The 115343-nt window shown below is 54.3% G+C and carries 108 protein-coding genes, 2 riboswitches and 1 other annotated feature (2 of these 111 only partly in view); of the genes, 23 read left to right on the top strand and 85 right to left on the bottom strand.

Annotated elements, in window-relative coordinates; genetic code table 11:
* The 3 genes from NSQ24_RS07480 to NSQ24_RS07470 all read right to left on the bottom strand — a co-directional run.
* Nucleotides 1-168: the start of a malic enzyme-like NAD(P)-binding protein gene (locus tag NSQ24_RS07480; protein ID WP_003388007.1), read on the bottom strand. It extends 1077 nt beyond the left edge of the window; 168 of the gene's 1245 nt are visible here — the first part of the coding sequence; the start codon lies at nt 166-168; the stop codon falls past the left edge of the window.
* A 156-nt stretch (nt 169-324) separates the two neighbouring features.
* Nucleotides 325-3753 (bottom strand): DNA polymerase III subunit alpha, encoded by a 3429-nt coding sequence (locus NSQ24_RS07475; RefSeq protein WP_031932233.1) that lies wholly within the window; start codon nt 3751-3753, stop codon nt 325-327.
* Nucleotides 3754-4008: 255 nt separating this feature from the next.
* Nucleotides 4009-4101: a putative holin-like toxin gene (locus NSQ24_RS07470; RefSeq protein WP_221175480.1), complete on the bottom strand. Its 93-nt coding sequence runs from the start codon at nt 4099-4101 to the stop codon at nt 4009-4011.
* Between the two features lie 181 nt (nt 4102-4282).
* On the opposite strand from NSQ24_RS07470, the gene NSQ24_RS07465 reads away from it, so the two are divergent.
* On the top strand, nt 4283-4594 hold the full coding sequence (locus tag NSQ24_RS07465) for a YtpI family protein (RefSeq protein ID WP_031932232.1): 312 nt from the start codon (nt 4283-4285) through the stop codon (nt 4592-4594).
* A 443-nt stretch (nt 4595-5037) separates the two neighbouring features.
* Here the strand turns inward: NSQ24_RS07465 and NSQ24_RS07460 are convergent, their stop codons facing one another.
* Nucleotides 5038-6348: a DRTGG domain-containing protein gene (locus NSQ24_RS07460; RefSeq protein WP_003388010.1), complete on the bottom strand. Its 1311-nt coding sequence runs from the start codon at nt 6346-6348 to the stop codon at nt 5038-5040.
* 207 nt (nt 6349-6555) lie between these two features.
* Nucleotides 6556-7713, bottom strand: coding sequence for a DUF445 family protein (locus tag NSQ24_RS07455; protein WP_003388011.1), 1158 nt, complete (start codon nt 7711-7713; stop codon nt 6556-6558).
* A gap of 93 nt (nt 7714-7806) precedes the next feature.
* On the opposite strand from NSQ24_RS07455, the gene NSQ24_RS07450 reads away from it, so the two are divergent.
* The 6 genes from NSQ24_RS07450 (at nt 7807) to NSQ24_RS07425 (ending at nt 14423) form a co-directional block, all read left to right on the top strand.
* Complete coding sequence (locus NSQ24_RS07450; RefSeq protein WP_122958642.1) at nt 7807-9222, top strand: YheC/YheD family protein; 1416 nt, start codon at nt 7807-7809, stop codon at nt 9220-9222.
* Nucleotides 9223-9226: 4 nt separating this feature from the next.
* On the top strand, nt 9227-10306 hold the full coding sequence (locus NSQ24_RS07445; RefSeq protein ID WP_039071185.1) for a YheC/YheD family protein: 1080 nt from the start codon (nt 9227-9229) through the stop codon (nt 10304-10306).
* A gap of 15 nt (nt 10307-10321) precedes the next feature.
* On the top strand, nt 10322-11695 hold the full coding sequence (locus NSQ24_RS07440) for a YheC/YheD family protein (RefSeq protein ID WP_003388014.1): 1374 nt from the start codon (nt 10322-10324) through the stop codon (nt 11693-11695).
* A gap of 38 nt (nt 11696-11733) precedes the next feature.
* Nucleotides 11734-13047: a YheC/YheD family protein gene (locus NSQ24_RS07435; protein WP_003388015.1), complete on the top strand. Its 1314-nt coding sequence runs from the start codon at nt 11734-11736 to the stop codon at nt 13045-13047.
* Nucleotides 13048-13053: 6 nt separating this feature from the next.
* A complete protein-coding gene (locus NSQ24_RS07430) occupies nt 13054-13524 on the top strand; it encodes a GNAT family N-acetyltransferase (RefSeq protein WP_003388016.1) in 471 nt (156 codons plus the stop codon).
* A gap of 170 nt (nt 13525-13694) precedes the next feature.
* Nucleotides 13695-14423 (top strand): hypothetical protein, encoded by a 729-nt coding sequence (locus NSQ24_RS07425; RefSeq protein ID WP_327955863.1) that lies wholly within the window; start codon nt 13695-13697, stop codon nt 14421-14423.
* 72 nt (nt 14424-14495) lie between these two features.
* On the opposite strand, the gene NSQ24_RS07420 is transcribed toward NSQ24_RS07425, so the two are convergent.
* The 4 genes from NSQ24_RS07420 to NSQ24_RS07405 form a co-directional block, all read right to left on the bottom strand.
* Nucleotides 14496-15044 (bottom strand): hypothetical protein, encoded by a 549-nt coding sequence (locus tag NSQ24_RS07420; RefSeq protein ID WP_024983168.1) that lies wholly within the window; start codon nt 15042-15044, stop codon nt 14496-14498.
* Nucleotides 15045-15176: 132 nt separating this feature from the next.
* The gene (locus NSQ24_RS07415) at nt 15177-15725 is read right to left on the bottom strand and encodes a peroxiredoxin (protein ID WP_024983167.1); all 549 of its coding nucleotides are present in this window, start codon (nt 15723-15725) and stop codon (nt 15177-15179) included.
* Between the two features lie 42 nt (nt 15726-15767).
* Nucleotides 15768-16013: a glutaredoxin family protein gene (locus tag NSQ24_RS07410; protein WP_003388021.1), complete on the bottom strand. Its 246-nt coding sequence runs from the start codon at nt 16011-16013 to the stop codon at nt 15768-15770.
* 25 nt (nt 16014-16038) lie between these two features.
* The gene (locus tag NSQ24_RS07405) at nt 16039-16962 is read right to left on the bottom strand and encodes an FAD-dependent oxidoreductase (protein WP_003388022.1); all 924 of its coding nucleotides are present in this window, start codon (nt 16960-16962) and stop codon (nt 16039-16041) included.
* A 289-nt stretch (nt 16963-17251) separates the two neighbouring features.
* Between NSQ24_RS07405 and NSQ24_RS07400 the strand changes: the two genes are divergently transcribed.
* The gene (locus tag NSQ24_RS07400) at nt 17252-18202 is read left to right on the top strand and encodes a cation diffusion facilitator family transporter (RefSeq protein ID WP_024983166.1); all 951 of its coding nucleotides are present in this window, start codon (nt 17252-17254) and stop codon (nt 18200-18202) included.
* Nucleotides 18203-18400: 198 nt separating this feature from the next.
* Here the strand turns inward: NSQ24_RS07400 and NSQ24_RS07395 are convergent, their stop codons facing one another.
* On the bottom strand, nt 18401-18817 hold the full coding sequence (locus tag NSQ24_RS07395; protein ID WP_122958639.1) for a VOC family protein: 417 nt from the start codon (nt 18815-18817) through the stop codon (nt 18401-18403).
* Between the two features lie 323 nt (nt 18818-19140).
* Between NSQ24_RS07395 and nhaC the strand changes: the two genes are divergently transcribed.
* Nucleotides 19141-20487: a Na+/H+ antiporter NhaC gene (gene nhaC, locus NSQ24_RS07390; RefSeq protein ID WP_339167541.1), complete on the top strand. Its 1347-nt coding sequence runs from the start codon at nt 19141-19143 to the stop codon at nt 20485-20487.
* 1 nt (nt 20488) lies between these two features.
* Here nhaC and NSQ24_RS07385 read toward each other — a convergent pair whose 3' ends face one another.
* The 12 genes from NSQ24_RS07385 to NSQ24_RS07330 all read right to left on the bottom strand — a co-directional run bounded on the left by NSQ24_RS07385 (nt 20489) and on the right by NSQ24_RS07330 (nt 32197).
* Nucleotides 20489-21703, bottom strand: a complete 1215-nt coding sequence (locus NSQ24_RS07385; RefSeq protein WP_003388026.1) for a GGDEF domain-containing protein — start codon at nt 21701-21703, stop codon at nt 20489-20491.
* Between the two features lie 63 nt (nt 21704-21766).
* Nucleotides 21767-22099: a DUF3870 domain-containing protein gene (locus tag NSQ24_RS07380; RefSeq protein WP_003388027.1), complete on the bottom strand. Its 333-nt coding sequence runs from the start codon at nt 22097-22099 to the stop codon at nt 21767-21769.
* Nucleotides 22100-22431: 332 nt separating this feature from the next.
* Nucleotides 22432-23334: an N-acetylmuramic acid 6-phosphate etherase gene (murQ, locus tag NSQ24_RS07375; protein WP_003388029.1), complete on the bottom strand. Its 903-nt coding sequence runs from the start codon at nt 23332-23334 to the stop codon at nt 22432-22434.
* The gene (locus NSQ24_RS07370; RefSeq protein ID WP_251246943.1) at nt 23327-24313 is read right to left on the bottom strand and encodes a BadF/BadG/BcrA/BcrD ATPase family protein; all 987 of its coding nucleotides are present in this window, start codon (nt 24311-24313) and stop codon (nt 23327-23329) included. The genes murQ and NSQ24_RS07370 overlap by 8 nt, the downstream gene beginning before the upstream one ends.
* A complete protein-coding gene (locus NSQ24_RS07365) occupies nt 24300-25124 on the bottom strand; it encodes a carbohydrate ABC transporter permease (protein WP_003388031.1) in 825 nt (274 codons plus the stop codon). The genes NSQ24_RS07370 and NSQ24_RS07365 overlap by 14 nt, the downstream gene beginning before the upstream one ends.
* A gap of 95 nt (nt 25125-25219) precedes the next feature.
* Nucleotides 25220-26167, bottom strand: a complete 948-nt coding sequence (locus NSQ24_RS07360; RefSeq protein WP_003388032.1) for a sugar ABC transporter permease — start codon at nt 26165-26167, stop codon at nt 25220-25222.
* A gap of 75 nt (nt 26168-26242) precedes the next feature.
* Nucleotides 26243-27565 (bottom strand): extracellular solute-binding protein, encoded by a 1323-nt coding sequence (locus NSQ24_RS07355; protein ID WP_122958637.1) that lies wholly within the window; start codon nt 27563-27565, stop codon nt 26243-26245.
* Between the two features lie 38 nt (nt 27566-27603).
* Nucleotides 27604-28650 carry a serine hydrolase domain-containing protein gene (locus NSQ24_RS07350; protein ID WP_243014435.1) on the bottom strand — a complete coding sequence of 349 codons (1047 nt, stop codon included), beginning with the start codon at nt 28648-28650 and terminating at the stop codon, nt 27604-27606.
* Nucleotides 28651-28667: 17 nt separating this feature from the next.
* The gene (locus NSQ24_RS07345; RefSeq protein ID WP_024983159.1) at nt 28668-29519 is read right to left on the bottom strand and encodes a MurR/RpiR family transcriptional regulator; all 852 of its coding nucleotides are present in this window, start codon (nt 29517-29519) and stop codon (nt 28668-28670) included.
* Nucleotides 29520-29681: 162 nt separating this feature from the next.
* On the bottom strand, nt 29682-30566 hold the full coding sequence (locus NSQ24_RS07340; protein WP_155808033.1) for an IS3 family transposase: 885 nt from the start codon (nt 30564-30566) through the stop codon (nt 29682-29684).
* Nucleotides 30506-30832 (bottom strand): helix-turn-helix domain-containing protein, encoded by a 327-nt coding sequence (locus NSQ24_RS07335; RefSeq protein WP_024985204.1) that lies wholly within the window; start codon nt 30830-30832, stop codon nt 30506-30508. Before NSQ24_RS07335 ends, NSQ24_RS07340 begins: the two co-directional genes overlap by 61 nt.
* A gap of 105 nt (nt 30833-30937) precedes the next feature.
* Nucleotides 30938-32197: a PQQ-binding-like beta-propeller repeat protein gene (locus NSQ24_RS07330; RefSeq protein ID WP_243014683.1), complete on the bottom strand. Its 1260-nt coding sequence runs from the start codon at nt 32195-32197 to the stop codon at nt 30938-30940.
* A gap of 297 nt (nt 32198-32494) precedes the next feature.
* Here NSQ24_RS07330 and NSQ24_RS07325 point away from each other — a divergent pair, with 297 nt between their 5' ends.
* Nucleotides 32495-33787, top strand: a complete 1293-nt coding sequence (locus NSQ24_RS07325) for an amidohydrolase (protein WP_339167536.1) — start codon at nt 32495-32497, stop codon at nt 33785-33787.
* A gap of 202 nt (nt 33788-33989) precedes the next feature.
* On the opposite strand, the gene NSQ24_RS07320 is transcribed toward NSQ24_RS07325, so the two are convergent.
* A complete protein-coding gene (locus tag NSQ24_RS07320; RefSeq protein ID WP_327955859.1) occupies nt 33990-35252 on the bottom strand; it encodes an MFS transporter in 1263 nt (420 codons plus the stop codon).
* Between the two features lie 161 nt (nt 35253-35413).
* Here NSQ24_RS07320 and NSQ24_RS07315 point away from each other — a divergent pair, with 161 nt between their 5' ends.
* Nucleotides 35414-36193, top strand: a complete 780-nt coding sequence (locus NSQ24_RS07315; protein ID WP_339168023.1) for a MerR family transcriptional regulator — start codon at nt 35414-35416, stop codon at nt 36191-36193.
* A gap of 93 nt (nt 36194-36286) precedes the next feature.
* Here the strand turns inward: NSQ24_RS07315 and NSQ24_RS07310 are convergent, their stop codons facing one another.
* Entirely contained in the window at nt 36287-36745 is a 459-nt protein-coding gene (locus tag NSQ24_RS07310; RefSeq protein ID WP_339167533.1) for a TspO/MBR family protein, read from the bottom strand.
* An 86-nt stretch (nt 36746-36831) separates the two neighbouring features.
* Nucleotides 36832-37482 (bottom strand): ankyrin repeat domain-containing protein, encoded by a 651-nt coding sequence (locus tag NSQ24_RS07305; RefSeq protein WP_255320283.1) that lies wholly within the window; start codon nt 37480-37482, stop codon nt 36832-36834.
* A 203-nt stretch (nt 37483-37685) separates the two neighbouring features.
* On the opposite strand from NSQ24_RS07305, the gene NSQ24_RS07300 reads away from it, so the two are divergent.
* Entirely contained in the window at nt 37686-38555 is an 870-nt protein-coding gene (locus tag NSQ24_RS07300) for a LysR family transcriptional regulator (RefSeq protein ID WP_039071192.1), read from the top strand.
* A 4-nt stretch (nt 38556-38559) separates the two neighbouring features.
* Here NSQ24_RS07300 and NSQ24_RS07295 read toward each other — a convergent pair whose 3' ends face one another.
* The 4 genes from NSQ24_RS07295 to NSQ24_RS07280 all read right to left on the bottom strand — a co-directional run bounded on the left by NSQ24_RS07295 (nt 38560) and on the right by NSQ24_RS07280 (nt 41414).
* A complete protein-coding gene (locus NSQ24_RS07295; RefSeq protein ID WP_172921083.1) occupies nt 38560-39252 on the bottom strand; it encodes a metal-dependent hydrolase in 693 nt (230 codons plus the stop codon).
* A gap of 106 nt (nt 39253-39358) precedes the next feature.
* On the bottom strand, nt 39359-39994 hold the full coding sequence (locus NSQ24_RS07290) for a cyclase family protein (RefSeq protein WP_039071193.1): 636 nt from the start codon (nt 39992-39994) through the stop codon (nt 39359-39361).
* Between the two features lie 226 nt (nt 39995-40220).
* Nucleotides 40221-40430 carry a hypothetical protein gene (locus NSQ24_RS07285; protein WP_003388047.1) on the bottom strand — a complete coding sequence of 70 codons (210 nt, stop codon included), beginning with the start codon at nt 40428-40430 and terminating at the stop codon, nt 40221-40223.
* Nucleotides 40431-40580: 150 nt separating this feature from the next.
* Nucleotides 40581-41414, bottom strand: a complete 834-nt coding sequence (locus NSQ24_RS07280) for a sugar nucleotide-binding protein (RefSeq protein ID WP_122958634.1) — start codon at nt 41412-41414, stop codon at nt 40581-40583.
* A gap of 329 nt (nt 41415-41743) precedes the next feature.
* Here NSQ24_RS07280 and NSQ24_RS07275 point away from each other — a divergent pair, with 329 nt between their 5' ends.
* Nucleotides 41744-42232, top strand: coding sequence for a hypothetical protein (locus NSQ24_RS07275; RefSeq protein ID WP_339167530.1), 489 nt, complete (start codon nt 41744-41746; stop codon nt 42230-42232).
* A gap of 131 nt (nt 42233-42363) precedes the next feature.
* Here NSQ24_RS07275 and NSQ24_RS07270 read toward each other — a convergent pair whose 3' ends face one another.
* The 10 genes from NSQ24_RS07270 to NSQ24_RS07225 all read right to left on the bottom strand — a co-directional run bounded on the left by NSQ24_RS07270 (nt 42364) and on the right by NSQ24_RS07225 (nt 51256).
* Entirely contained in the window at nt 42364-43839 is a 1476-nt protein-coding gene (locus tag NSQ24_RS07270; protein ID WP_003388051.1) for a sodium:solute symporter, read from the bottom strand.
* Nucleotides 43840-44037, bottom strand: a complete 198-nt coding sequence (locus NSQ24_RS07265) for a DUF3311 domain-containing protein (RefSeq protein WP_003388052.1) — start codon at nt 44035-44037, stop codon at nt 43840-43842.
* A gap of 76 nt (nt 44038-44113) precedes the next feature.
* Nucleotides 44114-45295: a M20 family metallopeptidase gene (locus tag NSQ24_RS07260; RefSeq protein WP_172921053.1), complete on the bottom strand. Its 1182-nt coding sequence runs from the start codon at nt 45293-45295 to the stop codon at nt 44114-44116.
* 34 nt (nt 45296-45329) lie between these two features.
* The gene (locus NSQ24_RS07255; protein ID WP_171506190.1) at nt 45330-46559 is read right to left on the bottom strand and encodes a Zn-dependent hydrolase; all 1230 of its coding nucleotides are present in this window, start codon (nt 46557-46559) and stop codon (nt 45330-45332) included.
* Between the two features lie 314 nt (nt 46560-46873).
* The gene (locus NSQ24_RS07250) at nt 46874-47668 is read right to left on the bottom strand and encodes a CPBP family intramembrane glutamic endopeptidase (protein ID WP_003388055.1); all 795 of its coding nucleotides are present in this window, start codon (nt 47666-47668) and stop codon (nt 46874-46876) included.
* Nucleotides 47665-48312: an SdpI family protein gene (locus NSQ24_RS07245; RefSeq protein ID WP_003388056.1), complete on the bottom strand. Its 648-nt coding sequence runs from the start codon at nt 48310-48312 to the stop codon at nt 47665-47667. Before NSQ24_RS07245 ends, NSQ24_RS07250 begins: the two co-directional genes overlap by 4 nt.
* 5 nt (nt 48313-48317) lie before the next feature.
* Nucleotides 48318-48593 carry an autorepressor SdpR family transcription factor gene (locus tag NSQ24_RS07240; protein ID WP_003388057.1) on the bottom strand — a complete coding sequence of 92 codons (276 nt, stop codon included), beginning with the start codon at nt 48591-48593 and terminating at the stop codon, nt 48318-48320.
* Between the two features lie 144 nt (nt 48594-48737).
* Nucleotides 48738-49208 (bottom strand): hypothetical protein, encoded by a 471-nt coding sequence (locus tag NSQ24_RS07235; protein ID WP_243014674.1) that lies wholly within the window; start codon nt 49206-49208, stop codon nt 48738-48740.
* A gap of 72 nt (nt 49209-49280) precedes the next feature.
* Complete coding sequence (locus tag NSQ24_RS07230) at nt 49281-50579, bottom strand: ArsR family transcriptional regulator (RefSeq protein ID WP_243014673.1); 1299 nt, start codon at nt 50577-50579, stop codon at nt 49281-49283.
* Nucleotides 50580-50707: 128 nt separating this feature from the next.
* Complete coding sequence (locus NSQ24_RS07225) at nt 50708-51256, bottom strand: HXXEE domain-containing protein (RefSeq protein ID WP_172921056.1); 549 nt, start codon at nt 51254-51256, stop codon at nt 50708-50710.
* Nucleotides 51257-51398: 142 nt separating this feature from the next.
* Nucleotides 51399-51661, top strand: a binding site (T-box leader).
* A gap of 59 nt (nt 51662-51720) precedes the next feature.
* Between NSQ24_RS07225 and trpS the strand changes: the two genes are divergently transcribed.
* Complete coding sequence (trpS, locus tag NSQ24_RS07220) at nt 51721-52707, top strand: tryptophan--tRNA ligase (protein WP_003388062.1); 987 nt, start codon at nt 51721-51723, stop codon at nt 52705-52707.
* Between the two features lie 299 nt (nt 52708-53006).
* Nucleotides 53007-54719 (top strand): hypothetical protein, encoded by a 1713-nt coding sequence (locus NSQ24_RS07215; RefSeq protein WP_243014685.1) that lies wholly within the window; start codon nt 53007-53009, stop codon nt 54717-54719.
* 331 nt (nt 54720-55050) lie between these two features.
* On the opposite strand, the gene NSQ24_RS07210 is transcribed toward NSQ24_RS07215, so the two are convergent.
* The 7 genes from NSQ24_RS07210 to NSQ24_RS07180 form a co-directional block, all read right to left on the bottom strand.
* Nucleotides 55051-55887, bottom strand: coding sequence for a helix-turn-helix transcriptional regulator (locus NSQ24_RS07210; RefSeq protein WP_003388064.1), 837 nt, complete (start codon nt 55885-55887; stop codon nt 55051-55053).
* Between the two features lie 185 nt (nt 55888-56072).
* Entirely contained in the window at nt 56073-60485 is a 4413-nt protein-coding gene (locus NSQ24_RS07205) for a lamin tail domain-containing protein (RefSeq protein ID WP_339167524.1), read from the bottom strand.
* 306 nt (nt 60486-60791) lie between these two features.
* Nucleotides 60792-61280, bottom strand: coding sequence for a ferritin-like domain-containing protein (locus tag NSQ24_RS07200; protein ID WP_024983139.1), 489 nt, complete (start codon nt 61278-61280; stop codon nt 60792-60794).
* An 83-nt stretch (nt 61281-61363) separates the two neighbouring features.
* Entirely contained in the window at nt 61364-62737 is a 1374-nt protein-coding gene (locus tag NSQ24_RS07195) for a class II fumarate hydratase (RefSeq protein WP_339168021.1), read from the bottom strand.
* Between the two features lie 198 nt (nt 62738-62935).
* Nucleotides 62936-63250 (bottom strand): antibiotic biosynthesis monooxygenase, encoded by a 315-nt coding sequence (locus tag NSQ24_RS07190; RefSeq protein WP_024983137.1) that lies wholly within the window; start codon nt 63248-63250, stop codon nt 62936-62938.
* A 120-nt stretch (nt 63251-63370) separates the two neighbouring features.
* Nucleotides 63371-63673, bottom strand: a complete 303-nt coding sequence (locus NSQ24_RS07185) for a hypothetical protein (RefSeq protein WP_003388068.1) — start codon at nt 63671-63673, stop codon at nt 63371-63373.
* 156 nt (nt 63674-63829) lie between these two features.
* Nucleotides 63830-65125 (bottom strand): NCS2 family permease, encoded by a 1296-nt coding sequence (locus NSQ24_RS07180; protein ID WP_024983136.1) that lies wholly within the window; start codon nt 65123-65125, stop codon nt 63830-63832.
* A gap of 133 nt (nt 65126-65258) precedes the next feature.
* Here NSQ24_RS07180 and NSQ24_RS07175 point away from each other — a divergent pair, with 133 nt between their 5' ends.
* Together NSQ24_RS07175 and NSQ24_RS07170 are read left to right on the top strand one after the other, a co-directional pair.
* Nucleotides 65259-66143, top strand: a complete 885-nt coding sequence (locus tag NSQ24_RS07175) for a LysR family transcriptional regulator (RefSeq protein ID WP_003388071.1) — start codon at nt 65259-65261, stop codon at nt 66141-66143.
* A 154-nt stretch (nt 66144-66297) separates the two neighbouring features.
* Nucleotides 66298-67821: a BCCT family transporter gene (locus NSQ24_RS07170; RefSeq protein WP_024983135.1), complete on the top strand. Its 1524-nt coding sequence runs from the start codon at nt 66298-66300 to the stop codon at nt 67819-67821.
* 88 nt (nt 67822-67909) lie between these two features.
* Here the strand turns inward: NSQ24_RS07170 and NSQ24_RS07165 are convergent, their stop codons facing one another.
* The 8 genes from NSQ24_RS07165 to NSQ24_RS07130 form a co-directional block, all read right to left on the bottom strand.
* Complete coding sequence (locus NSQ24_RS07165; protein ID WP_039071197.1) at nt 67910-68359, bottom strand: DUF523 domain-containing protein; 450 nt, start codon at nt 68357-68359, stop codon at nt 67910-67912.
* A gap of 23 nt (nt 68360-68382) precedes the next feature.
* Entirely contained in the window at nt 68383-69318 is a 936-nt protein-coding gene (gene coaA, locus NSQ24_RS07160) for a type I pantothenate kinase (RefSeq protein WP_003388075.1), read from the bottom strand.
* A gap of 570 nt (nt 69319-69888) precedes the next feature.
* The gene (locus NSQ24_RS07155; RefSeq protein WP_024983133.1) at nt 69889-70329 is read right to left on the bottom strand and encodes a Dps family protein; all 441 of its coding nucleotides are present in this window, start codon (nt 70327-70329) and stop codon (nt 69889-69891) included.
* Between the two features lie 120 nt (nt 70330-70449).
* A complete protein-coding gene (locus NSQ24_RS07150) occupies nt 70450-71379 on the bottom strand; it encodes an LD-carboxypeptidase (protein ID WP_039071199.1) in 930 nt (309 codons plus the stop codon).
* 144 nt (nt 71380-71523) lie between these two features.
* Nucleotides 71524-73161: a peptide ABC transporter substrate-binding protein gene (locus tag NSQ24_RS07145; protein ID WP_228006887.1), complete on the bottom strand. Its 1638-nt coding sequence runs from the start codon at nt 73159-73161 to the stop codon at nt 71524-71526.
* A 226-nt stretch (nt 73162-73387) separates the two neighbouring features.
* A complete protein-coding gene (locus NSQ24_RS07140; RefSeq protein WP_339167519.1) occupies nt 73388-74755 on the bottom strand; it encodes a sigma 54-interacting transcriptional regulator in 1368 nt (455 codons plus the stop codon).
* A 28-nt stretch (nt 74756-74783) separates the two neighbouring features.
* Nucleotides 74784-75542, bottom strand: coding sequence for a response regulator (locus NSQ24_RS07135; protein WP_003388082.1), 759 nt, complete (start codon nt 75540-75542; stop codon nt 74784-74786).
* A 6-nt stretch (nt 75543-75548) separates the two neighbouring features.
* Nucleotides 75549-77027: a sensor histidine kinase gene (locus NSQ24_RS07130; RefSeq protein ID WP_003388083.1), complete on the bottom strand. Its 1479-nt coding sequence runs from the start codon at nt 77025-77027 to the stop codon at nt 75549-75551.
* Nucleotides 77028-77262: 235 nt separating this feature from the next.
* Between NSQ24_RS07130 and NSQ24_RS07125 the strand changes: the two genes are divergently transcribed.
* Nucleotides 77263-78468 (top strand): TRAP transporter substrate-binding protein, encoded by a 1206-nt coding sequence (locus tag NSQ24_RS07125; RefSeq protein ID WP_172921062.1) that lies wholly within the window; start codon nt 77263-77265, stop codon nt 78466-78468.
* A 68-nt stretch (nt 78469-78536) separates the two neighbouring features.
* Here the strand turns inward: NSQ24_RS07125 and NSQ24_RS07120 are convergent, their stop codons facing one another.
* From NSQ24_RS07120 to NSQ24_RS07075, 10 genes are all read right to left on the bottom strand, one after another.
* A complete protein-coding gene (locus tag NSQ24_RS07120) occupies nt 78537-80645 on the bottom strand; it encodes an ABC transporter ATP-binding protein (protein ID WP_243014670.1) in 2109 nt (702 codons plus the stop codon).
* A 5-nt stretch (nt 80646-80650) separates the two neighbouring features.
* Nucleotides 80651-82402, bottom strand: coding sequence for an ABC transporter transmembrane domain-containing protein (locus NSQ24_RS07115; RefSeq protein ID WP_243014669.1), 1752 nt, complete (start codon nt 82400-82402; stop codon nt 80651-80653).
* Nucleotides 82403-82813: 411 nt separating this feature from the next.
* Nucleotides 82814-83782, bottom strand: a complete 969-nt coding sequence (locus NSQ24_RS07110) for an MraY family glycosyltransferase (protein WP_024983124.1) — start codon at nt 83780-83782, stop codon at nt 82814-82816.
* Nucleotides 83783-83937: 155 nt separating this feature from the next.
* A complete protein-coding gene (locus tag NSQ24_RS07105; RefSeq protein WP_003388089.1) occupies nt 83938-84252 on the bottom strand; it encodes a multidrug efflux SMR transporter in 315 nt (104 codons plus the stop codon).
* On the bottom strand, nt 84252-84599 hold the full coding sequence (locus NSQ24_RS07100; protein WP_003388091.1) for an SMR family transporter: 348 nt from the start codon (nt 84597-84599) through the stop codon (nt 84252-84254). Before NSQ24_RS07100 ends, NSQ24_RS07105 begins: the two co-directional genes overlap by 1 nt.
* A gap of 85 nt (nt 84600-84684) precedes the next feature.
* A riboswitch (guanidine-I (ykkC/yxkD leader) is annotated at nt 84685-84783 on the bottom strand.
* A 151-nt stretch (nt 84784-84934) separates the two neighbouring features.
* The gene (locus NSQ24_RS07095) at nt 84935-86209 is read right to left on the bottom strand and encodes a TRAP transporter large permease subunit (RefSeq protein ID WP_003388093.1); all 1275 of its coding nucleotides are present in this window, start codon (nt 86207-86209) and stop codon (nt 84935-84937) included.
* Nucleotides 86197-86688, bottom strand: coding sequence for a TRAP transporter small permease (locus NSQ24_RS07090; RefSeq protein ID WP_003388095.1), 492 nt, complete (start codon nt 86686-86688; stop codon nt 86197-86199). The genes NSQ24_RS07095 and NSQ24_RS07090 overlap by 13 nt, the downstream gene beginning before the upstream one ends.
* A gap of 92 nt (nt 86689-86780) precedes the next feature.
* Nucleotides 86781-87800, bottom strand: a complete 1020-nt coding sequence (locus NSQ24_RS07085; protein ID WP_003388096.1) for a TRAP transporter substrate-binding protein — start codon at nt 87798-87800, stop codon at nt 86781-86783.
* 288 nt (nt 87801-88088) lie between these two features.
* Nucleotides 88089-89687 carry a DASS family sodium-coupled anion symporter gene (locus NSQ24_RS07080; protein ID WP_279041625.1) on the bottom strand — a complete coding sequence of 533 codons (1599 nt, stop codon included), beginning with the start codon at nt 89685-89687 and terminating at the stop codon, nt 88089-88091.
* 57 nt (nt 89688-89744) lie between these two features.
* A complete protein-coding gene (locus tag NSQ24_RS07075; protein ID WP_255320276.1) occupies nt 89745-90017 on the bottom strand; it encodes a cupin domain-containing protein in 273 nt (90 codons plus the stop codon).
* A 91-nt stretch (nt 90018-90108) separates the two neighbouring features.
* Between NSQ24_RS07075 and NSQ24_RS07070 the strand changes: the two genes are divergently transcribed.
* From NSQ24_RS07070 to NSQ24_RS07055, 4 genes are all read left to right on the top strand, one after another.
* Nucleotides 90109-90384: an L-lactate permease gene (locus NSQ24_RS07070; protein WP_024983463.1), complete on the top strand. Its 276-nt coding sequence runs from the start codon at nt 90109-90111 to the stop codon at nt 90382-90384.
* 453 nt (nt 90385-90837) lie between these two features.
* The gene (locus NSQ24_RS07065) at nt 90838-91326 is read left to right on the top strand and encodes a hypothetical protein (protein ID WP_024983464.1); all 489 of its coding nucleotides are present in this window, start codon (nt 90838-90840) and stop codon (nt 91324-91326) included.
* Nucleotides 91327-91386: 60 nt separating this feature from the next.
* Nucleotides 91387-92076, top strand: coding sequence for a hypothetical protein (locus NSQ24_RS07060; RefSeq protein ID WP_279041626.1), 690 nt, complete (start codon nt 91387-91389; stop codon nt 92074-92076).
* A 24-nt stretch (nt 92077-92100) separates the two neighbouring features.
* Entirely contained in the window at nt 92101-93315 is a 1215-nt protein-coding gene (locus NSQ24_RS07055; RefSeq protein WP_251247396.1) for an IS256 family transposase, read from the top strand.
* Nucleotides 93316-93908: 593 nt separating this feature from the next.
* Here the strand turns inward: NSQ24_RS07055 and NSQ24_RS07050 are convergent.
* The 21 genes from NSQ24_RS07050 to cobO form a co-directional block, all read right to left on the bottom strand.
* The gene (locus NSQ24_RS07050; RefSeq protein WP_024983466.1) at nt 93909-94355 is read right to left on the bottom strand and encodes a hypothetical protein; all 447 of its coding nucleotides are present in this window, start codon (nt 94353-94355) and stop codon (nt 93909-93911) included.
* 108 nt (nt 94356-94463) lie between these two features.
* Nucleotides 94464-95108 carry a bifunctional precorrin-2 dehydrogenase/sirohydrochlorin ferrochelatase gene (locus tag NSQ24_RS07045; RefSeq protein WP_003388099.1) on the bottom strand — a complete coding sequence of 215 codons (645 nt, stop codon included), beginning with the start codon at nt 95106-95108 and terminating at the stop codon, nt 94464-94466.
* Nucleotides 95109-95113: 5 nt separating this feature from the next.
* Complete coding sequence (gene cobA / locus NSQ24_RS07040) at nt 95114-95905, bottom strand: uroporphyrinogen-III C-methyltransferase (RefSeq protein ID WP_003388100.1); 792 nt, start codon at nt 95903-95905, stop codon at nt 95114-95116.
* On the bottom strand, nt 95902-96957 hold the full coding sequence (gene cobT / locus NSQ24_RS07035; RefSeq protein WP_339167512.1) for a nicotinate-nucleotide--dimethylbenzimidazole phosphoribosyltransferase: 1056 nt from the start codon (nt 96955-96957) through the stop codon (nt 95902-95904). The genes cobA and cobT overlap by 4 nt, the downstream gene beginning before the upstream one ends.
* A complete protein-coding gene (locus NSQ24_RS07030) occupies nt 96905-98449 on the bottom strand; it encodes a cobyric acid synthase (RefSeq protein WP_228006889.1) in 1545 nt (514 codons plus the stop codon). The genes cobT and NSQ24_RS07030 overlap by 53 nt, the downstream gene beginning before the upstream one ends.
* A gap of 175 nt (nt 98450-98624) precedes the next feature.
* Nucleotides 98625-100004 carry a cobyrinate a,c-diamide synthase gene (locus NSQ24_RS07025; protein ID WP_031932194.1) on the bottom strand — a complete coding sequence of 460 codons (1380 nt, stop codon included), beginning with the start codon at nt 100002-100004 and terminating at the stop codon, nt 98625-98627.
* Nucleotides 100001-101143, bottom strand: coding sequence for a cobalamin biosynthesis protein (locus tag NSQ24_RS07020; protein WP_122958625.1), 1143 nt, complete (start codon nt 101141-101143; stop codon nt 100001-100003). Before NSQ24_RS07020 ends, NSQ24_RS07025 begins: the two co-directional genes overlap by 4 nt.
* A complete protein-coding gene (cobM, locus tag NSQ24_RS07015) occupies nt 101140-101922 on the bottom strand; it encodes a precorrin-4 C(11)-methyltransferase (RefSeq protein WP_003388106.1) in 783 nt (260 codons plus the stop codon). The genes NSQ24_RS07020 and cobM overlap by 4 nt, the downstream gene beginning before the upstream one ends.
* Entirely contained in the window at nt 101919-102635 is a 717-nt protein-coding gene (gene cobI, locus NSQ24_RS07010) for a precorrin-2 C(20)-methyltransferase (RefSeq protein ID WP_003388108.1), read from the bottom strand. The genes cobM and cobI overlap by 4 nt, the downstream gene beginning before the upstream one ends.
* Nucleotides 102632-103861: a precorrin-6y C5,15-methyltransferase (decarboxylating) subunit CbiE gene (gene cbiE, locus NSQ24_RS07005; RefSeq protein WP_122958624.1), complete on the bottom strand. Its 1230-nt coding sequence runs from the start codon at nt 103859-103861 to the stop codon at nt 102632-102634. Before cbiE ends, cobI begins: the two co-directional genes overlap by 4 nt.
* Nucleotides 103824-104960, bottom strand: a complete 1137-nt coding sequence (locus NSQ24_RS07000) for a cobalt-precorrin-5B (C(1))-methyltransferase (protein ID WP_024983473.1) — start codon at nt 104958-104960, stop codon at nt 103824-103826. Before NSQ24_RS07000 ends, cbiE begins: the two co-directional genes overlap by 38 nt.
* Before the next feature lie 3 nt (nt 104961-104963).
* Nucleotides 104964-105614 carry a precorrin-8X methylmutase gene (locus NSQ24_RS06995; RefSeq protein WP_003388111.1) on the bottom strand — a complete coding sequence of 217 codons (651 nt, stop codon included), beginning with the start codon at nt 105612-105614 and terminating at the stop codon, nt 104964-104966.
* A 148-nt stretch (nt 105615-105762) separates the two neighbouring features.
* Nucleotides 105763-106545: a precorrin-6A reductase gene (cobK, locus tag NSQ24_RS06990; protein ID WP_339167508.1), complete on the bottom strand. Its 783-nt coding sequence runs from the start codon at nt 106543-106545 to the stop codon at nt 105763-105765.
* Between the two features lie 13 nt (nt 106546-106558).
* Nucleotides 106559-107593, bottom strand: coding sequence for a sirohydrochlorin chelatase (locus tag NSQ24_RS06985; protein ID WP_339167506.1), 1035 nt, complete (start codon nt 107591-107593; stop codon nt 106559-106561).
* A gap of 103 nt (nt 107594-107696) precedes the next feature.
* A complete protein-coding gene (gene cobJ / locus NSQ24_RS06980; protein ID WP_339167504.1) occupies nt 107697-109415 on the bottom strand; it encodes a precorrin-3B C(17)-methyltransferase in 1719 nt (572 codons plus the stop codon).
* A 46-nt stretch (nt 109416-109461) separates the two neighbouring features.
* On the bottom strand, nt 109462-110418 hold the full coding sequence (gene cbiB / locus NSQ24_RS06975) for an adenosylcobinamide-phosphate synthase CbiB (RefSeq protein ID WP_339167502.1): 957 nt from the start codon (nt 110416-110418) through the stop codon (nt 109462-109464).
* The gene (locus NSQ24_RS06970; protein WP_227277601.1) at nt 110419-111057 is read right to left on the bottom strand and encodes a histidine phosphatase family protein; all 639 of its coding nucleotides are present in this window, start codon (nt 111055-111057) and stop codon (nt 110419-110421) included.
* Nucleotides 111054-111872 carry an adenosylcobinamide-GDP ribazoletransferase gene (locus NSQ24_RS06965; protein WP_003388119.1) on the bottom strand — a complete coding sequence of 273 codons (819 nt, stop codon included), beginning with the start codon at nt 111870-111872 and terminating at the stop codon, nt 111054-111056. Before NSQ24_RS06965 ends, NSQ24_RS06970 begins: the two co-directional genes overlap by 4 nt.
* Nucleotides 111869-112408: a bifunctional adenosylcobinamide kinase/adenosylcobinamide-phosphate guanylyltransferase gene (cobU, locus tag NSQ24_RS06960; protein ID WP_024983477.1), complete on the bottom strand. Its 540-nt coding sequence runs from the start codon at nt 112406-112408 to the stop codon at nt 111869-111871. The genes NSQ24_RS06965 and cobU overlap by 4 nt, the downstream gene beginning before the upstream one ends.
* Nucleotides 112405-113511: a threonine-phosphate decarboxylase CobD gene (gene cobD / locus NSQ24_RS06955; RefSeq protein ID WP_122958621.1), complete on the bottom strand. Its 1107-nt coding sequence runs from the start codon at nt 113509-113511 to the stop codon at nt 112405-112407. Before cobD ends, cobU begins: the two co-directional genes overlap by 4 nt.
* A complete protein-coding gene (gene cobO / locus NSQ24_RS06950; protein ID WP_003388124.1) occupies nt 113511-114059 on the bottom strand; it encodes a cob(I)yrinic acid a,c-diamide adenosyltransferase in 549 nt (182 codons plus the stop codon). Before cobO ends, cobD begins: the two co-directional genes overlap by 1 nt.
* A 222-nt stretch (nt 114060-114281) precedes the next feature.
* Nucleotides 114282-114502, bottom strand: a riboswitch (cobalamin riboswitch).
* A 178-nt stretch (nt 114503-114680) separates the two neighbouring features.
* Between cobO and NSQ24_RS06945 the strand changes: the two genes are divergently transcribed.
* Nucleotides 114681-115343 carry the 5' portion of a M15 family metallopeptidase gene (locus NSQ24_RS06945; protein ID WP_227277603.1) on the top strand. The gene runs 45 nt beyond the window's last position, so only the first 663 of its 708 coding nucleotides appear in the window; its start codon is at nt 114681-114683; the stop codon falls past the right edge of the window.

Here is a 115343-nt window from a genome sequence, read left to right as displayed (position 1 = left end):
GTATACTTTCGCCGGGTCGTCGAAAATCTCCTTGCAAGGCTCGGCAACACCTGGGGAATATGCCAGGCTCAGATCGTGCGCATTGCGCACCGGCACCTTGGTTACAGCCTCCAGTTTCCCCTGATGTTTTCTGTGAAGTTCCAGTGCTTCCTCTCGTAAATTGGACACAAGTACCACTCCATTCTTCATTTGTATGTATGTTTGGGCTATCTATACTGAACCTGCGCTTAGTGGTCAGACCACTTTTTTAAATTATGTTCTCATTATAGCAAAACCGTTTCTCCTGTAAACCTCTCGAAATCGGCAAAAAAGGGAGGACTTTGGTCATCCTCCCCCGTTTACGGGCAATTCTTTTTGAATTACGCTGTCACGTCCCACAATTTCTCGCGCTTGCTCCAAAAATGACTCGTCCACCTCTACCCGAATGGCATCCGGAAGGCGAATTGTCCGTCTTTTCCCCTCGTAGTACAGAACGACGGGAATCGTACCTCTTTTTTCGACAAAAAGGCGCTGCAGGCTGTGAAGCGTCGAATCATGCTCCTGCTCTGCCGATATTTTGACAAACAACACGGGTTCCATGGATGGCTTGGGCAGCGAGGCGGCATCCCAAAAGCGGTTGGCAATCAGCTTCACGATGTCGTCCTGATGATCGATCCGCGCCTCTGCTACGACGACCTGCTCTTTTTTCAACAGCTCCGCGTATTTGGCATACACCTTTGGAAAGACAACGGTCTCCACCTGGGCTGTCTTGTCCTCTAGCATGAGAAACGCCATCGGCTCCCCTTTTTTGGTCTGGATGCGCTTTTCCTCCGTAATCATGCCGACGATCTTGACGGTCTGCTCCCGGGAACATTCGGACAGAGCCGATACGGCGTGCACCTCTGGCCGGTTGAAGAGATGCGAATACTGATCCAGCGGATGGCCGGACAGATAGACGCCGAGCAGATCGCGCTCCTCCTTCAGCTGCTGGCTGCTGGAAAAAGGCGGCACCTCCGGATATTCCGACGGCTGACGGAGGGAATCCGCTTCGCTGTCTCCGGCAAACAGGTTGAGCTGGTCGGCATCCCGTTCGCTTCGCTTGCTTGTCGCCTTGCCCATCGCCTCGTCCAGGAGCACCATCAACTGGCTCCGGTGTCCCGGCAGCGAGTCCAGCGCGCCGCAAAGGATCAATGATTCGACGACCCTCCTGTTGACCAGTCGTCCGTCCACCCGGGCACAGAAGTCAAACAAGTCGCGGTACGGCCGTTTTGCCCGCTCCCGCACAATCGATTCAATCGCTCCGTAGCCGACGTTCTTGACGGCTGCAAGGCCAAAGCGGATGGCATCGCGGCTAACCGTAAAGTAAGCCTCGCTTTCATTTACATCAGGCGGCAATACCTGCAAATGCAGGCGGCGCGCCTCCTCCGTGTACTCCGCAATTCTCGTCTGGCTGCCGATGGACAGCGAAAGGAGGGCAGCCATGAACGCGAGCGGATAGTTGGCCTTGAGATAGGCCATGTGATAGGCAATCATCGCATAGGCGACGGAATGGGCTTTATTGAATCCGTAATCGGCAAAACGGACGATCAAATCGTAAATCTCGTGGCCAAGCTTCTCCCCGTAGCCTTGGCGGATACAGCCGGCGACGAACTTTTCCCGCTGCTCGTTTAACAGCTCCCGCTTTTTCTTGCCCACGGCGCGCCGCAGTATATCCGCTTCGCCCAGACTAAAGCCGGCCAGTCGGGAGGAAATCTGCATGATCTGCTCCTGGTAGATCATGAAGCCATGCGTTTCCCTCAGAATCGGCTCCAGATCGGGATGAGCATACTGAACGGAGCTCTCTTTGTGTTTGGCCCGGATGTACTGCGGGATAATCTCCATCGGCCCCGGACGGTACAGTGCCAGTACGGCGATGATGTCATCGAGTCCGGTCGGCTTCAGGTCCCGCAAAACATTGCGAAAGCCGGTCGACTCCAACTGAAAGACACCGGTCGTCTCTCCGCGGCTGAGCATCTGGAATGTCTTCGGATCGTCCGGCGGAATGTTCTCCAGGTCCACGTCTACGCCAGCCTGGCGCAAATGCCGAAGCGCTTCCTGAATAATGGTAAGGTTGCGCAGGCCGAGAAAATCCATTTTCAACAGCCCGATTTCCTCCAAATCCTCCATCGGAAACTGTGTCAGGGCCAAGCCTTCACTGCCTGTCTGCAGCGGGACATACGCAGTCAACGGTTCAGGGGCAATAACCACTCCCGCCGCATGCGTGGAGGCGTGACGCGGCAGCCCCTCTACTCCCTTGGCCGTCTCGATCAACTGGCGTGCCTGGATATTTTCCGCACACAGCTTGCCGAGGTCCGGATTGAGCTGGAACGCTTTGTCGATCGTCATTCCCGGCGACTGCGGGATCATTTTCGCCACGCGGTCTACCAGTGCCAGCGACATGCCCAGCGCCCTGCCTGTGTCGCGGACCGCTGCACGGGCGGCCATCGTTCCAAAGGTAATGATCTGGGCAACGCGGTCACGTCCGTATTTGTCCGCTACATAGTGGATCACTTCATCCCGCCGCTCCACGGAAAAATCGATGTCGATATCAGGCATCGTGACCCGCTCGGGATTGAGAAACCGCTCAAACAAGAGGTTGAACGCAATCGGGTCGACATTCGTGATCTTGAGGGCGTAGGCGACCAGACTGCCCGCCGCCGATCCCCTTCCCGGTCCCGTCGCGATTCCTGCTTCATGAGCAAAACGCATGAAGTCCCAGACGATCAGAAAGTAGTCCGTAAAGCCTGTGCGGGTAATGATGGACAGCTCATGATCGAGCCGTTCGCGGATTTCATCCGTCATCGTCCCGTAACGCTCGATGCAGCCCCGCTCGCACAGCTCGCGCAAATATGCTGTCGGATCCTGTCCTTCCTCCAGCGGATATTTCGGCAGGATGTGCTGTCCAAACGACAATTCCCATTGGCAGCGCTCCGCAATCTCTACCGTATTGGCCAGTGCACCAGGCACATGGGCAAACAGCTTGGCCATCTCCTCGCCGCTTTTCAGATAGTACTGGTCCGTCTCGTAGCGGAAACGGTTTTCTTCATCGACCGTTTTTCCCTGTCCGATCGCCAGCAAAATATCATGCTCGCGGTGCTGCTTTTGGTAGACGTAATGGACGTTGTTCGTGACCACGAGCGGCAGTCCCAGCTCATGACCGAGTCTGAGCAGGCGCTGATTGAGGCGGCGCTCGATCTCCAGCCCGTGATCCTGCAGCTCCAGATAAAAATGCTGCGGGCCGTATACATCCCGGTACCACAAAGCTGCCCGTTTGGCCTCCTCCGCATCGCCAGACAGCAGAGCTCTGGCCACCTCTCCTTCCCTGCAGCCGCTAAGAGCGATCAAGCCTTGCCTATGCTTCGCCAGCGCCTCTTTATTCAAACGGGGCAAAATAAAATGACCATCCGTGCCTGCGATTGTGGCCAGCTTTAAAAGATTGGCGTACCCTTCCTGATTTTCTGCCAGCAAGACCAGATGGCTGGGCGGCGGCGCACTCCGGACCCGATCCTGAAGGTTTCCTTCTATTACATAGACCTCCATCCCGATGATCGGCTTGATCCCCGCTTCTTTACAGGCCTTGTAAAAGGGGACAGCCGCATACAAATTGGCATGGTCCGTCACAGCCAACGCTTTCATTCCCAGCTCTGCGGCTCGCTGCACCAGCTTCTCCACTCGTGCCGCCCCGTCGAGCAAACTGTATTCCGTATGCACATGCAAATGCACAAAGGGGGTCATCTCGATTCTCCCTTTCCTGCTTTCCCGTCTTCTTTTTCTTTCTCTCTTCATTATAACGAAGTGGTTCCCGATAAAAAACGCTTCGGTCAAAGACCCCGCATCCGCGCGGCCTGCCTTTACAATCACGCGTGCGGAAGGTATAGTGAAAGAAAAGGACCGAAGCGTTGCCGCGCTCCGGTCAAGTACAATCGGTGCCCGCAGAGGAGCGGCCCGCCGGAAAGAGGTAGCTCGCCGAAAAGATCCGTCAGGTGCGAGCTACTTCTTTTTGTTGCTCAGATCATGGGTGACGAGTAGAACGACCAGGGAACCGAAAGACAGCATAAGACTGATGGCTTCGAATACAGTCATGGCATCACCCCCCTTCCTTCCAAAGTGGGGATGAGCTCGCTGCCCCTGGCAAGCTGTCCGGATTGTACAAGAAAATTATACCACAAAGTATAACCAGAACAAACATTCCCATACCCGATTTGACCTGTTTTGCAAACTTTAGTAGGATTATCCTAGATTCCAGGAGAGGATGAATCCATTTATGTGGTTTGCTACCTATATGACGGGCGTGATCGCATCGTTGGTGGCCAGCGTCTATTACAGCGTGACAGCCCGTCAGCGAGGCATTCACCCGCTCGTCTCCAGAATGACGCTCGGCAAAATGAATATATCGCTCGGGGTATTGGTCACCTTGTTCGGGTTGAACCAATTTTCCTTTGATGAGCTGGACCAGATTCGGATCTTTGTCGCTTTGCTGCTCCTGTTCGTCGGAGTGATCAACCTGGTCCTGGGCACACGCAACTATCTCCGCTATCGGGCTGCCTGGCAGGCGGAAGTGAAGAAAAGCTCCTGACCATGGTGGAGCTGTAAGCTTTGGGGCTTGCGCGCCTTATCCTTTTAAAACGGGAAGCTTTTCCTTTATTCCCATCCGTTTTTTCTGGCTAAACGTTTTTTTCTTGCGCTATAATGGGCGTGTGTGACATTCTATGCTTCAGACAACCGGAGAGCTGTGCCGACGGTTGTCCTTTTTATTTTCTTGGAAACGATTTCCACTCTCGTTCGTAATACATAGCAAAACGAAACTGTTATGCAGGGGGGCTTGGACTGTATGCGCAAGCAATCACCGAATCATTTACTGCTCTACCTGGGGTATGGACTGATCGGTTTCTTCGGCTTTCTGGTGTTCGTTGGCATCATCAACTTCCTCCTCAGCAGCACCAGATAAATATTTGCGAGAAAAAAGGAAGGCGAGCATGTAGGCTCCCTTCCTTTTTGTTTCATCTATTCGGTTCGATCCTACCGGTCAATAATCTGTGCAGTCACCATCGCCTGCCCTACCATTTGCTCTCCTTGATAGACGGACACTTCGACTTTCCCGAAGCGCCGGCTGATGTCGAGCAGACGCGGACGGACGTGAATCCGGCTCTCCATCTGAACCGGCTTCAAGAAGTAGACGGTGATGTTTTCCGGCACCATATCCCCTTTTCGGTGGATGCGCAGCAGGTTGCAGCCGACCTCAGCGATCACGGTCGTCATGATGCCGCTGGCGATTGTCCCCAGATGGTTGGTCATTTGAGGCGTAACCTCTCCCGTATAGACGATATCCTCACCCTGCCGCTCTTCGCGGAAATGGGACATGATCAAATTGGGGAAGGTCTCGCTCATCTGCGGCTGCTTGGCCGTGTACTGGAGCGCTTTCAACACGTCGTTGCGGCTCAGCACCCCGACCAGCTTGCGGTAATTGTCCACCACCGGCAACAGCTCGATTCCTTCCCACACCATCGTATGGGCGGAAGACGCAACAGAGACTCGCGGCGAAGTGGTAATCGGATTTTTCGTCATCACCTTGTCGATAGAGGCCGTTTGATCGTGGCCGATGATGTCCTTGGACGTCACGATTCCGATCAAGCGCATCTGCTCGTCCACGACCGGAAAACGCGTATCGTGGTACAGCTCCGTATACTGATGCCACTTGGCTACCGGATCGGTAGGCAGCAATACCGGCGTCTCTGCCAACGGCTTCAAAATATCTTCGACCATTACGATCTCTTTTTTGATCAGCCTGTCGTAAATGGCCCGGTTAATCATGGCGGCGACTGTAAATGTGTCGTAGCTCGACGAGATGATCGGCAGCGCCAGGCGGTCCGCCAGCTGCTTTACCTCTTCACTTGTATCGAAGCCGCCGGTAATCAAGACAGCAGCCCCTTGCTGCAGCGCGATTTTATGTGCTTGATAGCGGTTGCCGACCAAAAGAAGGCTGCCCGCATCGATATAGCGCATCATCGCTTCCAGCTGCATGGCGCCGATGACGAATTTGTTCAGCGTCTTGTGCAGTCCTTCCCGGCCCCCGAGTACGTGGCCATCGACGATGTTGACGACTTCGGCAAACGTCAGCCGCTCAATGTTTTCCTTTTGCTTTTTCTCGATCCGGACCGTCCCGACACGCTCAATCGTGCTTACATATCCTTGTGTCTCCGCTTCCTTGATGGCACGGTAAGCCGTTCCCTCGCTGACATCCAGATCTTTGGCGATTTGGCGCACCGAAATTTTTGACCCGATCGGTAACTTGTCTATATATTGAAGGATTTGTTCATGTTTGGTTGCCATCTGTTTCGTGCCCCCCTCCCCTTTCTCCATACACGCAATCTCCTTGGAACAATATACCCGATGAGCGGACAAAAAAAAAGGGTAGCTTTTCGGCTACTCCGGCAGAAAGTATATCATTAAGGGGGTTTTCATCGTGTCTTTATCTTACCCCTGGAATATTACAGGATGATTACAAGCCGTTTACAGTTTCGTTTCAATGTGACAAAACTACCCAAACAAAAGGGATAACAGGCCCTGCACAAGCCCGATCATGCCTCCGAGGATGAATCCGAGTACCGTAATCATGCGAAATTCCCGTCCCGAAATGCCGACAACCATCTCTTCAATCCTCTCGATCGGGAAACCTTCCACCTGCCGTGTTACGATCTCGCGGATCGGAAGCCTGTCAAACAGCTTTTCCACGTTTTTCTCAAGCGTCTCTACCAGCCAGCCGGATACCTTGGGGATCAGCACTGTAGTGACTGTCCCGCGGAGCGGGGCCAACAACTCAGACAGAGGCTTGTCTGCCCAGCGGAGCACTTGCTCCTCCAATTTGTAGAAGGCTGCATCCGACCATGACTGGATTTGCTCGCTCCCGATCCAATTCTCCACATCTCCGACTGTCTTGTCCAGCAGCTTGTCGGCTTCTACGCGCAGGACCTCATATATTTTCCGGGCCAGGGCCGGATTGGTCAAAAGCTCGTCCAGCGCAGGCAGAAGCTTTCCGATGATCTTTTCATCTCCGAGGAACATATTGACCAGACCGCCGAACATCCCCCCGCCACCGCCGACGAGTCCGCGAATCATCTGCTGCAGCGTTTGCAGGCCCTCCGGGGAATGCAGATAGGCGCGTGACTTTTCCAGAAAGAGGCGGCTCACTTCCTCCAAAGCCGTTTCCAGCTTGGCCATCCCCGCTTCGGGAATCATCTGGCGCAGCGGTTTTTCCCGATATTCGGCAAGCCGGGATTGAAGCCACTTCTCCCAGGCCTGTTTTACCGGCAGGCGAATATGCTCGCTGATACGCCCATTTTCATCGATTGCTTGCGGATACAAAGTCTGTGTCCACTGGTGTAGGGTGCGGCTGTCCTCCATCCATCCCCGGGCCGCTTTCTCCAGCCACAAGCTCAGATTTTGCTCCATTTCTGCTTGGGCGAGAGCCCTTTTCACACCCTCCTTGGTCAACAGATGCTCTTGGACCAATCGTCCCATCTGAACCGCGATCTCATCCCGTCTGCGCGGGATCAGCCCAGGCGTAAAAGGCACTTGCCACCTGCCGATTCGCCATGGGCGATGGGGGCGAAACAGCATGCGAATAGCCAGTTCATTCGTAATGCCGCCGATGGCGGAGCCCACGATTACGTTTATTGCCAGCATCCAAACGTTCATCTACATTAACAACCTCTCTTTTCCGCATGGAACCAAAGTAAGTGCCTGCTCATAAAATAGACCAACTTCATGCCTGATGGGAAGGGGATTGCCATGTCGTATGTTCCAGTCATTTTGCAATCGTACGAACCCAAAACAGACACCGACCTGTACCTGCCCCAGGCGCACATGCGCAAATGGAATCTCACACCGTCTTCGGTCACCGTTCAATTTGGCAGCAAAACTGCCCGGGCCAAAGTGAGCGGCCTGCAGCAAGCCCGAAATTCCCTGATCCGTCCGTCTCTTGCCCAGATGCTTCATCTGCCCAAGGGAGTTCCCCTGCTGGTACGTTATCAAGCGAGCCAGCAGCGTCTTGTTTTTGGACCCTATCTGGGCATACTCGTATCCGCGTACAATCCCCAGTACTCTTTATCCCCTTTTGGCGGACTCACCCCGTTCTTCAATGAGGTGGCCGACAGTTGCCGCAAACGCGGGGGAATCGTTTGCATCTTCCGGATGCAAGACGTCAATTGGAATACCGGGATTGTAAGGGGTATGGTACGGCAAAATGGGCAATGGAGGCAAGTGATTCTGCCGCTTCCGCAGTGCATCTACAACCGCGTGGTATCTCGCCGGCGAGAGCGCAGCGAAGCGATGAGCGACTGGATGCAGCGGTGCAAGGAAGCAAATATCCCGTTTTTTAATGAACAGTTTCTGAATAAGTGGCACGTGCATACCGCTCTGGAAAACGAGCCGGGTGCTTCCGAGCATCTGCCCCGCACCATCCTCTATCAAAGCAAACAAGACTTGGAAAGCATGCTCCAGTCCCACAAGACGGTATATGCCAAACCGGTAAACGGAAGCATGGGGCGGGGAATTGTACGCATTCGCCGTACAGGTGGCGGCTATCAGCTAAGCCGCTCCGGCGGCGGCTCCAGACAGTTTGGAAGCATCAGCGACCTGCACCGTCATCTGTATCAGCAAACCAAAGGCAAGAAATATTTGCTTCAGCAAGGGCTTTCCCTCATCGGCATCCAGCAGCGTCCAACCGATTTTCGAGTGCTGGTGCAAAAGGACCGGCAGGGTGCTTGGGGAATCACTTCGATGGTCGCCAGGCTGGGACAGAACCGGGTCGTATCCAACGTATCCCGCGGCGGCTCCATGGCTGCACCCGCCTATGCTCTTCGGATATGCGGTCCCTGGATGACAAGTGCGCGCCCGACCGTCCAAACGTTGCGCAGCGTTGCACTCAAGCTGTCACAGCTGCTGGAACAATCGCTCAGTGGCCATTACGCGGAGCTTGGGATCGATCTGGGAGTAGATGTCCGCGGACACGTCTGGCTGCTCGAAGTGAACAGCAAGCCTTCCAAGACGACAAACTCCCTCCCGATGCAAGGCGGAGAAGACGGAACGTCCAGACGGGTGCGACCATCCGTATTGCGGATGCTTGACTACTCCTCCTACCTGAGCGGCTTCCCGCGGTCAGGGAAAAGCAAATCAGAAGCACGCAAGAAATCAAGACGAGGGTGACCTTATGTTGGCAAACCAAAAAAGCCTGGGCATCATTACGATTTGCCGCGGCTCTTCCTTTGTCGAAAAAGGGTATTACAAAAAATTGACCTTGATCGGTCGCAAAGCCGGTATCCGCGTGTTCGTCTTTTCTCCGCGCCAGGTGGATTTTTCCACACGCACGGTGACAGGGTTTGAATATCGCGACGGCAGCTGGCGGAGCGGAACCTTTCCGTTGCCCGCCTATATCTATGACCGCTGCTTTGTTGGTCCTTCCTACCGCCACTATAAACCATTCGTAGAGAAGTTGCAAAACGATCCATCCATCACGTTTTTGGGGCATGGGCTGTCGGGAAAATGGCAGGTGCATCAGATGCTGATAAAATCGCCTCTGCTTGCAAAATGGCTTCCGCCTACGAGCCTCTTTTCCTTCCCCAAGCTCCAGCAGACACTCAAGCGGCACGGCTCTGCCATCATCAAGCCGATTGCCGGCACACATGGAATCGGTGTGGTGCGGATCGATCAGACCGGAGACAGCTACCATCTCACTGGCCGCAATCTGGAAAATCAGCCTTTCTCCAAAACGATTCGCACCCAGAATGGGTTAAACACCTATTTGGCCGGATTTATCGGCGGACGGACGTTTCTCGTACAGCCCTATCTCTCCCTGCATACACCAGACGGCACGCCGTTTGATGTCCGCGTGCTGGTACAGAAAAATGGAAACGGCGAATGGGAAACGACCGGAAAAGCCGTACGGCTGGGAAACAAGCAAAGCATCACGTCCAATTTACACGGCGGAGGAAAGGCGGCCCCGCTGCCGATCTTTCTCGCCAAGCACTTTTCCGAGAAGACCAGAAGCAAAATTGAGATGCAGCTCGATCAGTTAGTAGCAGAACTGCCTCCCTTTTTGGAGCTTGAACACGGCCGACTTGTCGAGCTTGGGATTGACGTCGGCATCGATACGTCAGGGAATATCTGGATCATCGAGGTGAACAGCAGGCCGGGGCGTACGGTTTTCCGAATGATTGATGATCCCAAGGCAAGGCTTCATTCCATTACTCAACCGGTCCGCTACGCCCGTTATCTTATGAAACATGCGTAGGAGGTAAATATAAGCATGGAATCGATCAGAGTGCGGCTCCGCTTCCTGTCTTATCCCCATGTATCCGGCATTATCCTGCCGTCTGCACTTGTTACGAAGCTGCAGCTTCGTCCACGGCAAAAAATCAGGATTTCTCTGGGGAAACGGGAAGTGGTGGCTACCATTTTTCAAGACCGTCGTAATCAAGAAGGCAATGTCGTCAAAGTAACCAGCATGCTGAAAACAAATTTGGGCATCCCGCACGGTGGTCTGATTCAGTTGAAGAAGGAAGGAGAAACCCTGCGGATTGGTCCCGCAATCGGCATCGTCACCACTGGCCTCAAACAAAACGCCCGCCAACCGATTGGCCAGCGCACATCATTTTTCCAAAAACTGCTCCAGGCCCAGGAAGGAAAAGGCGTCTTCTACTTCATCTTTGCGCCAAATGAAGTCGACTGGGAGACCAATCGCGTGAATGCCTGGTTTTTGCGGCCGAGCAAGCAAGGCGGATACATCTGGAAAAAGATGAATACTGCTCTTCCAGATGTGGTTTACGACCGGATACCGTCTCGGTCAGCCGAGCGCCATGAAGCAGTTCAGGAATTCAAGCTGAAGCTGGCCAATTATTCAACGCCGATGTTCAATCAAGGATTTTTCAACAAATGGGGAGTCCACCAGCTCCTCTATCCCAACCCGGAAGTAAACGAATTTATACCCGAAACGTACCCTTCCCCGTCTTTAGCCACTGTCCGCTCGCTGCTGCGCAAGTACCCGATCGTCTATCTCAAGCCGAAAAACGGCAGCTTGGGCTATGGCATCGTCAAGATCGTTCACTCTCCCGGCAAAGGATATGACGTGTCCTATCACAACGGGGGAGGAAATGTGAAACGGCGCTTCACAACCCTGTCCGCACTGTACCAGCATGTCTTCCGTACGCGCCGAGCCAGCGCCTACCTGGCCCAACAGGGAATATCGCTGCTGACATTCCACGGCCGTCCCTTTGACTTCCGGGTCCATCTCCACAAAAATCTGCAAAATGAGTGGGTCGTATCCTGCATGGCCGCAAAGGTGGCCGGTTCAGGCAGTGTGACGACGCATGTCCGTACAGGCGGCACGGTAATCCCCGGAGACGAGTTGCTGAACTACTTGTTCGGCAAGCAGAAAGGCCTGATGAAAGAACGCGTCTCGCAAGCAGCGATCCGGTTGGCGACTGCCATCGAACAGGCAAAAGGGATGGACCTCGGCGAGCTGGGTCTGGATATGGGCATTGATACGCACGGACATGTTTGGATGTTCGAGGCCAACTCCAAGCCTGGACGCTCCATCTTTAAGCATGCCCGGCTCAAACAAGCGGACATTGAGTCGAGAAACCTGCTGGTCGACTACAGCTGCTACCTCGCCAACTTTTGACAGACGACCAAACCACCGTACAGGAAGGAGGAACACCCATGCCTCAACTGCGCTCCGGGTGGTTGACCATCTTCCCCGGCGGCCGTTGGTTTTTGCAGTTACCGCGTCAAAATCTTCATATCCTGCGCGGACGCAAACAGCTGTACTCCAGACTGGGAGCGTTTGATACGCCCAAACGCGTGTACCTCGGCCTTCCCAAACGGCAGCCAGGCCGCATTCGCACCCGCATCAACTGGAGAACAGTGAATGACACCCTGAAGCTGGGCCCGTTGATCGGGATTTTGACAGTGGGAAACGGTCAACATTTTTTTGGCAATCGACAAAACTTTAAAGACATTGCTCTCTCCGGCAAAAAGCTCGGTGCTCTCGTGTATGTCTTCACTCCGCAAAGCATCAACTGGGACAAAAAAAGCGTCCGCGGCTTCCTCTACGACGAACAACAAGATCACTGGCTGGAGGCAGACCTTCCCTTTCCCCATGTGGTGTATAACCGCATTCCTTCACGCAAAGCGGAAAAACGCTCGGATGTGCAGGCGACATTGAACCAGATCGACAGCTTGCAAAATGTGACGTTGTTCAACCGCTGCTTTTTCGATAAGCAAAAACTGTTTCAAACGCTGAGCAATTATACCGAAGTAACCCCTTTTCTTCCGGAGACAAAGAAGTTTGATTCTCTCCAACGCTTCCGTCTGTTTTGCAACCAGCATCGGTTCGTATATCTAAAGCCGGTACTGGGGAAAGCAGGAGAGGGAATCATGCGGGTGGAGCACAAACGAGACCACTGGCTCGTACAGCGGCTCAAGGAGCAAAAAGCCGTTACACGCCAGTTTTCTACTCTCGAAGGTGTTTGGAAGCATGTAAAAGGGCACACACGCGGCAAGCATTACATCATGCAGCAGGGAATCCATCGGGCGCATTACTTGAGAAAGCCATTTGACGTCCGCGTTCTGGTCCAAAAAAACGGCAAAGGGGAATGGGGAGTGACTGGCATCGGCATTCGCCGGGCAGGTATCCAGAGCATAACGACCCACGTCCCGCGCGGCGGCTCGATCCACTCTCTGGGAACCGTCCTGCGAGCGATCTTCAAGGAGGATGCCGGCAAGATTGAAGGCAAAATAAAGGAGACGGCCTTGACCATTGCCTCCGCTTTGAATCATGCGATTGAGGGACTTGCAGAAATGTCGATGGATATGGGGCTGACAAAGGAAGGGCAGCTTTGGTTGTTCGAAGCAAATGCAAAGCCGGAAAAATTTGACGAACCAACGATCCGACGGACCTCGCTCTCCAATCTGATCCACTACTCGCAATACGTCTCCCGGCTCCAGAACAATCGGGAGCTTGCTTCGGGGTAGCACACAATGAAAATCATCAAGGTGTCCCCCATTGCCTTGACATCAATCAAAGCTACCCTGCTCCGCTTTGTCAGGCTGGAGGGTGAACGCCGGATTACGGCAGAGGCGCGCGACTGGCTGGCAGAGCTGACTCCGGAAAAACTGAAAAGACAGGAAGCCGTCTTGCTTGCAGCTGTCGAAGGAAAGCGTCTGGTCGGCTTGTTCGCCGTCTCCAAGTGCGGGCTCGCCCACTCGTTCCTTGTCGTCGACAGGCGGAGACGAGGGCACGGAATCGGCAAGGCGATGGCTTCCCGGATGTGCAGGCTGCTGCCCAAGCTTTATGTCAGGATCGCGATCGACAACGAACCGAGCCTTGCTTTATTCCGCAGTCTCGGATTTGCGCCGGCAAAAGCATGTATCGGCCCTACCGGCAAGCCTACTCTATGGCTCGCATACGGCCAATGGACTCCCGAGGATTTGCAGGTGTCTGCGGGGTAGTGCCCTTCTGCCCTTACTCTCCCAAGCTGACCGTTTTGACCGGTACCTTGGGAGAGTTTTTTTGTTATGCAGATATTTTCACAAACAGCACAAATCCGAATTCTCTTTTAACAGGGGGGGATGAATCAGCTACTAAACATTGGAAAATATAGTTAATGGAGGTGGTCAAAATGACCTTTCAAAATTACTTGCCGATCCAACAAGCTCCTTTTTCCAGCTCTGCCAACGCCGTTTTTCAACCCGGATTTGCCGGTACGAATGCACAAGAGGTCCGCTACTTGAATAACGGTGGACAAATTCCGGCAGCATCTACATACGGAGCTCCTGTGCAAGGCGGTTTTGGCGGGGTACAAGCTGTTTTCCAACCTGGCTTCGCCGGCACGAACGCCCAAGAGGTACGTCAACAGAACCAAGTCGGATTCGCTTCCTTTGGTCCTGGCGCAGGCTATCAGCAAGCCGCATTTGGCTATCCGCAAGCCCAGGCTGGCTATCAGCAGCAATTCGCCGGATCGGCACAATCGATCTTCTCTCCTGGTTTTGCCGGTACGAATGTACAAGAAGTGCAGGCCCGGAATAACACCTCCTTCGGCGGAGGCTTCAACAATGCCTATACAGGCTTTGCCGGACCCGCAGCAGGCAATGTCGGCAGCATCTTCTCTCCCGGCTTCGCTGGTACGAACGTTCAGGAAGTACGCCAACTGAATCAGCCAGGCTACTCGTCGTTCGGTGCAGGCTTTGGCTTCCAGGCGCAGCCGCAGCAATCGTTTGCAGCGCCGTTTGGCGGCAGTGTACAAGCTGTGTTCCAGCCAGGCTTCGCAGGCACGAACGTGCAAGAAGTACGCGCTCTCAATGCAGGCCAGCAAGCCCCCTATGCCGGCTATAATTTCGCTGGCTTCTAAATGAAACTACGCTTATAGCGAGCAAGACCGTCTGGATGCGAAGTCCGACGGTCTTGTTTTTGCGCTTTACGTCTACTCGCTTTCGGCACGTACTGCCGCAATCGCTTCGTACAGGGCATGCAAGCTCTCCAGGCTTTGATTGTCCACTGTAAAAAGGATCTCTCCAAACTGGTACAAATCCCGTTCTGCTCCCGGCAGTCGCCGATTTTTGGGATCGCCTTCCCATTGGGCATCTACGCATTTTTCCGGCTGCTCAAGGTAATGGCGGACGTTGACATGGGTTTCCAGCACGCCCCGAAACTGCTCCATGATCCGGGCGTGTCGTTCATCGTTTTTCGCCAGACGGTAGAGCGCCATTTCGATCTGCAGCCAGCACGTTACATAGAAGTGAAACTCCAAAAACAGCGTCGTCAACGCCCCGTTAACCGCCTGCTGCCGCTGTTGCCGTTCATCCTCCTTTGCGCCTGTCCACTCTGCCAGCGCCCGCTTCACATCCGCTTTCTTCTCCTGGATCAGATCGTAGTGGTTCACAGCTCCCCGGTAAAATTTGCGGACGATGTTGTAGAGCATCTCCGGTGTGCGCGGCGGCAACCCCTGGTACCGGTTTTGTACATCTCGCATAAGCAGCTCGCCTCTTCTCTTCGTAATTCTCGCTGACGGCTTTTCTTTCTCTCATTGTACCCTACCAGCTAAAAAGAGCAAAAGCCCGCTGATGGCGGTCAGCGGGCAGGGGTTTGCTACTATGGGTACTGCTTACAGGGTTTTCATGCCTGGCTTCCAGTTTGCCGGGCAAAGGCCACCAGCCTGCAGCGCCTGCAGGATGCGGAGCGTTTCGTCAACGCTGCGGCCGACGTTCATGTCGGTAACAACCTGATAGCGGAGAATGCCTTCCGGATCGATGATAAACAGTCCGCGGTGAGCGGCACCGGTCTCTTCATCCAGAACGCCGTAAGCTTCCGCAGTCTTTTTGGTGATGTCGCTGGCAAGCGGAAAGTTGACCTCTCCGATGCCTTGTTGGTCGCGAGGGGTGCGAATCCATGCGCGGTGAGTGTGCACGCTGTCTACAGATACACCCAGTACTTCGCAATCCAGATCCTCAAATTCCGCGATGCTGTCGCTGAAGGAAGTCACTTCTGTCGGGCATACAAAGGTAAAGTCAAACGGCCAGAAGAACAGGATCAGCCACTTCCCTTTGTAATCCGCCAGAGTCGCGCGCTCCTCCAGCGTCTCCAGATTTTTTGTGGTCACCATATTAAAATCAGGTGCTTTTTTTCCTACTTGCAGTTGTACGCGATCGCTCATTGATGTCCAGCTCCTCTCATTTTTACAGATGTCTGTTCCTGATTATTCGGCTGCTTCAAGCGCAGCCAGCGCTTTCTTGATCCGATTCGGGTTGAAGCCGAGAATCTGCTTTTCGCCGATCAGTGTCAACGGAACAGACATCATTCCGAGACGGGCCAGCTCTTCGCGGTAGGCTTCATTCTCGTCAATATTGCGTTCATCATAGGAAATGTTTTGTTCTTCCAGATACGTTTTCAGCTGCTTGCAAAAACCGCAGTTTGTGCTGGAATATACGATTGCTTGTGCCATGTTCACTCTCTCCTTGCCGAGGGTTTTATTTGTATTGGGGAACGATCTTGCTCCGTTTGTTGATATACCTGTCGACAGCCATTGCCGCGATCGCTCCGTCAGCGGCTGCCACCACTGCTTGCTTGACAGGCGTTTTGCGAACTTCGCCCGCGCCGAATACTCCCGGCACAGAGGACTGCATAAATTCATCCAGGATCATGAAGCCTTCATCATCAAGCGGTACCTGATCTTCGAGGAAATCCGTTCCGGGCTTGCTTCCCGAGAGGAAAATAAACACTCCGTCCACCGAGACGAGCTCTTCCCTGCCATCTGCGTGGCGTATTTGAACACCTTCGACAGACTGCTCTCCGACAATTTCCACGGGACGAGTGCGGAACAAAAATTCCGTTTTGGGCAGCTCGGGTACTTCGTCTACCCCTTGGAGCTCAGCCCGGGGAACGATGAAGACAATCTTGTCTGCAAACTTGGTCAGTGCATGCGCCTCTTCCAGCGCTTCCTCGGAATCCCCGATCACCGCAACACTTTTTCCTTGGTAAAAAGCTCCGTCGCACGTAGCGCAGGTACTGATGCCTCGGCCCAGCAGCTTTTCTTCGCCAGGGAGCATGCGGTTGCGCCCTTTCGAGCCGGTTGCCACAATCACGGCCTTAGCCTCGAATGTGCCGTCTGCGGTGTAGATGCTTTTGACCTCATCCTCCACATCCACAGCGGTAATCGTTGTTTGCAGGAATGTCGCACCAAAGCTCTCCGCCTGCCTGCGCATAATGTCCAGCAGCTCTTTTCCCGTCATCTCGCCTTCCGCCCCTGGGTAGTTGGCGATTTTATGTGTCAGCGCCAAGGCCCCCGTATTGGGTGCTTTGTCGATCACCAGTGTCTTTAAGTTGCCGCGCGCCGTATAAATCGCTGCAGATGCTCCTGCTGGTCCACCGCCGATGATGATTACATCGTACATGCACGCATTCACCTCACGATCCATATTTTATAATTATTATTAACTAGTAACAGTTATCATTTTACCCAATACAATATAAAAGTCAATATCTTTTTGTAATTATTTTAAATAAAGGGCAAATTGCTCTTGCTTCTTTCCAAAAGATGCATTACTTTTTAAAGGAGGAAACTGTTCAAAAATCACCCAAAATGAAAATCCAGGTAACGAACGCTGCCACTAGATGGCAGCTTTCGCGCTTTACAGGGGATGAAACTGTTTCTCACTTCATATATGAAAGGAAGACATGCCGATGAAAAACATGGATTATCACCATCTCGATCACGTCAAAGACCAGCAGACATCCAAAAAGACACTGTGGATTACGCTGTTCATTACCCTGTTCTTCACCATCGTCGAAATCGTTGGCGGACTGCTTTCCAACTCGCTCGCGCTCCTGTCGGACTCCGCACATATGATCTCGGACGTCCTGGCGCTGGGACTGAGTATGACAGCCATCTACATGGCCTCGCGGAAACCGAATAGCCGCTATACCTTTGGATACCTGCGTTTTGAAATCATCGCATCCTTTCTCAACGGAGCGGCGCTCGCCGTCATCGCGGTCGGAATCTTCATCGAGGGGATCAAACGGATGATCACTCCGCAGGACGTGGATCTCAAGCTGATGCTGACGATCGCCTCCATCGGCTTGGTCGTCAACATCATCCTGACCGTCGTCTTGAGCCGCAGTTCGAAAGAAGAGGAAAATTTGAACATCCAGAGCGCCCTGTGGCACTTCATCGGGGATTTGCTCAGCTCGGTCGGGGTTATCCTGTCTGCCGTCATCATTTACTTTACCGGCTTCACCATTTTTGACCCGTTGATCAGTATGGTGATCGGCGCGATCATCTTTACCGGCGGAGCCAAGATCATCCGGGCATCGTACCTGATTATTATGGAATCCGTTCCGGAAAAGTTTGACCTCGAAGAAATCCGCCAGGACATAGCGGCGGTGGAGGGTGTCGAGGACGTGCACGAAATGCATCTTTGGGCAATTTCGACTGACCATTATTCGATTACCGCCCACGTGTTTGTCCGCGAAGATATTCAGCCGTTCTGCGTTATCCTGGCAGTGAATGAGACTTTGAAGAACAAGTACGGCATCAATCACTCCACGATCCAGGTGGAGCATGCGCAATTCCACGATCACGGAGAGTACGGGAAGATGTTTCTGCAGCAGCGGGAGGAGCAGTTTTCTTCCTGATCCGATTGCCTTTCGTCCTGGCTGGCAGCCATTGTCAATAATAAAAGCCGCTTTTCCGGGATTCCGGGAAAGCGGCTTTTTGTGCGAGTCGGCACCTGTTCATATTTGCGTGTGGAAATGGCCCGCCAAGCTGCCGGCGATAGCGTGCTCGTGCTTCTTCGCTTCTTTGCTTTTTTGCTTTTTTAGCTTATTCGCTTCTTAAACGGCTTCGCCGCCGCTTTGATCCATATACATGACTTCCCACAGATGGCCGTCCATATCCTGAAAGCTCCAGCCGTACATAAAGCCGTGGTCAAAGCGGTCATTTGAAGCTTTTCCGCCTGCTTCCAGCGCTTTGTTCACAATCTCATTGACCTGCTCCCTGCTCTGGGCCGATAACGCCATAATCACTTCCGTCGTTTTTGTTGCATCGGACAGCTCTTTTTTGGTAAATGTCTGGAAGAAGCTCTCGACCAGCAGCATGACAAAGGTGTTGTCATTGATAATCATGCAGGTAGCATTCTCATCTGTGTACTGGGGATTGAATTCGAATCCGATTTTCGAAAAAAAGTCGATGGATTTGTTCAGATCCTTTACTGGAAGATTCACAAACGTCATTTTCGCTTGAAGTCCCACGATCAATCACCTCTACGTTATTTTTTGCGGTTGGTTTGGCAAGATAGGCCTATTCTAGCATGTGCCTTTTGGCTTCATTTCTTATGAATTGCTATGTTTGCAATCTGCAGACAAATTCGTTTCCTTTATTCGAGACTTTCTGCCAATTAGACGAATATACTGTTTACATAATTATTTTGCGATTGCGAAAACTGCCGAACGCATTGACGTATTCAACCATTCAAGCTAAAGTACCCCTATCGCTTGAACGCGAAAAAGCGAAAAAGCACAAAAGCATAGCCGCACAAAAGCGGCGGTGCAGACGAGTAGGAGTCGTTATTGCCATGAACAAATCGATCACCTTTGGGCAGAGCCTCTCTGTTTTGCTTGTTGTCTTTGCCATATTGTTTCCCGCCCTGTTTTTCGGAAAAGCAGAGCCTCATATGCCATTATTGACCGCTCTCGTAGCATCCGCGGTTTTTATCCGCCTTTTCGGAGTGACGTGGGAGGAGATGGAGGAGGGCATTATCAAAGGCGTTCAGTCAGCTGTCGCCCCCCTGCTCATCCTGTCTCTCATCGGCATCCTGATCGGTGTTTGGATGTTGAGCGGGACGGTGCCGACCATTTTGTATTACGGGATTTCTTTGATTTCGCCGGAGTATTTTACGATCAGCGCTCTGTTTTTGACCATTCTCGTCTCAACAGCCACAGGAAGCTCCTTTACGACTGTCAGTACGGTCGGGGTAGCGTTGATGGGGGTAGCCACTGCACTGGGGATGGACCCGCTTGTTACGGCTGGTGCCGTCATTTCAGGGGCCTGTTTCGGGGACAAAATGTCTCCATTGTCCGACACGACGAATTTTTCTGCGGCTGTAGCCGGTGTTCCCCTGATGTCGCACGTCCGTTTCATGACCCGAACGACGGTACCTGCGATTGTCTTGACGGCTGTCTTTTTTGCCTTTCAGAGCCAGCCTGACGCCGTCAATCTGTCCAACATCGCGCTTATCCAGGCGGAGCTGGAGAAGCACTTCTCGCTGTCGGTCTTTACACTGCTGCCCGCTGTGGTCGTGATCGGGTGCTCCCTCTGGCGCAAACCGATCCTGCCCACGCTGATCGCGGGTATCGCCAGCGGAATTGTTACCGCAGCCATATTCCAGGGAAAACACTCGCCGCTTGCGTGGCTTTCCGTGATGCAGAACGGATTCCACGGCGAGTTTTCAAATGAAATCGTCGGCTCGATCGTGAACCGCGGCGGGCTGATGTCGATGACGTGGTCGCTGTCGTTGATTCTGATCGCCCTTTCGCTAGGCGGTCTGTTGCAGCGAAGCGGAGTCTTTCATGCCCTCTTTGGTTCCTTGCTCAAGCGAATCAGGCACGAGGGCGGCATCATTACCATGGCAGGCTCGTCCTCCATACTCGTGAACGGGTTGACTGGCGAGCAATACCTTTCCATCCTGCTGCCGGGGCAGATGTTTCGTGATTCCTTCGAATCCAGAGGCATTTCTCGCGTAAGGCTCTCCCGCACGCTGGAGGATTGCGGTACGCTGATCAATCCCCTGATCCCGTGGGGCGTAAGCGGTGCATTTTTCACTTCCACCCTGCATGTGGCAACACTGGATTATTTGCCGTACGCCCTGTTCCTCTGGCTGTCGCCGCTCTTTACCTTTTTGTTTGCCTGGATCAGGAGATAAGTTATCCCGCTCCGTAAACGGTCGCACAGTTTTTTCCTCTTTTCTTGGAGCGGTACAGCGCCTCATCCGCGGCCCGTTTCAATCCGTCCGCGCTGTCGGCATGATCGGGATAAAGCGCGATCCCGGCACTCACTGTTGCCGGGATGAGCCGCCCTTGATAAACCAGCGGGTGTTTGTACAGGTATTCACGGATGGCGAGCACCTTGTCCATCATTTCGCGCAGGGTTGCATCGGGAGAGAGAAGCATGAATTCGTCGCCGGCGTATCGGTAGACGCTCTCCCCTGCTCCCGCGTTCACTTTCAGCGCCTCGGCGATACAGCGGATCAACTCGTCTCCTACGTGATGACCGTATTGGTCGTTCACTGCTTTCAAATGGTCCGAATCCAGCATGATCAGTGCTACGGATGACTGCCCCTCTTCCAGAAGCTTCTCCAGATCGCGGTGAAAAGCCCGATAATTCAGGATTCCGGTCAAATCATCCCGAAAGGACATCTGGTACATCCGATCGTACAGCCTCGCTGTCTCGACCGCGCTGGCTACTTGAGAGCCGATGATTTTCAGCAGTTCCTCGTGCTCTTTTTTGTAGGCAAACTCCCGATACGATTGCGCGGAAATGACGCCTTTCATCTGATTCCCCAGCATCAAGGGGACAAAAATGCACGTATTTGTGTCGCTTTCGGGATTGCCCCAACGAACGGCAGAGGCGCCCACTGTTTCATCCCGGGAGGTACGGAGATGTACGGTTTCACGAGTCGCAATCACTTTGGAAATAATCCCTTCCCCGTAAGGAAGCGTGATCGGACCGTAATTGACTCCTGAATCGATACTGATCGGGATTTGAATTTCACTGTCGCCTTCTTCGTAAAGCGCGATAAAAAAGGCATCCGTCCTCATTACACGGGAAACCAGCTCAAAGGCCTTCGTGAGTATCTCTTCCTCATCGTAGGTTCTGGAAAACGTGTGGCTGAGGTCATGCAGTATTTTCAAATGCTCGGATAGCCAGGACAAATGTGCCACTTTTTCATTTAGTTTGACTATTTTGTCCAGAATCTGCTCGTGCTGCTCCAGTTCGGAAACACCCAATATCCCTCCCAGTTCCCGAGAGATTGCGAATATTTCTTCCCGGTCAACAGACTCGATATGGTTTAGCCATTGGTTGTACCGATCGAGCAATCGCTTTACGGACTCTTCCCTTGACCACGTATTCTCTACCATGCACTACCCCCTCGTACACTCGGGCAATCCAATCAATTTTCATTGCAATCTAGGAATTCGGAATCAGGACTGCCTTTTTGTCTCCAGAAAGCGTTCGACCGCAGCCCTTATCGCCTGCAATACAGCCCCTTGTCCCGGCGCCAGAAAACGCTCCTGAACGACCTGGGTGATCTCCGTCATCCCGCCTGCAACCGACCTGCCGCGAAGCAGGCCGGCTAAAAAATCGCTGGTCTTATCCATCACAAAGGTAAAGCTGGCGTCACAAATGACTTCCTTCTCTACATCGATGATGAGCACGCAGCCAACTACTGAAGATACTTCATACAGAGTCGTTCCTTTTGGAATTTGAGCAAACCCAGCCGTAAGTACAGTTTTTGCTTGAGACCAGTCGGTCATCTGCCTCTGCCTCCCTTTTACTTCCGTGTCCAGGAGTGTTCCCGCCTGTTCGATGCATCTATTTGTCGTGTTCCTTCCCCCGTGGGACGAGAAAACGGCTACCCCGGTTGTTGGAAATAGCCTATCGCCTTTTCTTCTACTAAGTACAACCAATATTACCCTATTCCCTCTGTTCTTACCATCCCTAATGCAGTTTGCGTTGCGAAATCTTCTCCCAAGTCGCAACTTGCACATGCGCTGGCAGTTCAGCTTCGTTTACAGTGAACGAAAAAAAGAGGCACCGATATCGATGCCTCAAACGCATAGCCTGTATTTCACTCATAATTATCTCTCTACCTTTTTTCCATGGCCAACCGCAGCTTTCCGCCAGCCTGGTTCAATCGCTCCCGTGCTTCTTCTGCCGAAAGTCCGGTCTGCTTCATCACGATCGCTACCCGGGCGTCTCCGCCTGCGAGCGTGATATGCCGCTCCGCCTCCTCGTAGCTGGCCCCCGTCACCTCCATGACGATGTGCTTGGCCCGCTCCCTGAGCTTCTGGTTGGTCGCCTGGACATTTACCATCAGATTGCCGTAAACCTTGCCGAGGTGAACCATGCTGGCTGTCGTCAGCATATTCAGCACCATTTTTGTGGCCGTGCCTGCCTTTAACCGCGTTGAGCCGGTCACCACCTCGGGTCCGACCACGATGTTGATCGAGACGTCGACTCCCTGGCTGATGTCGGGGGTAGGATTGCAGGACAGCGAGATCGTCACAGCCTGTCTCGCTTTGGCTGCCTCCAGTGCTCCGATGACATAAGGTGTCCTTCCGCTGGCGGCTATGCCCACCACTACATCACCCGCGCGGACACCGCTGCGCATCACGTCTTCTTTTCCGAGTTCTGCCGAATCCTCCGCTCCCTCGATCGCCTCCACCAGCGCATCAACCCCTCCGGCGATCACGCCCCGGACAAGCTGCGGATCTGTGCCGAACGTCGGCGGGCATTCGGAAGCATCGAGGACTCCCAACCGTCCGCTCGTACCGGCGCCAAAATAGAAGAGTCGCCCTCCGTCCTCCAGCGCACGCGAAATCAAATCGACTGCCCTGGCCACCTGGGGCAAAACCTGCTCGACGGCATGCGCTACTTTTTTGTCCTCTTCGTTCATCAGTGTCACAATCTCCAGGCTGGTCATCTGGTCCAACGCTTCACTAGCTGCATTTCGCATTTCCGTAGTCAATTCATGCAAGTTTTCACCCATGGGCGTCCTCCTCTGCTCCTTCTGTTTGCTTCCCTGCAAGTCTTTTTTTCATCTGCTCATCGATTGGCAGCCCGGCCCGCAGCAAAGCTGCAGCCAGGCATCCCGATACGGGAGTTGCCTGCGGAATGATTACATCAAAGCGGGCCATTTCCAAAAGTCGTCTTCTCAGCATCGTATCTGACTCCAGCAGCCCGCCTGCCAGAACGACAGGCATGCTGCTGGAAGTCCGCGTCCGGCATGTCTCGACCAGCTCCAAAAGCGAGCGGGCAGCCTGGTTGATGCAACGAATCGCTGCTTCGTCGCCGCATGCAGCCGCCTTCTCAGCCAGGACGCTCGCTTCAGCCAGGTCCTTGCGGGGGTTTGGCGAGCCGTACAAGCGGGCGATCAATTGATCGGGCCGGTCGATTCCAAAGTGGCGATTCAAAAGCTCGCTCAAAAGCGTCGGAGCCCCGCGGCCGTCGAGTGCCCGCAAAACAGCAATGACCGCCTGTCTGCCCAGATCATAGCCGCTGCCTTCATCCCCCAAAAGATACCCCCAACCGCCGACCCGATGGCGCTCTCCCGCAGATGTCAGCGCGTAGGCGATCGAACCGGTACCGGCAATCAACACGATACCCGGCCCGCCCCACGTACCGGAATAGAGGGCACCTGCAGCGTCATTGTCGATGTGGAGACGTCCTCCCCACGACGGTCCGAATGCGCTCTCAATCCAGCCTTTTACCTCTGGCCGGTCAGCACCCGCTATGCCGAGGAAGATCCCCTCCACGTCATCCGCCGTACCGCCAGCCTGTACGATCAGTTCGTCTATGAGCTGACGCAAGGTGTTTTCGACCTGCGGCCAGGGCCGGGAAAGCGGGTTCGCACCTTCTCCGACGGCAAAGCCGACAATCTCTCCCGTTTCATCACAGATCGCAGCCTTGGTTTTGCTGCCACCTCCATCCATTCCGATAAATAAACGTCGCGCCTTATTTAACTGCACCAGCCGTCAACCCTTCCATAAATTGCCTGGATGCCATCAAAAATACCGCGATCATCGGCAAGGCAGAGAGGGTCAAGCCTGCGAACAGCAGACTCCAGTCCGTCTCGTACTCGCCGAACAGCACCATCATCCCCACCGGAATCGTTTTCAGCGCTTCATCCTGAATAAAGATCAGCGGAAAAAAGAAGTCGTTCCAGGCATGAATAAAGTTAATGATTACGACCGTCCCCAAAGCGGGGCGGATGAGCGGCAGCAGGACTCGCCAAAATACCTGAAAGTGATTGCAGCCGTCGATCCTCGCCGCTTCCTCCAGCTCCACAGGCAGCGTCCGAAAAAAGCCTGTCAAGATAAACACGGAGATCGGGATGCCGCTGGCCGTATAGATCAAAATCAGCGACCAGAGCGAATTGAGCAGCCCCAGCTTTTTCATCAGCAAAAAGAGCGGGACGATCCCGAGCTTGATCGGAATCATCAGCCCGAGCAGAAAGAAGAAGTAGAGCAATCCCGTCCATCTGTACGAAAAACGCGCCAGATAAAAAGCTGCCATGGCGGACGTGACCGTGATCAGAAGCACGGATGTGACACTGACCACGACGCTGTTCATTAGAAAATCGGCAAAGGGCACGACCTCCCACAGCTTCCGGTACGTGTCCAGACTGAACGTCTTCGGCAATGCCAGCGGACTTGTGAAAATCTCCGCATTTGTTTTAACAGACGAGCTGACCATGAGGACGATGGGATAGAGGGCTACCAGTACGAAAAGGTAGGCAAAAAGATACTGCAGGGAACGTCTGCCGATGCCAGCTCTCATGCCGCTCTCCTCCTTTTGGGCGGCATATCTGCTACATGCCGCTTTGAATCACGCCGCTTTTTTGTAGTCGAAGGCCTGCTTCCTGGTTGTCTGGATCAGTGCTGGATTTCACGCTTACGCATCACCCTGAGCGAGAAAGCCGATACGGAGGCTACGATGAAAAACAGCACGACGGCAAGTGCAGAGCCGAGTCCGATGGAAACATCCCCTGCTCCTCCCGAACCGCTGAAGGCGAGCCGATAAAAGTAGACCGCGAGCGTATCGGTAGAGTGGAACGGCTCTCCCATCGAGCCCTGCATCGCATATACCAGCTCAAAAGCTTCAAACGCCTGAATAAACGTGAAAATGGTCATGATCGTGATCGACGGCATCATCAGCGGCAAAATGATGCGTCCCAGCATAGTGATCCCCTTGGCTCCATCCAGCCTCGCCGCCTCGATCAGCTCCTCCGGGATGGATTGCAGGCCCGCGAGGAAGATCAGAACGGCAAAGCCGATCCCGAACCAGCAATTGACCAATATAATCGCAAGCAGTGCTGTATCCGGGTCCCCCAGCCATGGCTTGGCCCACTCCTCCAGCCCCAGCTTTGCCAGGAACGTATTGAGCGCCCCGTAGTTCGGATTCAGGATCAATTTCCACAAAAACCCAACCACAATGACGGAAAGCAGCCGCGGCATGAAGTACGCAATCTTGAGAAAGCCCGCTCCGCGAATTTTGCGATAAATCAGAAAGGCGAGGATAAACGCAATTCCGTTCTGGACGACCATCTCGACGAGAAAATAGATGACGTTGTGTCCAAAGGCATTCCAGAACAGTTTGTTAAACGGCTCCACCTGAAACAGCGTCAGGAAATTTTGCAGGCCGACAAACGCTCCCCGGGCTATCCCTTTCCACTCGTACATGCTGTAGGTAAAGGCAGAAAGGATCGGATAGACAACGAACAGTGTATACAAAATGAAAGCAGGGAGAGGGAACAGATGCAGCAACCAGCGCGCCTTCGATTTCCTTTTTGGCTGTACCTGCTCCCGCTCGGGTACGCCCATGACGACCACCCCTTGTATGTCGGCGGCAAAGGGCTGAGTGACCAGCCCCTCTACCGGCCGAATCCATTCTCTTTGTTATTTTTTGAATGTGGGGAACCAGCTCGCCGCCGATTTCTGCACCTCTTGGCTCACCTGCTCCGGTGTCAATTTGTTCAAGTACATGCCTTGCAGCGCGTTTTCAAGCGTTTGCTTGGTCGTCGGATTGCCTTCTGCAAAGTGGACCACCATCAGGTAAGGGGTCGAGCTGCTGGCTGACAGCTCCGCCATTTTGTTGACGAGCGGATCGCTTGTCGTTACACCGGGGATGGCACTGATGCGTTTGAATTCGTTGGCAAACAGCTCACCGAACTTCTTGCTGGCCATAAACTCGAGAAACTTGAGCGCTTCCGCTTTATGCTTGGACTTTGCGTTGACCGCGTAAGAACCGTCTACCCACGTCGTCAAAACGGTTTTTCCGTCATCCGTCGGCATCGGGAAGAAATCGAGCGGCAGATCGGGATTCATTTTCTGCAATCCTTCCAGCTCAAAGCTTCCGTTAATGAACATAGCGGCTTTCTCCGTGAAGAACATCGTCCGGGTGTCATTCAAATCAAGTCCAACAAAATTTTCCGGGAAATAAGGAACCAGCTCTTGCATGCGCTGAATGGATTTGACGAATTCAGGGCTGGTAAAGTCAGCTTCTCCATTCAGGATTTTACCTACGAAAGCATTGCCATTGTACGTTCCGGGAGCGATGACGCCGTGGCTGAGCGAGAGCAGCCAGCCTTCCTTGGCTCCGAAGGCAAATGGCACCACACCTTTGTCTTTCAGCGTCTTGGCCGTATTGATCAGTTCGTCCCAGGACTTCGGTTCACTCAAACCGTTCTGTTCAAACAGTTTCTTGTTGTAATAAATTTGTGTCGAGTTGAGTGAGAGGGGAACGCCGTACACTTTTCCATCTTTGCCGGTAGAAGCTGCAAGTACGTCCTTCGAGAAATTCTCGATGCCTGGCAGTTGATCCAGCGGCTCCAGATGCCCTGCTTCGGCAAGAGAAATTCCGGGAGCGTACGGGCGAAGCTGCAAAATGTCAGGGCCGCTGTCGCTCTGCAGAGCAGTGTTGAGTATGGTGTTGTACTCCGTTGCCTTGAACGGCTTGAAGTCAATCTTGATGCCGGGATTCTCTGCTTCGAAAGCCTGAATGATTTTTTTGTAGCCCTCAGCGTCCTCCACGCGCCAGCTGTGCATGGATAACGTCACTTGCTCAGCCCCGCCGCCAGCGCTGCTGCCTGGATTGCCGGTCTGCCCCCCGCTCTGTCCATCTCCGGCAGGCGAACTATTCGTCCCTCCGCTGCATCCGGCGAGCACCAGCATAGCAGTCAGCATAGCGGAAACAAATGCGCGAGATCGGTACCTCCTCATCCTCTTTCATCCCCCTTTTTTCCACTGCTTTGGCTTTATTAGGTCAGGCTCTTTTTGAGTTGAGCCGTGACTGCGTCATGCAGAACAGGACGAAGCTTGCGCAGGCTGTGGTCCCGTCCCAAATGAACCGCATTGGTCAAAAAGACGACTGCCAGCTCCTGTTCCGGATCGATCCAGAGACTCGTTCCGGTAAATCCCGTATGCCCGTAGCTGGAGGGAGAAAAGCCGGAGCCGCAACTGTTGCCGCCCTCATGACCGTTTATCTCCCAGCCGTACCCGCGGTTTCCTCCCTTGCCTTCCGTGTGATTGCGGATCGCTTGGCTTCGGATTTCCCGGGAGATTAGCGGCGGTGCGCCGGTCATCCACATCTGTGCATAGCGGCAAAGGTCATCCGCCGTCGCGAACAGGCCGGCGTGGCCTGCTACCCCGCCCATGACAAAGGCTTTTTCGTCATGAACCTCACCGGAAATGTACCGGTTTGTCAGACGGCAAAACTCCGTAGACGCAATATTCGGAAAAAACTTGGCATACGGACGGAAACAAGTCTGTCTCATCTGGAGCGGTGTCCATACCCTTTTCTCGAGAAACTGGTTAAAAGGCTCATGGGTGATCTTCTCGATCAACAGCCCCAGCCAGATCATGCCAATGTCGCTGTAGACGACGCGCTCTCCCGGGGCGTGTGCCAACGGAATTTCATAGAGCAAGTCCGGCAACGCGATAGAGCCGTCACGCCTGCGCTCCGCAAGGTCTGCGGGCAATCCGGACGTATGCGTCAACAACTGGGCGATCGTAATTTCCCGCTTTTCTTCCGGGCAATCAGGGAAGTATCGGGAAAGCGGATCGTTTTCGTGAAGCAATCCTTCCTGCAGCAAAAGCAGTACGGCAGGTAGCGTCGACGTCACCTTGGTAAGAGACGCCAAATCGAACAAGGTATCCGCTGAAACGGGCCGCCCCTGCGGGGTACAGCTTGTTTTGCCGACATCGGCGGCATAGATTACTCGTCCTTTTCGCATAATGCGCAAGGCAGCGCCCGGCACTAGTCCTTCCTCCACCCACGTCCGCAGCAATTGTCCAACCGCTTCCATCCTCTGCTCCCCTTTTCTCACGACCGCTTGGTACGGCTGACAGCCAACCGGGTCTTTTCCAGTAGTGGAATCACTTCTTCCTGCTGTCTGCTGACGAGGGTAATAAACAAAATATCAATCACATTCAGCTGCGCAATGCGGGACGCCATGGCCCCGCTGCGGATGCTTTTCTCCACGGAGCTGGTGAACAGCCGGATATCGGCCAGCTCCGCGACCGGCGAGGGACCGAATTTTGTCAGCGTAATAATCGTCGCGCCCTGCTGCCTGGCCTCCGTGAGCGATTGGATGATGTCCTCTGTTTGTCCCGAATAGGAAATGCCGAAGGCCACGTCCCTCTCGGACAGTGTGACTGCCGAGGTCAGCTGCGCGTGAAAATCGGAGTATGCTTCGCACCACAGATTGATGCGGGAAAACTTTTGCCGAATATCGGCGGCGATGACGGCAGATGCGCCGACTCCGTACACGTCAATCTTGCGGGCTTTCGCCAGCGCATCGACGGCCCTGGCAACCTCTTCTCCCGACAGAACGGAAAGCGTATCCTGAATCGACTGGATATTGTTCCAACTGACCGCCTGCATGATCGACTCTACCGAGCCTTCCATCATGATTTCCTTATAGCTGCCCGTCGCCGTCTGTTTATTCAGATCACCGGCGATGCGCAGCTTCAACTCCTGGTAGCCCTTCATGTTCAGAGAACGTGCCAGCCGGATAATCGTCGCCTCCGAAACACCGCTCAACTCCGCAAGCTTTTGTACCGAAAGCTTGACCACCTCTTCCGGATGGGCGAGAATAAAATCCGCCACTTTCCGTTCGGATGGCTTCAAGTCCTCCAAAATGGCCTGCAAACTGACAAGACCTCCATGTAGCATCCTCACACCGACCTTTTACCAAATCTTACCTACATTGTATGAAATTTTATTTCCATCGTCAATTAGTCGATAATAAATAATATTACAGCACCGAACAAAAAATGTCCCTCTTTATCAATGGTCAAGACCCCATTTAGTGGACAGTAAGAAAAAACCCGACCGTTAGACCGACAGCTGACGTCTGAATTCAACAGGCGTCAGCCTTTTTAATTTTCGTTGTGGTCGACTTTGGTTGTAGAATTGAATATATTCCTCAATTCGCCTTTGTGCCTCATCCACACTTCGGATATCATAAGGGTAGAGCCCTTCCGTTTTGAGATGCGAGAAGAAGCTCTCCATCGAGGCATTATCATAACAGTTGCCTCTCCGAGACATGCTGATTTGGGCGCCAACCTTCGGCAACATGTCGTGGTAAGCGTAGGACGTGTACTGGAATCCCTGATCGCTGTGAACGATCAGTCCAGTCACGTCTTTCGTCTTTTTAAAGGCTTTCTCAAAGGTCCGTAGGACCAACTGATTGTCGTTGCGAACTCCAATGTGGTAAGCCACAATCTCATTATTAAACAAATCCTTAATAGCAGACAGGTAGAGCCACGTATCCGCGACACGATACTGTGTGACATCGGTTACCCATTTTCGATTAGGTGCATCCGCTTTGAAATTCCGCTGCATCACATTCTCAGCGACTCGTCCACCTTCGGTTGAAGCATAGTGACCTCGATATTTGCGGCGTATTCGAGAACGGAGCTTCATTTCTTGCATCAGACGTAGTACCTTCTTATGGTTGACCCATACCCCGTGATCTCGTAAGAGAAACAGCTGGGTTTGTCGATACCCATATTTACCATCATACTTCTTATAAACTACTTTGATGAGGTCTTTCACGGGCTTGTCCCGGTCCGCTTGTTGCCGTTTCAAGTATGCATAGTATCCACTTCTTGAGACTCCAAACAGCTTGCAAAGTTCACTAGTCGTATACTCACCAGCTACTTGCTTGATCGCCTCATACTTATGGGCTGCACCTCCCGCATCCAGATTTTCAAACACTTTTTTAGCATCGAGTTCTCTCGTTTTAGCTTTTTAACATATCGATCTTGATCAACATATTCTTCACGTCTACCTCGTTGATCCATCAACCCAAATTCGCCTAACTGTTTATATTTTTTCATCCATACTTTAAGCCGGTGGCGGTCCGGAATCCCCAGATGCTCCATGATTCGACGGTATGTCCATCCTTCTTCGATATGCAGTCGTATGGCTTCCACCTTTAATTCGTGAGAATAACTTCTAAACGTTTGCCCCTTTTTCACCATAAAAAATGCACCCCTTAAATTTCATCGGATTTACCAGGGGTTTAATCCAATGTCCATTCTAAGGGGTGCACTTCACAAACGCAGAGGGACATTTTTTTCGCTATGCTAGTTTCTTTTTTGTTGGATCGAAATGATTCCCATGCCATCCGCAGTCATGAGCACCGCGCCGTTTTTCCCGGGCCAGACTTTGCTGAAAACAAACTCCGGATCGTTTCCCACCAGAATAAACCTCTCCTTGCCATCCTTGTCGAGTCCGTACAAGTTTCCGCCGTAATCGGCAAAGTAGAGATTTCCCTCTGCATCCGAAAATCGTTCCCAACTGACGAACCCTGTCTCTCCCTCAGGTGTGTGATAGCTCCACAACACCTTTCCCGTCCGGTCTATTTTTCCTATGGTGTTATTGCTGAGGGGAATGTAGTAACCGCCCGTTCCATCATTCGGGATGCCCAGCTTGGACAGGATGTCATGATCTACGGGTGCCTCAGCGATATCCTTGCCATCGGCGGCGTTAAAGAAGTGAAGTCCTTTTTCCCCCAGTACGTAAACGATACCATCGGACGAATAGTACTGGTCTCCCCAGTCGAGCCCTTCTCTTTTCCACCTGATCTTGCCAGCTTCGTCCAACCCGATAAACGTTCGCCCGTCCAACCCGACGACCAGCGTGCGCTTGGACTCAACCCAGTCGATACTGTGCACGCTTGGGAACAGTGCTCCCTCCTGCAATGGGACTGTACTCAGAATTTCTTTGTTGCTCCAGCGTACGTTTCCTTCCTTGTCCACTGCCGTGACGCCTTGATCGGTGAGCAAAAAGAACGTGCCGTTACTGGCCACATCGAAATCCCGGTAGCTGCGGCTGAGCATATATGGAAACTCGATCGCCCGAAGCTCTTTTCCTGTTTTATCCACTACAATCACATAGCCGGGCGCTTCCCATTCGTACTCCAGCGTGTTGTCCCAGATGACGTACAGCAGTCCGTCACGCCCCATCTCCAGATAATGGGCCCAGTACATCCACAGATCGCTTTTGCCCAGCAGCTTTCCTTCTTGATCGAGACGATAGAGAAAACCGTCCGCCCCGGTCACATACATGATCCCTTGTTCGTCGGTAACCACGTTGGAGAGATATTCGTTTTCCAGCGAGTTTTGCCACTTTACTTCGTACTTGTCCCCACCCTTGAGAATTAGCGCCTTGCTTTCTCCATTTTGCGAGACGATAACGGAGGTCTTCACCTCGGGCAAAGAGACCGTTTCCGCAGTTTGCGGCTGCCCTGCTTGAGTCTGGCCGTGTGCAGCAGTCGGCAGAATCAAGGCGAGTGCAAGCGCGAGCAGTGCGACTTTTGTCTTTGCCCCTGTCCTTATGTTCATCAACGCAGCCCCCAATGCCAAAAATTTCCGTTCCCTACTCCATCTTACTTTCCTCCCGGTTTGCCTTATTCCTGCTTTGCTTCCTCTTACTTTTACGTTTCCGCTTCTTTCCTCCTGGTTTGCTCCCGTTTTTTTCCTGGTTTGCTCCTGGTTTATTCCTGCTTTGTCCCTATTTGTCCCTGCTTTATCCCAGCCGGCTAATCCGGCGCAAAAACCCGATTTTTCCGATACTCTTGACCTTTCCGCCGCGTCAACCCTTACACTTGAGCTCGCAGAATGGACGAAGGAGGAAATGGAATGAAACGTATCTTGATTAAAGAAGGCACCATTTTGAGCATGAAGGAAGGCGAGCAGGCCTTTACCGGCGATCTGCTGATTGAAGGGGATAAAATCGCGATGGTGGCCCCGATGATCGACCAACCCGCGGATCAAGTGATCAGCGCCAAAGGCATGGCAGTCATGCCCGGTCTGGTCAATGCCCACAATCACGGGGCGATGTCGCTTCTGCGCGGCTTTTCCGACGATCTGAAGCTGATGGATTGGCTGGACAAAAAAATGCTTCCGGCCGAAGCGAGGATGACGGAGGAAGACGTCTATTGGGGGACGAAGCTGGCGATCGCGGAAATGATCCGCTCGGGCACCACCACGTTTGCCGACATGTACGTCTGCATGGATGCTGTAGCGAATGCGGTCGTGGAAAGCGGCATGCGGGCCTCGCTCACTCGCGGGCTGGTGTTCCTGCAGGATGACGGAGGCAGGAGAATGCGGGAAGGAATCGATCTGGTGGAAAAATGGTCTGGTGCCGGAGATGGCCGCATCACCACCATGTTCGGTCCGCATGCCCCCTATACCTGCCCTCCTGAACCTTTGCGCGAGGTAATTGCGCTTGCGCGTCAGCGGCGCATCCCGCTTCACATCCACCTCGCGGAAACCAAGGAGGAGACCGTGAAGATTCGGGAAAATTACGGCGAGACCCCTACCGAATACCTCTACCATCTCGGCATGTTCGAGCATACGCACGTCCTGTTGGCCCACGCCGTCCATCTCACCCGCAAGGATATCGGGTATTTGCGCGGCATGCGCGGCGGTGTCGCCCACAATCCGGTGAGCAACCTCAAGCTTGGCTGCGGCATCGCGCCAGTCATGGAGTTCAAGCGGCAAGGCATCACGGTCGGGATGGGCACAGACGGGGCGGGCAGTGCCACGACACTCGACATGTTCGCCGAGATCAAGGCAGCCACCTGGATGCAAAAGCTCGACTACGGCGATCCGACTCAGCTTTCGGCAGAGGAAGCGCTCCGCATGGCGACGATTGAGAGCGCCAAGCTGCTCGGCATCGACCATGAGGTTGGGACGCTGGAAGCGGGGAAAAAGGCCGACCTGATCCTGATCGACTTGAATCAGCCGCACCTGCAGCCCATTCACAATCTGTTTTCACTAGTTGCCTACAGCGTCAATGGCTCAGACGTCGACACCGTTATCGTAAACGGACAAATTCTGATGAGACAGCACCAACTGACGACCCTCTCCCGGGAGGAGATTCAGCGGGAAGCCGCCAGTCGGGCTGCCCGGTTGGTAGAAGGGCTGTAGGGGAAAACGGGAGAACGAAACAATGCCGTCCTGTCGCGGGACGGCTTTTTTCATTTATGATGGCGGTATTAATATATGGCCTCACCCTTTTCCTCTCTCCCGACGGTACCGGCTCGGGCCATGCTATTCTCGATATCCCGTTTTTTGGTTTTGCTTTTGCACGGACGTTTGTTTGACTCCGATGATCTGCTTGTTCCCGTCGTTATTCTCGGGATCGGCATGGTGCTGAAGCTGCTCGTCCATCTTCTCTATTTGCAGTGGCAGGCCTCGCTTTGCAAAACGGCAAAACGATCAGTGCTGCCAACAGAAAGCATATCCCTGCCGCGCCATAGATGAGTTCCAGCGGGAGCGTCCTGGCTGCTATGCCGGATACGCTCATCATCACTACCATCGAACCGGTCATCAGCGGCGTCCGAATGCCGGTAACCCGGCCGATGTATGCTTGTTCGGTGTGCATCATGACCAGAGCGTTGTTCCCGATGAAAATGGCAGGTTGCAGAAGCGCGATCAAAAACTGGGCCGCCATCGTCAGCCATAATACAGTAGACAAGCCAGACAGGATGATGCCAGCCGCATTCACAGCCAGCCCAAGCATGAGAAATCGCTGAGGCGCTATCTTGGCGGCCAAGCGAAAGGTCAACAGCCCTCCGATGATTTCGCCGACACCGTATGGGATTGTCATCCATTGCAAATCCTGTGCGGACAAACCCAGTCTTTCCGTGACGAGAAAGATTCCGAGCGGAGATATCAAACCGACGCCAAGTCCAACTGCCAAGAAGCACAGGTTTAAGGAGACGAGAACTTTTTTCGCCGCGACGTAACGGATACCGTCCACCATGTCTTGCATCACCGATGTCTGCATGCCCCTCTCGCCAGCGCCAGCCTGGTTGTCAGGCGGGATAAAAACCATCGCACACGCCGAGAAAAGAAAGGCTATCCCCGTCAGCAGGATAGAAAGGTAGATTCCGAGAGCTTGATACGCGATTGTGCCGAGAATCGGCCCGAGAACCATAAAGATGGAAAATACGGTTTGCAATAGCGACATGCCAGCCTGGGCCTGTTCGGCCGGCACGTGCAGCTTGAACAGCTTCATCCCGGCAGGCTGCGTGATTTGCGATAGGACAGCGGAGCAGCATGTCGCAAAAAACACAGCCGCCCACATCCCTGATTCGAGTGCAAGCAGCACGACGCCAACTGAAAGGGCGCTTGCCAGTTCAGACCAAATGATCGTCTTTTTCGGACGCCACCGATCCGCCAGCACCCCGCCAATCAACGAAAAAAGAAAGATGGGCGCGTATTCGGCAACCGAGATCATGGATACGGCAAAAGCGTCTCCGCCGGTTCTCTCCATGACATAAAAGAGGATGGCGAAATTTCGTATCCATATTCCGAGCTGGGAAAACACGTTTGCGATGAGGACCATCCGTATAAACGGGTTGCGCTGCAGCATTCCGAAAGTCGGCATGTTCATATTCCTCCCCTTGCTGCCATCTGGCAGGTGAATGTCGCATTCACTCTACCTCCTCCTGCAGCAGGAGAGTCAAACGTTTTTTTCCGTATTCAGAATGTCTTGACTCTGACCTAGGAGGAGCCTTTACGCTATGAACAGAGAGGAGTGGGATGAAAATGCTCTACACGGTAAAAGAAATCGCCGCGCTGTCAAACGTAACGGTAAAGACTTTGCATCACTATCACTCCATCGGCCTGCTGCTGCCATGTGAGATTAGCGAAGCGGGGTACCGCCTGTATGGAACAAAAGAGCTGGAGCGTCTGCAGCATATTTTGTTTTACAAGGAGCTTGATTTCCCGCTGGAAAAAATCATGCAACTGCTCGAAGGCGCCCCTGATCGGCTGTCCATTCTGGCCAGTCAGAAGGAGCTTCTGCTCGCCCGCAAGCAACGGATGGAAAGAGTCATTCAAACGCTGGACGAATCGATTTCACATGCCGAGAACGGTGAACAGATGAATCAGGCAGAGATGTTCAAGGGGTTTTGTGACGAAGAGGAGTGGATGGAGGCACTGGCCGAACAAAAACGGTATTTGGAGGAGACCTATGATTTTTCTCTTCCTTCCATCGACTCGTCCGAGGTCCCGGCGATGAACCAAATGGCGCGGGAAGCGAAGCGATTTACGGATGGAATGGCGGATTTTCTGGCGAAGGGCGTCAAATTTGACGATGAGAGTATACACAGGCTGATTTCCGAGCATATCGCCTTCTTGAATCAGAGCGGACATGCGACCAGCGCTGACGATTTTGCGGCACGAACGCGCTTTTTCCTGGATGACGACTTTCACCGAAAGATGCTTGAGGAACAGCAGACAGGTCTTGCTTACTATTTATCCACTGCTGCGGAATCATTTGCAGCCAAGGAAAAAAGTGGGACTGAAGCGAAAAAGTACGACTGAAGCGAAAAAACCGCCGCAACCACTGATCGTTGCGGCGGTTTTCCATGCTTCCAAGCATCCATGCAATATTCAAACAAGGTGAGAAACATCCACCTATCGATTGAGCAAAAAGACCCCCCAAGACAGATACACCGTGTACAATGCCCACAGCAAATAGGGGATGAGCAGATAGGCCGCCGCCCGCTTGCGGGGCCGGATCATTTTGATCAGCAGCCAGGTGGAATAAGCGACAAGCACGGTGTCTGCCGCCGCTGGCAAGAGCAGATGCTTCTCTACGAAAAGCCAGGTAAACACCTGAACGACTGCCCAGTTGATAAAAAACAGCAGCAGGGTTTCTCCATCCATTTGCCGGCTTCTGGCCAATTGGACAATCGATAACGATATAAGTGCATATAAGATTCCCCACACGACGGGAAAGACGCTGGCGGGTGGAGTGCCTGGCGGTTTGGCAAGCACCTCGTACCAGGCCCCACCCTCCGGATAAAGAAAGCCTGCCCATGAGTATATCGCATAGAGGGCGAAAAACAACAGCGCGGAGGTACCGATTTTCACCGCACATCCCATCCTTTGACATCTGATCTTCTTGCCATAGTTTATGAGACGTGCCTTCGTTTCATCACGATTTGTCCAACGGGATTTTAACGTCCTCCGGCTTTGATCAGCATCTCTTCGATTTCGCGGTATCCGCGCTTTTTCGCATGGGCAAGCGGCGTTACCCCGTCCTTGTCGGGAATATTCACGTCGGCTCCGTGATCGATCAGCAGCTGCACGATCTGCTGATGGGCCTCTCCTCCGTCGCTGAGCACGATCGCTTCCATCAGCGCTGTCCAGCCCAGATTGTTCACGTGATTGACATCTACACCAGAGCGGGCGAGCAGCTCCTGTACAACTTCTACATGCCCTCTTTCCGACGCTGGGATCAGAGCTGTCCCGCCGTATCTGTTGGTGAGCTTCGGATCGGCACCCGCATCAATGGCCAGCTTGACGATATCCAGAAGTCCCTCTGCCCCCGCATACAAAAACACGTTATCCAGGCGGTTGTCCCGGATATGAATATCGGCCCCGGCTTCGATGAGCGCTTTGACCGTTTCCGCGTGATTGCCATGCGTAGCTGCCAGCACCGCCGTCCGTCCTTTTTCATCCGCAGCATTGATGTCCGCACCTTTTTTGAGCAGCTCCAGCACCGCAGCCGTTTCCCCTTTTTCCGCCGCCTTGATGAGCTCCTGGCCCATATTTTCCTGCACCACTGTTTGTCCACTCTCCTTTGCTCTATTCTGTGCATCCTGCAGAACTTCCCCTGTGCTTGCAGGCTCCCCGCAGCCTGCCAGAATCAAAAAAGAAGAAAAGAAAGTCACAGCCAGACGGATCACGAATCCTTCCCTCCCTTTGCTCATTCGCTTCCTTAATGCTATCATGGTAATTGATATACGAAAAATATTACTTTCATTATAAATAATTACTTTTCCCATATATTATTGAAGGGGGAGTCTCGGTGGATATCAAACAGCTTCGCTACTTTATCGCCATTGCAGAGGAGAAACAAATTTCTGCGGCTGCCAAGCGGCTTCATCTCGCGCAGCCGCCGCTTAGCCAGCAGTTGATCAATTTGGAGAAAGAGCTGGGCGTCGCCCTGGTCGTCAGGCACGCCAGAGGTCTGGAGCTGACAGAGGCGGGACGCATCCTGTACAAGCACGCCGTCAAAATTGCCAGCCTTGTGGAAGAGTCGGAGATCGAGGTAAAAGAGGTAGGCGAGGGCACGAAAGGGACACTCAGTATCGGTGTCAACACGCTCTCTTCCGAGCTATTGCCCATACTGTTGAAGCGGTTTCAGGAAAGCTATCCCCACGTAACGTACAAAATCCAGCAGAATGAATCCGATCAGCTTCTGAAAATGGTAAAAGAAAAAGCCATTGAGCTGGCGATCATCAGGCTGCCGCTTGAACTCAATGACTTTTCGATCCTGCATCTAAAGACGGAACCGCTGCGCTTCGCCAGCTCCACTCGCATTCCCGGCTCATCCGCGACAATCACCTATGAGCAGATTTGCCATCATCCGTTGTTGTTGCCCAGCATCGAAGGACTCGGCGTGTACCACTTGATCCTCGAGGAATTCTCCCGGCGCCGATTGGAGCCTGTCATCCTCGGCGAATGCTCGGATATCGCGGTCCTCTTGCAATTGGTTTCTTCCGGCTTTGGGGCGACAATCGTACCGGAGGTCGTTCTCCGCATGCACCCCGGGCATGATCTGCAGGTGTACGAGATTGCGGATGCGACGATGGCTGCTTCATCCGGCGTCATTTGGCTGAAGGACTACTACTTGTCAAAGGCGGCACAGAACTTCCTCGATCTTTTGAGAAAGTAACGCCTTACAGACGTGTCGACTCTCCCGGCTTCAGCGCGGCCCCGTCGATTCCTTTTTCTTTCAGGCTTTCGACAAATGCCTTCCCGTCCTGCTTGATCGGCGGGAACGTATCATAGTGCATCGGCACGACGAACTTGGCTCCTACCCACTCGGCCGCGGTTTTGGCATCCTCCGGTCCCATCGTGAACACATCCCCGATCGGAAGGAAAGCTGCGTCGATGTCGTGGCGCTCGCCGAGGAGCTTCATATCTCCAAACAGTCCGGTATCGCCCGCATGATAAACCGTCTTTCCGCCCATCGTGACGATAAAGCCGCCCGGCATTCCCAAATAAACGATACGCTTATCTTCTTCAAAAACCATGCCCGAGCTGTGGAAGGCTTGGGTCATTTTTACTGTACCGAACGGAAAGGAAGCGGAGCCCCCTAGGTTTAACGCCATCGTCTTGGCACCTTGCCATCCCAGGTAGTTGGCCAGTTCAAACGTAGCGACGATGGTAGCGTCATTTTGCTTCGCCAATTCTACGGCGTCCAAAATGTGATCCTGGTGTCCGTGCGTCAAGAGAATGTACTGAACCCGAATATCGGACAGCTTCGTGGCAGCAAGCGGGTTTCCGGTGATGAACGGATCGATGATGATTGAATGTCCTTCGCTGGTCAGTTGGATACAAGAATGACCGTGATACTGGATTTCCAACATGTGCATTCCCTTCCTTCTTCGCAATCTACTATTCATTCCTGATGATAGGTGGGAATGTCAGCCATGTCAAATCAGTTGGCGCATGTTGTTTCAAACATTTGAATAATCAGTCAAACAGAACCGCAAAGGCTCTCGTAAAAGCGCCGTCGCTCCCTTTAATCTTGAGAGGCGCAGCCGCGAAGAAGACGCGCTTGCGGTCAATTTGCTCCAGGTTTTTCAGGTTTTCCACGATCCCCAGCTTGTTGCCGAGAAAAATGTGGTGAGCGGGGAAGTTTTCAGTCTCGATCGGGTCGGGAGAGATGAAGTCGAGCCCGACTGCCCGAACTCCACGCTCCACCAGCTCCTTGGCCAGTTCTTCTCCGAAGTAAGGGTAGTCGGTTTCGTAAGCATCCGTCCCCCACTGCTTGCTGAGGCCCGTACGGAACAAAACGATGTCTCCCGGGCGAATGTCCGCGCCTTCCAGAACAGCCGGACTCATTTCCCGCTGTCCGTCGAGGTGGACGTCCACGATCACTGCTTCGCCGACAAAACGCTCCAGCGGGATTGCCTCGATGGTCTCGCCATTTTGAATAAAATGGGCTGGTGCATCGCAATGCGTTCCAACGTGAACGACTGCGTGAAAGTCGGTCACCTGAAACCCGTCCGACTCTACTTGAGAAACCTGCTTGAACTCAGCAACCGGCTGACCCGGGTACTGGGGCATTCCTGACTCGAGCACTTGCGAAAGATCGATAATGCGCATGAGACCCTCCATTTTCCCAACCTTACAAGTCGGAATAGTATGTGTTTTGCTAATATTATCCAATCCCAAAAGCGCTATCGCAAGTGTTTTTTCTGCCCTCCGCGTATGTTTTTGCTCTTCCGTCCGATTATGTAAAAGGCTGCGAGAGCCGACAGCCAGTCCGTTCCTTCACGGCTTTCGCAGCCAGTCCGTTCCTTGCCGGCTTGCGTTTGACACTACCGGCTTACTAGAGGAGATTGTCTTTGTGATGGGGATCCTTCAATTCGACGAGCGCGATGATTTTCGAGTCCCGAATGACAACGCGCTTGCCTTCATTGTCCCGCAGAATCAAGGTAGAGTTTTTCACATCCACCAGTTTGCCGACGAAGGTGCCATTCACTGTATCGACCTTCACTTTTTCCCCTTCGAGCTTTTTGGCCTGATCACGAAATGCCATGGTTGATCCCTCCTTTACCTGCATCCTATGTACATGCAACGCCATTCAACCAAAGCAAACGTGGATTTTTCTCCAAAATGTGCAGCCACCCTTTGGCAATGATCCCGGGTGACATTTGGCCGTTTACTCTGCCTTGCTGGACGTTCGGCACTATACAGAACGAAAGGACGTATGCAAGCTGCGGCAGGCCAATGATGTATCCAGCCTGAGGTCGAGCTTGATCCCTTTGTTTGCCGCGTCTTCCCTACTTATTTGGTCTTCTTCTACCAGGGCCGGGTCGTATCCAAAGCGAAGCGCTGTCTTCTGTGCAAAGGTGTAATAGCTCTCAAAGCTGCTCGGTCCCACATGCAAAGTGCCCGTCCACTCGCTTCCGGCCAGCTCCAGCAAAGCGTCCGCGAGATCCTCCACGTGGATAAACGTGCGAAGGACATTGCTGCTGCGGACAACCCGCTCCCCTTTTTCCCATGCCTCTGTCAACTGGCGCACGCGATTGTCCCAGCGCCCGTCCGCATCCGGCCCGTAAATGGGACCTGATCTGACGATAGCATGATCCAAATGGCCGCTCCTCACCATCTCCTCGCCGGCAAGCTTGGCATTGCAATAAGCCGCCAAGCTGCTGTCCCTGTTCCAGAAGGAAGGAGCGTCCCGTTCCTGGTACGGTCCTTGAGCCCCTTCAAAAACGCCATCAGTCGACACGAACAGCAGCCTTGTCGCTGGCGAAATATGGGAGAGAACTCCGGACAGCCCCTTCTGAATCAGGGCAGTTTCGTTCTCTCCGCTCATCACTGCCCATATCACCACATCAGGATTCGCTTGCCGAAGCAGCTCTGCACAGGCGCTTTCTTCCCTCAAATCTACCTGACTGTACTGCGCATGGAGGTTTTGAAAGCACGTCCCCGTCACTTCCCATCCTTGCTTTTTTCCGTTTTCAACGATCTTGGAACCAAGATAACCGCTCGCACCGAGAATCAATAGTCGTGACATGAATCCTTTCGTTCCTCTCTTTATGGGTTATGGGACGAACCCTGATAGAATTTGTCGTACGTTTGCAAACAGGAGTTTACTTAGTGTCAGCGAAGTGTACAAGCATAATCATTTCACAATGTTCGGAATACTTTTGTCAGAACGGGAGGGAAGTCATATGAAGAACGTGATCGAACTGGTTGCCAAGGAGAAAACCTACTCCGGACGTGAACTGGCCGAAATTCTCGGAGTCGGAGCCAGCACGCTGCGAAAGTGGAGCATGCTCCTGGAGCAGCAGGGGTACCGGTTTTTGCGGGACAGTCAAAACCGCCGGGAATACAGACAGTCGGATGTCGACGCACTGGTTGACAAAGGAAAACCTGATGCCGCTCGAGGAAGCGGCGCGGACCGTAGCCGGACGCACTTCCTTTCAACAGACCAAGCGGGAAACTGCCGCTTCGCTCAGCCTTGTTCCCCCGGTCGTGCCCTCTGCCGGCTCTGCACCTTTCCCGTCAAACCATTCGGCTGCACTGTCTGCGAGCACATCCGCTGCTTTGGCTCTTCGGACCAGCGCCCATGTCGATCGGCTGGAAGAGAAAATCCACTCTCTCGCCCAGCATGTACAGCATCAGGATGCAGTTCAGATGGAGCTGATGGAACGCTTGGAAAAGCAGGAAGCGTACATCCGCAATAGTCTGAAGGAACGCGACCGCCGCTTGATGAAAGCCATGAGCGACATCATCGAAGCCAAGCAGCAATTGGCCCAGCTCCGTGACGAGCAGCGAAAAAAATCGATCTGGCACCGCTTGTTTCGGACACAGTATGATTCGTCGCTTTGAATCGAAAACCTCTTGCTGTTTTTGTCCCTCCGTATCGCTGCCGACCCGCATAGAAACAGGGCCGCTCCGATTGTACAGTCATCTCCAATCGGAACAGCCCTGTTTTGTTGTTTGTCTCGGAAAACCAGTGCCTACGCTGCGTTGATAGTCTCGTCGTTTGCCCTCGCGCTGCCTTTTGTAGCGAGGCTCACAACCGTCGTCACTGCAAGATTGACGACCAGTGCGATAATGCCGACGTTCAGATCTTGAATGGACTGCGGCAGGAATGGGAAGAGGGTGCCGATCGTGATGCCGCTGATCGTGACGATCGCAACCGTTGCCACACCGGCGATGATACCGGCTGCCGCTCCCTGCTTGCTGACAAAATTGCGTTTGGACAGGCTGAACAGAAGCGCAGGGAAGAGCTGGGTAACGAGACTGTAGCCCATCAGCAGCAGGGTGACGAGTGTATCTCCGCCCTTGAATGTAAAGTAAAGCGAGATGAGCGCGACTACAGGCACCAGATAACGGGCCAGCTTGGATACCTGTTCGTCCGTCGTCTTCGGTGCGAATACCTTGTACACGTTTTTCGCAATCAGCGTCGACGAGGACATCAGAATCATCGACCCCGGCACGATCGCTGTCAACAGCCCCGCCGCGCCGATCACCCCGACAAACCAGGGATCGAAGGTTTGGATAGACAGGCGCAAGAGTGACATGTCGCCATCCGCCCCTTCCAGTCCGGGCACCTGCAGGATCGCGGCAAACCCTACGAAGAAGACGAACAGCAGCACCAACTGGTAAAGCGGCATGACGATCGCGTTTTTCCGGAAGACCTTCTCATTTTGAGCAGAGTAGACCGAACCGAAAGTATGAGGCCACATATAGAAACCAAGCGCTGTCAGCAGAACAGTAGAGACAAACCAGGACGGACTGAGGCCTTTTTCCGGCAGAGCGACAAATCCTGGCTTGGCCGCTTCGACAGCCTGAAACATTTCGGTGATGCCGCCATAGTAGTGGAACGGCAGATAGAGACCGAGGAACACAACCACAAACAGAATCATGATGTCTTTGACCACAGCGGTCCACGCCGAGCCGTGGATTCCGGAGATCATCACGTATACCGTGACAGCCATGGTCCCGATCCAGATCGCCGCCGTGTTTGAGATGCTTCCGTAAGAAGCCTCTGCCACGATCAGCCCCAGGCCTTTTAGCTGGAGGACCAGATACGGGATGAGCGCCACTACCCCGACGATTGAGACGAGGACACCCAGGTACGGGCTTTTATACTTGCTGACAAAGAAGTCGGACTGCGACATCAGCTTGTTCTCTTTTGCGTAGCGCCAGATGGCGGGCAGCAGCCAGTACGACATGATATAGGCGAGACAGCCATAGCCGAGAATGTAGAAGGTCGGCCCGCCTTTGCCATATGCCCAGCCGCTGCCGCCCAGGAACGTAAAGGTGGTGTAAATCTCGCCCGCCATCAGCAGGAATACAAATATCGTTCCGAAGCCGCGTCCCCCGACGGTCCACTGCTCCAGGTTCATATCCTTGCCGCGTTTTGCCTGAATCCCGAGAAAGAGAGACAGTGCCAGGAATCCGAAAATGATCATCAACGCTGCATTCATCTAGGAGTCACCTCTCTTGTTCGCCGGGTCCAGCTTGTAGATGATCGCCATAATGACAGAGGTCAGGACGACCCAGAGGACGATCCAAAACAGAAGGAAGGGCAGTCCGAGCACGTAAGGCTCTACTTTATTGACAAATCCGATGCAACCGAGTATTCCGATAAACGGCAGCAAGGCTAATAGATGAATCAGTTTCATGGGCAGCAGATCCCCCTTTGTCTGTCGATTCCTGCGATTTGCAACCGTTCGGAATCTTCGGTTTTTTCATGCAAATCTATGCCATGACGATTTTATGGGCGGCATTGACGAAGATCTTCACGCCTACCTCCAGCGCATCTTCATCTACCGTGAAGCGCGGGTGATGGTGCGGATAGACGATGCCCTTCTGCTGGTTGCCTGCGCCTACGTAGAAGAAGCAGCCCGGAGCTTTTTGCTGGAATGCCGAAAAGTCCTCTCCCCCCATGTTCGGCTTCATGTGGTCGATCCATTCCTCTCCCAGCGTCTCCGTGACGATGCTCTCCATCAGACGGGTCACTTCCTCGTCATTGATCACAGGACGATAGCCGTATTCGTATTTGAATTCATAGGTGGCTCCGTGGGCCTCGGTAATTCCTTTGACGACGCGTTCCATCAGAGCCGGAACGGAATCGCGAAGCTTTTGGTCAAAGCTGCGAACAGTGCCGCAAATGCTGACCGATCCCGGGATGACATTGTGTGTCGTTCCGCCGATAAACTGGGTGACGGAAATGACCAGATTGTCCAGCGGATCGGTATTGCGAGAGACGATGTGCTGCAGGTTGGTGACCACCTGTGCCGCTATGGCAATGCTGTCGACCGTCTGATGCGGCAGTGCTGCGTGCCCTCCCTTGCCGGTGATGGTAATGTAGAAGGTATCCGGTGCGGCCATCATCGGACCTGGGCAAATCCCCACTTTGCCAAATTCCATTGGCGCCCACAGATGGGTCCCGATGACCATGTCCACGCCGTCCATGACCCCTGCCTGCACCATTTCCTCCGCCCCGCCGGGGAAAAGCTCCTCCGCGTGCTGGAACAGGAAGCGGACCTCGCCTTTGATCCGGTCTTTCATCCCTGAGAGAATTTTCGCCGTGCCGAGCAGCATCGCCGTATGTCCGTCGTGACCGCAAGCATGCATCACGCCGGGATTCGTGGAGACAAACGCAAAGGTGTTTTCCTCCGTGATCGGCAGGGCATCCATGTCGGCCCGCATCGCCAGAACACGCCCGGGCTGTGAACCGATCAGCCGCGCCATCACGCTTGTCTTGGTCGGTCTGGTCACGTCCAGGCTGCCGAACGAAACGAGCGTGTCGTAGACGAACTGGGCCGTTTTTTCCTCGTGAAACGAAAGCTCCGGATTTTGGTGCAAATAACGCCTCCACGCGATTACCTGCTCCTTGAGCTGTTCCGCTTCTTGATTGAGTGTCGCTGTCGTCGTCATTCAAATACGCCTCCCTAATGAAATTCGTGCCTTCCTACGCCTTCCCGGCGAGTGAGAGAACCGTGCGGTACAGCACATTGGCTCCGTCTGCACAGTCTTCCTTGGTGGTATATTCAGCCGGATTGTGGCTGATGCCCTTTTGGGAACGGGCAAAGATCATGCCAACCGGACAGAGGCCGGTCAACTGCATGCAATCATGTCCGGCACCGCTCGGCATCGTAAACGGTTCAAAGCCAAGCGACTCGCACGCGTCTTTGGCAGCCTGCTGAATTTCTTCGGAGCAGATGACCGGCGGTATGCGCTGCAACAGTTCGATCGCGAGCTGAATGCCTCGCTTTTCGCATATTTGCTTGGCAACTCTGACAATTTCGGCTTCGACGCGGTCAAGTACCGCCTGATCCACATCGCGAAGGTCCAGCGAAAACTCCACTTTTCCCGGGATGATGTTCACGCCGCCGGGATATGCCTGCAGCTGTCCTACCGTACCGACGGCTGTTCCCGTTTTGCCCGCCTCCTGCTCGATCGCCAGCATGATTTCTGCTGCCGCCGCCAGCGGATCGCGGCGAAGCGTCATCGGTGTGGCTCCCGCGTGCCCGGCTTCCCCCTCGAGGATGAACTTCACCCACAAAGGACCGGCTACACCGCTTACCACCCCGACCGACAGATTGCGGCTCTCCAGCACCTTGCCCTGCTCGATATGCAGCTCGACGTACGCCTTTACGCTCCCCTTCGGACGAGCGGCTTTGCCGATCGCATCGGGATCCAAACCGTTCTGTCTCATCGCCTCGGCAATCGAGATGCCGTCCTTGTCGCAATGCTCCAGCTCGCTTCCCTCCAATAGACCGGCGATGCCGCGGCTTCCGATCATGCCGTAGCTGAAACGGGTCCCCTCTTCATCGGTAAAGGCGATCACTTCGATGGGATGTTCGGTGGCGATGCCTTGCTCGTTCATCGCGTGCAGGATTTCCACGCCAGCCAAAACGCCAAGCGGACCGTCGAAGTTTCCGCCGTTGAACACAGAATCGATGTGCGAACCGACCAGGACGACAGGCGCTTCCGGATTGCCGCCTTCTTTTCTGCCGATCAAATTGCCTACCTCGTCCTCCCGTACGGCAAGCCCCGCCTCAAGCATAAAACCGCGAACGAGATCTTTTGCAGCTCTCTCTTCGGGTGTAAAAGAAAGTCTGGTAATGCCGCCCGACTCTTGTTTGCCGATGTCACTCAAACGCATTAACCGATCCCACAGCCTGTCCGGATTGATCATACGCTTTCACCCCTTTTTCTTTACGCAATTAACGGTTGATTTACGGTTGTGTCCATAATTGTATAATAGTCTGTCAATTTTGAAAAGAGGGAAATATTTTGGGGATTATTGGAAGTCCCTTCCGGTGTTGCGTGTTCTTCCTGGCGACTGAGGAAAAAGCGGTCCTCTTGATTTCAGTCGTGGTTTAAAAAAACGGTCAATCAGGCCTTGGTGGAGGAGATGAAAACGGCTGAGGAAGAAAAACGGTTTGGACATAGTAAAAAAAGAGCCGGGACTGCTCTTCACGAGCGCTCCCAGCCCTTCCGCAGGCAAAATCATCCTAGAGCAGCAAGCACAAGCGCCATAAGCGTCATCACGACATGTGCCGCCGCGTGGGCGACCATGGCTGCTTCCAGGCTATGCTTCCAAAACAGCCAGCCGAAAAGAATTCCGCCCACGGCATTCAGCAGGATGGTACGGATGATCAGCATAGGCGTAAGCGGAGCGAGGACGGCCACCGCTCCCAGATGTCCGATGCCAAACAGCAGAGCGCTTATGACAATAGCGGTGACCATAACCGCAGCTCCCGGAATCTCTCTCCCCCGCTGGAACAGGCGCCAGCCGAGCCACGCCAGGAGCGACATCATGCCCCAGCGCAGCAGCAATTCTTCCGTAATGCCTCCGTACAGCATGGCGCTGATGGTAAAGGAGAGATCCCGCGGAGGCGCCCCGCCCGCAAGGCTTGCGGGCAGCCACGGCTGAAAGAAAATGTCGAGCAGAGGCAAAATGACCGCTGCCGCGATGCCAAAAACGATGGCAGCAGGCATCTGCGGACGCAATCGGCTCCAAAACGGCTCGCCTTTCGTCGCCTTGTCGGCGACAAGCGATGTCAGCCCGACCCGTGGAGCCAGCCATGTTCCCACAGCAACCGAGATCGCCAGCAGGATCAGAGGCTGCAGCATGGACAGAGCGGCCAGCACCGCTACCGGCATGTCAGGCAATCCGGGCACATTTTGAAGCTGCCTGACAGATGTGGGAACGAGTGCAATCACGCCGATCAGTCCGGCAACAAACAGGGGCACATATGCTTTGCCGTATGAGGGGTAGCCGTGCATGCTTCCACTTTTCATCCCTTCGTCCCCTCCAGCCTGCGATACGCCATGTAAGAGTAAATGACCGGTACCCCGACGGACAAGCCGATCACGACCAGCAGCGGCCAGCTCGCGTCACGCATGGCAGGGAGGAATGCCGACAAGATCGCAAACAGTCCCGCAATTACCCAGAGCGGCCCCGACATCCGGTGGGTTTTGCGCCACACCTCTTCGCTCGCCAGTGTCCATGGCGTTTTGATTCCAATGAAATAATTGCTTCTCACCTGCGGCAGATAGTTTCCGATCACGAGCCAGAGGACCCCGATGATCAGGTTGGCAAATACGTCCGCGCCTATCGCCCGCATCCCGAGGTTATAAGCCAGCAGATGGCTGAAGGCTGCACTCAAAATCAGGACGGTGAGCAGCCGGATGATGCCGTACGCTTTCTCGAATTTCTCGTAATTTTGCTTCTTCGGGTCAATTTTGCGGGTATATGCAACGATTGCAAAAATCACGATGCTGATCAGAATGTAGGTCAAAAAGAACGTTCCTTTGCTTTGAAAACCGTCCGGCTCCCCGCCCGGCCCAAAGTGGATGACCATCTGTTCGGGCAAGTCCTTGTACGTAAACAATCCGATGAGGATGGGTACCAACAGGATCATGATACTGACCGCTTGATTCATGCCTTTCACTCCTTCTCAGGTTTCCGGTCCCCAATAATCTCCAAAAACCAGCCCATGACATCCTGCACAACTGTCGTATTCAAGGAGTACACGATGTTCTGCCCCTGCCGCTCATCCAAAATCAGCTTCGCCTGTTTCAATGAACTGAGATGATGGGAGATGCTGGGCTTTGTCATGGCAAAGTGATCGGCGATTTCGCCTGCTGTCATATCTCTCTCCTTCAACAGCCGGATGATTTGTCGGCGCGTAGGGTCAGCCAGCGCTTTAAAGGTATCATTCACAAAACCACGACCTTTTTGGGAACATAAAATCTTGGTTATTAGACATTTAGACAATCATCTAAATATCTAATTTAAAAGTATGCCATTTCTCGGCTGTTGTCAATCGCTGTTTTGTTCCTCCAGGAAATGGCATCTGTTTTTTGTTTAAGAGATTGGCGCGCTCTGCTTCGCATCCTTCCGTTCCGCTTTCCGAAAACACCCGATAAATATATAGCCGAAAACGATCCCGCAGATCGCCGGGAAAGTCGAACCGCCGAAGCCCAGTACGATGGAAGCAAATGGCAAATTGCTTCCGACAGGAGAAAAATACAGCCAGATAAAAAGCGAACCGTACAGAGACGGGACTCCGACAGCAATGAATTTCACCCAGTCAAAGCTCCAGGCCGCTGGCTGTCTGCAGGTGCGGACAAAGCCGGGTATCCCGAGCAATATCCCGATGATGACAGGAAAAAACGCAGAGTAGACAAGAAGCGGCATCGACTTAAATGTCACTCTGACCTGCTCCTGGAGAAGAACTTGCACACGCAGCATCTGCAAAATAAGAATGCCGCAGAAAATCGAATACGCCAAATAACTGACAAAACGCCGCCACTTGCTCCCCTTCCACGTGCCCACCCTCGTTCCCCCTTTCCTCTTTCCGCCGAAAGTCTCGTGAGGACCTGTTCAAAAACACGCTCAAACTCTCTCTCAAAGCTCGATCCGATACACCTTTCGCGGCCTTCCTCGCGGATGCGGACTCTCTTCTCCGACGACGGTCGCAATACCCTTCGTCTCCAGCTCGATCAGGATGCGGCGGGCGCTGCGCGGCATGATCTGCATGTGCATGGCCAGCTCATGCGCGTTGATCTCGGCCGAGCCGCGCTTCTTCAAAATCGATTGAAGCTTGCTGAGCGTCTGGACGCTAAGCGACGTCTGCCGGCTGATCTCCTGGATCTGGCCGGAAGCGCCGCTAAACGTAATTTGCTCGCTTTTCCCCAGAGGTCCGGCGATTCGCTTGTCGTCGAAGAACACCATCCAGGAGCCCGGTCCGCTCTCCTTGGCGTGGAGCAGCGCCGTTCCTGCGTGGATTTCCGCTTCGTAGGCCGTCTTGCCGATCCCGATGCCGCAGGTGACCATCTCGTCCTGGATGCCCGACAGCTCTTCCAGGCGGGGAGCCGCCACAAAGTCACGGGTAAAGTCTCTCAGGATGCCTCTTGTCGTAAAAATGACGTACCGGCCCGGCCCCGCAATCTTCAGGGAGCCTTGCAGCTGCTTTGCGTAGCGCAGCAGCTTTTCCGTCGATTTGATCTCCAGATTGTACAGCTCGTCTGTAGAAAATGTTCCGCTGGTCAAGCCTTTGAACGAATCGATCTCCATCATCTGGACGGCAATCTGCGTATCCTTGAACTGAAGCATTTCATAGGTCCGCAGCAGCATACTGAGGACGGCCTCTACGCCTGCGCGGGTCGGCAATACGCGGTAAACCGGCACCCCGCGTCTTTCCAGTTCCATCTGGGCTGTTCGCAGGCAAGTGACGGCCGCCTTCGTCTTGCCTTCCCGCCACAGCGTCTCGTGGTAGTCAGCCAGCTCGCTTGCATGAATCGCTCCCGCGTACGATTTCAGCCAGATTCGGGAAGTGGAAAGACCCGCCTCCTCCAGCAAACGCGAAAACTCGTCAGACGAAAACGTATCAAAGCTGAGCTCGCTGACAGTAATGCTTTTCTCGTGAGAAATATGGAGCAGTGTCCGGTACAGGCTGGCGCCGATATGCGGAACATAGGCCATCGGCGTCTTGATCCTGCCCCATTCCTTTACCATGGAATACGGCACCTGGCCGGAGAACAGCCACATGTCCGCCTGGCCCACATGAGGCTCGAGCAGGTCAAAAATTTCCTCTTCCGTCCAATAAACGATGGGAAGGCATTCGATCTCGGCATAGTCATTTACGACGGAACGGATGATATCCAGTGAATCATCGGCTCCCATGATCCCCAAACGCAGCTTCAAGTAAGCTCCCTCTTTCGTGCTGGCAGTCTTTTTATCCTTCCTCTTACCATAGCAAATTTGCGGCTGAGAGGGAATCAAGTCAAAGACCAATGAACAATAAACAATGGACAATGAATATTGATAATCGCTTATTGCTTCACCAGACGCTCGCCTAGCCAGTGAGCCGAGAACAAAACCGGGATGATCAAAAGGACAAACGGCAGGGTGGAAAACAACAGCTCCCAACTGACCGCTCCCGATGCCAGCAGGCGATAATAGGCGTACAAGGAGTACGGCAATATGACCACTACCGCCGTCACAACTCCGGGGGTATAGCTGCCAAGAAGGATCGACTGCCCCACATGGGTAAAGACATGCAGGAACATGACATGCACGCACACCAGGTAAAAGGGCAAATAAGCTCCGGTCGACAGCGTTGTCACTGCCAATACCGTAGCGCTGGAGATGACGAGAAAGATACAGGCCACTGCGGCAGCAAACTGCGCGGTATTCATCGACAGGGACGGCTCTAAAAAACGGGCTGCTTTGGGCGGAAGCACCTTGAGCACTCGTTCCCTGTTTCCGGCCAGCCATTTTTCTACCGTGATGATCTCCTCCAGATCGTGGCAAATAAAAGCGATCGGCAGCAGCCATAAAACAACGGATAGCTCCCATATGGAATCAAGCCACGCAATCATGTCCTTTCCCCCTTTACTTCCTTAAAACTAACTTTTGAGCTATATAACTTATGAGTTAGTTTTATACCTGATGAATCTTGCTGTCAATAATCCGGTTGATTTTTTTTTCAGTTGAGAGTAAAATAACTCCTCAAAGGATGACAACTCGGCGATGAGGAAGAAGAGTAGACATCACAGGAGACTTAAGAGAGCTGATGGTTGGTGCGAATCAGTGTCAAATGGATGTTGAATGGGCTTCCGAGCTCCAGACCGAACCCGGGCTTACCGGCAGTAGGCTCTGGCGTGAATAGTCCACACGTTACAACGGGCACCGTATCACTGGTACGGGTAAAGAGATTCCACGCAAGCACGGTCTGTGTTTGCCCGGAATAACAAGGGTGGCACCACGGTTCATTCGTCCCTATTCGGACGAATGGACCTTTTTTATTTTTCGTTCCCATTTTGGAAAGGAGAGAAATGTTGACATGAAAACGATTTTTTCCGGCATTCAGCCCAGCGGCATCCTCACGCTAGGCAACTATCTTGGAGCGATGAAGCACTTTGTGCCGCTTCAGGATGAATTCAACTGTTTTTACTGCATTGTCGATCAGCACGCGATCACCGTGCCGCAAGAGCCTGCCGTACTGAAGGACAATGTGCGCCGTCTGGCCGCGCTCTATTTGGCTGTCGGCCTGGACCCTGAGAAGGTCACCCTGTTTGTTCAATCCGAGGTTCCTGCTCATGCCAAGCTCGGCTGGATCATGCTCTGCACCTCCTACGTCGGAGAGCTGGAGCGCATGACACAATTCAAGGACAAAGCTTCGGGACGGGGCGAATCGATCCCGGGCGGCCTGTTGGCATATCCGCCGTTGATGGCAGCCGACATCCTCTTGTACAACACCGATTTTGTCCCTGTCGGCGAGGATCAAAAACAGCATCTGGAGCTGACCCGCGATCTGGCTGCCCGCTTCAACAACCGCTACGGCGAAGTCTTCAAAATTCCGGACATTCGGGTGGCCGAGGTCGGCGCTCGCATCATGTCGCTGCAGGACGGCACCAAAAAGATGAGCAAGTCCGACCCCAACCAGGGCGGCTTCATCTCGATGCTGGACGATCCCGACACCATCGTCAAAAAGGTGAAACGGGCGCAGACGGATTCCGAAGGCTCGATCCGCTTCGACAAAGAGAACAAACCGGCAATTTCCAACCTCTTGACCATCTACTCCCTCTGCTCCGGCAAATCGATTCAGGAGCTGGAAGCCATGTATGACGGCAAAGGATATGGAGCGTTCAAAACCGAACTGGCCGAAGTAGTGGTCGAAACACTGAAACCGATCCAGGATCGCTTCCACAAGCTGTTTGGTTCGCCGGAGCTGGACGATATTCTCACCGCTGGCGCCAAAAAAGCGGCAGATGTGGCAAACGAGATGCTGTACAAGGCAGAGAAAGCGATGGGCATGGCCCGTCTGTAATAGACCATTTTCCGTATACGACAACCGGATTGAATCATTCAGATACAGGGCTGCCCCTCTTTTCCTTCGCCGTGACTGCTGTCGCGGCGATCCGGGAGGGTCGGCCCTGTTTTTTTGTTCCGTCTGCTCTTTGGGTTCTTTTTCACAAGAAACTAGTCTTTTCTGTGCTTGTGAGCCATTGCCTCCCTGTACTACGATGGTAAAAATTTGTTGCCGAGACTCTTATTCGTTTCGGCCGACACGGCAAGAACTTCACCTGATGACAGCCTACTACGCATTTTTGATGGAGGAACAAAATGATGAGACAGTCCCGGTTTTTGTACGTGCTTCTCTGTGTAGCAGCGAGTATTCTCTTCGGCTTTTCCTCTCCCGACAAAACCAAAAAAGCGACGTGGATTTGGCAAGCAGAGCTGATCGATGCCAAGCGGCAGGACATTCTCGGATTTGCCAAGCAAAACGGCATCAACACGATCTATCTTCGCATCGAAAGGCAAAAGCCGTTCGACTACTATCGCCCGTTTCTGCAAGAGGCGCATGCAGCCGGTATCGAAGTGCACGCCTTGGGAGGACACCCCGCCTGGGCTCTTGCCAGCCACCGCGGACGCATGCTGGACCTGCTGGATTGGGTATCGCGCTACAACAGCGAGGCCGACGCCAAAGAACGAATCGATGGGGTGCACCTCGACATCGAGCCCTACCTCCTGCCCGAGTGGAACACCGATCAAGCAGAGGTGCTGAAGCAGTGGACGGCCAACATGAAAGCTTTCGTCGAGCAAGCCCGGAACGATCCGGCGCTGGAAGTAAGCACAGATCTCGCCGTCTGGTTCGACAACATCCCTGTACCCGGGGTTGCGGACACCACTCTTAGCGAATGGATGATCGATACATTCGACCACGTTACCTTGATGGCTTATCGAGACAGTGTGGATGGACCCAACGGGATCGAGGCGCTGGTCTCAGATGAGCTTGGCATAGCGGATCGGCTCGGAAAACAGGTTCTCGTCGCGGTAAACGTAAAGGAGATGCCCAGCCAGCGGCACACTTCCTTTTACGAAGAAGGGCCTGAGGTCATGGAGCGGCAGCTAGACCTGGTGGAGAAACGACTGAGCAAGCACCCTTCTTTTGCCGGAACAGCCGTTCATGATTACCTCTACTGGCAGAGTCTGAACCAGACAGAAACACCGCCTATCCAGCCGCTGCCTCACGACAAGCCTTTGCTCGGTACATACGTGTGGCATGCGGATGTAGCCATTACCCAAGCGGATGAAATCGTTTCCTTTGCCAAACAGGAAGGCATCAACCTGTTGTATGTCCGGCTCGATCTGGAGCAGCCTTTCGAGGCATACCGCGAACTGGCAGGAAAAGCGGCAGCGGCGGGTATCGAAGTCCACGCGATGGGCGGCCACCCGGTATGGGCGCTGGAGGCAAACAGGGAACGAATGCTGAGGCTGGTCCGCTACGTAAAAGCGTACAACAGGAGTGCCGCACCCGAAGAGCAGTTCCGCGGCATTCATCTGGACATCGAGCCGTACGTCCTCCCCCTTTGGCGGGAAGATCCGGAGGGCGTATTGAAGCAGTGGATGAGCAATATCGAAGCGTTCGTGTCCGAAAGCAAGGAAGGCGGCGGCAGCCTCGTGACCAGCAGCGACCTTGCAGTCTGGCTGGACCGCTTTCACGTGCCAGGCGATCCTGACACGTCTTTCAGCAAATGGATGATTGAGCAGCACGACCACATCACGCTGATGGCTTTCCGCGACCGCGCCGAGGGTGCAGGAGGGATTGCCGCCATTGTCCAGGATGAGCTGCGGTTTGCCAATGAACTCGGCAAGGAGATGATCATCGCTGTGGAGATGAAGGAAAGCCATGAGGGGGATTATGTCTCTTTCCATGAGGAGGGAAAAGCGGAAATGCGGCGGCAGTTGGACATGCTTCCCGGGCTTTTGGAGGAGCATTCTTCTTACAAGGGGAATGCGGTTCATGCTTATGAGTATTGGCAGAGAGCGAAAGAGTAGGCTTCTCAGTCGGGTTTAAAGAAATTTGCTTTAGTCGGGCTTTGAAGAAAAAGCGCTTGGATCGGGCTTTCGGGGAGGAGTGAAACGAAAGAGAAAACGCTCAGGGTACGGTGGGACACTTGCCGGGGGAGTGGACTGGCCGGCTCCACTCCAAAAGCGGAACGCGTCCAAAAGCAGCGATTTCTGGGGGTGTCTCAGAGGTTGGACGCTAAGTGCGTGTTCCGCTTTTTCCATTCCGCCTGGGTAGGTGTCCCAAAGACCTTTGCTTATTTCTCTTTCGTTTCATCTCTACAACTGCAGGTCTTTTACGGGCTTATTTAAAGTCCTCTAGTCAGATTGCACCGATGGCCTCTTGTCTGTTTCCGTCGTCTGGCAGACGCTCGGCCTCGTCCAAAAATCGCGTGATCAAAAGGGGCAAAGAGACGAGAACGGGTGGGTCATACGCCTTTGGCGGCCGCAGGAAAATCCGGGTGTCGCCAAAGAACTGCCCTTCTTTCACGCGAATGGCTCCCGCCGCTTTTCCGCGCAGATTGTTGCGGGGAAGGAAATACTCCATCAGCGGTTCATCCCAAGTGAACGCCGCCGCCAGCAGGTAGTAGGTCCCATCGGCAACCGGTGGCAGCCAAAAGGAGCCGGATTGAAACACCATCGTGCAGGCTTTTGGCGTACCCATGGGAATGGGCTTGGCGAAAAGCCCGATACAGATCAAGCCGTCAAAGCTGTCAGGGGCCCATACACTGCCGCTGATTCCGACCGAAGGCGATGGCGGACAAACGGCTTCTCGCTTATTCTCGTAGTGCTTTCGTACACGCTCCTTGCAGACGTCCATATGCTGGCGGAATTTTTGCGGCGAGATGCCGACCAGCTTGGCAAAACGGGTGGAAAACGTGCCAAAGCTGCTGTACCCCACCCGCTGTCCGATTTCCGTAATGGGCAAATCGCTCGTCGCAAGGTATTCCTTGGCCCGGTCAATCCGGAGGGCAGCCAAAAACTGACGGGGCGGGACGCCGGTGACCGATCTGAACATGCGGTCGAAATGGAACGGGCTGTACATCGCGATTTTCGCCAGCTTGTTCAGAGTCGTGGAGGAATCATCCATTTGATTTTGCATGGCGCCGATGACTTGTGTAACCGTTTCGGTGTGTGATTCATTGTGATGATCCGTCACTTGGTTTCCGCCTCCATTTTCCCATGTTCCAGTATAATCGTTTCTCTCCCATTTCTATCACACTCCGCAAAAATTGTCCAAATTGTCTTGCGTTTGAGGTAGTCGTTCATTGTGCCTTCTTTGACAGCAAAAAGGGTCCCCCTCCGTCTGCGCGAGACGTTGGGACACCCTCTGCGTTTCCCACTCTATTTCTTTTTCACACTGACCTGGACATCGACTGACTTGCCCCCGTAGGTAATCGTGATCACGGCCTTGTCCTTGTCCTTGGCCGAATCCGAGACCTGGATCAATCCTTCGTCGCTGACGGCGACGAGCTCGGGATGATCCGATACATACTCGATCTGGGCGTCTCTGGTCACATCGTGTTTCCCGCCATTGCCCAGATTGGCTGTGACCTGGAGCTGTGCTTCCTCGCCGGGCTTCAGCTTGTAGTTGCGATCCTTGACGATCAGGGCTCGCACCACCGGCGGCTTTTCCTGCTCTTTTTGCTCCTCTCCCAGCACCAGAAGTCCCGCCTTTTCCGTCGTAAATACGGCGACATCATGGGTCAGGGTTACTCTTGCCGGATTGCCTTTTTTGTCTGTGAGTGGTTTCCATTTTTCATTCTCATACAGAAACACCTTCACATTCCGCGAGACTTCCGTTTTCACGGGAATTCCCAGCATGGCGGCGCCTTCGTCAAGGCTTTTGACTGGCTCTCCGTTTACCTTAAGCTCCCACGTATATACTTCGCTTGCCGCCTTGAAAGCTGCAGGGGCCTCGGGAGAATCAGACGGCTCTACTGTAATGCCCAGACGCTCGCCCTCGAAGCTGTCGATCGCGTCTTTTGACAGCAGCACCCATGCTCCGCTGGCGTCCTCCAGACGGGCGGTCGCTTCGATCTCGGCCAATCGCTCCGTCACCTCTTTGCCGAGCGTGACCGCAGCTTCGGATTGGTCTTTTTCCTCATCCGCTTTCAGCACCTGTATGGACAAGGATGGCTCGAATCCGACTTTTTCGTCCCTGTCATCGAACGCCTTATCGAGGGCTTCCAGTACCAAGAGAACAAGCTTCACCTGTTCGTCCCCGGCATCCAGCTCCTCGCCCCGCTCCACAGCAATGACGCCGGCCTTTGCAAGCAAAGTATCGGCAACAGATTGCAGCTGCTCCAGCAGGTCGTCAGTCCGTTCATCCTCGTCAATGGACAGAACGACTGTCTCCAGGAGAGCCTGCAAGGCCCCAAGCGCCTGTTGGCCGGCGTCTGTCAGGGCTCCTGAGCGAATGGCAGGCTCAAAAGCCCGTTGCAGGAAGTCCGCTGTGAGTGCCGACAGCGTGATCTCGTCGACGATCCCTCTTTTTGTTTGCTCGACGACTGCCTTCAGTACGGTCTGGATCGTATCCTCGATAGCTGCCCATTTGTCTACTGCCTTTATGCTCGAAGCTCCGATCAGCTTTTGCAGGCTCTTTCCAGCAAGATCTGCCTGGCTGAGGACGCTCTCCTCATCTGCAGCCGAGAGAATTTCCCTTGCCGCTTGCCTGTTCAACGCCTTCTGCTTCTCCAGCGTGACATCTCCGGGGTTCGTGTCAGAGCCCGGCAGCTCGATTTGCACCAGCACCGGATCATGATCGCTCACCCGCCCGTCCTCTTTCGTAAAGTCGGCATTGATGTGAATGATGTCGATCTCTGCTTTCTCGGCAAGGTGATTGCTTACGAGAATGTGGTCCAGTACCTGAGCATTGCCTTGATAGTTATACGTGTACTGCTCGCTCAAAGGCAGCGTGGTTATCATGTTGGTCAGTTCGTCTCCTTCGAGCACCTGCAGCGGACGGGAGAATTGAAAATCGTTGAAATCTCCCAGCACGACTACGTTTGCCTCAGGATCAGCCTCGTAAATCTCCTTGACAAAGCCATTGACGACCTTGGCGATCTCGACGCGCTGCTGTTCGCTCACCAGAACAGGCGGCTGCTTCACGCCAAACAGTGCATCGTCTCCGCCCTTTGAGTTAAAGTGGTTGGCAATGACAAACACCGGCTTGCCGTCAAAAATAAATTCAGCAGCGAGCGGCTTGCGGCTTTCATGAAAGGCCGGGTTGAGCGGGTCGATGCGTCCAGGATTGTGGGAAAGGCGGGTTGTCCCCTGTTCCGCTTCGACCTGTACCGCTGTCACCGCATCACCCGCCGGCCGGTCCGCCAGACTGACACGGTCTGGATTGTAGAGGAAGCCGACGCGAATATTGCCGCCCGGTTGTCCGCCGTCCTTTTTATTCTCCGGGGCAATATCGACGTAGCGGTATGCTGCTCCCCCTGCCCGCACGATGGCGTCGATCAGCGCCTGGCCCGACTGGCTGGCATCTGTCACGCCATTGTCTTCCGGTCCGTTGTTGTCCTGCATCTCTACTACACCTACGATGTCAGGCTGCTTCAGATTGTGAACGATAGATTCTGCGATACCGTTTATCTTGTCGGCTTTGTCCCGGGCGGAGAAGTTCTCGATATTGTAGGTCGCGATGCTCAAGCGGTCTTCGGCAGGCTCGAGCGTGGTCACCTCCCGCTCGTAGCCGCTATCTACGACGGCAGGCAGGGGCTCCGTGTTGTACAGCTTGAAGTTGGCAAAGCTGTAGTCGATCACCCCGACGATCGGCCCGGCGAACGCATCCCCCACCTTGACCTCGGGAGCTCCCGCAACGAACTTGTCGGCAATGGTAATTCGCTCGGGATTGTAATTGTCTGCCGCAATCGGGATACCTCCGGCAGGAGTGCGTTCTTTATCGGGATTCGCCTTGTCAGAGAGAATGACGAATTCCACACTCGGCGGATTGGCAAAGGTCTTGGTCGCCCCTACGACGCGCGGCTGATCGACCCGAACGAGCATTCCCTCCAGGCTTTCCCAGAAGTCGATGCCGTCTTCTTCGGGATCAAAAAGGGAGAAGCTGTCATTGTCGATCACCGTTTTCGGGTATGGATAATCGCCCTCGCCCAGAACGACCGGAGCAGGGAGCGGCAAGCCCCTCTCCTTGACTGCTACGGAAGCGGCGTCGATTTCCGTCAGCGTCAGGTCGGTCGCTTCCCGGCTCTTGCTGACGTATTCCTTGACCGCTCCGCTGACCTCTACTCTGTCGCCCGCCCGGACATTTGCACCCGGTTCGTAGACATAGATGCCTTCCGAAGTGCGAGGGTCGTTGTCCGGCTCAGGGTCCTGCATGTAGAACCCGACCGTTCCCGAATTGCCGTTTACCACTGCTGTCACTATGCCCTCCACGCGGGACACGTTTGCTCCCTCATACGGAGAACGGTGCCCTTTGCCCTGAATGTCGCGGATGCGCAGGGCGTCCGGCTGGCTTCCACCATCGCCGATCACGTCTTCGGCCAAGCGGGGGACCAGCTTATACTCGTTAAAATCGTAGGTGACGACCCCGGTCAAGCGTTCGTAAAACGCCCCCGGCTTGAGCAGAGCAGCATCGTACGGCTTGGCAATGAAGGCCCCATGCGGATCGGTCAAAGTGACATTCCCTTTGCTGTCCCTTGCGCCTGCGGTCACATTTTTGATTGTGACCAGCTCGGCCTCGAACTGTTCCCCGGCTGCAGCGCTAAAGTCTGTCGAGATGACCTCCTGCGGCTCGGGGACGCCCGCGTTCTCCTGTACGATCACGACATCGCTTGTGCTGGCCGGCTCGATCTGCGGCAGCCCGTAGTAATCATTCACTTTCCCGGTTGCCCGGACTTCATCGCCGATCCGAACGATATTGCCGAGACCCGCCGCACGCACCAGCATGCCCGCCGTCTCGTCCTGCAGAAAGACGTTCGTCTTGCCGCCAGCTTCGAAAGCGGCAGTGACAATGCCCTGGACGGATGCAAGCGTTCCCGAAGACGACGTCCGCACCTCGCTGATCGGCTTGACCTCCGGCACCTCTCCTCCCGGCTCTCCGCCGCCTTCTCCCGGCTCTTCCGGGGAGCTCTGGCTGTTCTGCGGCTGCGGCTCCCAGGCGAGAAAGTCAGCGCCGTTATGATCCGTATCCCAGGCGCTGCCTTTCCCGGGCACGAATCCGGACTCGCTGCTTTTCCGGACAATGCTTTTCGCAGCCGAAGGAGCGGGGGCCGGGCTTTCTCCCTCGTGCGCATTTGCCGTTCCGTAGCCGACAAAATCGATCACGGCCAGATCAGTCACGGGATTGCCGGAAAGCGCTGTCGCATGACTGACCAGCGCTACTTTTCCTCGCGTGGCGGAAATGTTCGTGCCGCCGGTCGCATCAGCGCTGGGGAGGGCACTTCCATTGGCTCCGCCGCTCGCCAGCCGGACGAGGTAGTAGCTGTGGGCGGAAATACTGCCCGACAACGGCGTTACGAGCCAATTTTCCCTGTCTGCAGCGGCGTACTGAACGGACCAGTTGTTCAGCGAAACGGCTTGTCCGCTCGGATTGTACAGCTCGACGTAATCGTGCTGGTAAGTTGCCCCGCTGTTCCCGCCAGCGCCGTAAATCTCGCTGATCACTACGTGCCCGGCGACAGCGGCCTCGGCTTTTGGCGCAAGTCCGAACGGCAGCACTGTCGCAATCATGAGCACTGCGGCCAGCACCAGGTGACGCCAGCTCCGTTTTCCCTTCCTCATCAACGGATTCATCGTGTACTTCCCTCCTTGATTGTTTTTGCGGTTCTTATCCTGATTCTATAGAACTTGTCTAAATGTTATGTAAATTTTACGCAAAGATTTGTACACTCCTCCTGTTTCCAGCAAAAAACCGCCTAAAGCCATGTTCTGGCTTCAGACGGCTATGACTGTAGCACTATCGCACGATACCGCCAGCTCCGACTTTCTTCCGTTGCGGCTCTCCCACCAGCCCGTTTCGTCGTTGCATGGCCGTGGTCAAACCGTATGTGCTCCCCTGTTGCGAAGGCTCCTCCTCGGCTGGCCGCCTCAGACACGCCATCACTTGTTTTTGGCATACAGCCAGTTGTAGTAGCTGGCATGTTTTAACTCATCCGTCATGATTTCAAAAATCGTGTCCCGGTACTGCTGCGGTATATACCGGTAGATGGTGCGATATTTTTCAAAAGCCTTTAATTCGCCCAGCAACGCTTGTTCAATTCCCTCCAGATAGCTGGCAGGTCTCTGAAACGTCTCTCCCTCTTCGCTCATCCCGGGACGCTGCCCTGCCAATTGGGTATACAGCTGCCGGAAAAGCCTCCGATGCTTCCGCTCGTCATCGCGAATGCCGGTGATGACGTCCTTCTCCTGCTGGGTCGGCGCAACAGTGATCAGGTAGTCGTAAAAAAGCTCGTCGCTGCGCTCACCTGAGATGCCTTCCTGAATCATCCGCAACACAACAGCTGCCCGATCATCATGGCGGTCCATCGCCACAGGCCAAATCGGCGCATAAGTGGCATAGCCATACGGTCCCCACCAATATCCGTTCATATATCCTGACTCCTTCGCTTTTTCCCTGTCAGGATATTCGCCCGCTAGGCTGATGGAGCATGTTTGAAAACGAAAAAAAAATATCAAACCATTTTTTCCGGCCGCAGCGCCTCCTCAATGTCCGGCGACCAGAGCCCTGCTTCCCGGATGACCTGCACAAGTGTCTTGTTTTCCGAAAAAGCTTGCTTGGCCAGAGCAGCTGCCTTGTCGTAACCGATCAGCGGGTTGAGCGCCGTCACCAGAGAAAGACTCGCTTCCATCCACTTGGCGCATTGGACTTCGTTTGCTTCCAGCCCTTCCAGACATTTTTCCCGCAGCACATCCAGCATATTGCTCAGGATCGTGATGGATTGCAGCAGGTTGTAGCCGATCACCGGCATCATGACGTTGATCTCCAGCTGGCTTCCGCATCCCGCCACCGTCATCGTGGCGTCATTGCCGATGACTTGTGCCGCCACCATGTACGACATCTCCAGCATCACCGGGTTGACTTTGCCCGGCATGATCGACGAGCCGGGCTGCACCGCGGGCAATTGAACCTCAGCCAGGCCGGTGCGGGGACCGGAGCTCAGCAGACGCAGGTCGCTGGTCACCTTGATGACGTGCACGGCCAGCTCCTTTAACGCAGAATGAACCTCCAGAGCGGCAGCCGTATTTTGCATAAAGGCAAAGCGGTTGCGCGGCTGGGCAAAAGGCAGGCCGGTTCGTCTGGCAATTTCCTCGATGGCGAGCTCGGCATACTGCGGGTGGGCATTGATCCCGGTGCCGACAGCGTTTCCGCCGAGTCCGATCTCATACAGCCGCTCAGCCGACTGCCGGATGCGTTCACGTGCATTTGCAAAGCTTTGCGCGTAGCCGGAAAATTCCTGTCCCATGCGAATCGGGACGGCATCCTGCAAATGTGTGCGCCCGGCCTTGATGATCCCCATAAACTGCTCGGACTTTGCCCACAGCACTTTTACCGTACGGTCCAACGCAGGCAAGAGCTCGTGCTGGACCAGCTCTGCACCGGCGATGTTGATCGCGACATGTATCGTGTCATTGGTAGATTGGGCCATATTGACGTCATCGTTCGGGTGCACAAGCATCTGATCGATTTGTCCGCCCAAAAGCTGGGTCGCGCGGTTGGCAATCACTTCGTTGGCGTTCATGTTTTGCGAGGTTCCCGCCCCCGCCTGAAAAGCGTCGACGACGAACTGGCCGTCCCACTTTCCCTCGATCACTTCCTCTGCCGCCTGGATGATGGCCCTGGCCTTCCGTTCATCTAGCTGGCCGCAGGTCATATTGGCATGAGCCGCGGAAGCCTTGATCAGTCCCTGCGCACGGATAAAAGCCCGCGGCAGCCTGAGTCCGCTGACAGGAAAATTTTCGACTGCACGCTGTGTCTGCGGGCCGTACAGGGCATCTGCAGGGATTCTCACCTCTCCCAGGGAGTCTCTTCCGATACGTACTGACATGCTGTCCACTGGTGTTGACCCTCCTTTGCGATCGCTCTATGATGCACACCCTATTCTTCCCAGCAGCATTTCATGATATGTTTGGCTTCTGGGAGCTTGCAGCTTATGGAGGGGCTTTTGGGATCGTTTTGGCAAAGCTTGAGGAGGAAAAGGACATAGAAAAACGCGGGTGTTCCCTGAACGGGCTCCCGCGCTGTTTTACGCTTTCTTGACCGCTTTTACATCGTAGACGCCGTGTGCGACGCTGATCACATGCTCCGGCTTGGGCTTGCCTCTGCTCTGTCTGTGGCCTTCCAGATGAGCTTCGCTCGTTTCCCACTTTTTCCACGCTTCTTCCGATTCCCAGCGGATCATGACGATTACTTCCTCGTCTCCTCTGCGCACCTTTTTAACCAGAACGCTCAAATCGATGAAGCCTTCGGACTTCTCAATCTCTCCCGCCTGGCTGAACCGGTTCACGACCAGATCGGAGGTCCCTTCCTTGACCGTAATCGTTTTCGTTTCTATAAACATGAAGCACACTCCTCTTCGCACAATTGAAAAAATATGGTGTGTCTTCATTTTAGTTGATAAAGATTATCATTGTCAACAAATAACCCGGGCAGCTTACACTTCTCGCCCGGGGCCTATCCTTTACGTTGAAAAGAAATAAAATGCGCCATATACAAACAAATTTGGCAATGCCGCAAGAAAGAAGAAAGATGTCCACCTGATCCTGCTCTTGTTGTCCTTGTGCTCTTGCTGGGGCTGTTGAAAATAGGCCGGTGGCTCGGCGGTTGACTGAAGCGAAGAGAAGCTGACTAGCGCACCTAGTGTAAACAGAATGGCAGCCGAATAGAACGTCCAGGTCATAATCCATTGGTAATCGTTTTTTAGAAGTCCGGCGAGAACAATCAAAAGCGCTATAGCGCAGCCTGTAGTTAAGGATTTTCTCATAGCTCTGCCACATCCCTGTTTTTATTTCAATCCCTTCTCTCTACCATAATCGTTTTTGTAAATAATGTAAATATTTAGAATTACAAAGAAAGCAAAAACGTCTCGCTTTCCACAGGAAGTCCGAGACGTTTTTAACAGCAGCCGTGCAGCAGCCTATCAAGTCAGCATCGGCAGTACCATATTGAGCAAAAACAACCCTGCAACGACGTACAAAAGCGCGGGCACTTCCTTGCTTTTCCCCAATGCTACCTTCAGCAGCGGATAAGCGACGAATCCGAAGGCAATCCCGTCAACGATGCTGTAAGACAGGGGAATCAGGGCAATGATGAGGAAAGCGGGAAATCCCTCGGAAAAATCGCGGAGATTGATGTTCTGCACGTTTTGCAGCATCAACGCCCCGATGATGATCAATACCGGAGCGATCGCGCTGTCCGGAATCAGCTTGATGGCCGGCAAGAACAGCAGCGACAGCAAGAAAAGCACTCCCGTGACGAGAGAAGCTAGTCCAGTACGAGCTCCCGCTGCGATTCCCGCAGCAGACTCCACGGTCGAAACCGTCGGACTGGTGCCCAGGATGCCGGACAAGGCGGACGAAATTGCGTTTGCCTGCAGACTGCGGCGAAACTTCTCGGGCTGTCCTGCCATTTGCGTATGTCCGTGAACCAGGCCGATGTTTTCAAACACGATCACCATCGCCAAGGAGAACGTCGCCACCCAGAACGGAAGCGTTGCGATGTGCGAGAACGAAAATGCGGCAAACACCTCACCGTAGGAATCAAAGGAAATCCCGGACATGCCTTGTCCCGGATGAACCAATCCGGCAAGCCAGCCGATTCCTGTACCTGCGGCGATCCCGATCAAAAAGTTTCCGGGGACGTTTCGGACAAACAAGACAAGCGTCAATAGCAGAGTCGCAAGCGTAACCCATACCTGTGGATGGGAAAGGTCACCGAGCGCTACAAAGGTGGAGGGATTGGTCACGACCAGGCCGCCTTTTTGCAGCCCGATAAAGGTGAGAAACAATCCGATTCCAACCGTAATCGCTTCCTTGAGCGAATCGGGAATGGCGTTGGACAGCACGGTTGCCGCTCCCGTAAAGGCAATGGCGGCAAAGATGACCCCCGACAGAAAAACAGCGGCCAGCGCTTCCTGCCATGGCAAGCCCATCGTATTGCACAGCGTGTACGTAAACAAGGCGTTGATCCCCATCCCAGGGACCAAAATCATCGGGGCATTGGCCCAAAAAGCCATCAGGATCGATCCGATAAAGGCGGTCAGCACAGTCGCCAGAATGCCGGCTTCGAGCGGGATGCCGGCATCCTCCAAAACGGAGGAATTGACTGCGACGATATACACGATCGTGACAAAGGCGATAAAACCGGCCATTATTTCTTTTTTTACAGTGGTTTGACTCGCTTGCAGATGAAATATCCTCTCCAACAAACTGCGCACATATGTCCCTTCTTTCTCTCTGTTGTTGCTCATGTAAGTTTCCGAAACATATGCTAACATAGCTCTATCGATATAAAAAAAATTTGTTTTATCTCCGTATCATACGTTTTACATATGAAAGGCAGGCAGACTCATGGATATTCGTCAATTGCGCTATTTTATCGCGATCGCAGAAGAAGGCCAAATCACCGGAGCAGCCAGACGCTTGCGTATGGCCCAACCACCGCTCAGCCAGCAATTAAAGCAGATGGAAGAGGAGCTGGGTGTCGAGCTAATCGAGCGCTCTGGAAAAAAAATCGCGCTGACACAAGCGGGCGTCACCTTGTACAAGCAGGCATTAAATCTTGTCCACCAGATGGAGGAAGCCATATCCGAGGTGAAGGAAACGGGCGAAGGCGTTCGCGGGACTCTGTCTGTCGGCGTGAGCGCCCTTTCCTCCTACCGCTTGCCCGAGCAAATCCGCCAGTTTCGGGAGCGCTATCCGTTGATCACCTACAAGGTGTGGAAAGGAGACACACAGCTTCTCAGCCAATGGCTGGAGCAGCGAACGGTCGAAGTCGCCATCGTCAGGCTCCCCCATTCGCTGGCGCATTGTACGACAATCCCGCTTTTGGAGGAAACGTTTGTCCTGATCGTTCCCGTTTCTTCTCCGCTCTCCCAAAAAGATAGTATCCATATGCGGGAAATCGCTGACCACCCTTTGATCATGCCCAGTACGCCCGGACTCGGCATCTATGAGCTTTTGGTCAAGGAATTTGGCCGCCTGGGCGTGACTCCGCATGTGATCTGTGAATGTCCTGACCTCTCGCTGATCGTCAGTATGGTCGGGGCCGGGGTTGCCGCTGCGATCGTCCCCCGCTCTGCTTGGGAGACGCAGGGAAACGCCAATATCAGCCGTCTGGAGATCACTGGCACCTCGATCACCTCGTCGTCCGCCATCGTCTGGCAGACGGAACGCCATCTCTCCAAGGCAGCACGCCATTTCATCGAGATGTTTGCTCCGATTCCGGAGCAATAATCGGCCCGCATGTGAAAACGAGATGGTTCTTTTTAGCCACAGAGGATAAACAAGCCCGGTTCGTGGGATTCTATACCACTGATATCTTCCATTTTCGATTTCGGCTTCCTGACATTGCATTTCATCTCGCAAAGTCCGACAAAGGAGGGCTCCCATGACCTTTGCCATCTCATTGGCGGTGGTGCTGCTGTTTGTTCTCTGGGGCTTTTTTTCACCGTCTCAGCTTACAGAAACAGCGACCAATGTCCTGCATGCTACGACTTCCAATTTTGGCTGGTTTTATCTTCTGGTTACCTTCTTTTTCCTCGTCTTTTGCATTTTCCTGGCCTTCAGCAAATACGGCCAGATTCGGCTCGGGGACGATGATGACGAGCCGGAGTATTCGGCGGTTACCTGGTTTTCCATGCTGTTTAGCGCTGGTATGGGAATCGGGCTTGTCTTTTGGGGCGTCGCCGAGCCTGTGTCCCACTATTTTTCCCCGCCCGTCGGCGTTGAAGCCGAAACATCCGAGGCGGCCCGTACAGCCATGCGGTACGCTTTTTTTCACTGGGGGCTTCATCCCTGGGGGATTTATGCCGTCATCGCCCTTTCCCTGGCCTACTTCCAGTATCGCAAAGGCGCAAAAGGCTTGATCTCCTCGACGTTTTACCCCCTTCTGGGTGACAGGGTAAACGGTCCCATCGGCAAGCTGATCGATATTCTCGCCGTGATCGCAACCGCTTTTGGAGTCGCAACCTCCCTCGGATTGGGAACGCTGCAAATCAACGGCGGATTGAGCCATCTTTTCCAGATTCCGAGCAATATCACGGTCCAGATAACGATTATCGCCGTCATTACCGTCCTGTACCTGTGGTCTGCTACCTCCGGTCTGGACAGAGGGATCAAAATCTTGAGCAATACCAATCTGGTATTGGCCTTGGCCCTTTTGCTGCTCACTTTGATTTTTGGCCCGACCGCCTTTCTCTTCGACAACTTTACCAACACATTGGGAAGCTATTTGCAAAATCTCGTCTCCATGAGCATGCGGCTTATGCCTTTTACCGAAAGCAACTGGATCGCCAACTGGACGCTGTTCTACTGGGCCTGGTGGATTGCCTGGGCGCCTTTTGTCGGCACATTTATTGCCCGGGTATCCAAAGGCCGAACGATCAAGGAGTTTATTATCGGCGTCCTTCTGGTGCCGACTGTGCTCAGTTTTATTTGGTTTTCTGTCTTCGGAGGAACCGCTCTCCATCTGGAGATCTACGAGCACGCCCCCATCGGCGACGCGGTAAAGCAGGACGTCTCCAGCGCTCTTTTCATTACGCTGGAACAGCTCCCGATGGGGATGATCCTGTCGGTGGTCGCCACCCTTTTGATTATCATTTTCTTCATTACCTCGGCCGATTCCGCCACATTCGTCCTGGGGATGCTCTCCTCGGGCGGCAAGCTGGATCCGCCCAATCCGGTAAAAATAACCTGGGGTATTCTCCAATCCTCTACCGCTGTCGTCCTTCTTCTAAGCGGCGGGCTGGAAGGACTGCAGACTGCATCTATCGTCGCTGCGCTGCCCTTTGCGGTTATTTTGACCCTGATGTGTTTCTCTTTGCTGCGAGCGCTGCAGGAAGAGGATCGCGCGATGAGGAAAAAGCGGCGGGAGCAGGAAAAGAAGCTCAGGCGGCTGCTTGAGCAACTGTAGGAAAGATCCCAAACGCAAAGATGACCTGTCGATTGACATAAGCAATCAACAGGTCATCTTTGTCTATGCCCAAAAGGCATCCGGTTCTTTATTCGGAACGGCTCATTTCAGAGCGAACGTCAATCCCGTTTTTTATAAGCAGTGCTGCTGTTACCCCTACGCCTGCTTTTTTCCGTCCGGTAAACGTACCATCGTACACGTTTGAACTGCCGCAGGATGGACTGTTTTCCTTCAGGATTGCCGACACTGCTCCTGCCGTCCGGGCGAGCTGCAGCGCCTGCAGAGCTCCAGACTTGAATTCCTCCGTGACATCTCGGCCCGTATTATCGACAACCTTGGCGCGGCCCTCCCAGACGTCAAACCCGTCTCCCCCAATGATCTCGGCCGGCGGACGGGGCGTAGGCAAACCGCCCATCTGCTCCGGGCAAACAGGAATCGCTTTGCCTTCCTTCAACAGATTTTCAATCGTTTCATCCAGGCATGCCCCTTGATCATAGCGGCATTTACAGCCGATCAAACAGGCGCTCACGATTTGCATTCGCAACCACTCCTACCGGGAGATTACAGCCTTCTCAACTTCACTTTTTGTATCATATGATCCTCTCCCTTTTCCAGGATGAGGCGGGCACGTCCGCGAGTCGGCAAAATATTTTTCCGTAGGTTGATACCGTTGATCTCATTCCAAATGCTGGTCGCAACCTGGGTAGCTTCCGTATCGGACAAGCTGGCGTAGCGTTTAAAATACGATGCGGGGTCGGAGAAAGCCGTCTGGCGAAGCAGCTTGAAGCGGTCAATGTACCACTTCTTGATCAAGTCCTCCTGCGCATCCACGTAAATGGAAAAGTCAAAGAAATCGGAGACGAATACCTCCGTCAGCCTCCGCTGATTTTCATCGAGCGGGGTTTGCAAAACGTTCAGTCCTTCGACGATCAAAATATCCGGCTCCCGCACGATCTGCCATTCGTCCGGCACGATGTCATAGACCAGATGGGAGTAAACAGGAGCAGCCACTTCGGAAACTCCCGATTTGACGTCAGACAAAAAAGAAACGAGACGACGGGTGTTGTAGCTTTCGGGAAATCCCTTGCGCTTCATCAATCCGCGCTCTTCCAAAATGCGGTTCGGATAGAGAAAACCGTCGGTCGTCACCAAATCCACCTTGGGGTGATTGGGCCAACGGGATAAAAGCGTTTGCAAAATTCGGGCTGTTGTACTCTTGCCTACTGCAACACTGCCGGCGATGCCGATGATAAACGGCACTTTCTTTTCCAGATTCCCCAGAAATGTATGTGTGGCCTGATACAGCTCCTGTGTGGCTCCTACATGCAGATTTAGCAGCCGGGAAAGCGGTAGATAGATGTCTGCCACTTCCGTCAGGGACAGTTTTTCATTCAACCCCTGCAAACAGGCCAGTTCTTCATCGGAAATGGTCAGCGGCGTGGATGCCCGCAGTCCTCTCCACTGCTCGCGACTGAACGTAACATAAGGCGATGCCATCGGAGTTGTACATCCTTTCTTCGTTCGGTATGCTGTCTTGCCGTTTATTCCTCGTTTATTCCTTCCATAGTGTAACACCTGTGTCTTCTCTTGGGAACAATCCGTTTGCACTTTGGCTTGCCGGTTCGGATTGGCGGAACTATGTTGCTTGGGAGAAAATGGCGGTTGGACAGGCTTTTGTGGAAGAGATGAAAACGGGAGAAAATACTCAGGTTCGGTGGGACACTGCTTGGAGGCAGCACTGTCCGGCACCAGGCCAAAAGCGGAACCGCGTCCAAAAGCGGATGAGTCAGGAGGCAAATCAGGTTGGACGCTGAAGGAGTGTTCCGTATTTGGCCTGGTGCCTGGGATGTGTCCCAAAGACCTTTGCAGTTGGTTTCATTCGCTTATTTCGCTTTTTTCTTGAGGACAATGGTTCCCAGTAAAGATTGCCGAATTGCGTGAAAGCATGATTGGCAAGACTTGCTGAGAAAGGGAAAAACCCGCCGCCGTTTGTAGGCTGACGGGCTGCTAGGTCAATCGTATTGTTGGCGTTATACGGTTCGTGTTTTGAATACCTGCATTTGTTTCCTATTTGCCGAGAAACGCCTGGAGCATCCATACATGCTTTTGCAGGCTGGAACTTATTTCCAGAAGCATATCCGAGGTGGCTTCGTCATTTTCCTTTTCTGCCACAGACATGCCTTCCTCCAGCTCGCGGATGACTGTTTGGAAGTCGGCGACTACAGCTTGCACCATTTGCTCGGCGGACTCGCCCCCTTTGCCCTCCTCGAGGCTGGCCGCCTCCAGACAGGCTTTCATCGTCGAGACGGGCTTTCCGCCGATTGCCAGGAGGCGCTCCGCCAGCTCGTCCACATAGCCGGCTGCTTCGTTGTACAGCTCTTCAAATTTGGCGTGGAGCGTAAAGAAGTGCGGCCCGTTCACGAACCAGTGATAATGGTGCAGCTTTATGTACAGAACGGACCAGTTGGCGATCTGCTTGTTTAAAATGCCGTGCAGGGTGTTGCTCATTTGTCATTCATCCTTTCGGGGTAGTGGATAGTGTCTACACTTCAGGAAAACATCTACAGACAACTAGTAGTCTTTCGCCCCGAGCAAATGATTATACCTTCCAGAATGGGTGATCAAGTGTCATCTCGTCACAGCCTCTTCGATCACCAGTTTGCACGCATCCGCATCCAATCGCGCCTGCACGCCGAATGGCAAAGCGATATTGCAAGCGCCGTGCCCGGCCTGTAAATTCCAGATCGTCGGCTTCCGATAAGGCACGACGATATTTTTGAAGACATCGAGAACGGAAAAGCCATCCCGTTTTTTCGGAACGCAGTTTTCCCACGTACCGATAATGATTCCGGCGCAATCCTCGAAGGTTCCGGCAAGCGCCAATTGCATCAGCATTCTGTCGATACGGTACGGCTCTTCGTCCACGTCCTCCAGAAACAGCAGCTTGCCCCTCGTGTCCAATTGATAAGGCGTACCGGCCAAAGCTGCGACCAGCGAAAGATTGCCGCCCACGATCGGACCGCAAGCCGCGCCGCCGACCAGACAACTGATCTCCTCTCCCTCGGGATTGATGATCTCGCCTAGCGGATCGGGACAGGTCATCGCCCGGAGCAAATAATCGCGCGACCACGGGTCCAGCTCGCTGGCAATTCCCGCAGAGGCCATCGGGCCGTGCAGGGTGGCAAGACCCGCTTCCTGCATAAACACGGTGTGCAGGGCCGTGATGTCGCTGTAGCCGATAAACAGCTTGGGGTTGGCAGCGATACAATCGTAGTCAAGCAGGGGCAAAAGCTGCGGCGTACCGTATCCGCCCCGCAGGCACATGATCGCATCTACCTCCGGATCGGCGAACATGCAGTTGATCTCCTCTGCGCGAAGCTGTGGGTGCCCTGCGAGATAGCCTCCGTATGTTTGACGGCAGCTCTCGCCCACTTTCACCTGAAACCCCAACGCCTCCAGATCGGACTGCGCCTTGGCCAAAACCTCCGGGGTGGCAGGACTGGACGGTGCCGTGAGCCCGATCGTATCTCCGACCTGCAGTGCTTTTCCTTTTCTCATCCCGTTTTCTCCTCTCAGTATGGACTCGCGCCGGGAGGATAGAGCCAGCTTCAGCAGACGACATCCGCTTCGCGCTTCCAATGCGAAGCTTTGCTACTGCTGCTTTTGGCCATACCACAATTTCTCGTGCGCGAGTCTTGCATTCTATTCTTTATAGGCCCATTTGAAATCGATTTTGCTCAGCGGATCGACGCGGACCCCTTTTACCTTTTCGCTCTGAACCCAGGCATTGACGTCGCTGAAAATGCCGGTCAGCGGCATCTCCTCCATCAGGAGCGCCTCGGCCTCCAGCAGGATTTGCCTTCGTTTTTGCTCGGCTGTCTCCCGATACGACTTTTTGATCAGCTCGGTGTAGACCGGATTGTGCCAGCGGGTAATGTTGCTGGAGCTGTACTTCTCGATAAATTTTTGCAGGAAATTGACCGGATCATTGTAGTCAGCCGTCCAACTGGAGCGGGTAATCTCAAAATTGCCCTGCTCCTGGTCGTCGAGGTATACCTTCGTTTCCTTGTTCACCAGCTTCACATCCACGCCCAGCTGCTTTTTCCAGACAGCTTGCAGGGCTTCGGCAATCGCCCTGTTGCGATCATTGGTATTGTACAGGTAGCTGATCCTTGGCAGCCTGGAGATGCCCAGCTCCTTCATCCCTTCGGCCAACAGTCTTCGCGCCTCCTCCGGCTGGTTGTCTGCGAAAAAACCATCCGGCTTTAGCGAAGCGGTGATCGGCGTGATGCCCATCAAGGGCGTCTGGCCTGCCTGCCCGATGTTGTCAGCGATTTCCTTTCGGTTGATGGCATAGGCAAACGCTTTGCGTATCTTCGCATTGGTAAAGGGCGGCCGTTCGGCGTTGAAGCGGATATAGTACGACGTCGCTTTCGGTTTGGCGACGAGCTTCCCCTCCCGACGCAGCGGCTCCACGGCATCCACAGGCAAGCTGCTGATCGGCCCGCCTGCCCAGTCCAAATCGCCGTTCTCAAACATGGCAAGCTCCGTATTGGCATCGGAAATCATCGAGAATTCGATTCGCTCCAGCTTGACGACGTCACGCTCCCAATAGGTGTCATTCTTGACGAGGACCAGCTTGTTCTTGTGCTCCCACGTATCAAGCTTGAACGGGCCGTTCCCGACCAGTGTTTTCGGGTCCTTGGCCCAGTCCGGGTTTGATTCTGCCACGTTTTTATTGATCGGCATCAAAAAGGAGACCAGTGTCGGAAAGAAGGGCATCGGGTGCTCCAGCACAACCTGCAAGGTTTTGTCATCCAGCGCCTTCACGCCCACATCGTCTCGCACAGCCTTCCCTGCCGCAAACGCCTGGGCGTTTTTCAAGCTGTAAAACTGATACGCTGCCTGCGAGCCTGTCTTCGGGTCCAGGGCGTGCTTCCAGGCAAACTCAAAGTCATGGGCTGTAACCGGATCGCCGTTGCTCCACGTCGCATCCCGCAAGGCAAACGTATACGTGGTTTTATCATCCGAGACCTTCATGTCCGACGCGATGGAATTGATCGGGTTTCCCGCTTCATCCAGCCTTGTCAGGCCGTCAAAGATGGCGCGGATGACAGCACCGGAGACAGTGTCCTCGGCAAACGTCGGGTCGAGCGTAGCCGGCTCCTCCATGTTCATCCTGAGTACCTGCAAATCACCGGTGGCGAAAACAATTTCACTATCAGAAGAAATTGTTTCATTCACAGCAGAAGCCGATTCGCCGGTGGGCACCGATGGCTGAGCTGAGCCTGCCGCCCCCGGCGCCTGACTCCCGGCCGGTGCAGAGCTGCTGCTGCCCATGCAACCGGCCAAACATACTGCCAGCACAAGCAAGGAACTGAGTCGAAACGAAGCTCGCCGTCTCAAGATCACATACCTCCTGCTTTTTCGTGTTGAAATATTGCAAAAACTGTACCAGGATCATCGGCGCTTCCAACGACTCCCCTATTATTCACAATCGAATAGACTTTGGCACAATAAAGCAAAAAAGAAAAGCAGACAGGTATGCATATTTGCATGGATCGATTCAGGAAAGAATCGCGTGCTTCCGCAGTTTTCTGCTCGCGCTCGGCTGACTGATCCCCAGTGCTTTCGCCACCTTGGTGGTCGTCTTGTGGACGTCGTATGCACGCTGCAGCAACTGCTTTTCCACTTCTTCGATCGCCTCCTGCATCGAAAGCATCCGCTCGACCTTGATGCCTTTTCCCGCTCCTTTGGCTGCCTCACAAATATATTGCGGAATTTGATCCGGCATGATCAGCACATCGTGAGAAGTAACGACCAGCCGCTCCATCACGTTCTCAAGCTCGCGGACATTCCCCGGCCAGTCATACTCCTCCAGGATCTGATGGCACTGATCGCTGAGCTTGCGGTGAAGACCGTACTTGTCGGCGAACAGGTTGAGAAAGTAGTGAACCAATACGGGAATTTCCTCTCTTCTCTCCCGCAGCGGCGGTATTTCCAGCGGAACGACGTGAATGCGGTAATACAGATCCTCGCGAAATTTCCCTTCATCCACCATTTGCTTCAGGTTTTTATTCGTCGCTGTGATCAGCTTGATGTCAACCTTTTTCGGTCTGGTGCCGCCTATCGGGGTGATCGTTTTTTCCTGCAGGACATTCAACAGCTTCACCTGAAGATTGAACGGCAGCTCCCCGATCTCGTCCAAAAAGAGCGTGCCCCCGTCTGCTTTCTCAATCAACCCTGCCTTGCCGTCCTTGTCAGCCCCTGTAAAAGCCCCCTTCTCGTAGCCGAACAGCTCTGATTCCAGCAGGCTCTCGGGTATCGCGCCGCAGTTGATGTGAACAAAAGGCCTGTCTTTTCTCGGACTGCGCTCATGTATATACTTTGCCAAAACGCCTTTTCCCACTCCGGATTCGCCGAGCAGGATGACCGAGGAGTCTACCTGTGACAGCTTGTCCGCCATAGAGGCCACCTGCCGCATGCTCGGACTTCTGTACACCAGGCCGTTTTCGCCGCCGGCCAGCCTGTTCTGTTTGGCGATTTCCATATGGTACAGGGTGCCCAGATATTTGTTTTCCTCCAATTCCTGCTGCAGCTTTTCCTGATCGGTAATGTCTGTGGAGGTATTCACGACGCCAAGCAGGCACCCCTGACGGTCGAAGATGGGCGTCCCGACCACATACAGCTTGCGTTTTTGCTGTGTAGTCTGAATCGTATGAACCTTTTTTCGCTCCCGAATCACTCTCATCGTGATCATCGGAGTAAAATACCCCTGCCGGTAAAAGTCTTCGATTGGCTTGCCGATCATCTCGGCTGGATCGATCCCGAAAAACTCCCCGTAGCGTTCGGAGCAGTACAAGGTTTTTCCTTCCGCGTCCGTAATATGGACGATGTCGAACAGCGAGCCCAGCACATCTTTGTAATCGATCATTGGTGTTTGACACTCTCCTTCGTTTCGCTCAGGCCTTCTGCCCGGCCTCTGCCAAAACGTAGCGGTTCGTCGGCCGGCCTACTCCGCCGTAAGACACATCTCTTTTGACGCGTCCGGACTTCTCCAGGAACTCCAGATAGCGCCTCGCCGTCACCCGGGCAATGCCTACCCGCTCGGCCACCTCTTCGGCAGACAGCGGCGTCTTGTTGGCCCTAAGCTGACGGGCGATTCTCTCCAATGTATCCATGTGCAACCCTTTGGGCAGGTCTTTTTCCCTAAAGGCTTCGCCAGAAGAAACGCCTTCCACACCAGACACGGCGTCTGTACTCCGTCCCTCGATACTTGTCCGGAACAGCAGCTGATCGACTTCCTCCTGCGAGACCGTACCGTCCGCCTCCAACTGCTTGCGATACAAGCGGTAGCTTTCCAATGCCTGCTTGATCCGCTCAAACGTAAAAGGCTTGATTATGTAATCCACAACGCCGCTCCTGAGCATCGTCTGAATGGTCGGCTTGTCCTTGGCCGCTGTAATGACAATCACATCCACCGCCTGATTGGACGCCCGCAGCTCCTGAAGAGTCCGTACGCCGTCCTGGACGGGCATGAATACATCCATAATGACGAGGTCTGGATTCAGTTCCTGGACTAGCTGCACCCCTTCGACCCCGTTGGAGGCAACCCCCTCGACCTTGAACGGTGAAACGCGCTCGATAAATTGCCGGTTTACCTCCTGCACCATCGGGTCGTCCTCGATGACTACTACGCGAATGGCCGTTTGATTCTCCATTCTATGCTACACCTCCTTCATCGGGAACGTGATCAAAAAGCTCGTCCCTTCACCGGGCTGGGATTGGCAGCTCAGCTCGCCCCGTCCTTTTTTTACGATTTGATCGACCAGGTACAGCCCCAATCCGCGATGTTCCGTTTGCTTGCTGGAAAAGCCCCGCTCCAGCATGTGCTGCTGCACGTCATGGTCCATCCCGATTCCGTTGTCATCGACCAGCAGCGAGCACGATTCCTCGTCTTGCGCAATGCTGATGAACACCTCTTTGTGTTCCCTGTCGGACTGCTCCAGGGCATCAAAGGCGTTTTCGATCAGATTTCCCAGAATCAAGACGAAATTATGATGATCCAAATAGGGCGGAAAGCTCTCCAGGTGGCTCCGCCTGTCGATGACGACACGTATCCCCAGCTCCTTGCCCCTGCTTACTTTTCCCATCAAAAGACCTGCTACGTTGTCGTCCGCAATGCGCGCGCTTAAAAAGGAGGTCAGCTCCTCCTGCTGGACATTCATGTCAAACAGGTACTCCAGCGCTTTCTCCTGCTGGCCCAGCTGCAGCAGTCCCGCGATCGTATGCAGCCTGTTCATATGCTCGTGATTTTGAACACGGAGGGCCTCGACAAATTCCCTGACCCCGGTCAGCTCCTCCGCCATCCGGGCGACTTCCGTTCTATCCTGAAAGATCGCCATCGCTCCGACTACCTTTTCGTCCACTTTGATCATAAACCGGTTGGACCACAAGAGAGCGTTGCCGACGTGAAGCTCGTGATCAAAAAAGTTCTGCCTTTTCTCCAGTACCTCCGGCAGGGCTGTATCGCGGATCACTTTGCGAATCGGCTTTCCCAGCACATCTCCCTCGATATGAAAAATTTGCTTGGCTTTGTCATTGCAGATCGTGATGCGCTCCTGAATGTCGATGGCAACCACGCCTTCGCGCATGGCGTGAAACGCGGCGGTCCGCTCGACGAGGATGCGGGAGATTTCCTCGGGCTCCAGATTGAGCATCTGTTTTTTGATGTGGCGGGCGAGCAGATACGATCCCCAAATCCCGAAAAACAACGAGAGGAGAAATGTGATGACGATGTTCTCCCGCTGTTGGTAAATGATCTCCCAAATGCCGGGCAATACATGTCCGACGATCACGACGCCGACCTGCTGATGCTGCGAATCCATCAGCGGGACATATGCCCGCAAGGCCGTTCCCATTTCTCCCCCGACCTTCTGCAGGTAGCTGTGCTCGGCAAAGGCAGCTTCCGCATGCTTGTCCTGAAAAACCGTGCCGATCCTCGATTCCAGAGGGTCAGAGAAGCGGATGCGGTCCATGTTCAATACGACGATATAGGTGACGTCATTGACGATCCGGATACGGCGGACGGCGGGATTAATGGTCTTCCAGCCGTCCGGCTCCTGTATGCTTTTCTGGATGGACTGGATTTGGGCCACGGTCCGGGCCGTCGTCATCAAGCGCTGTCCCAGCTCACTTTCCGTCATGCGGATAATGCTTCCAAGAAGAATAATGCCGCCGATCAGCAGAGAGAACAAAACGATTCCGACCGATAGAAGAGTGATTTTTCCCTTAATTTTTAATTGTTTAAACAGTGAGGTTCTTCCTTTCCCATGGGGTTACCTGTTACCATTATATCGTATCCGCCGCATACGTCCTCGAGAAAAGAGAGGTTGAAATCGAAAAAGCATTGGCAACCAAAAAAGTAAGCAGGTGTCATTCATGAAATCATTTCTCAGCATTACGTTGGTCGTCGTTCTCGGATTTTTGAGCGCGATCCTGATCGGGTTTCGCACCGACCTGCCTTTTTCTCCACTGGCCTATGACGAGGAGCAGGAGGGCTTGCAGGATCGGCTGATTATCAAATTCAGTCACGTTGTCGCGGAAAACACGCCAAAGGGGCTCGCTGTCGAGCGCTTTTCTTCTCTCGTCAAAGAAAAATCCAACGGGCGTATCGAGGTGCAGGTCTTTCCAAACGGCATCCTGTACTCCGACATTACGGAATACGATGCCCTGCGAAACGGCGACATCCAGATGATCGCCCCCGCCTTTTCCAATCTTGCCGACAAAATTCCCGAGTGGTCTGTTCTCGATCTGCCATTTGCCTTTCGGGACGAGACGGATGTGGAGGAGGCCTTCAACGGGGAAATCGGAAGACTGCTGTTTGAAAGCCTGGAGCCTTTCGACATGAAAGGAATGGCCTTCTGGAACAACGGCTTCAAGCAGATGACGAGCAATCGGCCGATCCGCAGGCCGGAGGATTTCAAAGGACAGCGTTTCCGGATCATCCAGAGCAAGGTGCTGGAAGCCCAGTTTCAGGCGCTTGGGGCGAAAGGGTACGGGGCCCCGTTTACAGACGTGTATCAAAAGCTCGCCAGCGGCCAGGTGGACGGCCAGGAAAACACGATCTCCAATATTTATACGAGGAGACTGTATCAGGTCCAGCGGTACATGACGCTGAGCAATCACGGCTATCTCGGCTATGCCGTCATCATGAACAAGCAGTTTTGGGAAGATCTCCCGCCGGAAACGCAAACCATCATCCAGGAGGCCTTGAAGGAAACGACCGCGTACAGCAACCAGCAAGCTCTCGCCATCAACGAGCAGCAGTGGAACCAGCTCCAGAAAATGCCGCTGGAGATCCACAAGCTGACAGCGGAAGAAACGGAGGTATGGCAAGCGGCGATGAAGTCGGTCTACGATGCTTTCGCTCCGGTCATCGGCCCTGCCATTATGAAAGAGCTGGAAGAGCTGCATGCGAAACCAAAAAGACGCCGCATCGCCAGAAAAGAGGGCAAGCGCTTTCCTGAAGTAATTCCCAATTTATGGAATCAAGAATCGAAAGCGCTGTCATTATCGCAGTCTGAACTGCTCCTTGCGAGCAGCAAAACGGTTGGTTCCCGCATCTTATTGCGGAACTGCGGGTAGTCTTCTCATGCGCAAAAACAGGCAAAGGACCGGGCAGCTTATTGTCCGGTCCTTTGCCGATTGCGTCGCTATACGGTTCGCGGTGACAGCGAGCCTGCCTCCACCGCAGTCAACTCCTGCTCCCCCTGCTGAAGCTGATACATCTGATAATACTTGCCCCCAAGCTGCATCAGGGTATCGTGGTCACCCCGCTCGACGATTTCGCCTCGGTCCAATACGAGAATCAGATCAGCGTTTTTGATCGTCGAGAGCCGATGCGCGATGATAAACGTCGTCCGGCCCTTTTTCACCACTTCGAGCGCATCCTGGATTATCGCTTCCGTCTCCGTGTCGATGTTGGAGGTGGCTTCATCCAGTATGAGAATCGCCGGGTTAAAGGCAAGTGCCCGGGCAAAGGAGATCAGCTGCCGCTGCCCCGCCGACAAGGTGCTTCCCTTTTCGATCACCGGCTCGTCAATTCCTTTGGGCAAATGCTTCAATACCCGCTCTCCGCCGACTTCAGCCAACACCTTTTCCACCTGTTCCCTGGAAATCGAATCGTCTCCGAGCGAGACATTGGATGCGATCGTGCCCGTGAACAGGAACGGGTCCTGCAAAACGATTCCCATGTGATCGCGCAAGGTTTGGCGAGGGACGTCCTTAATATCGACCCCGTCTATCGTGATCCGGCCGCGCTGCACGTCATAAAAGCGGAACAGCAGATTGAGGATGGAGCTTTTCCCCGAACCTGTATGGCCGACGAGCGCCACGGTCTGTCCGGGCTTCGCTTCGAATGCAATGTCTTTGAGAACGTACTCGTCGTCCTTGTAGGCAAACCATACGTCCTCAAACTTGACGTGTCCTTTGTATCGCTCGATTTTCTGATCCGACACTTCCTCCCCTTGCTCGTCAAGCAGGACGAATACCCGCTCTGCAGACACTAGCGCCGTCTCCAGATTCGGCAGCTGATTGACGATGCGTACGACGGGCTGGAACAGCCGGTTCAGGTAATCGACGAAGGCGTACAGCACGCCGAGCGAAATGACGCCTTCCACCCCCGAGATGGAAATGCCGCCAAAATACCAGATCAGGGCGATAAAGGCGATATTCCGAATGACTCCGACCAGATTGTGACCGGTCATCGCATTGAGGCTGAGAAGCTTGCTTTTGTACGTAAAATGCCTCAGATTGTACGTTTCAAAATCCTGCTGCGTCTTTTTCTCGGTGCGAAACGCCTTGATGACGGTGATGCCCTGGATCGTCTCGTTGATCATTCCATTGATTTCGCTGACGGTCGCCCGAATCACCTGGTTGAACCGCTTGGCGAACCGACGATACACGTAGATCCAGACGCCCAGAAGGGGAACCATAAACAGGCAAATGGCCGCAAGCTGGCTGTTTAGCATGAACAAGGCGGCGAATACCCCGACCATATAAATGATACCGGAGAAGAAGTTGGCCAATACGGTAACGTACAGATCGCGAGTTGATTCGGTGTCGTTTGTAATCCGCGATACGACCTTTCCTGCCGGCAAATTGTCGAAGTAGTGAATCGGCAGCTTGTTGATGTGGGCAAACACGTCCATCCGCATTTTTCTGATAATCCGGTTCGCGGTAGCCTGAAGCAGGTATCGTTCGCCATAGCTGAAAGCAGCGGAAATGATCAGCAGGCCAAAGTAGAACACGCACAACTGGATCAGACCGCTCATTTCCGGTTGAAAAAACGGGTAAAGCTCCCCCGTTTCCAGCTTTTGTGCCGCGTAAGTCCGGGTTTCCGTTCCCTTCGTGATCGCGAGCTGCCCTTCCGGCGTAATGGTCCTTTCGCCGTCAAGCAGCACGGGTTCGCCGACAAAGTAATAATCCTGCTGCACCTGAAGCACCCTTGCTTCCGCACCGCGGGGCTCTCCCTCGGAAAAGTGGTCGGCGCGTTTGTACAGCTTGCCGCCGTAGGATACCGCATACGGACCTTGCTGCTCTGTCACATACCAGGGCTGCTCAATTCCGGAGATGTGCACATCGATCATCCGCTTGGCGATCAAGGGGCCTGCCAGATCTGTTCCCACCGCCACGGCGAGCATCAGCAGCGCGGCGAGCAGCTGCCATTTAAAAAGCAGCGCATAGCGAACGAGCCGCTTGCCCGTTTTGGCCACATTGCCCGGGGTCCGGTCTATCTCCAAATCATACAGTTCCGCATCCATCTCCCTCACCTGCTCCCTGTCAGTTTTTCTTCTACCTGCTGGCGTGTGAACTGTTCCTTGTACCAGCCGCCCATCGCCATGAGCTGATCATGTGTTCCTTCCTCGATGACGCGTCCTTCATCCAGTACCAAAATGCGGTCTGCATGCTGTACGGCCGAGAACCGGTGTGTTGTAATCAGCGTGGTTTTGCCTGCGCGAGCCTTGCGGATATTGGCGATGATTTCCGCCTCTGTGCGCCCGTCGACAGCCGACATCGCATCGTCCAGAATGAGGATGTGCGGGTCGGAAATGAGCGCCCGCGCAATCGAAACGCGCTGTTTCTGGCCGCCGGAAAGCGCTACGCCTTTTTCTCCGACCAGTGTTTCCACCCCTTTAGGCAGGTACTGCAAATCCTTTTGGAAGGCGGAAGCAGCCAGGGCATGGGCAAACTCCTCCTCGCTCGCATCGCTGTTGCCCAGCAAAATATTGTTTTTTACGGATCTCGAGAACAGAAACTGCTCTTGGGGCACGTAGCCGTACCATGATTTCAGCTGGTCCATATCGATTTTCTCCAGCGGAACCCCGGAGATCGTGATGCTGCCTTCTCCAGGCGGATATTCGCGCAGCAGCTGCTTGACCAGCGTGGTTTTGCCGCTTCCTGTTCGCCCGACAATCCCCAGCGTTTGCCCTCTCTCCAGCGTGAAGCTGATCTGCTGCAAATTGTCGACAGTCGAGGTCGGATAACGAAATGTTACGTTGTGAAAGGCAATCTGTCCGGGCGCTTCGAGCGGTATCGTCTCTGTCGGTTCGGGAACATCAGGCTGGTAGCTGAGTGTCTCGTTTACCCGGTCGAGAGAGGCATTTCCCCGCTGCATGATGTTGATCAATTCGCCGATCGCGAACATCGGCCAGATCAGCATCCCCAGATAGACGTTGAAGGAGACGAGCCCGCCGATTGTCAGCTCATTATGAAACACGAGATGTGCCCCGTAGCCAAGTCCGATCATGTAGCTGACGCCGACCAGTATTTTGATCGTCGGTTCAAACAGCGCATCAATGCGGATGACGGCCAGGTTCTTCTGGAGAACATCCCCTGTCACGTCGGCAAAATGCCGCTCCGCCGCCCTCTCCTGGACATATGCACGAATCACCCGGATGCCGGAAATCGTCTCCAGCACACCATCGTTCATCTCGCCGAACGCATTTTGAGCGGCCGTAAACCGCGAGTGAATCCATTTGCCGTACATTCTGATCAAAACCGCCATAATGGGCAGCGGCAGGATCGCAGCGAGCGTCAGCTTCCAGGAAATGAACGCGACCATCGTCACGAGCAGCGTCGCCATCCAAATGGTGGAATCGAACAAAGTCAAAATCCCGATGCCGGCCGTTTGCGCTACTGCCTGCAGATCGTTCGTGGCGCGGGCCATCAGGTCGCCCGTTCGATTTCGTTCAAAAAAAGTGGGCGTCATCTTCAAAAAGTGCCGCATCAGCCGCGAACGCATGAGCCGCTCAATGGTAAACGCTCCTCCGAACAGCTTGTAAAACCAAACGTAGTTCATCCAGTACGTAACGATGGTAATGCCCAGGAGCAGCAGCAGCGTTTGCGTCACCCCCGCCCACGTCAGCATCCCGAGCTGAATTGAGTCAATCGACTTGCCCACCAGCATGGGCGGAACCACCTCCAGAATGCTGGTGATCACGAGCAGTGAAATGGCAAGCGTATACCGTTCCCATTCCTGCTTGAAAAACCATCCGAGCTTTTGCATAACCGTGATCATGCTTTTCACTCCCCTCTCTTTGGTCCTGAGTCAAAAAACAAAAAAAGCACACCACGCCACCGCAATGTGCTTTGTCAAAAAACGAGAAAAGCGCACGCCACGATAGGCCGTGACCTGCGCATAACAAACGGAAAGGACAAAGAAGCTACTTCTCTCTCCGGTTAAACGAGGAGGTCACATCAAGCATGATGAAGTTGTGTGCAGCTGCTCTTCTGCGTACGCGAATGATCATCATGGCTTGACGCCCCCTTTCCAAAAATTTGAATTTTTTGTCACATGAGTAAGTTATCACGGATGGGAACCAATGTCAATGTTCTTCTATTAAAAATTGTTGATGGCCATCTCATAACAAAACAAAGAGCAGAATCGTCTGCATGATTCTGCTCCCCGTCCGTTGCGAGCGCCGCGCTTTTATACCTGCAGCAGCAGCAATATGATCGATGTCAAGCTGAAGCAAACACTGATCAGGCAAAGAAAGGCCACTACCTGTTTTTGATTCATCCCTGTCCGCAGCAAGCGGTAATGCGCCTGACTGGCATCCGCTTGATAAATCGGCTTGCCTTGCAAAAAACGCTTGGTGACCACGAACAGATTGTCAAAAATCGGCACTCCCAGCGCCAGGATCGGGATAAACAAGGAGAGGACCGTCGCCTGCTTAAAGGCTCCATCCAAAGCGATGACCCCGAGGATAAACCCGAGAAACGTCGCTCCCGCATCCCCCATAAACACCTTGGCTGGCGGCTTGTTGTAGCGCAGGTAGGCGACTGCCACTCCGACCAGAACGATAGCCATGATGGCGGAGGTGTTTTGTCCTTTTACCAGAGCCACAATAAACAGCGTTCCGGCCGATATGGCGGAAAGCCCTCCGGCGAGTCCATCCATGCCGTCCGAGAAGTTGATGACCGTCGTCACCCCAAAAATCCAGAGGATGGTCAAAATAAACTGTAACCAAACCGGAAGCAGCACGTACTCACCACTGAGCGGATTGTAAAATCCTGTAAAGGCAATGCCGGACGCGTAGACAAGCACAGCCGCTGACAGCTGGACAATCAGCTTTGGCAAAGCAGAGAAGTCTTTGCCCTGCGTCTTGTACCAATCGTCAACCGTTCCAATGATCAGAAGCAGCAGGCCGCCCGCGAGTACGGCAATCGTCTGAACCAAGGTTTCGTCCGAAAACAGCACATAAGGCACGGCAAACCCGATATAAATCGCGTAGCTGGCCGTAAGCGGGATCGGCTCCCGATGAATTTTTCGCTCGACATCCTTTCGCGGCTTGTCCACAAAATCGAGCCGGAAAGCCAATTTCCCCAGCGGCGGAATCAACAAGTACACGATCACAAATGAAATCAAGAAAGAAAGTACGTAATAAATCGTCACCATCTCCTACAAAATAGGGACTGTCTTTTAAGTTCATTATAGGGAATATGCGGAATTTTGTCGATGCTGTTTGTCTGAAAAATCTTGCCTTGACCGTCAATCCGCCGTCGTGACTGTCTGTATCCGTGTTTGTGGATGAGATTGAGGCTGTCAGCGATTTACGAAATCGCCTTGAGTCCAATTGCGGCCCCCAGCACCATGCAAATGAACAGGATGCGCCGCCAGTCTTTCGACTCCCCATAAAGGAGCATGCCCAGGATGGCCCCGCCCGATGCTCCGATGCCGGTCCAAACTGCGTACGCAGTCCCCATCGGCAACGTCTTCATGGCCAGAGACAAAAACAGAAAGCTGGCGCCAAACCCGAGAAGCATGTAGACGGTAGACAGCCAATTTCGGTCGCGGTGCATTTTATTGATCATGGCCACCCCGATCATTTCAAAGATGCCTGCCAATACAAGAAAAACCCATGCCATCAGGACTCAGCTCCTTCCTGTTGCCGCTTTTTGTCATCGGTGACCAGCTTGAGTCCTACGACACCGGCCAGCAGCAGCAAAATCAGCAATATCTTTGCCCACTTAAACGGCTCGCCAAAGAAGGCGATCTCGGCAAACACGGTGCCTGCTGTACCCAATCCGACGAACACGGCGTAAACCGTCCCTACGGGCAGCTTTTTCCCCGCCATGATCATCATGTAAAAGCTGATGTAGATGGCGACGGCCGTTCCCAGCCACGTCCAGGCGTTGTACGCATGCTTCAAGCCAATCACCCAGAATACCTCAAAAAATGCCGCAAAAAATACCTTTGTCCACTCTCGATTCACTCATCTTCCCCTCCTCACATGCAGCTTTCAGCGCTCGGACCTTGCGCAAACAAAAAAAACCGGGCATATCGTCAATTCATAACGATACTCCCGGGCTTTTGTCCCTCCGTGTCACAGCGAAGCGCTGTGTGTTTTCTCTCGGACCAGACCAGCGATTCGCTGCGGAACCCTAGAAAACAATGCTTGCATGTTTGATTTGCTTTAAAGAATAGCAGACAGGAGATTTGTGAGCAAACACCCTTTTTTCTGCTGGGAGAGAAAGATGCAGCATCTCATCGCTTGGGGACTGTTTTTCTCGTTCTCTCTCTTCGATTCTCCTTTTTTTGACAAGAGCTTCAGTTCGCCATCTGGACCGGCAGCCACAGCGACAGGGACGGCCAAATGATAATGATGACCAGTACCAGCACCATCAGGGCAATGAAAGGCATAACGCCCTTTACCACTTCCTCGAGCTTTTCCCTGGTGATGCCGCTCACCACGAACAGGTTGAGTCCGACCGGCGGCGTGATCATGCCAAGCTCCATGTTTACCGTCATGATAATGGCAAAATGAATGACGTCGATGCCAAGCAACTGCAGGATCGGCAGGAAGATCGGCAGCGTAATCAAAATAATCGATGTCGGCTCAAGGAACATCCCCATGATAAAGAACAGGATGTTGCATGCAATCAAGAATGTCCACTTGTTGACGTCGCCCTCCATGATCCATGCCGCAATATCCTGCGGCACCTGGGCGTTGGTCAGGTACAGGCCAAACACGGTAGCGCCCGCGATGATGAAAAAGATCATCGCGCTCGTATTCACCGTTTCCCGCAGGATGGCTTGCGTGTCCTTCCAGGAAATCTGGCGGTAGACGAACACCGCCATGATCAGGGAGTAGACACACGCGACAACAGAGGCTTCCGTCGGAGTGGCCACGCCCATGTAGATCGTGCCGAGAATCAAAAAGGGCAGGAAGGCGGCAGGCAGCGCCCTTATGCTCAGCTTGATCCGCTCCTCCCAGCTCGCTTTGGGGAGACGGCCAAAATTTTTCACCTTCGCGTAAATGATTGCGGCAATGACCAGTACTAAAGTCAAAAACAGTCCGGGCACAAAACCGGCCATAAACAGCTTTCCGATCGATTCCTCCGCTACAGTCCCGTAGACGATCAGCGGAATCGACGGCGGAATCAATATGCCAAGCGTTCCGGCTGCGGCAACGAGGCCCATCGAATACCGCTTGCTGTAGCCTGCTGCCACCATCCCGGGGATCATGATCGCCCCGATGGCGGCAGCTGTCGCCGGGCTGGAGCCGGAAATCGCGGCAAACACTGCGCACGCCAGGATCGTCACGACGGACAAGCCGCCGGAATAATGGCCTACCCATGCCCGCAGCGCATCGATCAACGCTTTTGAAATCCCCCCGCGCGACATCAGCACCCCGGCCAGGATAAACCCGGGAATCGCCATCAGAGTCGCCACATTCAGTGCCGAGAACATCTTCTGGGGCAGAACATCCAGATTAAAGCCGCTGTCCAGCAGCGCCAGCGAAGCGGAAAAAACAAGGGCGATCGCGACCGGCACCCTCAGCAGCAGGAGCAGGAAAAAGAGGATAAATACTATCCATTCCACTCAATCTTCACCTCTTTTTTCAGACTGGCCAAGAGTTTTTCCACGAAGCGATAGCCGAGCATCAGTCCGCTCAACGGAATGACGAGATAGACGATCCACAGATAAATTCCGACGTCAGTCGATTGCTGCTGCGTGACCCAGTACAGCGAAAGCAGCTTTCCTCCAAAAAAGATAAAACAAAGGCAAAAGAGGGCACCAAGCGCATTTGAAAACACGTCAAACGCCTTTCGCAAGGCTGGAGAAACGCGGTCGTACACAATGTCGACCTGGATGTGATGGCCGTCCCGGAGCGCGACAGCAAACCCTGTCAAGGCTCCCCAGACAACAAAGTAGGTGGAGATTTCATCGATCCACGCTTTGGGACTGTTAAACACATACCGGCAAACTACTCCGTAAAAGATCAGCGATACACCGATGACAATCAGTGTCCCTGCAAGGTAATCCTCGAAAGTGGCATATCGCTCCCGCCATTTTGACATTGTATCTACCTCCCCCGGTCATTGGTTGGAAGAGAAAGGCACCTTGCTCCCTTTAGGCAGGTGCCTTTCCTGGCTTTCCATTTTCCCCTGAATTACAGCTTTCTGGCTCCGTCGATGATCTCTTTTCCGACCGTCTCGGCAAACTCGCTGTAAACCGGCTCCATCAGCTTTACGAATGCCTCGCGCTCGGACTCGCTCAGCTCGACAACCGTCATGCCGGAGTTTCTCAGGTTGTTCTCCGATTCTTTATCCAGCTGCACAGCCAGCTCGCGCTCGTATTTTGTCGCTTCGGCCATGGATTCGTCAAACGCCTTGCGGAACTCTTCCGGCAGCTCGCTGTACCATTTTTTGTTTGTCAGGACGATGTAGTCGAGGCGTCCGTGGTTGGAGACGAGCAGATGTTTCTGCACTTCCACGTATTTTTGCGTGTCGATGTTGTTCCAGGTGTTTTCCTGGCCGTCAACGGTTCCCTGCTGCAGGGCGGTATAGGTTTCACCGAAAGGAATGGTTGCTGCACCGGAACCGAGCGCTTTAAACTGCGCTTCCAGTACCTTTCCTGCCTGCGTCCGGAATTTCAGGCCTTTGAAGTCCTCAGGCTTTGCCAGCGGCTTGTTTGCGGTAAACACCTTAAACCCGTTTTCCCACATGGCCAGGCCCAGCATGTTTTTGCTCTCCAGCGAGCCCAGCAGCTTTTTGCCCAGCTCTCCGTCCCAGAACTTGATCACCGAGTCGTGGTTTTTAAACAGGAACGGCATGTCGACGATTTGGAAAGCCGGATTGAAGCCGACCAGCTTCGTCGCGGAAGGTGCGATGATATGAACGTTCCCCGCCTGCAGCGCTTCCATCTCGTCCTTGTCGCCGTAGAGCTGGGAGGACGGATACACCTCGACCTTCACTTTTCCGCCCGTCTTTTCCGCCATCAGCTCGGCGAATCTGGTAGCAGCCTTGCCTTTCGGGCTGTCAGCCGTCGTAACGTGAGAAAACTTGATGATCAACGGTTTTTCCGGTGTATACGCCGATGCATCCTGTGTCTTTGCGCCGCCGCAGCCCGCAGCCGTCAGCATCAGCACAGACAGACAGCCTGCCAGTGCAGCCTTCCATCTTTTTTTCATAAGAATACCCCCTACTCTTTTTCCTTCCGCCATGAAAGCGTTTACCAAAAATATTGTAGTAAATTTTGGAATCATTATAAATATTGTGTTCTTATTGTTCTTTTTGGTCATTTTGGTCACGGCGAAACCGGCATGGAGCAGGGATTCGGAGCGGAGAGAAGGGTCCTCTTCTTGTCTAGCAAATGGAAAACATGACAAAAAAGCGACTGGATGCCAGCAGGGCGCCAAAAAACAGCCGGCAGATCAGTCGCTCTTTTTTTGCAATTACCGTGACTATGACTATCTGAACTAATAATACCCGAGCCATTTCCACCAGGTCAGCGCCATCAGGAATGTTAGGCCCGTCGTTACGAGTGTCAGCCAAAAGCCGGGTACAAAGAAATCCTGCTGCGTCACCCACCCTGTCCCGTGCACCATCACGCCCGGAATCGTCTCGACAACCAGAATAAATCCGTACAGACTGGTAAGCCCGGCAACAAAGGCGAGCAGCAGCGCCGGAGAATCGGGGGAGTGGGCCGCCAACGCCATCACAACAGGCACGGTGGCGATCACCGCCGTGGATACATTTGACGTCACCTTGTGGATCAGTTGTGTCAGCACAGCCACTGTCAGCACTGCCAGCGCGGGATTGGAAAAGAGGTACAGCGTCAAATCGGATTCCATCCATTTGGACAAGTAACCTGTCACACCTGTCTCGTACAGCGCCCTTCCCAGCGACAGCGTGACGCCAAGCATCACCAGCGGAGCAAATTTGACATCGAGAATCTTCTCCCAGTCCGCCACCTTGATCCCCGGCCACGCCATCAGAACAGCTCCGATCAAGGCGGGAATGACCGGAGGCCACCCGTGAACGCCTTCCAGCGCCCACAAGACGCAGACCCCTGCGAGGATGCCCATCAGCCGTTTTTCCCTGGAGCTGACCGGTCCCAGCTCCGCGATCAACTCTTTCATCTTTTCCTTCAATCCGCTGGGCATCGGCTCTTTCACGGGAAAAGAGCGATACAGCACCCACCAGGATGCCGGGATCATGATCAGCCACATCGGCAAAGCGAGCACGAGCCAGTCCGTATAGGTCACGTGTGTCTGCAGATAGGTGTTGATCAAATCGACCGTAATCACGTTTCCAAGAGCTGCCGGCAGGACAGCCGTTCCGCTTATTCCGCAGCCGATCACGACACCCATCATCAGCTTTTTGCCGCGGACATCCCCCGCTTTTACGCCGAGAATCGACGTGATGGAAAAAACGATGGGCAACAGCATCGCCGTACGCACGGCAGCGGCGGGAATGAAAAAGGCCATGACCTGGGGAACGAGGATGATCCCGGCGAGTACGCCTCCTTTTTTCTCGCCAAACCAGTAGAGCAGCTGATACGCCAGCCGCTTGCCCAGCGGAGTCTGTTCGACCCCGCTCGCAATCATCATGCCTGCAACGATAAGAAAGATAGCAGGCGATGCAAAGCCAGACAGGATCAAATCGGTGGAAACCGCTCCCGAGATCGGCAGCAAAAACAGAACCAGCACGGCGGTCATCGAAAAAGGGATCGGCTCCAGCACCCAGAGCACGATGACGGCCAGCGTAATCGCAAGGGTGACCCGAGCCCCATAGTCCATATATGCTTCGAGTCCAAAATAGACGAGGACAAAAGCGAGGACAGACAAGGCAAACCAGAGCAGCTTTCGCAGCGCCTTCCGCCGTTTGGCTGTCGCCGATTCCGGCCTGTCTGCCGCCGATTTCGGGCTAGTTGCCACCGATTCCGGGCTGGTCACCGCCGATTCCGGGCTGGTCACCGCCGATTCCGGGCTGGTCACCGCCGATTCCGGGCTGACCGCATCAGATTCTGGCCTAACTGCCTCCTCATCCGGCTGCCGATTTGTCATCGTGGACATAGGCTTACCCCCAAAAACGCATTCTTCGTACAGGATAGGGTATCCCTTTTTATTTGTCTATCTATTTAGAAGATTCATATAAACCTCTGACTTCTGCTGCCTGACTGATCTGCTGTTAGTAGAGTCATTTACGGGATAATCGCTAAATGGCATGTCCCCGACATTGATAAAACGGTGGGGAATATCCGCCTCAAAGTAGAGCGAATCCCCTTCTTCCAAAATCGTATCGAGCAGGCATTCGCCAAGCACGGCCCGCATCCTCCCTTGAGTGACGACCAGGTATTCCTTTACACCTTTTTGGTGTGCGACGGATGTTATCCGCCGCTTCAATGACGGATACGCTGGCCCAAGCCGCAGCCACTTTGTTTGGCGGTGCCTTTATGTTCTTCTCCTCGGTGATCGGCGGGATGGGCGGCGCTTTTTGACCAGAAGCAACACCGGTTCTAATGCGATGTTTATCAAGCTGCAGACGCAAACGGCCACGCAGCTGGGCATTTCCCCCGAGCTGGTTACCTATAGACAAAATACGGCATCTTTCCACTCTATGCTGGCTTCTCCTTCTCGCGTCCTGCTCGGTGTCACCGTAGGGGATGTAAAAGAGAGGGAGCATGAGTTGCTCAAGAAAATCACTTTGATTGTGCTTAAAACGATCTTCCGGGTCGTTCTCGGCCTCGTGCGGATTCAGTTTTTTTCGTAACAGGCTTTGCGATTTCCATTTCCATTTGCATCAAAAACGAGGCGGCTCACGGGGTTCAATTCGCACGGCACGTCCTTTGGCGCATTGCCGGCCGGCCAGTCGTTTGCATTCTGCTTTCATCCATACATTTGATAATTTTATACCACTAAAGCGAATTCATAATTTACCCTTTTTTTCCATACTTTATAATGGTATATTTTAAAAAAACAATTTGATTCCCTATCTGAAAATCAGTTAATCCCGTTATCTCCTCCCGAATTTCTAACTAGCCATTATTTCCCCAATGACTGCGAATAAAGAAGCTTCCCGAGCCTATTGTATAAACGAGTCTTTGCTGATGAATGTTTGCTGCATCCATTTTCTGTTTTTATATTCGATTGTAAAAAACTGATACATTCCTGCTTTGTAATAAAGTCGCAGACACAACACTTTGGAAGAAGGGAGAAGAGTATTATGAGGTATTTGATGCTTGTATTAATGATATTTGTTATCCTTTCTGGTTGTTCATTAGGTAGTAAAGATAGTTTAATGTGGTTTTCTTCACCCGATGCCGCAATTCAAAATGGTATTAAACTAGAAAGTATTAATGAAAGTGATTTGTTGTCAACAGTAGAAACAGACGGCGAAACACTACTTATTTTTAAGCAAAATGTACCCGAAGGAACGATAGTTGGTGTTGCAAGTTTAAGCAAAAAAGATGGACAATTCGCATGGTATAGAGAGAACGATCCTGTATTAGTAAAACGTCTGAATGAAACCGCATCACCTGCTATAACATGTGAAATTAATACTCAATCAAAGAAAACCTTCTACGTTTACCTTGGAGTTACAAGTACTATCGAGAATAGAATCAGCCTTAAAAACGGAAGTAAGGTCCAGCCTTCTATTGATAAAAATAGCGGGATCTACTATTATGTTGAATCCGCAAATGACAAAAAATAGCTGTTCCATTTTTAACTTTTAATAGTATAATTTGAATAAATTGGTAAATGAGGGTATTAAATGAAAAGGATTCTGAAATTTTTGTCTCTTGGTATTAGTTGCACACTAAGTCTATTGGTCTTATCTTCTTCAGTAGTAGCAGCAAGTGGTAAGGAAAACAGAGCTTATCAAGAAATTAACAGAGAAAATGCTTTTATCGACCCATCAACCGGTCTGCTTATCACCCCACTAAAAGAGGTTGGTGGCTATTTAGTACCAATGACCAAAGAGGAATATATATCTAATACAACGGATTTACACACCCAAAACAACCAGAGAACAATCCCTACAAATAATAAAGCTAATACGATAAATCCTGCAGCTGATTATCGCGAATACTACACCTATACTGAAACCACAAATTCAACTGAGTGGAGTAGAGATTGGATACAAGTTACTGATGGAATTAAATGCACATCAACTGGTGGATGTTCCCTTGGTAAGACTGTATCAGCACAAGTCAGTCACTCTTTCAGCGCTTCTGTAGGTGCAGAAAAAGACGCGATTTCTGCCGGAGCCTCCTTTACTTGGCAAAAAACCTATTCATCTACTGATCACTATACCTTTAACTTAGCTTTGGGAGAAAGAGGATATATCGCATTCGTACCCAGATTCAAGAAAACTGAAGGAGTACTATATAAATATTCTAATTGGGATGGTCGAGTCTGTAAAATATTTTGTGTAAACTCTCAACCTCTAAACTACAATTAGGAGTAGAAAGGTTGGGAGATTTTTATGATGTCAAAAGAGCAGATCAAGCAGTGGATCAAAGAGAAAAACATGAAGTCAGTGGACGACGTACAGTCAGCGTTAAAGGATCTATTCGCAGACACAATCCAAGAAATGCTGGAAGCTGAAATCGAGTCCTCTCTTGGATACGCCAAGCATGACATGAAAAACAAGCGGACAACCAACAGTCGCAATGGGTATAGCAAGAAAACCGTCCGTTCTGAGTACGGGGATGTCGACATCCAAGTCCCTCGAGATCGAGAGGGTGATTTTGAACCAAACATTGTAAAGAAACATCAATCCAATGTTACAGGGATCGAAGATCAAATTCTTGCTCTCTATGCCAAAGGCGTATCCACACGCGATATCCAAGACCATCTGCAGCAGCTCTATGGCATCGAAGTCTCACCAACGCTCATATCAAATGTAACGAATAAGATTGTACCGATGATCAAAGAGTGGCAAAATCGCCCCTTGCAAGCGGTTTATGCTGTTGTTTTCCTTGACGCCATTCACTTTAAGGTAAAACAGGACGGAGCTATCGTCAATAAAGCCGCCTATATGGTCATTGGTATTGACCTTGACGGTCATAAAGATGTGCTTGGGATCTGGATTGGGGAGAATGAATCGGCAAAATTCTGGCTGCATGTCCTCAACGAACTGAAAAATCGTGGAGTCCAGGATATTCTCATTACAAGCGTCGATAATCTTCGTGGCTTTACAGAAGCCATCTCTGCATGTTATCCGAAGACGGAGATTCAGAAATGTGTTATCCATCAAATCCGAAATTCCATCAAGTATGTTTCCTATAAGGATCTCAAAAAGATCACGTCCGAGCTAAAACCTATCTACAAGGCTCCAACGGAGCAAGCCGCGTTGGAAGAACTCGATCAGTTTGAACAAACCTGGGGCAGTAGATATCCCTTGATGGTTCGTTCCTGGCGGAATAACTGGGACGAGATTGCCACTTTCTTTAAATATCCTCCAGAGATTCGAAAGCTGATTTATACAACTAACGTGATCGAGAGTTATCATCGACAGCTTCGAAAGGTGACAAAAGGAAAAGCCATGTTTCCCACAGATGATGCCCTTTTGAAGATGTTATATCTCGTAACCATGGATGTTCTACGAAAGTGGACGGGACGAGTTCAGAACTGGGGCCAGATTCTCTTACAGCTATCCGTTTTCTTTGAAGATCGGGTACAGCCGTACATCCGTTAACAAATGAAAGGCTTCATCCCCGAAGGGATTATCTTTCTCTCCACCAACGCGTCAAGGGTTCGCTTCGCCTTTCGCCCTTGACTCTATTGGCTCCGAAAAAGATGTCCCAATTAGGGGGATGAAACCTTTTCATATATTGGTTGATTGAGTTTACACAAAAATCTTGACAGACCCGGATGGTCTCCTATCGAAAAAAAATGCTTGGGGCCTGTCTCCAAATGGCGGGTACTATACTTTTGTCCACACAGATTATTAAAAATAAGTTTTTGATTTCTGGGATACAAGACAGAAGCTAGTAGACAAGCATACTTATGTGTTTAAAATACAGCCAATTAGACTGGTAGAAAAATATATACGGCGACCACTACTCGGTATTCCACCGGGAAAGGTCGCCGTGTTTTCTTAGAATACTTATTCTCTATAGATGGGTATTAACCATTACTTAATCTCACTAGCAACATACAAATCTCACATTTCTCATGATAATGCTTCTTTATTCATTCATTCTTCGCTCCAAGCTTGTTTTCAGCGATTCTTCGTGGACCAGACAGCCAACAGAACGAGAGCGAACTAAAAAAATGTTCTGCACACCGCTATTCCTTAATCTTAAAAGACGCTTTGATCCCCGATACCTCGGCAAACATCGCCTGGTATTCCCGCTCCTTCTCGGCATCGCCCAAAATCCATTGCACATCGGTCGGCGTGCTGAACGAGTATACCTTGTCATCCGTCTCGCCGATTTTCTCCAAGTGAATGACCGTCGTCAATTCCTCGCCGTCCTGCTTCCATTCTTCCTGGCTCCAGACTCTGACTTCGCACAGAATGCCGCCGGGCTGGTTTGCTTTGCTGGAAAAGATGATCTGGTTTTCCGTCTCTGTCACCTCGTATTTCCCTTCCCAGCTTTTTGGAAGCTGCAGCGTAAAATGATGGGTAGTGTTTTCGTACAAGATGCTCTTTGTATCCTCGCTCTTTTCTGAGCATGCTTGCAAAAAGAAAAGCGACAGGAACGCCAAACAAAATCCAAGGAATCGGCTTCTCATGAAAATGTCTCTCCTTTACAATATGGCGGATTTTCTAGCCCTTGTTGGAGAAGACGGAGCGGACTGTAAAAAGTTTCCTGTCCCTGCAATAAAAAAACCGGCCGCCATTCAGGCGCCGGTCCATCTCGTTTGTTCGATTAATTTCTCTGCCTCGAGGTCCCTTCGCTCCCGCTCTCCTGTTCTCGTCCAGTGCAGGAAGCGATCATCCAGCAATTCCGAGAGCAGCTCGCGCTTGCGCATTTCGTCCAGCGACAGAGCCAGCACGCGGCTGCGCATCGCTCCAAGAAACGCCGTATATTCCACGTATTCGGGACCGAACTGCGTCTCCACCTGCCGGCGCAGCTTCTTGGCCAATCCCGGATTGTGCCCGCCTGTCGAGATGGCGATCTGCAAATCTCCCCGCTCGACAACGGAAGGAACGGTAAAGCTGCACAAATCCGGCCTGTCGACGACGTTCACCCATTGGTGAGGACCGCAGGCTTGATACACGGCCAGATTGACAGCCGGATCGTTCGTCGCCGCAATTACGATCACCGCTTCCCGTACGTCTTCCGGAGAAAACGGCCGGCGAAACAGGACAAGACTACCTGCCCCTGCCCATTCTTCAACTGCTTGGGAGCACGACGGACTCACTACGGCCACATCCGCTCCGGCAGCGAGCAGACTGCCGATCTTCCGCTCTGCCACCTGACCGCCGCCGACGACGAGGCAGCGCTTGCCCTGCAGCTTGGCCATCATCGGATAGAGGCGCATATCCCTCACTCCATCCGCTCAAACCAGTTGATCTTCTCTCGCATGTTGACGACGTCGCCAACGAGGATAATCGCCGGGTTGGAGATGTGCGGACCTGCCGCCAGTCGTTCTTCGATGTCGGCCAGCGTGCCGGTCACGGTCGTCTGCTCGGGCATCGTTCCCCAGGCGATCACGGCGACAGGCGTTTCCGGGGCGCGGCCGTGGGCGATCAGCTGTTTGCGGATGAACGGGAGATTGCCCACTCCCATGTAGAAGGCTACGGTATCGATGCCTTTCGCCAGCGCCTGCCACTTGTCGCTGACGGCGTCCTGTGCGTCTTCTGCTTCCGCCGTTTCCGCTCTGCCCTCGCGCAAATGCCCGGTGACCACTGCAAATGACGATCCGTACTCCCTATGTGTCACCGGAATGCCCGCGTAAGCCGGAACAGCAATGCCCGCTGTCACGCCGGGAACGATCTCGAACGGAATGCCGAGCTGCGCCAGATGCTCCGCTTCCTCGCCCACTCTGCCGAATACGCACGGATCGCCGCCCTTCAGCCGGACGACCGTCTTGCCTTCCAGCGCCTTTTCTGCCAGCAAGGCGTTGATCGCCTCCTGCCGCATCGTGTGGTTGTCCGGAAGCTTGCCGCAGTAGATGCGCTCAGCATCGTCCGGGGCGTGCTCCAACAGAGCCGGGTTTGCCAGCCGGTCGTAAATCACCACATCTGCCTGCTGCAAGCACTCCAGACCTTTTACGGTAATCAGCTTCGGGTCGCCGGGACCCGCTCCTACGAGGTAAACGCGGCCAGTCTTGCTCACTCGCTGCTCACCCCCGCCTCATCAAACGTAGCCATCTCCCGCAGCATCCGCGTCGCCGCCTCGACGATCGGAAACGCGACCGCCGCTCCGCTGCCTTCCCCAAGCCTCAGGCCAAGGTCCACAAGCGGCTCCTTTCCAAGTGTTTGCAGAGCAAACGCATGGCCCGGCTCCTGTGAGCGATGTCCGCCCAAAAGGTACTCGGCAGAAACCGGGCAGAGGCGAACGGCGAGCAAGGCAGCGACGGTCGAAATGAAGCCGTCAAGCAGGACCGGGACTCGTCTTGATGCCGCGCAAAGGATGGCTCCGGCCATCGAGCCGATCTCCAGGCCGCCTACTTTGGAGAGCGCGTCGAGCGGATCGCCCGCGTCAGGCTGATGCAGGGAAAGCGCTTCTTTCACCACCGCTTTTTTCTTTTGCCATTTCTCGTCGGAGACTCCCGTTCCGCGTCCGACCAGCTCATCCTGCTCCGCTCCCGTCAAGGCAGCGAGCAGAGCGCTGCTGGCGGTCGTATTGCCGATGCCCATCTCACCGACGATCAACAGCTTTGCCCCCTCGTCGATGATCGCCTCGGCGCTTTCAAATCCTATCTGCACGCACTGCTCCGCTTCCTCGCGAGTCATCGCCCGCTCGCGCAAAAAGCTGGCTGTACCGGGCCGAACTTTCTTCGTCCAAACGCCGGGAGCATCCACATCGACTGCGACGCCGACATCGACGACGTGTAGCAGGGCGCCGATCTGCCTGGAAAATACATTGATGGCTGCCCCTCCGTGTGCGAAATTGGCTACCATCTGTGCAGTCACTTCCTGCGGATACGCAGAGACCCCCTCTGCCGCCACGCCATGATCGGCGGCAAACACAAGGACGCCGGGCGGAGTGACCGCCGGAAAGGGCTCCCCTGTCATCGCAGCCAGCTCCACAGCCAAGCTCTCCAGTCTGCCCAGGCTGCCGAGCGGCTTCGTCAGTTGATTCACATGCCTGCTTGCCTGCTGCGCTGCCTCCTCATTTCGCGGTTGTACCTGTGCCAGCTTGTTCTTCCAATCTGCTGTGTTCATTTACGCACTCACTCCCCTGAAAAGCTCTCATCTGCTCTTCGATGATGTCCAGACGCACATGGCTCCTGACGGTATCTGCGATCAAATCGAATCCTCGCTCTCTCAACGCCACGAAAGAAGGCCGCTCCGTGATCGGAGCCAGTCCCTTTCTTTTGCGAAGCGCATTGAGCAGGCGCATCCGAAGCGGATCGCTGTGAAACAACCCGTGAAAATACGTGCCAAGCACACGGCGCTCCTCATCGCAATAGCCGTCCGTGCGATCCTCCAACCGGATAAATGGAGATGCCTGTCCGGTAAAAACAGAGCGGCCCATGTGAATTTCGTAACCATCCAGAGGGATCTTCTCTCCGGCAAAAGCGGCGACTCCCCTCGACAAAACGGTCGTTTTGCGCTGCTCCATCGTCGTTTCCATCGGAATCAGCCCCATGCCGGCTGCTGATTTCAGTGGAGACTCCACCCCTGCCGGATCGTAAATCACGCTCCCCAGCATCTGGTACCCGCCGCAAATTCCCGCCAAAAAGCTGCGTCCAGCCCGGTGCAAATCCAGAATCGACTGCTCCAGCCCGGTCTTTCTCAAAAACAGCAAATCTTCCAGTGTATTCTTGCTCCCCGGCAAAATGACCAGGTCAGGCTCGCCCAGCTCTTCCGTGCGGGTGACAAAGCGGACGCGGCAATCCGGCTCCACGAAAAACGGATCAATGTCGGTAAAATTCGAGATGCGGGGATAGCGGATGACCGCGATGTCAATCTCCCTCGTCTTTTCCGCCTGCCCCTGATAGCGGTGCAGAATCAGCGAATCCTCCGCATCGATCCACAGGTCGGGAATAAACGGAACGACGCCGAGCACCGGCTTGCCTGTATAGCGTTCAAACCAGTCCAGCCCCGGCTGCAGGAGCGACAGATCGCCGCGGAACCGGTTGATGATCACCCCGATCACCCGCTCGCGATCCTGCGGCTCCAGCAGTTGGAGCGTTCCGACGAGACTGGCGAACACGCCGCCGCGCTCGATGTCGGCGACGAGAATGACTGGCGCGTTCACCAGCCGGGCAACCCGCATGTTGACAAGCTCGCGGTCATTCAGGTTCACTTCCGCCGGACTGCCTGCTCCCTCGATGACAATCCGGTCATAGGATGTGGCCAGTCTTTGATAAGCGTCTTCGATCACGCGCAAGCCCTGGTCGTAAAACTCGGTCCGGTAGGCCATCGCTTTCATGTTGCCGTACGGCTCGCCGTTGACCACGATCTGGGATTCCGCATCCCGGGTTGGCTTGATCAGAATCGGATTCATATCTGTCGTGGCGGCGATGCCTGCCGCCTCGGCCTGAACGCCCTGCGCCCGTCCGATCTCCTTGCCGTCTATGGTCACGTACGAATTGAGCGCCATGTTTTGCGATTTGAACGGTGCTGTCCGGTATCCGTCCTGGGCGAAAATGCGGCAAAACGCTGTCGCGATCACGCTTTTCCCGGCGTCGGAGCTGGTTCCCTGGATCATCAGCGGCAGGGCTTGGGATTTTTTCTCCTTTGCCGGAGCCGGAGCGTTCCCCGGGAGGCTGGCAGGCGCTGTTTGAACGGTTTCGCGAGCTGCGCTGTTTGCAACTCCGGCTCCATTCGCGCCAGGCATGCCGCTGCCTGCAGACTTAGTTCCGCTGCGGTCAAAAGCTCCATGATCAGCCACGCCTCTTCACCTCCAGGCACCGCTCCACCCAACGCTTCGCCAATGCCGGATTGGAGGCAAAGTGCAGGTGGGTGTAGCCCGCGACGAGATTGTCTTGTGCGTACCCTTCCGGCTTGGTGCCGCGCAGCCCTTTTGTTTCGTAGGCATGCGGCAGTTCCTCGTCGGCTGCGAAAGTCGAGTAGTGGAATTCATGCCCTTTCGCCTGCTCGTCCGGTCCGATCAGGAAGTTGCCCGCTTTTCCGGTGACTTCGCGGTAGCCGAGAGCAGCCAGGCGCTTTTGCATCGATACCTTTCCCGGGATCAAACCGGCCATCGGGTAGACGCTGCCGTCGGTCGTCACGATCGCCTCAGTCAAATACATGAACCCGCCGCATTCAGCGAGCGTAGGCAAGCCGGAGCGGATGGCATTCCGAAACGATTCCAGTACGGCTGTGTTTTCCGACAGCTCCGCGGCAAACTCCTCCGGAAAGCCTCCGCCGATGTAAAGTCCGTCGGCATCAGGCGGCACAGTCTCTCCGGCAAGCGGAGAAAAGTAGTGGAGCCGGGCTCCGTACGCTTCCAACAATTCAAAATTCTCCGGATAGTAGAAATGAAACGCCGGGTCTTTGGCGACGGCGATCTTCACCCGCGGGGATTGGCTGGAAACGGAACCAAACATCCGTGGCTCCACCACAAGCTCCTCAGCCTGGGCCAGCTCCCAAATGCGGGCCACGTCGACTGTCTCCGCGATCAGGTCGGCAAGCCTCTCAAACAGCGGGGCCAGCTCGCCGCGCTCGACGGAAGGCACCAGGCCGAGGTGACGCTCCGGAATCTCCAGATCGCTCTCCCGCTTCAAATAGCCCACGACGGGGACGCCGCACTCCTGCTCGATCGCTGTTTTGACGATCTTGAAATGCCCTTCGCTGCCGACCTTGTTGGCGATTACCCCGACGATGCGGGCCTCCCGGTTCAGCATTTGAAAGCCTTTGACGATCGCCGCGGCACTCCGGGCCATGCTCTGCGCACCTATAACCAAAAGGACCGGAGATTGGGTCAGGATACTGATTTCCGCCGTGCTCCCCTTGTCATTTGTCGGGTCCTTGCCGTCGTACATGCCCATGACGCCTTCAATGATGGAAATGTCGGCACCCCGGCTGCCCCGGGCAAAGATTTCTTTCATCGTATGATGATCCAGCATCCAGCTGTCCAGATTGCGGGAAACCCGCCCGGTCACGGCTGTATGGTACGTCGGATCGATGTAGTCTGGTCCGCATTTGAAGCCCTGTACGACATGGCCTTTGCGCTTCAGGGCGGCCATCAGGCCGATGGTCACGGTCGTTTTTCCCGCCCCGCTTCCCGTACCCGCAATGACGAGACGACGGCTCTTGCTCATGGTCTTCCCTCCCCGCCATACGGCATCAGGGCGACGGAAATGGTCACGTTGCCCGACTTTTTCTTCGTCAGCACGAGCTGGTCGACGCCCGCATACAGCTTCGCGGCCGGTTCGCTGACGCCATACGCGCCAGTAAACTTGTACACGGTCTCGGACGGCTCCTCCAGCTTCACCGTGTTCAGCTCCTCCGGGGAATACCAGACGAACGGCCAGCCGTATTTGCTGCAAACCTCTATGAGTCCCTCTTCATCCTTTTTCAGCTCGATCGTGGCCAGAGCCTTTACGCTCTTGATGGAGAAGCGAAGCTCAGCCAGCGTTTCCTTGATCACCGACTCGATTTCATCGGCGGAGGTGCCGCGGTTGCAGCCCATCCCGAGCACGATCACCTTGGGCCTGTACAGAACGCCGTTTTCCAAAATGGCCTCTTCCTCCGAAGACAGGATTCTGTGGGTGACGACCAAAGCGCCGTGCGGCTCGGCAGCAAGCGCTTCCGAAATCGTATCGAACACGTGGATGGACGGGGGCATCGGCGTATCATGCATCCACCAGTTGCGCTCGCCCGACTCTACGACGACAGCGACCTTTTCCTCGTTGACGACCGAGGCGCTGACCGGCGTCAATTTTTCGTCCGACTCCCACTCCCAGCCGAAGCGGCGGCCAAACAGATCAACGGGAATCGTCTTCTGCACGTCGGAAGCCGTGGTGATGACCGGATTTGCGCCCAGTACAGCAGCCACTTCCCGGGCCAGCTCGTTGGCGCCGCCCAGATGCCCCGACAGCACGCTGATCACGTTTTCTCCTCTGTCGTCTATGACGACGACCCCGGGGTCTGTTTTTTTGTCCTGCAAGATGGGGGCGATCATCCTGATCACGGCCCCGAGGGAAATGATCAGAATCAGTCCTTTGTAAGCAGGCCAAAGAGCGGGAAACAGCATCCGCACGCTGTTGTTGAACATCTGGATGCCTCTGGCTTCCTCGTCTCCTTTGGCAAACTTGCTCATGTAGTACAGGTCGCATCCGGGAAAGGTCTGGTGAAGGTTGCGGGCCATCTCGACGCCGTGCTTGGTGATGGCGACGATGGCGTACTCGCCTCTCTGCCGGATCGCCGGGATTTCTCCTTCGGTCAGCTCGATGTTCATCCTTCTTTCACACCTTTTCTGTACCCGTGCGTAAAGGTTTTATCGTACAGCTTGGAGCGATGCTGCTCGCTTTTGGCGTGGATGTCGGGGTCCAGCGCCCAGCCGGCCAAAATCATCGCGTGGGAGCGGATGCCGTTCTTGCCCATATCCTCATCCAGGTTCCTCAGCGTCGTCCGCACGATGATCTGATCCGGCCAGCTTGCGCGCTGCACCACAGCGACTGGCGTATCCAGACTCCAGCCTGCCTCCGTCAGCTCGCGGACCACCTTTTTGGTCAACGTCGCGCTCAGGAAAAGCGCGATGGTGCAGTGATGCTCAGCCAGCGCCCGCAGCTTTTCCCGCTCCGGCACAGGCGTCCGTCCCTCTGCACGGGTCAGGATCAACGTCTGGGTCAGCTCAGGGATAGTCAGTTCCGCTCCGACTGCCGCTGCCGCCGCGAAGACGGAGCTGACGCCTGGGACGATCTCCACCTCAATGCCCGCTTCTTTCAGCAGTGCGATTTGTTCCATCGTCGCTCCGTACACGGACGGATCGCCGGTGTGCAGACGCACGACCGTTTTTCCCTGGCGGATGCGGTCGACGAGCAGTCCCACCATCTCTTCCAGCGCCATCCCCGAGCTTTGCAAAACTTCTGCCCCCGGCTTCGCCTTTGCGACCAGCTCGTCGTTTACAAGCGAATCCGTGTACAGGACGACATCTGCCGATTGCAGCAGCTTCAAGCCTTTTACCGTGATCAAATCCGGGTCTCCCGGTCCTGCGCCAACTATGTACAGTTTCATCCCTTTTTCACCACCATCAGCGTGAGATAGCCAAGCTCTGCCCGCTCCAGCTCGCGGACATTGGTCCAGATCATTTCCTCCGAGGAGGTGACTTTGGTTGCCACTGCGGCATGATCGACCAAGTCCAGCTCTTTGAGCAGCCCGATGATCATTGGCAGCACTTTGGCTACCTTCAAGAAAATGACGCAGTCGTGCTCTTCAATCGCTTTGCGCATCGCTTCGCGGTCTTCTGTAGCCGGAATGATTCCGATCTGTTCATCGCCGTCCGCGAGCGGCAGATTGAGGCGGGCTGCCGCGCCGAGAAAGGACGAAATGCCCGGCACCGACACGACCGGAACCTCCGGGTATTTCTCCTTCATGACGCGCATCATGTGAATGAATGTGCTGTAAAACAGCGGGTCTCCCTCTGTGACAAAGGCGACATCCTTCCCTTCGCGAAGCCGCTCCCAGACGATGTCGGCAGTGTTGTTCCACTCCCGCTCCAAAATGTCCTTGTCCTTGGTCATCGGAAAAACGAGGCCGAGCATTTCCTTGTCCGGCGAAGGCTTGACGTACAGCTCCGCGATTTGGTGCGCGTAGCTTTTGCTGCCCATCCGTTTCTTTGGATAGGCGACGACTGGCGATTGCTGCAAAAGGCGAAATGCCTTGACCGTGATCAATTCCGGGTCTCCCGGACCGACTCCGATGCCGTACAGTGTTCCGATGGTGCTCACTGGCTGTCTCCTCCTTGCTTGTCCTCCTGCTTGGCCCAGGCGGTAATGATATAAATCGGGTTCAATCCCTCAAACCTTGTCATTGACAAAATCGGCTTGCTGCGCGAAAGCTGCGCCAGCGTAACCGATGTCTCAAAGCCTTCCGCAGCGAATGCCTGCGTCGCTTCGTACAACGTCTCGATCGTCGCGGCGTTGACCACGATGCGGCCATTTGGCCTGAGCCGGCTGCAGCAAATGCCGAGCAGCTCGCGAAGCTCGCCGCCGCTCCCTCCGATAAACACCGCATCCGGGTCGGGGAACTGGTCGAGTCCTTCCGGAGCCTTGGCGTGCACAACGGTAAAATCGGTGCGGAACTTGGCCATGTTTTCCCGGCAGTTGGCCAGATCGTCCGCATTTTTCTCGACCGCGTACACTTCCCCTTCGCGGGCGATGCGTGCTGCCTCAATTGCCACCGAACCGGTGCAGGTGCCGATGTCCCACACGATGCTTTTGGCGTGGAGCTGCAGCTGCGCGATGCTCAGAATACGCACTTCCTTTTTCGTGATCAGCCCCTTGTCGGGCTTGCGCTGGGAAAATTGCTCATCGGCGATGCCGAGCGGCCATATCGGGCCCTGTCTGCGTTTGCGCAAAATGACCACGTTCAGATCTGCGAAACCCCCGTCCGCCATCTCCTCCAGCGAGTACCAGCCTGTCCGCTCCCCGGCGCTGCCGAGATTTTCCCCGACGAAGGCGTCGTACTCGTTCATGCCAAACGAGAGCAGGTAGCGGGCAATCGCAGCCGGATTGTTTTCCTGATCGGTCAGGAGGGCCACTTTTTCCTTGCCGTCGATCCGCTGGGCCAGACCCTTGATGCTGCGCCCGTGAACGCTGAGAAACGCGGCATCCTGCCACGCCTCTCCCATCCTGGCAAAAGCAAGCTGGATCGAGCTGAGATGCGGATAAATCTCCACCTGCAATTTTTTCGCGAGCAGGCTGCCGATTCCGTAGAACAGCGGGTCCCCGGAGGCAAGGATGACCGTTTTCCGCTTCTCCTCGCGCAATTGCTCGACCATGGCGGTCAGGCCGCCTTTTAAAACCAGCTTTTCCCCCGGATAATCGGGAAAAAAGGAGAGATGCCGTTCTCCCCCCACGAGCAGCTCGCTTTCCTCTATCCACGTCCGGTACAACGGCAGCAGGCTTTGCGTACCGTCATCTCCGATTCCAATCACCTTCATTGCCTGTGTCATGAACCGTCACCTTCCCCAACAGGGTTCCTTTCATCGTGATCAGCATGGTCTCGATCTCCATGCCCCCGCCAACCTCGCGAAGTCCTGCCCGCGAGCAGCTTTCGCACAGCTTTTCAAAAAAGAGGGGGTATTCTGCCATCATGTCCCCTACCTGGGAAGCGGTATTGGCTCCCCGCGCCTCCTCGACCAACGCTTCCGGTGCACCCGCCTCCCGGACGAGCTGGGCCAGAAAGCCGAAGTCGACGGGAGCGCTTTTGGAATGGACCATCATGACGCCCTGCGCCACCTTGGAGAATTTCCCCATCATGCCCACCAGCGTCACCTTTTCGATGCCCTTGAGCTTGCATTGCTTGAGCGCAAAGCCGACAAAATCGCCCATCTCCACGAATGCTTCCTCGGGCAGCTCCGGATACTGCGTCATGCCAAACTGCTCGCTTTTGCCTCCCGTGGAAAGCACGATGTGGCGGCAGCCCATCTTCTGCGCGACGTTGATCGCCTGGGCGACGCTGGCCTTGTAGGCGGACGTGGAAAACGGCACGACGATGCCGCGCGTACCCAGGATGGAGATGCCCCCGATGATGCCAAGCCGGCCGTTCAAGGTCTTTTTGGCGATTTCCTCGCCAGCCGGTACGGAAATGACGATTTTGATCCCCCGCTCGATCCCGTGCTCATCCAGGACGGCCTGCGCGGTCTCCCTGATCATTTTGCGCGGGACCGGATTGATCGCAGCTTCACCGATGGGGACAGGCAGGCCCGGCTTGGTGACGCGGCCCACGCCGATTCCGCCGTCCAGCACGATCCCCGGTTCGTCCAGCCAGCTCACCGTACTGACGATCAAAGCGCCGTGGGTCGCATCGGGGTCATCCCCGCCGTCCTTGATAATTCCTGCTGTCGCGGAAACGGCATCAAACTCGCAGCTTTCCGTCTGGAAGCTGACGTCCTGTCCGATCGGCAGACGGATCGTCGCCTCGCGCTGTTCTTGCTGCGTGATCAGGGCGGTCAGCGCCGCTTTGGTGGCTGCCGTGGCGCATGAACCGGTTGTATAGCCGTGACGCAATGGTTTTGCTTCCTTTTCCTCCGCAGTCGCTTTCCCCGCCATGAATTATCCCTGCCGTTCCGCCATCAGCGAGAGTGCGTTGAGCGCAGCCACCGTAACAGGGCTCCCGCCTTTCCGCCCGATGTTTGTGATGAAAGGCACATCCAGCTTGGCCAGCTCTTCCTTGGACTCTGCCGCCGACACAAAGCCGACTGGCATCCCGATGATCAGGCCCGGCTTCGCCTCTCCCTCTTTGACCAGACGGATCAGCTCCAGAAGCGCTGTCGGCGCATTGCCGATCGCGAAAATGCCGCCCTCCGCTTCTTTGACCGCTTTGCGAATGGAGATGATTGCGCGCGTGGTGTTCAGGCGCTTCGCTTCCTCCATGACATCCTTGTCGGAGATGTACACCTTCACTTCGCCGCCGAATTTTTCGATCCGGTTCTTGCTGATCCCGACCTGAACCATCTGGACGTCGGCCACGACAATCTTGCCGCTTCGGATCGCCTGAATGCCCGCTTTCACCGCATCCGGGTGGAATACGAGACTGCGCCCCAGGTCAAAGTCCGCCGAGGCGTGGATGACGCGCTGCACGACAGGGTACTGCTCTTCGGTGAAAGGATGCTCTCCGAGCTCTTCGGTGATGATTTGAAAGCTCTTTTCCTCGATTTCTTGCGGTTGTACGGTCAAAGGCTTGAATTCCGTGCGAAAATCCATGGTATGCTCCTCCTTTGTATTGGGGTTTGGCTTTGGCTGCAGCAAGCCGTTAGATTTCGGCCAAGCCGAACGATTCGTCCTTGCTTACTTGCTTGTTTCAATTTATCTCGCCAAGCGTTCCGCTCTATTTTCTCTGAAAAACCGCCCGTTACGCTTCTTGCGGCAGGGGCAGCAGCTGCTTCAACTGACCGATCACTCCGGCGAAGTCGGAAAATTTGGTGCCGTAATCGATCTTGGGCCGGGCGATGACAATCGTCTCGATGCCCATTTCCAGCGCTGCTTCCACCTTTTCGTCAAAGGCGCCGACTTTGCCGCTCTCCTTGGTGATCATCAGCGTCACTTTGTAGTGGTCATAGAGGGCCTTGTTCAGCTCCTTGGAAAAAGGGCCCTGCATGGCGACGATATTTTTTTGCTCGATGCCCAGCTCCTCGCATTTTTGCATGTTGTCGGTGCGCGGAAGCATGCGGGCCACCAGCGTCGTATCCGGCAAGCCCAAGAGCCGGTCGGAAAAGATTTTCAACGTTTTGCTGCCGGTCGTCAGCATGATCACACCGCGCTTTTCTGCCGCTATCTCGGCGGCTTGGACGTAGTCCTCGGCGAAGATGATCTTCTCGTGCCCCGGCGACTGGGCGCTTTCGCGTTCGTACCGGATGTAGGGAACTCCCGCCGCCTCTGCTCCGACCATCGCGTTTTTCGACGCTTCCTCAGCATAAGGGTGGCTGGCGTCCACTACCGCCTGAAAGCCTTTTTCACGGATCAACGCCTCGATGTCGGCGGATGTCAGACGGCCTACCTGCACCGGCAGCCCCGCTTCCTCGATGCTTTTGGCCGCGTTGTCGGTAACGACTGTGGCAAGCAGGTCATATCCGGTTTCCTTGATCAAGAGAGCCAGCTCCCGGGCGTCACTGGTTCCCGCCAATACAAGAATCATCGCTCGTCCCTCCTTATTTCTTTACAGGGTGATGCTCATGGGCGTGATTGTCGCTGTGTCCGTGTTTATGTTCATGATCGTGGTCATGGTCGTGATCGTGGCTGTGGCTGTGGCCGTGACCGTGCCCATGATCGTGATCGTGGCTGTGACCGTGGCTATGTGCGTGACCGTGACTGTGTCCATGGTGATGGTGATGATGGTGATGATGCCCATGGTCGTCGTCGTGATGGTGGTGATGATGGTCGATATGCTCCATCGCCGCCAGACGGTACTGACAAGTATCGCAATTCAGTTTGACTTCGCCGTGCAGCGCCTCTTCCACCCGGTCTTTCAGCACTTCCTTGAGCAGCGGATGGAAGCCGAAGTACTCCGCCAGCGTAAATTCAGCCTCTGGATAGCGAGCGCGGAACTGTTCAAGCTGGTCGGCCATCCGTTTGATCAGCACGCCGGTAAACAGGAAGTACGGCAGGACGACGATGCGGCGGGCACCCAGCCTGAGGCAGCGCTCAATCCCTTCCTCGTACAGCGGGAAGGTCACGCCCATGAAAGCAGTCTCCACCCACTTTGCCTTCCAGCGTTCCCAGAACAGTCGGGACATTTTGTAGATGTCGCTGTTCGCGTCCGCATCGCTGCTGCCGCGTCCGATGATCAGAACGGCTGTGTCCCCGTGCTCCTCGCCGGATGCAAAGCCGGCTTCCTGCATGCGGGTGGCCAAAATATTCAGGACCTCTTCGTGAATACCTATTGGGCGTCCGTAAATAAATTGCACATGCGGATATTTCGCTTTTGCTTCGTCGATCGCCGCCGGAATGTGAATCTTGGCGTGCCCGGCCGAGAACAGAATGATCGGGATGACGGCTACCCGAGTGGCTCCCCGCTTTACGCAGGCGTCCAATCCCTGAAGCATATCGGGACGTTCAAATTCGAGAAAGCATGTCTCCAGAATCGGAACGTCGATCTCCGGCATCAGCGACGCCACAAACTGCCTTACCTCTTCATTTCCTTCGGGATCCTTGCTCCCGTGTCCGACAAACAGTACCGCGTCCATCCTGATTCCTCCCCGTTATTTTTTCTGCCTGGCCCGTGGTTTGGGGCCTTGCTGCTTTTGCAAAACCAAAACCCCCGGATATGCTGGCGCTTGAATCTAGCGGCTAGTCGCCGCAAACAGCGTTTTCAATTTTGGGAATGGCTGGCTCTCTCCAGACGTATCCCTCGATTTCGCCGACCCTTTGGAAAAATTTGTGGAACCTTTCATTCGGGAATGCTTCCCGCTTGTATCTGTCAATAATCCGCTCGATCAAGGGAACGATGTCCTCCGGCTCGATGCCTTCCGCTACCGGCAAGCCGGAATGTGCCGTTCTCCCCACGGTTTTGGCGCCGAGGAACAGATCGAACTTGCCCTTGCGGAACACGAGACCGATGTCTTCCTGAACCGCCCCGTAGCAGGCCATCCCGCAGCCGTTTACGCCGATCTTCAGCTCTTTTGGCATTTCCTGTCCGCCCAGCTTGCGGTGGATCTCCTCCGCGTACGGAATCGCGTCCTTCTTCTCGCCGTCGCAGAAGTCGCAAGCCTTCACCTGCAGGACGTCCCCGACCGGAGTCAAGTTGAGACCGAGGTTGCGGAGCGGCGCAGTTACCTCCTCCGGGTTGCTCGTCGGAACACGCAAAATGATCTGGTGGTGCGGCGTGTACTCCAGCTCCCCTTTTTCTCCGGCTGCCTGGGCAAGCGCCATCATCTGCGCCGGAGTGAACTTTTTGTTGGCTACGCCCGGACTTACCGCGCACTCGAAAATCATTTCCGGGACAAAGACCGGGCGATGGGACTGGCTGGAGGATACGAGCGAAGCATCCGTTTCGATCCCCCTGGATTCGTTTACTGCCTGCAAAGCCTGAGCCGCCCAGTCAAACGGCGTCAATGTGCCGGTCTCCTCTTTTGGCTGGGGAGTGGCCCGCAAGCTCGCTGTGTCCGCTTTTTCAACCTGTGGTTCGACAAGTGAAGAAGTTGCGTCGGGTGCCGCTTGTTCCACAGCGTTTTGCGAAGCCGCCTCCAGCGACCACGGCTCGTTTTCCACGCGAAGCCGCTGATGGGGCTTCAGCGATTGCTCATCTGTCGCAAGCGTATACTTCCGCTGATAGCCGCGCGGGGTAATCATTTTGCCGTCATAGACAAATGTGGACGAGTTCCCGATGATGACCGTCGTCAGCATCCCGATGTCATGGTTCAGCATCTCTGCCAGTGTCGTGATGACGATATGCTCCCGCTCCCGATAGGCGCTCTTGACGATCCCGACCGGCGTGTCCGGGGAACGGTACTGCAGCAGGATGCGCTGTGCCTCGACGATCTGTCTGGTGCGACGCCCGCTGCGCGGGTTGTACAGCGCGATGACAAAATCGGCCATGCCCGCAGCGTCGATCCGCTTGGCGATCAGCTCCCATGGCGTGAGATGGTCGCTCAGGCTGATCGTGCAGGCATCGTGCATGATGGGCGCGCCGAGCAGAGCGCCGCAGGAGTTGATCGCCGATATTCCCGGAACGATTTCCACCTCCACGCCCTCCGCAGATGTCCAGCCTTTTTCCACGAGCACCTCGTAAACGAGTCCGGCCATACCGTACACGCCCGCATCGCCGCTGGAGATCACGGCCACCTTTTTGCCCGCTTCCGCCTGCCGGACGGCTTCGCGCGCACGCGTCACTTCCTCCGTCATCCCGGTGCTGACGATCTCCTGATCGGTCAACAGCCCTCTGATCAGGTCCACATAAGTGGTATATCCGATGATGATGTCACTCTCTTCGATCGCTTCCCGCGCCCGTTTGGTAATATGCTCAAAGCTGCCCGGCCCGAAGCCGATCACAAACAGCTTGCCGCTCATAGAAAGTCCCCCTTTCATTATTTCGCCTCTATTTGAAAAACGCTGTTCATCCATGCAGAACATAAGCAAAAGCGGCCAGACCGACTGTGCACATGATCGAAGTGACTGTCATCAAGCGCACCGTAGCCGCAATATCGCCTGCACACAGCGGCCGAAGCGGATCACCCAGCTTGGCGCGGTGAGAAGCCACGCCCTGATAGTAATTCAGTCCGCCCAGTTGAACGCCCAGCGCACCGGCGACTGCCGCTTCCGGAAGACCGCTGTTGGGGCTGGGATGAAGTCCGGCGTCCCGCCGCATGATGCGGTAGCAGCGGCGCCAGTCCAGCCGTTGCAGCCAGCTCGCCCCGACCAACAGCAGAGCAGTGAGGCGGGCCGGTATGTAATTCAACACGTCGTCAAAGCGGGCGGAGGCCCAGCCGAGATTCACGTATTTCTCGTTTTTGTAGCCGACCATGGAATCAAGCGTGTTCGCCGCCCGATAGGCCATCGCCAGCGGGGCGCCTCCGATCGCAGCGTAAAAGAGCGGAGACACGATGGCATCGACGATGTTTTCCGCCACCGTCTCTACAGCCCCGCGGCTGATCTCGGCCTCACCCAGATGCCCCGTGTCCCGCCCGACCACCATCGATAGCGAACGGCGGGCCATTGCCAGATCCCCGGCCAGCAGATAGCGGCCTATTTCCAATCCGGCATCCGCCAAGCCTTTGGTCGCGATCGTCGTAGAGATCAGCCAGATTTCCAGCGCGATGGCCAGCCAGGGATGGATCAGCCCCGCGCCGTACACAAGTCCGGCGACGACCGCATAGCTGCCCCCGACGATCAAGAGGGGAAACAGCAAGCCGGCTGCCCTCAAACCCTTCTCCTGTTTGACAAACAGCCGGATGACGCGCTCCAGGCGGGCAATAAACCACCCCATGATCACTACGGGATGCGGCAGACTGCGCGGGTCTCCAACCAGGCGGTCGAGCACGTAAGCCGCCACGATGAGAAAAGCGGTTGTCATCTATGCTTCACTCTCTTCCCTGATGTCGATTGCGTGCGATGCTGGCTTCCACGTCCCCGATACATGCTCCACGATCATCGCCTGACCGTGCCCGAGTCCTTTCATGTGCCAGTACAATCCGGGGTCACCGTGCAGCCAGGCCGCCTGAAACCAGCGGATGACACCACCGTGCGTCACCAATGCGACCGTGTGATCCGGCTCCGTTGAACCGCATGCATCTCTCATTTCTTTCCACATGCCGCTCAACCAGCGGTTCACTCGTTCGCCCAGCTGCGTCAGCGTTTCTCCGCCCGGCGGCGCGATGCCGAACGGATCGTCGTACCAACGGCTTGCCCGCACGCTTTCTCTGACCATCAGTTCTTCGTAGGTGAGCCGCTCCCATTCGCCAAAAGACAGCTCGCGAAGCTCAGGAACCCGGATCGGACTCATCCCCCAGACCGCTGCCAGCCGATCAGCCGTCTGCACGCAGCGGAGCAAATCGCTGGTAAAAAAATGGGCCGGGCGTTCATGCCCGAGCTGTCTGGCGAGAAGCGCCGCCTGCTCCACCCCCGCGTCATTCAGCGGCACATCCGTATGTCCCAGATAGCGCCCTTCGCGATTTTCCTCTGTCTCCCCGTGCCTGATCCAGATCCATCTCACGTCCACCAGCTCCCTGCCGCAACAAGCAGCATCACTGCTTCACTGCTTTCAATGATCGCGCCGTAGCAATCGCCCGTCAGTCCTCCGAGCCTGCGGCAGATGCCGCGTGCGAACCAGAGGCTGAACAAAAGCGACACCGCGACTGCCGCTATCGCCTGAATGCCGGCGATCCACCAGCCAAGTCCGAGGACAGCTGCGTAGGCCGCCACAATATGCCAGAGCCGCAACCCTGCACCGATCCCTTTTCCGACGCCGTTGTCGGAAGAAACGTTGGGGAAGCAGCGTATCGCGAGCAGCACATGAGCGCGGGCAGCAAATGGAATGAGGACAAGCAGGAGAGAGCCGCTATAAAGTGTCAGCCCTTCCGCTCTTGGGCCACCTGCTAACAGACCCGACAAGCTTGCCTGGTTTGGCGGATTTGTCAGCAGACCCGCCAGTTCCGTTATCCCTGCCGTTTTCAAAAAGAGCAGCAGGATCGCAGCCAGGACAGCCATGGCACCCGAGCGGCTGTCCTTCATAATCTCCAGCATGCGTTCTTGCGTACGGCTGCTGCCGAGGCCATCCGCCAGGTCCATCCACCCGTCCAGATGGAGTCCTCCCGTGATGTACACCCAGGCCGTGCACGTCAAAACGGCGGCGATCAGCGGCGGAAAGGCCCATAATGCAGCCTCGTGCACGATCCACAGCACGCATCCGATCACCAGCCCGACAGCCGGATACCAAGCGACGCTGTCACGCCAAGCCTTTTCCGACGGCTTCAGCCACGGCACGGGAATGCGTGTAAAAAAAGTCAGCGCGTGAAAAAATGCGTTCATCCTTTCATCCTCCAGGGGAGCCCGGCGATCACGGCATAGACGGTGTCAGCCTGGCGCGCGGCTTGCTGATTCACATCGCCCAAAATATCGGCAAACCATCGTCCCAGCCTCGACATCGCTACCCCGCCAAGACCCACTTCACTCGTTACTGCAATCACGGTTTGATTCGTTTGGGCGACAGCATCCAGCCACGCCTTTGCTTCTCCCACAATCTCTTTTGTAATGGATTCGTCCCGCCACGCCTGCTCCGGGATGTCCATCAGGCGACCGCTGACCCAGGTGGAGAGACAATCGAGCAAGACGACACTGTACCCTTTGCTCGCGTCCAGCGATTCGGACAGCCGTCCGCCGAGCTCGCACAATCCCCACGTATCAGGGCGGCGCTCCCGATGCAGCTCGATTCGTCTGGCCATCTCATCGTCCCACGCTTTTCCTGTCGCCACGTACAACACGTCCTGCGCGGCATCACGGGCCAATTCCTCGGCAAAACGGCTCTTTCCCGACCGAACGCCCCCTGTGACCAAAATAAGGCTCACAAGACCGCCCCCCTTTTTTCCATCACATCATGAAAGGCAGACAGCAGCCGTTCATTCTCGGCCCGCGAGCGAACGGCGATGCGAAAATCGCGGGCGGTCAGTCCCGGATACATGGCGCAGTTGCGGATCAGAATGCCCCGTTTGCCCATTTCCTCCTGCAGCGCCGTCGCGTCTATCCATTCCGGGGAGCGAACGAGCAAAAAGTTGGCCTCTCCCGGCCATACCTGCCAGCCCAGCCCCGACTGCAGTCCGTCCAGCAAAAAGCGGCGTTCTGCAGCGATGAGGCGCCTCGTCTCTTCTTCATAATCCGCTTCCTGCAAACACAACTCTCCCGCAAGCAAGGCCAAGCCGTTGACGCTCCAGCTCACCTGTTTGCTCCTCATCCTCTCGATCAGTGCGGGGTGACCGATCGCATAACCGAGCCGAAGCCCCGGGATAGCGAACATTTTGGTCATGGAGCGTATCAACAGGACGCGCGGAAAATGTCCTAGCCGATCCGCAAGTGTAAACTGCTTCTCCCGAGCCGCAAAATCGAGAAAAGCTTCATCGACAATCAAATGGGTACCGGTGTCATTTGTCCATTCGGCCATTTGCAAAAGCTCGTCTGGTTCATACAATAGACCGGTCGGATTGTTCGGAGAACCGATGAACACGAGCTGCGTCTCCCGAAAGAGCCGATACAGCTCCCGCGCGTCTGGCTTGAAGCCGTTTTCTTCCCGTCCCGCGCATTCCACGACGCGAGCGCCGAATTGGCGGGAAAGTTGGGCATATTCGGAAAAGCACGGCGTCACCACACCTGCGCTTTCCGGCTGCAGAGCGAGCACGGCCAGCGCCATCGCTTCCGCCGCTCCATTTGCCGGCAAAAGGGCGTCTTCCGGCAGACGCAGCCGGGCAGCCAATGCCCGCTTGAAAGCTCGATGGCCGGGATCAGGATAGCGGATAACGGCGGTAAGCGACCTCCCCAGCGCTTCCAGGACCCTTGCCGGAGGACCGAGCGGATTTATATTGGCGCTGTAATCAAGGAACGCCTCGGCCGATACGCCAAAGCGCTCTGCAGCCGTCACCAGATCCCCGCCGTGGCCGTAGGTCTCCAGCAGCCCCATCAGTACTCAACTCCGAGTACAGCGGGAATGCCTTCGTCATAGTAGTGCTTGACCGGCTTCATCTCCGTCACAAGATCGGCCATCTCGATGATCGCGGGCTGCGCATTGCGGCCGGTAATGACCAGATGGACGTGGCGCGGCCTGTTTTGGACCGTATCCAGCACGTCAGCCAGCGGGAGCACATCGTCAATCGGAAAACGATCAATTGCCAGGGCATTGTTCAATTCGTCCAGGATCACCACATCGTACTCGCCGCCAAGCACCTTTTCGCGGGCAAAGCTCCACGCCTTTTCAAGGGCGCTGCGGTGCTCCTCCGGTGTTTTGGTCCAGGTAAAGCCGACGCCCATCTGCACCATTTCGATTCCGAGACGGTCGAAAATAATCTTCTCGCCATAGGTGCGCTCCGGAGACTTGATAAACTGGATCATTAAAACCCGTTTTCCTCTGCCGGTTGCACGTACAGCCAAGCCTAACGCCGCTGTCGTCTTGCCTTTTCCGTCTCCTGTATAGACCAGCAGCAGCCCTCGCTTGTTGTCGGCCTTGCTCATCAACAGCCCCTCCTTCGTTCTGCGCAATCCTTTTGAACATACAAAGCCACTCGGGCAAATCTCCGGGTGAAACGCGAAACTGCCGCCTGCTTTTCCAGGGGAGTACACGCCAACCTTCCGAAAAGTATAAAAAAACGCCTTGTTCCCTTTGGAAAACAAAGGGAGACAAAGCGCGGACAGTTCGCTACAACGATCCACCTCTTCCTTTGACCCGAAGGAAATCAGTGCTCAGGCAAGACAGGCAGGTCTCCTGGCTCGAGAATCGCTGCTTTCCTTCTCCTTCCCGTCCCCGACCCGGGGCAGTGGATGGCAAAATGCCTTGAAGGAAAACTCCTCTCTTACAGTGGCGGGACCGCGTTGGATTTTCACCAAACTTCCCTTTTAACTTCGCTTCCCGCGGCGTGCACCGTGCAGGAAGCAAAGACCTGTTTGCGCGATATGGAAATGTTCAGCCAGCCAAAGACTGGCGCTTGCTATCATCATAACAAAAGTGGGCACGGATAGAAAGAACAAGCTGATCATCGAGTTTTATTCAACAAATGAAAATTAAATGCAGTTTACTAAAGTTTTGTTCTTTGCTAGGATGATGGAAAACATATCCACAAACAGGAGGTGGTCCAGATGAAACAGGATCTCCCGATTCCTCCGGAGCGGCCACATCTCTACGTACAGCCTCTCCTTGAAGAATGCGGCGAAGCGATGCTCCCCCTCTCCAGCTTGTCCGAAAAAATTACGGTCTGGCCGATGTACTACAAGCAAGGCTACGACGGAACCACTCCCGAAGCGTACTTGCGAAAAAGCGCCGCTCTCCGCCTGGTCCAAGCAGCCGAACGCTTGCCCGACGGCTATCGCTTCGTCGTATTTGACGGCTGGCGCTCCTACCAGGTGCAAAGCTCTCTCTATGAAAGATTCAAGCAAACACTGCTCAAGCAGGGCTGGGAAGAAGGCGAGGCGCTTCAGGCCGAACTGAGCAAATTTGTCGCCGTCCCCAGCAAGGATGTGCAAAAGCCATCGCCCCATTTGTCCGGTGGAGCAGTAGACCTGACGATCGAAGGCCCCGATGGGTGGCTCGACATGGGAACAGAGTTTGACGATTTCAGCGAACGGGCCTCTACCCGATTCTATGAAAACGCTCTCAGCCCTGATGAACAGGCGAAAACGATCCGCGCCAACAGACGTCTTCTGTATCACCTGATGACCGAGGCCGGTTTCGTCAATTACCCCAAAGAGTGGTGGCATTACGAATACGGCACGCTTTCCTGGGCACGGCAAACTACTGGACAA

Origin of the sequence: Brevibacillus sp. FSL L8-0520, from assembly GCF_037963895.1 — a bacterium.
Taxonomy (GTDB): Bacteria; Bacillota; Bacilli; order Brevibacillales; family Brevibacillaceae; genus Brevibacillus; species Brevibacillus borstelensis.
Note: the sequence above shows the minus strand (reverse complement) of the source record. Positions and strands in the feature narration are given on the sequence as shown.

Excerpts from the sequence above, each read along its gene's own strand:
- NSQ24_RS07475 (WP_031932233.1), bottom strand. The coding sequence starts at position 3,753 with ATGACCCCCTTTGTGCATTTGCATGTGCATACGGAATACAGTTTGCTC.
- NSQ24_RS07470 (WP_221175480.1), bottom strand. The coding sequence starts at position 4,101 with ATGACTGTATTCGAAGCCATCAGTCTTATGCTGTCTTTCGGTTCCCTG.
- NSQ24_RS07465 (WP_031932232.1), top strand. The coding sequence starts at position 4,283 with ATGTGGTTTGCTACCTATATGACGGGCGTGATCGCATCGTTGGTGGCC.
- NSQ24_RS07460 (WP_003388010.1), bottom strand. The coding sequence starts at position 6,348 with ATGGCAACCAAACATGAACAAATCCTTCAATATATAGACAAGTTACCG.
- NSQ24_RS07455 (WP_003388011.1), bottom strand. The coding sequence starts at position 7,713 with ATGAACGTTTGGATGCTGGCAATAAACGTAATCGTGGGCTCCGCCATC.
- NSQ24_RS07450 (WP_122958642.1), top strand. The coding sequence starts at position 7,807 with ATGTCGTATGTTCCAGTCATTTTGCAATCGTACGAACCCAAAACAGAC.
- NSQ24_RS07445 (WP_039071185.1), top strand. The coding sequence starts at position 9,227 with ATGTTGGCAAACCAAAAAAGCCTGGGCATCATTACGATTTGCCGCGGC.
- NSQ24_RS07440 (WP_003388014.1), top strand. The coding sequence starts at position 10,322 with ATGGAATCGATCAGAGTGCGGCTCCGCTTCCTGTCTTATCCCCATGTA.
- NSQ24_RS07435 (WP_003388015.1), top strand. The coding sequence starts at position 11,734 with ATGCCTCAACTGCGCTCCGGGTGGTTGACCATCTTCCCCGGCGGCCGT.
- NSQ24_RS07430 (WP_003388016.1), top strand. The coding sequence starts at position 13,054 with ATGAAAATCATCAAGGTGTCCCCCATTGCCTTGACATCAATCAAAGCT.
- NSQ24_RS07425 (WP_327955863.1), top strand. The coding sequence starts at position 13,695 with ATGACCTTTCAAAATTACTTGCCGATCCAACAAGCTCCTTTTTCCAGC.
- NSQ24_RS07420 (WP_024983168.1), bottom strand. The coding sequence starts at position 15,044 with ATGCGAGATGTACAAAACCGGTACCAGGGGTTGCCGCCGCGCACACCG.
- NSQ24_RS07415 (WP_024983167.1), bottom strand. The coding sequence starts at position 15,725 with ATGAGCGATCGCGTACAACTGCAAGTAGGAAAAAAAGCACCTGATTTT.
- NSQ24_RS07410 (WP_003388021.1), bottom strand. The coding sequence starts at position 16,013 with ATGGCACAAGCAATCGTATATTCCAGCACAAACTGCGGTTTTTGCAAG.
- NSQ24_RS07405 (WP_003388022.1), bottom strand. The coding sequence starts at position 16,962 with ATGTACGATGTAATCATCATCGGCGGTGGACCAGCAGGAGCATCTGCA.
- NSQ24_RS07400 (WP_024983166.1), top strand. The coding sequence starts at position 17,252 with ATGAAAAACATGGATTATCACCATCTCGATCACGTCAAAGACCAGCAG.
- nhaC (WP_339167541.1), top strand. The coding sequence starts at position 19,141 with ATGAACAAATCGATCACCTTTGGGCAGAGCCTCTCTGTTTTGCTTGTT.
- NSQ24_RS07385 (WP_003388026.1), bottom strand. The coding sequence starts at position 21,703 with ATGGTAGAGAATACGTGGTCAAGGGAAGAGTCCGTAAAGCGATTGCTC.
- NSQ24_RS07380 (WP_003388027.1), bottom strand. The coding sequence starts at position 22,099 with ATGACCGACTGGTCTCAAGCAAAAACTGTACTTACGGCTGGGTTTGCT.
- murQ (WP_003388029.1), bottom strand. The coding sequence starts at position 23,334 with ATGGGTGAAAACTTGCATGAATTGACTACGGAAATGCGAAATGCAGCT.
- NSQ24_RS07365 (WP_003388031.1), bottom strand. The coding sequence starts at position 25,124 with ATGAGAGCTGGCATCGGCAGACGTTCCCTGCAGTATCTTTTTGCCTAC.
- NSQ24_RS07360 (WP_003388032.1), bottom strand. The coding sequence starts at position 26,167 with ATGGGCGTACCCGAGCGGGAGCAGGTACAGCCAAAAAGGAAATCGAAG.
- NSQ24_RS07355 (WP_122958637.1), bottom strand. The coding sequence starts at position 27,565 with ATGAGGAGGTACCGATCTCGCGCATTTGTTTCCGCTATGCTGACTGCT.
- NSQ24_RS07350 (WP_243014435.1), bottom strand. The coding sequence starts at position 28,650 with ATGGAAGCGGTTGGACAATTGCTGCGGACGTGGGTGGAGGAAGGACTA.
- NSQ24_RS07345 (WP_024983159.1), bottom strand. The coding sequence starts at position 29,519 with ATGCTACATGGAGGTCTTGTCAGTTTGCAGGCCATTTTGGAGGACTTG.
- NSQ24_RS07335 (WP_024985204.1), bottom strand. The coding sequence starts at position 30,832 with ATGGTGAAAAAGGGGCAAACGTTTAGAAGTTATTCTCACGAATTAAAG.
- NSQ24_RS07330 (WP_243014683.1), bottom strand. The coding sequence starts at position 32,197 with ATGAACATAAGGACAGGGGCAAAGACAAAAGTCGCACTGCTCGCGCTT.
- NSQ24_RS07325 (WP_339167536.1), top strand. The coding sequence starts at position 32,495 with ATGAAACGTATCTTGATTAAAGAAGGCACCATTTTGAGCATGAAGGAA.
- NSQ24_RS07320 (WP_327955859.1), bottom strand. The coding sequence starts at position 35,252 with ATGCCGACTTTCGGAATGCTGCAGCGCAACCCGTTTATACGGATGGTC.
- NSQ24_RS07315 (WP_339168023.1), top strand. The coding sequence starts at position 35,414 with ATGCTCTACACGGTAAAAGAAATCGCCGCGCTGTCAAACGTAACGGTA.
- NSQ24_RS07295 (WP_172921083.1), bottom strand. The coding sequence starts at position 39,252 with ATGTTGGAAATCCAGTATCACGGTCATTCTTGTATCCAACTGACCAGC.
- NSQ24_RS07290 (WP_039071193.1), bottom strand. The coding sequence starts at position 39,994 with ATGCGCATTATCGATCTTTCGCAAGTGCTCGAGTCAGGAATGCCCCAG.
- NSQ24_RS07285 (WP_003388047.1), bottom strand. The coding sequence starts at position 40,430 with ATGGCATTTCGTGATCAGGCCAAAAAGCTCGAAGGGGAAAAAGTGAAG.
- NSQ24_RS07280 (WP_122958634.1), bottom strand. The coding sequence starts at position 41,414 with ATGTCACGACTATTGATTCTCGGTGCGAGCGGTTATCTTGGTTCCAAG.
- NSQ24_RS07275 (WP_339167530.1), top strand. The coding sequence starts at position 41,744 with ATGTCGACGCACTGGTTGACAAAGGAAAACCTGATGCCGCTCGAGGAA.
- NSQ24_RS07270 (WP_003388051.1), bottom strand. The coding sequence starts at position 43,839 with ATGAATGCAGCGTTGATGATCATTTTCGGATTCCTGGCACTGTCTCTC.
- NSQ24_RS07265 (WP_003388052.1), bottom strand. The coding sequence starts at position 44,037 with ATGAAACTGATTCATCTATTAGCCTTGCTGCCGTTTATCGGAATACTC.
- NSQ24_RS07260 (WP_172921053.1), bottom strand. The coding sequence starts at position 45,295 with ATGACGACGACAGCGACACTCAATCAAGAAGCGGAACAGCTCAAGGAG.
- NSQ24_RS07255 (WP_171506190.1), bottom strand. The coding sequence starts at position 46,559 with ATGATCAATCCGGACAGGCTGTGGGATCGGTTAATGCGTTTGAGTGAC.
- NSQ24_RS07250 (WP_003388055.1), bottom strand. The coding sequence starts at position 47,668 with ATGAAAAGTGGAAGCATGCACGGCTACCCCTCATACGGCAAAGCATAT.
- NSQ24_RS07245 (WP_003388056.1), bottom strand. The coding sequence starts at position 48,312 with ATGAATCAAGCGGTCAGTATCATGATCCTGTTGGTACCCATCCTCATC.
- NSQ24_RS07225 (WP_172921056.1), bottom strand. The coding sequence starts at position 51,256 with ATGATTGCGTGGCTTGATTCCATATGGGAGCTATCCGTTGTTTTATGG.
- trpS (WP_003388062.1), top strand. The coding sequence starts at position 51,721 with ATGAAAACGATTTTTTCCGGCATTCAGCCCAGCGGCATCCTCACGCTA.
- NSQ24_RS07215 (WP_243014685.1), top strand. The coding sequence starts at position 53,007 with ATGAGACAGTCCCGGTTTTTGTACGTGCTTCTCTGTGTAGCAGCGAGT.
- NSQ24_RS07205 (WP_339167524.1), bottom strand. The coding sequence starts at position 60,485 with ATGAATCCGTTGATGAGGAAGGGAAAACGGAGCTGGCGTCACCTGGTG.
- NSQ24_RS07200 (WP_024983139.1), bottom strand. The coding sequence starts at position 61,280 with ATGAACGGATATTGGTGGGGACCGTATGGCTATGCCACTTATGCGCCG.
- NSQ24_RS07195 (WP_339168021.1), bottom strand. The coding sequence starts at position 62,737 with ATGTCAGTACGTATCGGAAGAGACTCCCTGGGAGAGGTGAGAATCCCT.
- NSQ24_RS07190 (WP_024983137.1), bottom strand. The coding sequence starts at position 63,250 with ATGTTTATAGAAACGAAAACGATTACGGTCAAGGAAGGGACCTCCGAT.
- NSQ24_RS07185 (WP_003388068.1), bottom strand. The coding sequence starts at position 63,673 with ATGAGAAAATCCTTAACTACAGGCTGCGCTATAGCGCTTTTGATTGTT.
- NSQ24_RS07175 (WP_003388071.1), top strand. The coding sequence starts at position 65,259 with ATGGATATTCGTCAATTGCGCTATTTTATCGCGATCGCAGAAGAAGGC.
- NSQ24_RS07170 (WP_024983135.1), top strand. The coding sequence starts at position 66,298 with ATGACCTTTGCCATCTCATTGGCGGTGGTGCTGCTGTTTGTTCTCTGG.
- NSQ24_RS07165 (WP_039071197.1), bottom strand. The coding sequence starts at position 68,359 with ATGCAAATCGTGAGCGCCTGTTTGATCGGCTGTAAATGCCGCTATGAT.
- coaA (WP_003388075.1), bottom strand. The coding sequence starts at position 69,318 with ATGGCATCGCCTTATGTTACGTTCAGTCGCGAGCAGTGGAGAGGACTG.
- NSQ24_RS07155 (WP_024983133.1), bottom strand. The coding sequence starts at position 70,329 with ATGAGCAACACCCTGCACGGCATTTTAAACAAGCAGATCGCCAACTGG.
- NSQ24_RS07150 (WP_039071199.1), bottom strand. The coding sequence starts at position 71,379 with ATGAGAAAAGGAAAAGCACTGCAGGTCGGAGATACGATCGGGCTCACG.
- NSQ24_RS07145 (WP_228006887.1), bottom strand. The coding sequence starts at position 73,161 with ATGGGCAGCAGCAGCTCTGCACCGGCCGGGAGTCAGGCGCCGGGGGCG.
- NSQ24_RS07140 (WP_339167519.1), bottom strand. The coding sequence starts at position 74,755 with ATGATCGATTACAAAGATGTGCTGGGCTCGCTGTTCGACATCGTCCAT.
- NSQ24_RS07135 (WP_003388082.1), bottom strand. The coding sequence starts at position 75,542 with ATGGAGAATCAAACGGCCATTCGCGTAGTAGTCATCGAGGACGACCCG.
- NSQ24_RS07130 (WP_003388083.1), bottom strand. The coding sequence starts at position 77,027 with ATGACGGAAAGTGAGCTGGGACAGCGCTTGATGACGACGGCCCGGACC.
- NSQ24_RS07125 (WP_172921062.1), top strand. The coding sequence starts at position 77,263 with ATGAAATCATTTCTCAGCATTACGTTGGTCGTCGTTCTCGGATTTTTG.
- NSQ24_RS07120 (WP_243014670.1), bottom strand. The coding sequence starts at position 80,645 with ATGGATGCGGAACTGTATGATTTGGAGATAGACCGGACCCCGGGCAAT.
- NSQ24_RS07115 (WP_243014669.1), bottom strand. The coding sequence starts at position 82,402 with ATGATCACGGTTATGCAAAAGCTCGGATGGTTTTTCAAGCAGGAATGG.
- NSQ24_RS07110 (WP_024983124.1), bottom strand. The coding sequence starts at position 83,782 with ATGGTGACGATTTATTACGTACTTTCTTTCTTGATTTCATTTGTGATC.
- NSQ24_RS07105 (WP_003388089.1), bottom strand. The coding sequence starts at position 84,252 with ATGGCATGGGTTTTTCTTGTATTGGCAGGCATCTTTGAAATGATCGGG.
- NSQ24_RS07090 (WP_003388095.1), bottom strand. The coding sequence starts at position 86,688 with ATGTCAAAATGGCGGGAGCGATATGCCACTTTCGAGGATTACCTTGCA.
- NSQ24_RS07085 (WP_003388096.1), bottom strand. The coding sequence starts at position 87,800 with ATGAAAAAAAGATGGAAGGCTGCACTGGCAGGCTGTCTGTCTGTGCTG.
- NSQ24_RS07080 (WP_279041625.1), bottom strand. The coding sequence starts at position 89,687 with ATGTCCACGATGACAAATCGGCAGCCGGATGAGGAGGCAGTTAGGCCA.
- NSQ24_RS07065 (WP_024983464.1), top strand. The coding sequence starts at position 90,838 with ATGAGGTATTTGATGCTTGTATTAATGATATTTGTTATCCTTTCTGGT.
- NSQ24_RS07060 (WP_279041626.1), top strand. The coding sequence starts at position 91,387 with ATGAAAAGGATTCTGAAATTTTTGTCTCTTGGTATTAGTTGCACACTA.
- NSQ24_RS07055 (WP_251247396.1), top strand. The coding sequence starts at position 92,101 with ATGATGTCAAAAGAGCAGATCAAGCAGTGGATCAAAGAGAAAAACATG.
- NSQ24_RS07050 (WP_024983466.1), bottom strand. The coding sequence starts at position 94,355 with ATGAGAAGCCGATTCCTTGGATTTTGTTTGGCGTTCCTGTCGCTTTTC.
- NSQ24_RS07045 (WP_003388099.1), bottom strand. The coding sequence starts at position 95,108 with ATGCGCCTCTATCCGATGATGGCCAAGCTGCAGGGCAAGCGCTGCCTC.
- cobT (WP_339167512.1), bottom strand. The coding sequence starts at position 96,957 with ATGAACACAGCAGATTGGAAGAACAAGCTGGCACAGGTACAACCGCGA.
- NSQ24_RS07030 (WP_228006889.1), bottom strand. The coding sequence starts at position 98,449 with ATGATCCAGGGAACCAGCTCCGACGCCGGGAAAAGCGTGATCGCGACA.
- NSQ24_RS07025 (WP_031932194.1), bottom strand. The coding sequence starts at position 100,004 with ATGAGCAAGAGCCGTCGTCTCGTCATTGCGGGTACGGGAAGCGGGGCG.
- NSQ24_RS07020 (WP_122958625.1), bottom strand. The coding sequence starts at position 101,143 with ATGAACATCGAGCTGACCGAAGGAGAAATCCCGGCGATCCGGCAGAGA.
- cobM (WP_003388106.1), bottom strand. The coding sequence starts at position 101,922 with ATGAAACTGTACATAGTTGGCGCAGGACCGGGAGACCCGGATTTGATC.
- cbiE (WP_122958624.1), bottom strand. The coding sequence starts at position 103,861 with ATGACACAGGCAATGAAGGTGATTGGAATCGGAGATGACGGTACGCAA.
- NSQ24_RS07000 (WP_024983473.1), bottom strand. The coding sequence starts at position 104,960 with ATGGCGGGGAAAGCGACTGCGGAGGAAAAGGAAGCAAAACCATTGCGT.
- NSQ24_RS06995 (WP_003388111.1), bottom strand. The coding sequence starts at position 105,614 with ATGGATTTTCGCACGGAATTCAAGCCTTTGACCGTACAACCGCAAGAA.
- cobK (WP_339167508.1), bottom strand. The coding sequence starts at position 106,545 with ATGATTCTTGTATTGGCGGGAACCAGTGACGCCCGGGAGCTGGCTCTC.
- NSQ24_RS06985 (WP_339167506.1), bottom strand. The coding sequence starts at position 107,593 with ATGGACGCGGTACTGTTTGTCGGACACGGGAGCAAGGATCCCGAAGGA.
- cobJ (WP_339167504.1), bottom strand. The coding sequence starts at position 109,415 with ATGAGCGGCAAGCTGTTTGTGATCGGCTTCGGGCCGGGCAGCTTTGAG.
- cbiB (WP_339167502.1), bottom strand. The coding sequence starts at position 110,418 with ATGACAACCGCTTTTCTCATCGTGGCGGCTTACGTGCTCGACCGCCTG.
- NSQ24_RS06965 (WP_003388119.1), bottom strand. The coding sequence starts at position 111,872 with ATGAACGCATTTTTTCACGCGCTGACTTTTTTTACACGCATTCCCGTG.
- cobD (WP_122958621.1), bottom strand. The coding sequence starts at position 113,511 with ATGGGGCTGCTGGAGACCTACGGCCACGGCGGGGATCTGGTGACGGCT.
- cobO (WP_003388124.1), bottom strand. The coding sequence starts at position 114,059 with ATGAGCAAGGCCGACAACAAGCGAGGGCTGCTGCTGGTCTATACAGGA.